The following is a 92609-nucleotide window of genomic DNA, read 5'->3' on the forward strand; positions in this document are numbered from 1 at the left end:
GATCCGCGGATTCTTCGCCGACCCTCACCTCGCTTACATCACCGCCTAAGTCGCCTTACTAACGCTCGGCTTAGTAAGCCGAGTTCGGCTTAACAGTGATCGAGGCGCCCAATACACCTCGGCCGAATATTGTGTCACGCTCGACGAGCTCGGGCTGCGGCATTCACTAGGCATCCGCGTTACCGGCGTGGCCGTACCCTCGCCGGGTCCACCATCCCGGACTGCGCCAGCGCGTCGTCGATGAACCGCTGTACCGGCCGGGAGCGGAAGAAACCGGTGTGACCGCCCTGGTACCAATGGATCTCCGGCTTGCCCCAGTGCTCCCAGAGGCGGCTGACCTGGTCCCGGGGGTGCACCAACCGGTCGGCAACGCCGGCATAGATGAAGCGGCCCTCCATAGGAACACGGGGAGTCAGGGCCAGCGGCGAGATCATCCGGCCGATAGGCCGGGCCGACCTCATCGTCTGACGGAGGCGGCGGTGGCCGCTGAGGCCGGCGTGGCGGCCGACCAGCTCCACCAGATCCACGGCCGGGACACCCAGGATCGCGCACCCGAGCCCGTCGTCGAGGCTGGCGACCAACGAGCTGATGAGACCGCCCAGAGATATGCCGTTGAGCCCGATCATCGCGTCGGGCTGCTGTGCGCGGATCCAGGACAGCAGGCGCCGGATGTCCCACACCGCCTGAGCGGCACCGTGGACCGCGTCGAGCACATTCGCGCTGGGAAACGCGGCGCCGTAAGGCCGCCCGCGTGCCCGCGGCCCGTGCAGCGGCAGGACCGGAAGCACTACGTTGAGGTCCAGGTTGCGGTACAGATACCAGGCGTGAAACAGCATCAGGTCGAGACCGGCCCGCCCCATCTCGGCACCGTGCACACACACCAGCCACGGCCGCGGCCGGCGGTGCCGCAACATCAGTGCGTACTCGCGGTGGTTTCCGGTGTAGCTCAGCCATCGCTCGCGGCCCGGTTCGCCCGGGTGGGGCTCATAGCCGCTGTCGAAGGAGAGACGCTGGTAACTGCGCCCCATGCTGTCCACCCGCTTGACCACCACCTCGGTCAGCGGCGGCGGCGCCGCGAAGAATCCCTCGGGATGGGCCAGCCTGCCGTTGTTCTGGTAAACGTCAAGTGCGGCAAGCACTTCGCGATCAATCCGCTCCAGTGAGGAGGCGCTGGGCGCCGACCTCAGCATGCTGAAGCCGGTCAGCAGGATTTCGTCGCGAAACGCTTGCGCGGCAAGCGCGATGGTGGGCCGAGCCACCGGCAGCTCGTCGGGCTGCCGGTCCAGATAGGTGCCCCAGGACCGGGCATAGAAGCCGCCGGCGCGGGTGAATGGACCCAGCACCTGCAGTAGCGGGTTGGCGCTGTCGCGGCACTGGTCTGCCTGGTCGATGTCCGGCATCTCGTCTGTCACCCTGTTCGATGCGGTCTGGCTTTTCAAACAGCCTTCGAGCAGCTTAAGCCCAAGGGGAATTTCGGATGCACTCGCGCGCTAGGTCGCCTTTAGGTCGCCTTTAGGTCGCTTCCGCCTTGCGAGGCAGCTCGACGACCGCGGCGGGGTCGTTCTCGGTCAGTCCGACTTTCGACGCGCCCCCGGGCGAACCGAGTTCGGCAAAGAAGTCGGCGTTGATCTGCTGGTACTCGCTCCACTCGCCGGGCAGATCGTCTTCGTAGTAGATCGACTCCACCGGGCACACCGGTTCGCAAGCGCCGCAGTCGACACACTCGTCGGGGTGGATGTAGAGCATCCGGGCGCCCTCGTAGATGCAATCGACGGGGCATTCCTCGATGCAGGCCTTGTCCTTGATGTCGACGCAGGGTTCGGCAATCACGTATGCCACTATCGTTCTCCTTCCTGACAGCCCCCGATGCGAAGCAGTTCCGAGCTGCTCGCCACCTTGACCCGCGGCCGGTTCTGCGCGGCACCGGCTTCCCGCTCGAAGCGGTCGATCGCCTGCCAGTGCGCGGCGTCGACCAGCTGGGGTTGCCGCGACGCCAGCCACCGGGCGAGTTGGTCAGCGCGGTCCTCGGCGAGGGCGCCGCTGCGGGACTGGGCGGCCAGGTCCGCGAGCAGGGTGTCGACGGTGTCCTGGGCGTCCTTCTTGTTGGTACCGATCACCCCGCTCGGTCCGCGCTTGATCCAGCCGACGACGTATTCGTTTCGGCTGCCCTCTATCCGGCCGTCGGTGTGGGGAATGGTGGCGCTAGTGGTGTCGAACGGCAGCCCGGGTGTGGGTACACCGCGGTAGCCGACCGATCGGACCACCAGCTGCGTGGGTAGCTCCTGCCGGGCGCCGGTGTCCTTGGCCACCATTCGGCCGCCGGCGTCACTGACCAGCTCGTTGCTGCCGAGCACGATACTTTCCACCTTGCCGTTCCCGTTGATTTCGATGGGAGACGTCAAGAACCGCAACACGATCCGGCGGTGTCCGGACCGGGGTGCGCGGGCGGCATAGTCGCGCAACACCTTGATGTTCTGCTTGGCGACTTTGCCGGCCGACGCCAGGTCGTCGTCACTGATGCCCTCCAGCTGGGTGGGATCGACGACAACGTCGACGCCCTCGAGTTCTCCGAGCTCGCGCAATTCCAGGGTGGTGAACGCGCTCTGCAGCGGGCCGCGCCGGCCGATGACCACCACTTCTTCGACATGGCAGGCGCGCAACGCCGTCAATGCGTGATCGGCGATGTCGGTGACCGCAAGTACGTCGGGATCGGTCACCAGGATGCGGGCGACGTCGACCGCGACGTTGCCGTTGCCCACCACGACGGCGCGGTTGCCCGATAGATCGGGGGACATCTGCTCGAAGTGCGGATGCGCGTTGTACCAGCCGACAAAATCGACCGCGGCGACGCTGCCCGGCAGCTGTTCGCCGGGAATGCCCAGGGGCCGGTCGGATTGGGCGCCGACGGCGTAGATCACCGCGTCGTAGCGCTCGGCGAGCTCTGCGGCCTGGACATGCCGGCCGACCGTGACGTTGCCGAAAAACCGGAATCGGGGGTCCTCGGCGGTCTTCTCGAACTGCTGGCTGACCGATTTGATCTTGGGGTGATCGGGTGCCACCCCGGAGCGCACCAAACCCCATGGCGTGGGCAGCATTTCCAGCATGTCGACCGCAACCTCGAGCCCTTCGCCGGCGTCGGCGGCTTTCAGCAGCGACGCCGCGGCGAAGAATCCCGACGGACCGGAACCCACAATCGCTACGTGATATGGACGGGTCATGAATCTCATGGTTGTCGTCCCCGCCGGGCCGGGGTAGAGGTGTCGATGTTGTGTTGTCACAAACAATGGTTGTGTCGCCGTTTTCGTGGTTTCATCAACCATGCCGCTCAGTTCCCGCATGCCCGAACTCGCCTCGTTCGAGATCTTTCTGGCGATCGCGCAGACCGGCAGCCTCGGCGGTGCCGCCCGCGACCTGGGGTTGACCCAGCAAGCCGTGTCAAAACGGCTCGCGGCGATGGAAGCTCAGGTCGGTGTGACGCTGGCCGCCCGGACCACCCGTGGCTCACAACTCACGCCCGCCGGCGTGGTCGTCGCCGAGTGGGCTGCGCGCTTACTTGACGTCGCGAACGAGGTCGATGCGGGTCTGGGTGCCCTGCGCAAGGAGGGGCGGGAGCGGATCAAAGTGGTGGCCAGCCAGACGATCGCCGAACAACTGATGCCGCACTGGTTGCTGTCGTTACAGGATGCGGCGGTCAGGCGGCGCGGCGGCAGCGCCCCCCAGGTGATCTTGACGGCTACCAACAGCGAGCACGCGATCGCCGCGGTTCGCGGTGGCGCGGCCGATCTCGGATTTGTCGAAAACCCTGGGCCACCAAAGGGATTGGGCAGTTGTGTGGTGGGCCACGACGAGCTGGTGATCGTGGTGCCGCCCGGGCACAAGTGGACTCGGCGAGCACGCCCGGTGAGTGCCGGTGAACTCGCGCAAACACCGTTGGTTACTCGCGAGCCCCGTTCGGGTATCCGCGATTCGCTGACGATGGCGCTGCGTCAGGTGCTGGGCGACGATGTGCGGCAGGCGCCGCCGGTGCTCGAATTGTCGTCCGCCGCGGCCATGCGGGCCGCGGTGCTGGCTGGCGCCGGGCCGGCGGCCATGAGCCGGCTGGCCGTTGCCGACGACCTCGCGGTCGGCCGACTGAGCGCCGTCCCGGTGCCCGAATTGGACCTGCGGCGCCAGTTTCGGGCCATCTGGGTTGGCGGGCGCACCCCGCCCGCTGGGGCCATCCGCGAGCTGCTCAGCCATATCCGCTCTACGTAGGAGTGGGCGGTAGGAGTGGGCGCTAGGCGGCGGCGTGGTGGGCCAGCGCCTGGTCGTAGCGGTCGAGCAGCGTCTCGGCCACCAGCCGGTGCGCGCCCAGCGGTTGGGCCATCCGAATGCCGTTGTCGCGCGCGTAGTTCCACACCTTGTCGGTGATGAGACCCGGCGCCAGGAACCACGGTGCGATGACGAGGCGGCGGGCGCCGCGGCGCCGCAACCGTACGATCGCGTCGGGAACCGACGGTTGCGGCCGGGTGGCAAAGGCGATGGTGGCTCCGGCCCAGCTGGTGCCGGCGGCCAGCGCGGCGGCCACCTGCGCGGTGCGTGCATTCGCCGCGGCGTTCGATGAGCCGATCGCGACCACCACCACACCCAGGTCCCGGTCGAGCGGTGAAATGTCGAGTTCTGCCAGACGTTCGCGCAGTACCGATACCAAGCGGTCGTCATCACCGAGCACGTCGGCCTGGCGGACGCCGTGCGCGCCGGCACGCGCTATCTGGTTGGGGATGTCGCGGCGTGCGTGGTAGGCGCTGGCCAGCAGCAGGGGAGTGACGACGGCAGGGCTCCCGTAGGGCAATCCACTGAGCACGTCGACGAATGCCGGCTCGGCCAGTTCAAGGAAGGCCGGCCGCACGTCGAGTCCCGGCCGGATGCCGGCGAGCTCGGCGGCGACGGCTCGGGCGTTGGCCGCCGATCGCGGATCTTTGCTGCCGTGCGCGGTGAGGACCAATGTGCTCATGAGGCGTGCAACCCGCATTCGGTCTTGGCCAGCCCCTGCCAGCGCCCACTGCGCGGGTCGGCGCCGGCGGCCGGTTTGGTTGTGCACGGGGCGCAGCCGATCGACGGGTAGCCCTCGTCGACGAGCGGGTTGACCAGCACGTTGTTCTGCTGGATGTAGCTCTCCACGTCCTCATCGGTCCAGGTGGCCAGCGGGTTGACCTTCACCAGTCCGAACGCTTCGTCGAAGCTGATCAGCGGGGCGTTGGCGCGGGTGGGCGCCTCCACCCGGCGGATGCCGGTGACCCAGGCCGAATACCCCCGCAGCGCCTTGGTCAGGGGGACGACCTTGCGCAGCCGGCAGCACTCGGTGGGGTTGCGGGCGAACAGGTCCTTGCCGAGCAGCTCGTCCTGCTCGGCCACCGCGTGTTCGGGGGTGACGTTGAGAACCCGGATGTCATAGACGGATTCGACGGCATCCCGGGTGCCCAGGGTCTCGGCGAAGTGGTAGCCGGTGTCGAGGAAGATCACCGGCACGCCCGGGCGCACTTTGGAGGCCAGGTCGACCAACACGGCTTCTTGCATGTTGGAGGCGACCACGTAGTTGCAGGTGGCCCAGCCCCGGGGGCCGTTGACGCCGCCGAAGTGGGCGTCGGTCCAGCGCAACAGGTCGGTGGCGCTGGCACCGTCCAGCTCGTCGGCACCACGGGCAGCCAATTCACGTAGCTGCGCCTCGGTATAACTCATCTCGTCGTCCTCCGCTCGTTTCGGGTGGACTTATCGAAGGTCGGCCTCCTCGGCCCGCAGCGCCCAGGTTGCGAACCGTTCGCCGTCGTGGCGTTGCGTGACGAAGTTGCGGACCACCCGGTCGATGTAGTCGCCCAGTTCGTCGCTGGTGACCTTGTGCTGGCGCAGTTTCCGGCCGAATCCGCTGTCTTCGCCGAGGCCGCCGCCGAGGTGGACCTGGAACCCCTCGACCGGTTTGCCGTCCCCGTCGTCGACCATTTGGCCCTTGAATCCGATGTCGGCGACCTGAATTCGGGCGCACGAGTTGGGGCACCCGTTGACGTTGATGGTGATCGGCACGTCCAGATTCGTGTTGATGTCGGCCAGACGGCTTTCCAGCTCGGGCACCAAAGACTGTGCCCTGACCCGCGTTTCGGCGAACGACAGCTTGCAGAACTCGATACCGGTGCAGGCCATCATGTTCTTGCGCCACGCCGACGGCCGCGACGGCAGACCGATGGCATCCAGACCGGCGACCAGTTCGTCGACCTTGTCGTCGGCGACGTCGAGGATGACAAGTTTCTGATAAGGGGTGAACCGGGCGCGTTCCGAACCGACCTTTTCCATGAGGTCGGCCACCTTGCACAGGATGGTTCCCGATACCCGGCCGGCGATGGGGGCCACCCCGACGGCGTTGAGCCCGTTCTTGAGCCGCTGCACCCCGACGTGGTCGATCGGGTGCTTGACCGGCTCCGGGGCCGGGCCGTCGATCAACTGCCGTTGCAGATACTCGGTTTCCAGGACCTCGCGGAATTTGGCCACACCCCAGTCCTTGACCAGGAACTTCAGCCGGGCCTTGGCGCGCAGCCGCCGGTAGCCGTAGTCACGGAACAGCTTGGTGACCGCTTCCCAGACGTCGGGCACCTCGTCGAGCGGAACCCACACGCCGACTCGTTGGGCCAGCATCGGGTTGGTCGACAGGCCGCCGCCTACCCACAGGTCCATCCCCGGGCCGTGCTCGGGATGGTTGACGCCGATGAAGGCGACGTCGTGGGTTTCGTGGGAGACGTCCTGCAGGCCCGAGATCGCGCTCTTGTACTTACGCGGCAGATTGGCGTACTCGGGGTTGTTCATGAAGCGCCGCAGGATTTCGTCGATCGCCGGTGAGGGGTCGAGGATTTCGTCGACCGAGTCGCCGGCCAGCGGAGAACCGTGGATGGCGCGCGGGCAGTCGCCGCAGGCCTCGGTGGTGGTCAGCCCGACGGACGCCAGCCGGTCCCAGATCTCGGGGACGTCTTCGATTCGGATCCAATGGAATTGGACGTTCTCCCGGTCGCCGATGTCGGCGGTGTCACGGGCGAAGTCGGTCGAGATTTGGCCCAGGGCACGCACGGTGGCGGCTGACATCGGCTTGCCATCGGAGCGCACCCGCATCATGAAATATTTGGCCTCGATGGTGTCGGTGTTTTCCTCACCGGTCCAGGTGCCGTCGTAACCCTGTTCACGTTGGGTGTAGAGGCCCATCCAACGGAAGCGGCCACGCAGGTCGGACTTCTCGATGCTGTCGAAACCCTGTTTGGCATAGACATTCAGAATTCGGTCGCGGACATTCAGCGGCGCGTCCTCCTGCTTGAACTGTTCCGCGTCGTTGAGCGGCTCACGCTGTCCGAGTGCCCACTGACCTTCGTTACGAGTCTTGGCGGGACGGGCTGCTGTGGTCATGTGGCATACTCCTTCGCGAACATTGGCGACCCGGATCGCCGTTGCGCGCGGCGCTTTGGCGGTTGTCCCTTCCGGCGGGCGTCGACGGTGGGCGGCCATCGGGCCGGCCTGCGACATCAACGATGATGTTGGTCAGCGGGAGGTATCCGAAGATACTTCGCCGGACCCACGGGTCATGGCATCGATGTTGCGCTGTTGGCCGTGGTGCCGGTAGGGACCTTCATGTTGTGAGGTCACATCGTTTGGTTGTGAGCGCCGCGAGCCTTGGCCGGGATGTGCGGCTCGATCATGCTGTCTGCTAGTGTGATTCGCGCCCTGCCATCGGAAACGTAAGTAAAGTAAGGTGTTGCGATCGGGATTCGGTGGCGCCAGTCGTAAGTTATTTCCCAGCAGATTGGCAGCGACCTGCCAGCGATATCCGCTATCACTGAACCGCGCCTGGGACATTCGGCCGTTGATGCGGTGCACCGTGACCATAGCGATGTGTTCGAGCTGAACACCGAATAAGCCATGACACAAGACGTTGACCCGCAGGTGATTAAGCAGGCTGCCGCCGCGTGGCGTCAAGTTCACGACGAAGCGGCTGCAGCATTCACCCGGTTGGCCGGCGTGCTGCAAGGCTCAGCCGGGATGGCCGGTACCGACAACGGCGCGCACGCTTGGGCCTCCAAGTACGACCTGTTGTGCGGTGGGTGCGACGGTGCCACCGGTGTCATCGAGTGCGCTTCTGCGGCTGTCATTGCTGCCGGACAGGTCACGGACCTGCTGTACGTGACTGCGGTCAACCACGAAAATGCTGACCAGCAATCCGCGCTTAATCATCAGGGGCCCCAGCCGTTCCGCCCGAGAGAGAGTCCCTATCTTCTTTGAGCCCGAAATCCCTTCGGCCGAAGGAGGACACGACGATGTGCGTGGTGGCATACCATCCAGGCATACGTGCAAGGCGAACTATGGCCCAATGGTCACCAGGACAGCTGCACAGTGCCGCGCATGCCTGGCGCAGCGCCACCGCGGGTCTTCGGGCAGCGGCCTTCCTCGCATACAGCGCAATCCCATATCTGACGAACCAGAAGTCACCCGAGATACCGGCCGCCATCGCCAATTGCAACCTTGCGCGAGACGCGATCAACTCCGCGGCTGAAAGCTGCGACATTGCGGCCAAATGTTGTGACGACTATGCATCGGCCATCGATGATGCCCACCACAACATCATTCACGAGATGGAAGTGCTGGGCGCCACCGTCGCGGTCACCGAAGTTGTTGCAGCCGTGCTGATTCCTTTCACCGCTGGAGCCAGCGAAGCGGTGTCGAAGGTGGTCGATGTCAGTAGGCTGGCGGCCACCGGGGCTCGCATCGCCGAAATCATCCGGGCTTTCCGAGCGGCAGTCGAGCTGTCGGCCCTGCCTACCGTAAATGCGATCGGTGCTGCCGCTCGGTCGATATCCGAGCTGGGACCACTTCTCGCCGCGCGCGCGAGGGTCTTCGCAGCCGAGACGGCGAGCCCTGGTGGTGCTGCCGCAATCGACGAGGCGGGGGCCGCCAGGCTTTCACATGAAAGTGTCACTGACAAGCTCGACAGGTACTTACTTAATCCAGACCACCCGGTGGGGGCCCCAAGGCGAAATGGTTCGAGCAGGCGTTAGGTTTCACCCGCCAGAATGAATCCGACCTTGCCAGGCAGATCGCCTTTGACGATAGCAAAGCTGTACAAACGGGTGTGACACAATATGGCATAAAATATAATCAAGTAATCTCAATCACGGGAACGAATGGAAAGATTATTGACGTAACATTTGCATGGATACGCGGCAATGACGGAGTCGTGCGTTTGGTGACAGCGATTCCTGCCAGTAGATGAGAGAACGACGGACATGAAACCCGAAGAACACGATGTAGTCCAATTGCGGCGGCCACTGTTGGAGTACAACCTTCCGGCCGGTTCAAGAGGGGCGGTCGTGTTGGACTATACGAAGTATTCGCATGGCGACCTGCCCCCTGCTTATGAAGTGGAATTCTCAGACGCCGACGGTATCACCCAAGCCTTGGTCACAGTCCGCGAAGAGGACCTGGAGGTCGTCTGGCGTCCAGATCCGGATAAGTAGCCGTCCGCCCCGACTCGGCTCAGTTTTGTGTTCTCCTGCCTTAGTTCTGGTGGCTGCTCAAGATATTCGATTCCGCTCGCGCGGCCTCCTTCGCCATAACTGCATCCCGGGTACGGCGAGAGCGCCGAGGTTGACGACGAGGTGCAGTCATCGGCGGAGAGCGAATGAGCCGTTTCGCACGGGTCAGGGCCACATTGCCGTATTATGCTGTGCCACAGCCGTGTAGTTGCGATGCGCTAGTTCAGCATTTTTCCGCAGCGTGGAAAGCCCTTCGCGCATCTGCTGGTCGGCTGTTACCCACTTCTGGTGATATTCACGTTCGGCCTCGGCGCCCTGACCCTGCCAGGTGCCATGGAGCTCAGCTACGCATTGGTCTACGGCCGTCGCAATCTGTTCGGCTTGCGAATTGAACTTGGCCAGCCGATCGGCGAAATGCAATAGCGCCTCTAAGTCGACCGTGTACCGGCGGATCATAATGATGGGTCCGCTGCGGTCAGCGCCTCGAACGCTTTTGCCGCGATGGTCTCGTGGTCGAGCATGAGGTCCAGCGAACGTAGCAACCGCTGCGAGTGCTCAGACAAGATGGCCGCGACGGCTGTTGCACCCTGGTGCCACTCTTCCCAAGGCGGCTGGAAGGCCGATGCCGCAATACCACGCCAGGACGATGACAATGCGCGCCAATCATCGGTGATACTGTCTAATTCCGCTTTCAGATCATCATTTTGATTCGAAAGAATTTGCGCGGCTGATGCCATCGCTTCCAGCCTCATGGTCAGCTCACCAGCCACGAAACCCCTATCGGTCACTTTGGCACCATCCAAGCGAAATCGGGCGTTTCATACAAGTCGCCCATTCCTTCCAGGTGATCCAAGGTCAACCAACCGTGAATTGCGTCCCGGGGCCGGTGGGCGGGCGATGGGGCTTGTGGCGGTAATAGCCGGGTGGAGGGCGGTATACGCTGTCCGCCTCGCGGCAGCGTCGATGTTGGACTTCGTGAGCGGTGGGCTACTCGTCGGGCATCGCTCGTAGACTGCGGCGGTATGGCCGATGTGTCGTTGGACATGCAGGAGCGTCTGGAACTTTGCGACCTTTTCGACGAACTGGGCCCCGCCGTTCCCACCTTGCTCGAGGGCTGGACCGCTCACGATCTGGCCGCCCACATCGTGTTGCGCGAGCGCGATCTGGCGGCCGGCGTATGCATTGTGCTGCCTGGTCCGTTCCAGCGATTCGCCGAGCGGCGCCGGGCGGGATTAGCCGAGTCCAAAGACTTCTCGTGGCTCGTCATGCGGATCCGGTCCGGCCCGCCCGCCGGGTTCTTCCGCTTCAAGTGGGTCCGCGACCTGGCGAACCTCAACGAGTTCTTCGTTCATCACGAGGACGTTCGCAGAGCCAATGGCCGCGAACCCCGGAGCCTCACGCCGGAAATGGATGCCGCCTTGTGGCGAAATGTCCGCCGCGGCGCGCGGTATCTCAGTCGGCGGCTGTGCGGTTGCGGGCTGGAGGTCGAGTGGGCCGGCGCTGCCGAGGTGGTTCGGGTGCGCTCGGGCGATCCTGCCGCACGGCTCAGCGGCCCTCCGGGGGAGCTGCTGTTGTACGTGTTCGGGCGCCAAGCGGCGGCGCAGGTCGACGTTTGTGGACCGCCGGAGGCCGTTGCGGCGTTGCAGCGCACGCACTTCGGTATGTGAGTCGGACACCCGTCGTACTTGCGGTTTGGCGCTTGGAGCGCCAAAATGGCGCCATGCCCAGTGTGCAGATCAAGGACGTTCCGGAGGACACCCACCGAGTTCTGCGCGAGCGAGCCGCACGCGCACATCAATCCCTACAGGAATACCTCCGAAGTCGGCTCATCGCCGACGCGAATCAACCCACGCTGGATGAGGTGTTCGACCGCATCACCACACGTCGCGGCGGCCGCGTGTCTTTCAGAGCCGCCGTCGATGACGTTCGGGCTGATCGTGATCGTCGTTGATGCGAGCGTACTGGCCGTAGCGCTGGGCGACGACGGGTCGGAGGGCCGGCTCGCGCGGGAACGTTTGGCGCACGAGACGTTGGTTGCTCCGGAAGTCATCGACCTCGAGGTGGTCTCGGTGTGGCGCCGCCATGTCGCGGCAAAACGGATGCCGGCTCGAAGGGCTGCGAGCGCGGTGGCGGACCTGACCGATCTGCCGCTGCGTCGGTCCTCACATCAGCCATTGCTCCACCGGATGTGGGAATTGCGGCATGTCCTGACGACCTACGATGCCGCCTACGTTGCGCTGGCCGAGGCTCTCGACGTCGTACTCGTCACCGCAGATGCACACCTTTCCGGTGCTTCGGGCACCCGTTGCGTGATCGAGGTTGTCGGCGAAATCGGCGACTGCTGACAGCCGCCGCGGGATATCGCTGGTCTGCTTGAGACCAGACCCGCCACGACAATCGATGGTGGCACGCCGAGCCCCCGATTACTGGTTGCACACCCACACGCCTTGTGACGCAGGTGATTCCGGCTTGGGCGAGTGGGTGCGTCCAGAGCGGCCAGTGTGCCGGTGGGATCACCCTGGGACCGTGTTGATCTCGTCGCCACGCTCACCGGAGTCCTCGCTGCGGCAGTCACGTTGGTAACAGGAGTCTTTGGGTCGAGCGGCGCGCAATTTGGCCAGCTTCACTCGGAAACTCATGGTGACCAGTAGTTGGTGAGTGGGCTGCCCGCTGGTGTCGGCGCTCGGCAATGCTGACCTGGCGGTGCTTCGAGGGTCGTTGTGAGGCGGTAGATAGCCGGCCGACGCGATTCGGTCTGCTGACAACGGCTTCCAGGAAGCTTCTAGTGTGCCGACTCGCTCACCACGAACGGCAGCTACTCGGCGTTCAAGTGCCTTCCCGAGGCCACACTGCTGCCGGTCATCGATGCCGGCGATTGCAGCTTGGCTGCGCACGCATAGCTTGGCGTCTGTTTTCGCCACGTCGGGGCCTGCTCGGCCCTTTGCTCAAAAGGCCTGCTATGGCAGGTGTTCGGGGAGGACGGAGAAGGCTCACGTGCTCACCGGGTCGACTGTCATGCCGCCGTATCGAGTGTGCGCTGCCGGCTTTGAGCGTGCGTGTAGGGCGGCAACATCCACGATCTGCCCTCCCTGACGGCACACTCGGCGCCGCCAGCGCACACTCGGCGCCGTCAGCGCACACTCGGCGCCGTCAGCGCACACTCGGCGCCGTCAGCGCACACTCGGCGCCGCCAGCGCACACTCGGCGCCGTCAGCGCACACTCGGCGCCGCCAGCCGCCAGCCGCCAGCCGCCAGCCGTCAGCCGCCGACCCAACCGCACCGGCACGCGATTTCCATCTCCCCACACCGGAGCGCAGCCCCGCGACGCTCTCAGCGACAAGGCAAGCGGCGCAACGAATTTGTCGCTGACAAGCATAGGGCACCTCGACCTCGGGTGACGTGAGTGACCGATGTGGCCAAGACCGGCATCGCCCCGACAGCAAACGGCTCGGCATCAGCACTGTCCCAGGCCCTTTCGTTGCGGCGCCGACGGTGGCTATGGTGCGGGCCACGACGGAAGCCTCGACTGCAGGCTAGTCAGCCAAGTTGACGATGTCCGGTCCGGGCGTCTTCGCATACAGCTTGTCGATCTCGGCGGAATATTTCTCGGCGATCGGCCTGCGCTTGAGCTTCATCGTCGGGGTCAGTTCGTCCCCGCCCGGTTCCCACGGGGTGCCGACGATGACGAACCGCTTGATCTGCTCGACGCGGGAAAGCTTGGCGTTCCCCTCGCGGACAGCGGCGGCAAGCATCTCCCCGGCCTCGGGGCGTTGCGCGAAGGCGGCGACCGAGTGGTCGGCCATGCCGAAAGCGGCGGCCTGGGCGGCGGCAGCCTCACTCTCGAGGACGATGAGCGCTGTCACGTAAGGCCGGGCATCACCGATGGCCACCACCTGGTCGATCAGCGGAGACGTCTCCTGGATAGCCATCTCGATGTTGGTGGGGGAGAGGTTCTTCCCGGATTCGTTGACGATCAGCTCTTTCTTACGGTCGACGATCGTGACGAAGCCCTGTTCGTCGATGGTGCCGATGTCGCCGGTATGCAACCAGCCGTCGGCGTCGATCGCTTCGGCGGTCTTCTCGGGCTGCTTTCGGTAGCCGCGCATCACAATCGGTCCACGGATGAGCAGTTCGTCGTCGTCGGCCAGCGAGATTTCGACGTTGCGCAAGGCCTTTCCGACCGAGCCGACCTTATTCGCGCCGGGCCGGTTGGAGGTCGCGCCGCCCACACACTCCGACTCGCCCCACACTTCGTAGACGGGAATGCCTAGGCCCCAGAAGAATTCGATCGTTTCGACCGGGATGGCGGCGGCCCCGGTCACTCCCCAGCGCAAGTGGTCCAGGCCGAGCGCGGCGCGCACCTTGGCCAGCACGAGACGGTCGGCGATCTTGTGGCGCAGGGCAAGCGACGGGGACACGGATTTGCCGGCCAGCATCTGGCTGGCGGCGCGCACGCCGGTGTCGATGGCCCATAGCGCCAACCGCCGCTTGAGCCCGGTCGCCTCCGTGTCGAGCTTCGTCTCGATCCCGACCTTGATCTTGTGCCACACCCGCGGCACCCCGAGCCACACCGTGGGACGAGCATCCGGCAGGGCCTGCGCGATCGCCCTGGGGTCGGCGACGTCGGTCATCGGCACCCCCAGGACCATGTTGGCGTAGTGCCCGGTCACCCGGTCGGCGATGTGGGCATGCGGCAGGTATGAGGTGATCCGATCGTCTGGGCGCAGGTCAAGGAGGTCGACGATGGCCGCGAACTCGGCCATCACGTTGGCGTGGGTGAGCTCGACCCCCTTGGGCGGACCGGTGGTCCCCGAGGTGTAGATCAGTGTTGCGACATCGTCCGGTCGTACCGACGTCCACGCCGAATCGAAATCGAAATCGGCTTTGTCTCCTAACGATTCGATATTTGCAAGGGTGTGGCAGCCGTCGATATCGGCGTCGACGACCACCAGGTGCGCGAGGTCGGCGCCGGCCGCCCTGATGGTGGGCAGGAAGTCTTTTTCGGTGAAGACGACCGCGTTCTCGGCATTGGTGAACAAGTACCGGATCTGTTCGGGCGCCGAGGTGTTGTAGATCGAGAACGGGATCGCGCCCAGGTGCATAGCGGCAGTGTCGGCCAAATGAAACTCCGGGCGGTTGCGCAGCATGAGACCGACCGTGTGGCTGTGTTGGACGCCGAGTGCGGCCAGTCCGGCGGCGATCTTGCGTACCCGATCGGCGTATTGGCGCCAGGTCAGGACCACGGCGTCGCCGGTCGTGCGGATGGCCACCGCGTCGGGCTTGAGGGCCGCAGTCTGCTGGAAGGCCTGTGGCAGCGTGGACACCAATGCCCCGCTGGGGTGCCGAATCGCCGTCGGATCGCCGTTGGCCATTTTCCTGTCTGCTCCTTCGACCACGAGACTCACGGGAGTCGCCTCTCGCTTCCGTATACCCACCGGCGAATCTCCGCTTACGTCGGTTGTCACGGAGTTTTTCTCGCTTCTTGCGCCGGGAGTAGGGCCGTTCGTCCTCATCGCGGACGCCATGGTGGATCCGCGGGCGGAGCCGCGCTGGCTAGGCGTCCTCGACGCAGACGGCGAATCCGGCTCCGATCAGCGCCTCCAATACCTCCTCGCGGTGTGCTGGACCGCGGGTTTCGAGGGTAAGCCGCACCTCGACTTCATCCAGCGCCAGTTTGCGCGCGGTACGGACGTGCACCACGTCAAGGACGCTGGCGCCGGTCGCGCTGACCACGCCGAGCAGCCTGCTGAGCCCGCCGGGTCGGTCCGGGATGGTGACCTTGACCGCGAGGTAGCGGCCGGCGGCGCGCAGGCCATGGGTGATCACGTGGGTCAACACCAGCGGGTCGATGTTGCCTCCGGACAACACCGCGCAAACGGGGCCGTGTGCCTCGGGTTCGGGTGCCGATGTCATCACCGCTGCCACGGCTGCCGCCCCGGCCGGTTCGACGATGAGTTTCACCCGCTCTATGCACAGCAATAGCGCGCGCGACAGCGCCTCTTCGCTGACCGTCTGAATCGAGTTGACGAATGTCCGGACGTGGGCGAAAGGAATTGGCCCGGGTGAGGCGACGGCGATGCCGTCGGCCATCGTCGACATCGACTCCAAGCGCACCGGATGCTTGGCGGCCAGCGATGCCGGCCAGGCTGCCGCATTCGCGGCCTGCACTCCGATGACCCGGACCTGTGGCGCCAGAAAGTGTGCCGCCGTGGCTATTCCGGCCACCAGGCCGCCGCCGCCGGTGGGCACCACGATGGTGGCGACATCGGGGATCTGCTGCAGGATTTCCAGCCCGACGGTGGCCTGGCCGGCGATGACATCGGCGTGATCGAACGGGTGGATCAACACCGCGTCGTGCTGCTCCGCATATTCGCGCGCCGCTACCAAGGCGTCGTCGATCGTATCGCCGATCAGGTGAACCTGCGCACCGTAAGCCTTGGTGGCCGCCAGCTTTGGGAGCGCGACAGTGACCGGCATGAACACCGTCGAGGTGATCCCGAGCTCGGTCGCGGCCCAAGCGACGCCCTGCGCATGGTTGCCGGCGCTGGCCGCCACCACACCACGAGCCCGGTCCTCGACGCTGAGATTGGCGATCCGGTTGTAGGCCCCACGGGCCTTGAACGACCCAGTGCGTTGCAGGTTCTCGCATTTGAGCCACACCTGTTGGCCCATGCAGTCCGAGAGTATTCGCGACGCGACGACCGGGGTCGGCCGCACCACCGGCTTCAGCAGTTCCGCCGCCGCATTGATCTGGTCGAGGGTCAGCAGCTCCACGGCTGGACTCGCAGCTCGGCCAGCCGGCGCTGGATCATGATGTGATCGGCATTCATCGTTGGCTCCGTCGTCGGGGACAGGCCAAGGTTAGACGTGTCGCTCGCGTTGCGACTTCGGGCGGGCGTAACCCGGCTGTGCGACCCCGTCCGGCGCTGTTGGGTTCGGGGACCCGACCGTGCGACCTCACGACCGCTACTGTGACGGCGCAGCCGCTGGGCCGAACGACGGTGGCGCGGCGGACTCCGCAGTGCCCCAGACCGTGTTGGGGGTGGCGGACAGCGAGAACGTCACGTCGCCGCCGGTGCGGATGAACGACTCCGGAAGGAATGTCTGATCGGTGGCCCGGCCGTCGACGCTGAGGCCGTTGATGTACTTCAGGCCGCTGCGTCCGGACGCGCCCGGGGCGATGATCCGGATGGTTTTGCCGCCCGGGATCGATACCTGCGCGCGATCGAACAGCGGTGTGTTCACGGTGAGGACCGGCGTGCCCGGGGTGCTCGGGAACAGGCCGAGCGCGGCCCAGACGTACCAGCTGGACTGCGCGCCGAGGTCGTCGTTGCCCGGCTCGCCGTCCGGTCGGGGGCCGAATAGTTCGCTGCGCACCCGGTTGACCGTCTCCTGGGTCTTCCACGGTTGAGCGACGTAGTTGTACAGCCAGGGCACCCCGAAGTCCGGTTCGTTGCCGGCCCACATAAACGGCCTGTTGGGGCCCGCATTGAGTTCCGTCAGGAAACGGTCGAGCCGGTCGGCCGCGGCCTGGCGGCCGCCGAGAGCGGCCACCAGCCCGGCAACATTCTGCGGCACCAACCACAGGTATTGCTCGGCGTTGCCCTCGTCGTATCCGTCCTGGCCGAAGCCCCAGAGAGGCTCCACGAAGCCGGGCCCGAGGGGGAACGCGCCGTCGGAGTTGCGGGGCGAGAGGTAACCGGTGGCCGGATTGAACAGGTTCTGCCAGTACTGCGCCCGGTTCTGGAACTCGGCAGCGGTCACGGTGTCGCCGAGCGCGTCGGCGAACCGGGAGATGGTGAAGTCGTCGACCGACCACTCCAGCGTGATCGAGGCGCCGACGATGTTGTGGTCGGCGCGGAACTCGTCCGTCTGGGGTGCGTAGCCGCGCTCCAGGTAGGTGGCGATTCCGGGCCGCTCCACGTAGCCGCCCCGCCCGACACCGCCGTGGGTGGCTCCGCTGACCATGTAGCGCAGCGCCGTTTTGACGTCGAAGTCTCTGGCTCCGAAGGTGTAGAGGTTCACAATGAGCGGCACCACGTTGTCTCCGGTCATCTCGCCGGTCGCGGAATTGGCCAGGGCCCAACGGGGAAGCGATCCGCTTTGCTCGGCGTCGTTCACCAGCGACTGGGCCATATCGCTGGCCTGCGCCGGGAACAGCAGTGCCTGCAGGGCCGCCAAGCACCGGTAGGTGTCCCAGTCGGAGAAGTTGGCGTACTGGGTGTGACCCTCGGCCACGGTGTGGATGTTGCCGTCGAATCCGATATAGCGTCCGTCCGCGTCGTTGAACGTGTTGGGGTGCAACAACGTTCGGTATAGCGAGGTATAGAAGGTTTGCAGGTCGCCGCCGTCGGCGCCGGCCACCGTGATGCGGGCCAGCGCGGCGTTCCACTGCGCTAATGCGGCGGCGCGCACCTCGTCGAAACTCCGTCCGCCCTCGGCCGCGAGGTTGGCCCGCGCCCCGTCGACGCTGACGTAGGAAATCGCGGTCCGCGCCTCAAGCACCGAGCCGGCCGGGAACTCCACGTACCCCCCGCTGTAGATCGAATCCGCGCTGCGGGCACCGGGATAGACCGCGTCGCCGTCCCAGGTGCCATACGAGGTGAACGGCTGGCTGAACTTCATGGCGAAGTACACCGTGTAGGTGTTGTTCTTGCCGCAGAATCCGCCGCTGGTCGCTGATCCGGTGATCGTGGTGTGGTCCTGGCCGATCTGGATGGCCGCGGCGTCGTTGCCCGCCAGCGACGCACCGGAGCGCACGTGCAACAGCGCCGGCTGTCCATTGGCCGGATAGCTGAACCTGCCGACACCGGTGCGGGTGGTGGCGGTCAGTTCCGCGGTCACCCCGGTGGCGGGGAACCGCACCGTGTAATAGCCGGGCACGCCGACCTCGGTGCCGTCGTGGGCGATCTCCTCCCAATCGTCCCAGGGCCGCGAGCCGATCGGGGTGGTGGTCGGCAGCATCGAAATATCGCCGAACGCAGCGCAGCCCACTGAGGCGTGGGTCATGCTGAATCCGGTCGAGCGCTCGTTGTCGTGGTCGTAGCCGGCATAGGTGTCCGTGGTGTCCGGCGAGTACTGCACCATGCCGAACGGCACTGATGCCCCGGGGAAGTCGTTGATTTCGCCCACCGTTTCGCCACCCGTCCCGGTGCCGATGAGTGTATCGACGTGGCTGATGGGGTTCACGACGAACGCGGGTTGATCGGCGTGCGCCGCCGGTGGCGCACCGCTCAGCATCGCGCCGATCATCGCCGCTACCAGCGCGGCCAGCGGCCTACCCGAGCGCATCGCTGTCTACCCTCTCGACGTCTCGAGATGGATGGACGGACCGGACGGCGCCAGCGCATGGTCGATGAGTCGCTGCGGCGGCCGTGAGCCCAAACAAGGTGTGGCCGCCTCACATCGTTTCGGCGGGGAAGAGAATACCGGGGTTGAGGATGCCCGCAGGGTCGAAGCTCTGCTTGATTCGGCGCATCAGCGCGATCTTGGCCGGGTCTTCGAGCTGGAGGAAGTACGGGGTCTTGGCGTGGCCCAGGCCGTGCTCGCCGGAGATGGCGCCGCCCAATTCCATTGCGAGTGCAAAGATATCGGTCATCAGCTGCTTCTTCTTGGCCGGCTCCTTACAGATGATGGCCAGGTGCACGTTGCCGTCGCCGGCGTGGCCGCAACCGATCGCGGCGCCGCCCGCGGTCGCCGCCAGAGCGCGTGCGGCGCTGAGGAACTTCGGCATCGACGCGCGCGGCACGACGGTGTCGATGATGTCGTCGGCGCCCGCGGCTTTTGCCGCCCAAAACGCCTTCTCGCGCGCCTCGATCAACTTGCGCGCCGAGCTTCCTTCCAGTACGTAGGCGTCGATGGCTCCCAGTTCGGCCAGCATCTCGCCGGTCGTCTCGACATCCTCGAGCAGTCGATCTGCGGTGCGATTCTCCACTGCCACAAGAAGATACGCTTGGCAGCTGTCGCGCACCTGATCCGGAATGCCCAGCTCCAGGTTCTGCGTGTGCACCAGCGCGGCCATTGTCAGGTTGTCGATGTATTCCAGGATGTAGGGCGCCAGCCCGCTGGCGACGATCTTGGGCACCGCCGCCATGATTTGATCGAAGTCGGCGAACGGGGCCAGCACGCTGGCGCTGTGGTCCAGCCGTGGATGCAGCTTGACGATCACCTCGGTGGCCAGGGCCAGCGTTCCTTCCGAGCCGACGATGAGCTGGGTCAGGTCGTAGCCGGTGGACACCTTGGCGATTTTGCCGCCGGTTCGGATGATTTCGCCGCTCGGCAGCACTGCCTGCAGCCCGAGCACGTTATGGCGAGCTATTCCGTACTTGACCGCGCGCATACCTCCGGCGTTGGTTCCGACGTTGCCGCCGACGCTCGACGACAGCTCACCCGGATGAACCATGTAGCCCAGCCCGGAAGCGAGGGTCGCGGCGTCCAGTTCGGTCAGCGTCACCCCGGGCTGGACGACGGCGACCTGGTTAGCGGTGTCCAACTCCAGCACCCGATTCATTCGTTCGAACGAGATCAGCAGGCCGTCCTCGCACGGCCGCGCCGCCCCCGACAAGCCGCACCCGGATCCGCGTGCCGTCACCGGCACGCGGTGGTCGGAGGCGGCCGTCAGCAGGTGCGAAACTTCTTCTGCGGTAGCCGGCTTGACGACGTAACCCGGTTTCTGCGGCGGCTGCGTTAACTCCTCGTCGTGGGAATAGTCGTCGGGAATTGCGTCGCCGGTGAGCACATTGGCGCTCCCGACGATGTCCACCAGTCGCGCTGTGATGTCACTCATGGAAGGCCTCGTGTTTCTGCCGTGCCGGACAGCGACTCACTCTATAGCCGGCCGCGGCCGATAGGCAGGCGGTGCGGCTGCCGCATGGGCAATCTGCGTCAACTTGCCTGGCCGCTGCGCGCAGGTTGCGCGGCCGGCGCGGCCCGTCCTTGACGGCTCAGCCGCCAAAGGTCCGCGCTTCAACCCGATTTCCGTTGGTGGGCAGGCGATTACCACGGGCGTTGGGTGTTCAGGCTCGGAGCGGGGGTGAAGGTGACCGGCAGCTTGCCCAGCCCGGTCATGCTCGGGTTGCCCAGATACTGGTGGACGCCGTCCAGGTCGACCCGGTAGCCGGGGATGCGGTCGAGCACCGCCCTGACCATCACCTCGGCCATCAGACGTGCCAGATGAGATCCGATGCATCGGTGTGGTCCCAGGCCGAAGGTTTGAACCTCACGCCCCAGAGCTGGTCTGGCGTAAGGTGCGCCTCGTGAGATCTTCGATACAGCGGATTGCGCTCAGCACTGGTGGCGGTGATGCGCCCGGGCTCAATGCCGTCATCCACGCGGCCACCCTGGCCGCACGTAATCGCGACTGGGAAGTTGTCGGGGTCCGCGACGGCCTCAACGGGTTGTTGTTGCCGGACGCCTATCCCGACGGCGGGTTGATCGAGCTCACCCGAGACCGCGTCCGCGGCATCATCCACCAGGGCGGCACCATCATCGGTACCACCAACCGCGGCAACCCCACCGCCTATCCGGTGCAACAGCCCGACGGCACCTGGATCGAGGTGGACCGCACCCAAGAACTGTTGGGCCGCTTCGAGGAACACGGAATCGATGCCCTGATCCTGGTCGGCGGCGACGGATCGATGGCGATAGGCCAGCACCTGCACAACGCGGGGCTGCGGCTGGTCGGGGTACCCAAGACGATCGACAACGACCTGGACAAGACGACCTCGACATTCGGCTTCGACAGCGCCGTCGACTTCGCCTCGGAATGCATCGACCGGCTGTTCACCACCGCGACATCGCACGGCCGCATCATCGTGGTGGAGGTGATGGGCCGCTACGCCGGCTGGATCGCCCTGAACGCCGGCATGGCGTCGGGAGTGCACGCGATCCTCATCCCGGAGATCCCCTTCAGTCTCGAACCGGTGGCCGCGGTGATCCGGGACCGCGAACGGCACGGCGCGAAGTTCTCCATCGTCTGCGTCGCCGAGGGTGCCCGGCCCATCGGCGGAGAGGTGTCGATAGTGGGCAAATCGGTGGGGCAGGCGGAGCGTCTTGGCGGCATCGGAGCCAAAGTTGCCGCCGAGCTCGAACGGATGACGGGACGGGAGGCACGCACGGTGGTGCTCGGCCACTTGCTGCGGGGCGGCTCGCCGACCTCGTTCGACCGCCTGCTCGGCCTGCGCTTCGGCGCCGCGGCCGTACGGGCTCTCGACGAGGGGCACAGCGGTGTCATGGTGGCGCTGAATCCACCGACCGTCGACTACGTGCCACTCGCCGAGGCCACCCACCGGCAGAAGACGGTCCCGCTCGACTGCGACTCGATCCTGACCGCGCGCGATATGGGGATCAACTTCGGAGACGAAATGCCCACCCATAGCGCGATCGGAGGATGACCCGACGGCGGTGGCCACGTTCATTGCCGCGACACCACCTGCTGCTCCAGCTCGAGGATCTGCCGGGTGGTCTTGACCACCACATCGGGGTTGAGGCTGATCGAGTCGATACCGATGCGCACCAGAAACTCGGCCATATCGGGGTAATCCGACGGCGCTTGCCCGCACAGCCCCGAGTGAATCCCGTTGCGGCGACAGCCTTCCACGGCCAGCCGGATCATCTGCTTGACACCGTCGTCGCGTTCGTCGTAGTCGAAGGCCACAATCTCGCTGTCGCGGTCGACGCCGAGCGTGAGCTGCGTCAAATCGTTGGAGCCGATGGAGAAACCGTCGAAGCGCTTGGCGAACTCGTCGAGCAGGATGACGTTGTTCGGGATCTCGCACATCGCATACACCTCGAGCCCGTTGTGGCCGCGCTGCAGACCGTGTTCGGCCATCGTCGCCAGCACCAGGTCGGCCTCGGCGACGCGGCGCACGAACGGCAGCATGATGACGACGTTGGTCAGCCCCATCTCCTCACGCACCCGTTGCATCGCACGGCACTCCAGCGCGAAACCCTCGGCATAGGCCGGATGTGCGTAACGCGACGCCCCGCGGAAGCCGAGCATCGGGTTACTCTCGGTCGGCTCGAACCCGCTCCCGCCGATCAGGCTGGCGTATTCGTTGGTCTTGAAGTCCGACATCCGCACCACCACGGGCTTGGGCCAGAAGGCCGCCGCGATGGTGCCGATGCCCTCCGAGAGCCGCTGGACGAAGAACTCGCCCCCGTCGGCATAGCCGTAGGTGAGCCGATCGATCATCCGGCGCGCCTCCGGGTCGTCGACCTTGTCGGGATGCAGCAGGGCCAGCGGGTGCACCTTGATGTATTCGCTGACGATGAATTCCATTCGGGCCAGCCCCACACCGTCGTTGGGCAAGAACGAGGTCTTGAAAGCCAGATCGGGGTTGCCCAGATTGATCATGATCTGGGTTCGTGGCCGCGCCAGGTCGGCGACCTCGGTGCGGTCGATGTGGAAGCCCACCTCGCCGCGGTACACCCGCCCGGTATCGCCTTCCACACACGACACCGTGACGAGCTGGCCGTCCGGGACGCTCGTGGTGGCATCGCCGGCACCGACCACGGCGGGGATGCCGAGCTCGCGCGCGATGATCGCCGCATGGCAGGTGCGCCCGCCGCGGTTGGTGACGACAGCGGCGGCGGTCTTCATGACCGGTTCCCAGTCCGGCGTGGTCGTGTCGGCGACCAACACCTGACCGGGCCGGAAGTCCGACAGCCGCGCGAGGTTGTCGATCCGTTTCGCAACGCCCGTCGCGACCTTCTCGCCGACGGAGCGGCCCTCGGTGAGGATGTCGCCTTTACCTTCCAGCACATAGGTCTCTATGGTCGTCAGGCTGCGTTGCGAGGCCGCCGTCTCGGGGCGCGCCTGCACGATGTAAAGCTTGCCGTCCAGACCGTCTTTGGCCCACTCGATATCCATCGGGCGCCGGTAATGCCCTTCGATGGTGCAGGCGTAGCCGGCCAGTTCGAGTACGTCCTCGTCGGTGATGCAGAACCGAGCACGGTCGGCCTTCGGCGCGGGGATGTTGCGGGTTGTCTGCTTCGTCCCGCCCTCGACGAAGACCATCTTCACCGCCTTGTCACCGATCAGGCGGCGCAGCACGGCGCGGTGTCCGGCCAGATAAGTCGGCTTGTGGACGTAGAACTCGTCGGGGTCGACGGCGCCTTGCACCACGTTCTCGCCCAGCCCGTAGGCGCCGGTGACGAAAACAACGTCGTTGAAGCCGGATTCGGTGTCGATGGTGAACATCACCCCGGAGGAGGCGAGGTCGGAGCGGACCATCTTCATCACACCGATCGACAGCGACACCTTGAACTGGTCGAAGCCCTGGTCGATGCGATAGTGGATGGCCCGGTCGGTGAACAGGCTGGCGAAACACCGGCGGCAGGCGTCGAGCAGGCTCTCGGCGCCGGTGATGTTGAGAAAGGTTTCCTGCTGGCCGGCGAAGCTGGCCGTCGGCAGGTCCTCGGCGGTCGCCGAGCTGCGCACCGCGAGACTGACATCCTCGCCGTACTCGTCCTGAAGCGTGCCGTAGGCGGCCACGATCTCGGTCGCCAGGTCGTCGGGAAGCCCTGCGCCGTAGACGATTTCCCGGGCGCGTTTGCCTTTGCGCGCCAGTGCGGTGACGTCGTCCGGATCGAGATTGTCGAGCTCGGCGTGCAGCGCGTCCCAGGCGCCGGCGCTGTCCAGCATGTGTTTGTAGGCCTGGGCGGTGATGGCGAACCCGTGCGGGACACGGATGCCCTGCTCGGACAGCTTCTGGTACATCTCGCCGAGCGAGGCGTTCTTGCCGCCGACGAGCGGGACGTCGTCGATGCCGAACTCTTCGAAGAAGCGAATGTAGTTGAACTTGCTCATGATATTCCTCCGGTTGCGTGTTAGTTAGATGTCGTGGGGTCCGTTGTTGGCTTTGCGCAATGCCCAGACGTAGTCGGCGCGTTCACGGGCCTCGAAATCCTGGTCGGTTGAGGGCGGCCGGATTCGTCGAGCTCCATCAGCTCGACCTGAAGCTCGTCGTGGTCGAAGGCGGCGCTGGTGCGCAGCCAATTGATTCGTACGCCTTCGCGTTCGGCCTCGTGGACCTCGTGCGCGTGGGAGGGCGTCTGGGCTGCGGTGCGCCGGTAGATGATCACGGTGTCCTCGGCGCCTGGGCGGCGGGCGACGCGGGTGGCGTCCATGGCGGTGTCACCGAGGAACCGCTCCACCGCGTGGATGGCGACGGTCGCGTCCAGATACGCTCTGCTGCAGGAGGATTCGCAGGGGTGGCAGCAAACCCGGCGGTGGATGGCGACGAGTCGGCGCCACGCTTGCTCGTGGCGTCCGGCGCGGGCATCGGCAAGCCAGGCCTGGATGTTCTCCCCGGCCGGGCACTCGGCGTTGCACGGCGGTAGCAGGTCGACGTAGACCGGGCGGCGGTCGCGGATCGGGCCGGCGTGTTGCGCTCCGTGCAGCAGGTCGGGCAGGGCCGTGAGGTCGCCGCGGGGCGCGAGCTTATCGGTATCACCGGGCGTCATGGTGCTGACGATATGACTCGTTGTGCGGCTGTGCTGCTTTCGTTTGGCCCTCAAGGTGAGGACTTCCGACTCTGATCGGGATGCGCGCAGCGGCGGAAAGTAGCGGAATGGAGCATTTGACCGCCCTTGACGCTGCTTTTCTCGAGGTCGAAGACTCCGATCCGCATGTGAGTCTGGCGATTGGCGGGCTGTCGATCATCGAAGGGCCGCCGCCGGCCTACGAAGAATTCGTCGCTGCCTTCACGCAGCGGGCGTCGGCGGTTCCGCGTTGCAAGCAGCTGCTGCGGACACGCCCGCTGGACCTCGGTCCGCCTGAATGGATCGATGACCCACACTTCGATATCTCGCGGCATCTGCACCGCCTGGCACTGCCACACCCCGGCGGCGACGCCGAACTGTTCGAGATGGTCGCGACCGTGATGGAGCGCCGGCTTGACCGCGAGCGCCCGCTATGGGACTGCTTCATGATCGAGGGGCTCAGCGATGACCGGTGGGCGGTGCTGACCAAGCTGCACCACTGCATTGCCGACGGGATCGCGACCGCGCAGATGCTGGCGAAGTTCAACGACGGCGGCGGCGGCGACACCTTCGCGACCGACATCCGCGCCGCCAAGGAACCCGATCGGCATGGGTTTGGCCTGCCGAAGGTCGGCCTCAACCCGGTGAACTGGCTGAGCGGGATGGTGCGGGGTGCGCTGGACGCGGCCGCCGCTGTCGAGCATGTCGCGGTGGGCGCAGCCGAACTGGCGGGCAGTCTGCTCAACCCGGCACCGGAGTCGTCGCTGCACGGACCGGTCACGGCGATGCGTCGCTACCATGCGGCCCGGGTCCGGTTGGCGGACTTGCGCGAGGTTGCCCAGGCGTTCGGCGTGACGCTCAATGACGTTGCGCTGGCGGCAATCACCGCCAGCTACCGCAAGCTGATCCTGGACCGCGGGGAACAGCCCGGCCGCGACTCGCTCCGCACGCTGGTGCCGGTGTCGGTACGGGGGGTAAACCAGTTCAGCGTGATCGACAACAAGGTCTCGGCGATGCTGCCGTTGCTGCCCGTCGACGAGGCGGACCCGGTGCAGCAGCTGCAGCTGGTGCACAGTCGGCTCACCCGGGCAAAAGGCAGCGGCCAACGTGAAGGAGTCAGTGCGGTCGTTTCGGCGGCGAGGAACGTCCCGTTCGCCTTCTCGGCGTGGACGATTCGGTTGCTCAGCCATCTGCCGCAGCGCGCGGTTGTCGGGTTGGCCACCAATGTCCCCGGTCCACGGAGCGAACAGAAGCTGATGGGCCGGCGGGTGCTGGAAATCCTGCCGATCCCGCCGATCGCCCTGCAGTTGCGCACCGGTGTGGCGATGGTCAGCTACGCCGACAATTTCGTCTTCGGCATTACGGCGGACTACGACACCGCGCCTGATATCGAAGCGCTGGCGGCGGGCATCGAGGACGGGGTGGCGCGGCTTCTCGAGGTGAGTCGCGCGCAGCGCGGCAGGCGCGGGCCCAAGCCGCGTGTTGCAGGGTGAGTTAGGTGGGCTGCCGGACCGCAAAGGCCAGGTAGCCCGCGAAAGCGCTCCGGTGGCGAGGCGGAAACTTAGCCGATATAATATCTAGCATGGCTAAACAAGCATATGCGGTGGAAGGTGTCAGCGACGGCGGGCAGCGCGCGCTCACCATCGTTCGCCCGTTCGTCAACCGGTTGCTGCGTACCCCTTTTGCGGGTTCGGCGGGTAAGCACTTTATGGTGTTGAGCTTCACGGGGCGTAAGACCGGTCGCGGGTATTCGATACCGATAAGTGCCCACTGGTTGGATGACGGTCTTTTCGTCCTGACCCGCATGCGATGGAAGAACAACTTCCGCAACGGCGCCACCGCCGAGATCTACTATGACGGCAAGCCGATGACCATGCACGGCGAACTCATCGAAGACCGTGCGACCGTCGCCGATCTCGTCCACCGCTGCGCCGAGTCCTATGGGGTCAGGCGCGCGCAACTCATCATCGGATTGAAGTTCCGCGACAAGCGCATACCCTCAGTCGAGGAGTTCGCCGAGGCGGCCGAACGACTGAAGTGGGCGGTTGTCCGGTTTACCCCGGCCGACTAGTGGCGGGGCATCTCGTGGGTGACAATCCGGCCCCGCGGTCGCCTTGCGATTGCGGTGAGGGCCTCGCACATCCCTGCTGGCCGCCGGCTCGTCCCCGCGACACTGCGGCCACGCAGACGACGCGCCGATGGCGGTCGTCGAGGCTTCAGTCTCGATGAACGAGTCTCGATGAACGCGAGCCACGGTGGTCCCAGCGCTGGCTGCACATTCGCGCGATTCCGAAGCCAAAGCCGAAGCTGAACTAATCGCGCTCCCATCAGAACCCCAGGGCCACGCAGGGTTTTTCGCTGCTTCGTGTCGCAACGTCCTGCCCGGCAACGGGTTTGCCGGTCCGAGGCGTTAGTGTGCCATCGTCAGAAAGACGCGCGGATCGGTGGCGCGGACCGTGTTCGCGCAGCTTCCTTCAGCTTTTCGTGCGCCTGCATCGTCAGGTGAGCAAGGTGCGTCGGGTCGTCGATCGCCGCGGCGTTGGCGATGAAGCCGAAATCCATGTTGTCGTGGTAGGACGCCAGGGTAGCGTTGAGCCCGATCGAGGCGGCGAGTGCGGAGGTGGGGTAGATTCCACGGGCTAGGGCGACATTCAGAGCCAGGCGCGGGCACCAACGCCTCGATCAGTGCCCGATGCGCATCGGTCAGATTGGATGGATAACGCTTGCTGTCGGCCACCTGGCCACATTGACCGCCTCAATCAATCAATCGATCACCTCGGTTGCGCAGGAACACCGAGTCGCTTTCCCTACACGTTGTAAAGGCCAACTAGGACTTTCAGCAAACTCTAATATAATCTGCAGCGATAACGTGGGTCTGTCGCGCTAAATTGGCTGTGGCCGCTAAGCAATCGCTCTGTCGCGCTGCGTGTGACCGCAGCAACGGAGGCGCTTGCCTGATCGCTCCCGGTGAGTCATTCGAGTAGGATTCTGCTTGCAATTGACTGTGGGAATAGGGTGCTCTTATCCGCTATCGCGAGGGGTGGGTGAGTCGCTAAGCAAGAAACACACGTCGTAATGCAATTATATTGGAGCGTCAGATTTCGGAAACTCCTGCAACTCCCAATGTCGCGCTCATTGTGGGCAGCGATATTGTTAGTCATCTCATAAGTGGCGAAATCGCCTGGCGAACAATAGCTGACGGCGGACGGTGCACATTACTTTTTACCCGCACACGGATGCGCAAGAAAGCCCCTGCTCAGCTGCAGCGCTTGTTCTTTACCGAGCATGAACTCCTCCAAACGGTGGCCTACCGACACTTTCGGCGTAACCCATTCCCCGGTTCGACTCGGCCGTTTCTCAACACAACTAGTGGCTGGCGGACCTGCGCCGGCGGAGCGATCAACGCCTACGAGCTTATTGATGTCAACGGTACCCAGACGCACGCACTGCTCGACCGCATCCGACCGGACGTCACGGTATCGGTGCGTTGCTATCAGAAATTCAGTCCGGTCACGATCTCCGTGCTTTCCACGAAGCCGTGCCGACCATTCCTCAACCTGCATCCCGGCAGGCTGCCGTCTTATCGTGGCGTCAATCCTTTTGCATGGTCGATGTTGAACCAGGAGGAATGCGCCGGATGGACCCTTCACCACGTGGACGCCGATTTTGACGCCGGTGCGATCGTGGACGGGGTCAGGGTCCCGCTGGACTACACCCGATCCGTCCACGAGAATTTGCTCGACTCGGTGCCATGCGCGACGAATCTCGTGTGGTCGGCTATCCGGACTGCGGCAACCGGAGGGACTCTGGCCAGAATTCCGCAAGACGATGCGGCGGCACGCTACTACAGCTTCCTCGAAAGTGGTGACCTGCATCAGCTGGAAACGCAAGGAATCAAAATGTGCCGGCCTGAGCGTGTGATTGTGACGGTGCTGAGATTTGCTCGACTAGCCGGGGCTACTCGGGCCAGCATTGCCGAGCTTGGCACCAAGATGCTCGCGGCCCTAGAAAGTGACTCGGCATGCCTGCGTGACTGATGCCCGGTGAGACGATAAATTCTTCATCGAATAGGGCCCCAATGGTTTGATAGCCCAGTGCTCACTGAGCATTGGGCTATGCGGATTGAGCGGTTCTAACGGCCTGGCGCGGGAGAAGGTGTGGGTGAAGGCTGCGCGTGGTTAGGTACACCGTGACCGCCGTCCGGAATTTCCATCACCATCGCGGGGTATTCACGCTGATGGTGATGGGGGTCGCTGGCATGTTCGCTGTAGACAGCCATGCCAAAGCCTGCGAAGAATATTCCAGCAACGACTACTAGGGTCCCGACGACAACGGTGACCCACGCCGCGGCCTTGAAAATCTTTGGAATCTCCGATTTTGGTTCGACCATTGTTGGTGCCGGTGCTACTGTCTCAAAAGCTTCACTGATCGGATTCTTGGGTGTTTCAGTCACGAGCCAATTTTAGTCGCATGAACTGAAAGTAGACTACTCATTCGCGAGGTAATGGCTGTGAGTTGATGAAGGCCAAAAATTTCTGTTTATGATTTCATCGCAGAGATCTTTTAGCGCATTGATACTGGTCCTCAGCAAACCGAATTACAGCAGTTTGGGAAGATCTTTCGTCGATCAATGCTCGTAATGTTGGATTAACCAGCACGAGAGCCGGAGAACAAATCCGCTACACTCCAGCAGCCGCCGCCGGCTGCGGATGCCAGGTGGCCGGCAACATCGGCACCTGCGCGCCATCACCGAACTCGGCACCTCGTACGGTGGCCAACCCACCAGCCTGCACCCCGGCCCCTTGTTCGGCAGTGCCGGCAAATCCTAATGACCCAGCACCCAGGTGGCTGGCCGTCGCCGACACCAACTGCGACTGCGACACCACCGCCGACACGCCCGCCACCGGCTCCACCGCAGCGACTTGCGTGGCCGCCACCGGAGTTGCCGCAGCCATAGCCGTCAATGGTGCGGTCGCGGTGGTCAGTCCCACCAACGGCACGCCCGGGACACCGGCGATCTGGGGGGCAACACCGCCAGCCAACATCCCGGCTAGCAGGGGAGAGAAACCCAAGAGATTCCCGATCACCCACTCAAGCAGGATCTTTAGCAGACCGAAGTACCCGTAGGCCAGGAAGTACGCGACCAGCAAGCAATTGATACCAAACTGGATGAATAGCGGAGCATCTTCGATTAATTGGAGCACCAGCCCAATTACGTTAAGACTCAAGACATCTAATGCCAGCCAAAGCACCGCCCATCCGAGCGGAATGAGCTCCGACAGCAATGTCGGAAGTACTTCCCACAGCAGCCGGCCTACATAGTCCAGAAGCTCGGTGATTTGTTGCCATGGGAAGGGTGTGAGGGTGGTTTGGGCGATGGTGGTGGCGATGGTGCTGCCGGGTTTGGTGATGATGGGTGCGGGGGTGGTGTGAGGGGTGGTGACTAGTGCGGTGGTGGTGATTGCTTGGTAGGCGCTCATGGTGGTGGCGGCTTGGATCCACATGCGTAGGTAGTCGGCTTCGTTGAGCGCGATGGGGATGGTGTTGATGCCGAAGAAGTTGGTGGCCAGCAAGACCGCGTGGGTGGCGTGGTTGGCGGCCAGCTCACCTAGTGTCGGCATCGCTGCTAGGGCGCTGATGTAGGCCGTTGCGGCGGTTTCGTGGACCGCGGCGGCGGCGGCGCTGTCGGCGCTGGCTTGGGTCAACCACGCCAGATACGGCAGGTAGGCCGCCGCGCAGATCTGGGCGCTGAGACCGTGCCAGGCCACGGCTTCCATCCCGGCCAGTACGGTGGTGAGTTCTTCTGCTACGGCGGCATATTCGGCGCTGAGCGACGACCATTGTGTGGCGGCTCCGATCAGCGGGGCCGGCCCGGGTCCGGCGCTGAGCAGCGCTGAATGTATCTCTGGTGGGGAAGCCATCCAGACCGGTGCGCTCACATTGCACCGCCGGCGAGGCCGTAGGTCAGTGCTGCTGCGCTATCGCCGGCGGCGTAGCTGATCCCGGCGGTACCCAGGCCGACGCCGGAGCGGGTCAGCTCTTCGACTCCTTCGGTGGCCACCCCTACATGCTCGAGACCGCAAGCGCTTAAGCCGGCCGCGGTGCTCAACGACACCGGATCGGCCGCCGGTGCCACCACCGCGGAAATCATCGGCGCGGCAGCGGCATGCGCGGCCGCCAGCCGAGCGCTGAACGCCTCGACCGCGGCAGCCGCGCCCGCCAAGCCTTCAGGAACCACCCACAACGTCACCGCCACAACCCCTTGCTACGAACGTCAGTCACTGCACGTTTCATAGGCGACAATGCACCACTGCAATATTATCATACTGCTGGATTGTCGAGCGTTCGGCAGAGGCGATTGACAACCAGCTCACCGACACGTTGCCTTCGCAGGGGGTCAAGCTCCCCATTTGGCGGCTTCGGCGATGTCGCGGGCGCTCATCGCCAACGTGTTGGACTCATGAGTGGAGGCCATCGAGTGATAGGCGCGCACCAAGTCCTGCATGGCGTCATTCCACTGGGCCTGCCAGCCCTGATACGTCATTCCGGTGTTACCCTGCCACGCATTGGACAGTGCGGATTGTTCGCTAGCGATATCGGCACCCAGGCCCTGCAGCGTTCCCGCGTATCCCGACATATCCCCGGCGTGACCCAACATCGCCGCGTAGTTGTACATGATTTGTGACATCACAAATTCCTTTCAAGAATTAGTTAGTAGAGGTGATCGACTCAGAAACCGGTGTAGCTCGACGCCGCAGCAGCGTCGGCAGCCACATAAGTCCCGGCAGCATCACCGAGATTGGCCTGTGCGATATCCAGCAAGGCGTTGACCTTGCCCGCCGCCTCGACGAACCTCGCGTGCGCGGCCTGAAATGCCGCGGCCGATTCGCCCTGATGAAACGCCTGCGCCGACATCGCCGACTGCTCGGCAGAACCGATCGTGTGACGCATCAGCCCGGCCTTGGCGGCAAACGCCGACTGCGACGCGACCAACTGCGGGATGTGGGCATCCAACAAGCTCACAACATATCTCCTGTCTACTTGATCTTTCTGACAATCCGGCCGTGATACATCACACCGCGACCGGGACTAATCCGCTATCCGCTAGTGTTGCAACCAAATCCGGATGCCAAGTGGCCGGCAACATCGGCACCTGCGCGGCATCGCCGAACTCGACACCCCGCATGGCTGCCAGCCCGCCAGCCTGTACCCCAGCTCCGTGTTGGACCGTGCCAGCAAACCCCAATGCACCCTGGTGCCCGGCTGTTACCGACACCAATTGCGCCGGCGACACCGCGCCGATGCCCGCCGCCGGCTCCGTCGCGGCGACTTCGGCAGCGGCCACCGGCGCTATCGCAGCCATACCCGTCACTGAAGCGGCCGCACTCGAAGCAGCAGAACTTGGCGACGCCAATGCCGCAGCCGCCGCGGGCGTCAAAGTCGGCCCGATCAAAGCGAAGTTTCCGATGATCCAGTCAATCACTATTCCGAGGACATGTAGGGGAGCAACAAAAGGTACCAGCACGGCTGAGATTCCGAAGACCGGAGTTGCGACCAACCAGAACACGGCTGCAAAGGCGAGATATTCCGCAAGAGTGACATTGCCCGCAAAAAGCGATAGAGCAGCTCCAATAAAGAGAAGCGGCACAACCCAGATCGTGAGGAGAAGAGCCCAAAAGGCGACAATATAGAGGGGCTCCAACAGGATGGCTAGGCCAATATATTCGAGGATCTCCCACAACGGGAAGGGTGTGAGGGTGGTTTGGGCGGCGGTGGCGGCGATGGTGCCGGCGGGTTTGATGATGGCTGGTGCGGGGGTGATGTGTGGGGCGCCGGCCAGTGCGGTGGTGGTGATTGCTTGGTAGGCGCTCATGGTGGTGGCGGCTTGGATCCACATGCGTAGGTAGTCGGCTTCGTTGAGCGCGATGGGGATGGTGTTGATGCCGAAGAAGTTGGTGGCCAGCAAGACCGCGTGGGTGGCGTGGTTGGCGGCCAGCTCACCTAGTGTCGGCATCGCTGCTAGGGCGCTGATGTAGGCCGTTGCGGCGGTTTCGTGGACCGCGGCGGCGGCGGCGCTGTCGGCGCTGGCTTGGGTCAACCACGCCAGATACGGCAGGTAGGCCGCCGCGCAGATCTGGGCGCTGAGACCGTGCCAGGCCACGGCTTCCATCCCGGCCAGTACGGTGGTGAGTTCTTCTGCTACGGCGGCATATTCGGCGCTGAGCGACGACCATTGTGTGGCGGCTCCGATCAGCGGGGCCGGCCCGGGTCCGGCGCTGAGCAGCGCTGAATGTATCTCTGGTGGGGAAGCCATCCAGACCGGTGCGCTCACATTGCACCGCCGGCGAGGCCGTAGGTCAGTGCTGCTGCGCTATCGCCGGCGGCGTAGCTGATCCCGGCGGTACCCAGGCCGACGCCGGAGCGGGTCAGCTCTTCGACTCCTTCGGTGGCCACCCCTACATGCTCGAGACCGCAAGCGCTTAAGCCGGCCGCGGTGCTCAACGACACCGGATCGGCCGCCGGTGCAACCACCGCGGAAATCATCGGTGCGGCAGCGGCATGCGCGGCCGCCAGCCGAGCGCTGAACGCCTCGACCGCGGCAGCCGCGCCCGCCAAGCCTTCAGGAACCACCCACAACGTCACCGCCACAACCCCTTTCGATGGATCTCCCAGCGAAACTGGCCCGGCGCAGCATTCCACCGAGCAGTACGACTGTATTGAATCAGATACAACTGCATTGGCCTACAGTTGCATGCGGCAACTGTGTGTGTCAACCCCCCAGTTTCCGTTCAGCTACCCGACTGTTGCGGCTGTACGGCCCGACGGGTTCGCACTGCATCCAGACAACGCGGGGAGTGAGCCGCTGATGTCGAGCTGATGCTGGCTGTGGCCGTGGTGTTGTGACACAGCTCAGACTCGTTATGATCGATTGTCTGGCAAGGCAACTGGACCTGAGCCAGCGCAGACCACCTGCCCTGCCTACTTCTGCCGAAGCGCCACAATCTGGTCATTGCGGCCGCCGACGTAGACGGTGCCCATGTTGTCGACCGCCAAACCCCAGGGATTGTCGAGGCCGGTGAAGTGCAGCTCGACTTGCGTCGAAGAACCTGGCGGGAGTTTGAGTATCCGGCCGCTGCCCTTGTTGGTGACATACACTGCGCCCTCGCTGTCGACCGTGACGCCGCCGGGTTGCTTGAGTCCGGTAAAGGGCAGCGTCGATTGCGTTGTCGTGCCGGCAGCCAACGCGAGAACCCGATTGTTGCCGCCATCGGCCACGATCACCGTTCCGCTGCTGTCCACTACCAAACCGGTCGGATCGCTAAGGCCGGTGAAGGGTAGTTCGAACTGTGTGTTCGAACCGGCGTTAAGTCCGACCACTCGATTCTTCGCAGTGTCGGTGACGTAGACGGTGCGGCTGCTGTCCACCGACAACCCGGTCGGATTGCTGAGGTCGGTAAAGGGCAGGGTGATTTGGGTTTTCGAGCCGGTGGGAAGTACGACAACCCGCTTGTTGCCGGCGTCGTTGACGTAGACGGTGCCGCTGTCGTCTGCTGTCACACCGGTCGGATAGCTGAGCCCGTCGAAAGGTAGTACAACCGGTGTGGTTGAGCCCGCGAACAAAGCCAGTATCCGATTGTGCTGGGTATCACCGACGTAGACCGTGCCGCCACTGTCGACCGACAGACCGTGCGGGTCACGAAGGCCGGTGAAAGGCAGCACCACCTGCTGAAATTCGCCGCGTCCTGGACTCAGCTTGCTGACGGTGATCATGGCCGCAACAGTCACAGCCACCGTGAGCAGCGCAGCGGCCCAGATGGCGACAGCCTTGCGGCGCCACCATGGCCGCGACGGTAACCGTGTCATCTCGGCCGGCGGTGCGGCAGCGGGTTCTTGCCCCGGGACGGAGAGCGCCTCTGCCAGCCGTCGCGGCATCGTCGGCGGGGCCGGGACATGCTGCGGTGGCGACCGTGGCGCGATCTGGGGTTGACCGCGAGTGCCAGGGTGGGCGTGGGCATCGACGGGGTAGGGGATTGGCGGCTGTGGCCGAACGGACGGCTGCGGCGCAGGCGTGGTCAGGGCGTCGTGGGCGGCTCGCGCCAATTCGGCTGCGGTCTCGTAGCGGTCGCCGGGATTCTTGGCCATACCTTTCGCGATGACCATGTCCAACTTCACTGGCAGCCCGGCAATGGTGCTCGACGGCCGTGGCGGCGGAGTCTCGAGGTGGCTGGTGATCTGTTGCTCCAGGCTGTCACCGGGAAACGGGTGCTGCGCGGTCAAGCACTCATAGAGCACACAGGCCAATGAGTAGATATCCGAGCGGGCGTCGACCTGTCCCATGCTGAGCCGTTCGGGGGCCATGTAATGGCAGGTTCCGATCACATCGCCGACCGTTGTCAAGCCCACTTCGCCCGCCGCGCGCGCGATTCCGAAATCGATCAGATAGGCGAAGTCGTCGACGTCGAGCAAAATGTTTGACGGCTTGACGTCCCGGTGCAACAGCCCATCCCGGTGCGCGGCGTGCAGCGCCTTGGCAACCTGCTCGATGATGCGCACCGCCCGCATCGGCGGCAGCGGCCCGCGGCTGAGCACCGACTGTAGGTCGCGGCCCTCGATCAACCGCATGTCCACGAACAGTCGTCCGTTGATCTCCCCGTAGGTGTGGATCGGGATGAGATGTGGGTTGCTCAATCGTGCTGCGGCGTGAGCTTCGCGACGGAACCGCTGCTGGAACACCTCGTCGTCGGAAATGTCGGCTGGCAGGATCTTGAGCGCGACGACCCGGTCGGTGACGGTGTCATAGGCGCGCCACACCTCGCCCATGCCGCCGCGGCCCAATAACTCGATCAGCCGGTATCTCCCGAACGAAGTTCCCTCCAACGAGCCCTCCCAGCAACCGCCAGCAACTGGCCAGACCATACGCGGCACCGGTAACAGTTGCAGGCATTTCGATGCGCCACGGCGCTCCCGATCCGCGCTCGCGTTGTGAACCAGCCACTACGAAACTACCGGTCCGCCACGGCTGGGGCCGTTACGTGTGGCTGCTGGCCGAAGGCTGGCATCGCCCGCTGGCCGCACGGTCTGTATTGGTGACGGGGAGACAGGGGCTAACAGCTGCTCGTGCACACGGCCAAGCTCAACCGCGTTGCGCATACCCGATCGCCTCCTCGGTGGACAATCGAGCACCCTCCGCCCAGAAGGCATCGAAATCGCTCTGCCCCAACGCCTCTCGGACAGCGGCGACGGCAGCGTCATACCCCGCTTGATACATCGGGAAGCGGGGGTGGCCCATGCGCCGCCGGACCGCCTCCGCTGCGCCCAGCAGACGCGCCGCGTACGCATGGTTGTCGTCGTTGACAGCAAGGCGGGCAAGGCATTCCAGCGTGTCATCCACTCGCAGGTATCCCTGGGTGCGGGCGGCGACGGTCAGGGCATCGTGGGCGTCGCGTGCGGCCTGCTCCGGCTCGTCCTGCGCGATCGCGATAAAAGCCCGCACCAGCAGCGCCATCATGCGATACCAACCGGGCACCACCGCGAGCATCTCGTCGGCGAAACGCCGAGCAGCGCCCGGGTCATCGCACGCTAACCAAGCCTCGGGCAACGGGGCGACGCTCCTGGTGAACACCTCACGTAGCGGATTGGTCTGCTGCAGGGCCGTCTCGGCTGCTTTCCTGGCCGCCGCGGCGTCGCCGCGCGCGAGGGCGGCGTTGGCGAACACCGAGTACACCGCGTCGGCGAAGTAACCGCCCATCGTGGTTGCCGCCGCCAACGCGGACTGCGCTGCCGCCTGAGCAGCGTCGGCCTGGCCGTGGAATCCGAGCACCTCGCTGAGGCTCACATAACTGAAGACCGCCATGGTGAGGTCACCGGCCGCCTCGGCCTCCTCGGTCACCGAACGAGCTACCTTGGCCGCGCGGTCGAGGTTCCCTTGAATCATCAATGCGGTGCTCAGCCACGCCCGGCAGTTCCGGGAGAAGAACCGGTCGTCCAGCGCATCGGCGAGCTCACGTCCCTGTTCGCCGGCCGCGATTGCCGGGACAGGTTCGCCGGCCATTACTGCCGCGGTCGCCTGGTAGCTGAAGATTTGGCACAGGCTTCGCCGATCACCGGTCGCCCGGACCAGATCGATCGCCTCGTTGAAGTAGGGCTGGGACAGCCCGGGGTCGTAGAGGGCAAGCATTCCGCAGGCGATCAGGGCGCGGGCAATGAGTGCGGGGTCGCCGAGGTCGCGCGCGACGGCCAGCGCCTCCTGCGCTCGTCCCAGCTCCGCCGGTATGCCGACCCAGCTGGCGAGGATGCAGTACTGGGCCACCGCTCCCGCCCACACCGCCGGTGCTATTGCCGAGTGATCCTCGCCGGCCAAAATGGCCGATAGCCCGGCCAGCGCCTCTTGGACACGTCCGCCCCGTAACCACAAGGGCCGCAACGAAGAAATGAGCTGCAACGCGGTGTCCAGGTCGCCGTTTTCCCGGCTCCAGGTGAATGCTGCTCGGAGATTGTCGATTTCGGTTTGCGCCCAACGCAGCAGCCGCTCGTCGCTACGGTGACCCTGCGCCTCCAATTCGGCGGCCATGCCCGTGTAGTAATCGCGGTGCCGGGTGCGCACCTCGTCGGTTTCGCCGGACTCGTCGAGCTTGTCTTGCGCGTACTGGCGCACGGTTTCCAGCAGCCGGTATCGCATCCCGTCGCCGGTATCGTCGGCGACCACCAGGGACTTGTCGACCAACAGGCCCAGTTGGTCAAGAAGCTGGTAGCTTTCGACTGCGTTGCCGGCGCCGACAGCTTGGGCGGCGTCGAGATCAAATCCACCGGCGAACACCGCGAGCCTGCGAAACAGCACCCGCTCGGGTTCGGTCAACAACGCATGCGACCAATCCACCGAGGCCCGCAGCGTCTGCTGGCGGCGCACCGCGGTGCGCGCACCCCCGGTGAGTAACCGGAACCGGTCATGCAGGCCGTCCACGATCTGCTGCAACGACAGCGCCCGAATACGCGCCGCAGCAAGCTCGATCGCCAGCGGCATGCCGTCCAAGCGCCGGCAGATCTCTTCAACCAGCGCGAGATTGTCTTCGCCGGCACCGAACTCGGGGCGGGCGTGGCGGGCGCGGTCGGTGAACAACTCGACGGCCTCGTCGGTCACGGACAACGACGGCACCCGCCAGCTCAGCTCGCCGGGCACCCCAAGGGGCTCACGGCTGGTGGCCAGGATCGTCAACCGTGGGCACGCCGCCAGCAGCGCGACCACCATGGTCCCGCACGCGTCGAGCAGATGCTCGCAATTATCCAGCAGTAGCAATGCTTTTCGCTCGCCGAGGAATCGGACCAGCAAGTCCATGGTGGAGCGGCCCGGTTGATCGGGCAGACCCAACGTGCGTGCGACAGTGACCGGTGCGACGGCAGGGTTGGTGATCGGAGCCAAGTCGACGTACCACAGCCCTTCGGGGAACTCGGTAGTGAGTTGGGAGCCGACCTGTACCGCAAGGCGGGTCTTGCCGGCACCCCCGGCCCCGGTCAACGTCACCAGCCGCTCGCCGGTCAACAGCCGGTGCAACTCCGCCATTTCGGCCTGGCGCCCGACGAAAGTCGTCAATTGAGCCGGAAGATTATGTGACGCAGCAACATTGCGGACGCGCAGCGGTGGGAAGTCGTTGCGCAAGTCGGGATGGCACAGCTGGACGACGCGTTCCGGGCGTGGCAGATCCCGCAGTGGGTGGTTACCCAGATCGGCCAGCCACACCCCGTCGGGGAGATGATCGACGACCAGCGGCTCGGTCGCCCCGGACAGCACGGTTTGGCCGCCATGGGCCAGATCGCGCAGCCGCGCGGTGCGGTTGACAGTCGGTCCGGCGTAGTTTGCCTCGTCGCGCAGCTGAATCTCGCCGGTGTGGATCCCGATGCGCAACCGAATCGGGGCCAGCGGCGCTCGCTGCAACTCCAACGCGCAGGCCACCGCGTCGCTGGCGCGGGCGAAGGCGGCCACAAAACTGTCACCCTCGCCCTGTTCCAGTGGGCGTGCCCCGTCGTGCGCGGCGATGGTCTCGTCGACGGTGCGGTTGAGCTGGGTCAGCGCGGCGGTCATCGTCTCGGGCTGGGTTTCCCACAGCCGCGTCGAGCCCTCGACATCAGCCAGCAGCAGCGTCACCGTCCCCGTCGGCAGCAACTTGCTCACGCCCATTCATCCCAGGTCAGCGGCGGAATCGCCGCGTGTTGGCTCATGGTATCCAGCATTGGGGCCCGCGCGTGCTCAGGCCGAGCAGATCTGATCCGTTGCCACCGAGCGGCTGCTCTGCCGGATCGGCCGCATCTCCACCTTGACCCGCCTGGCCCGCCGCGGAAGTCCGTTTTGTCAGAGGCGCTGTGTACCTTCCGGTTATGAGTTCCAGGCAGAATTCCAGGTCCGGGCATGGTGGCGGATTCGGTGCGTTGGCGGGGTTGCTGGCGTTGGCGTTCATCGTCACGTTCATCTGGTGGATTCTGGGTGCCATTGCCCTCGTCGGCCTTTTCTTCCTCGTGCGGGCCGTCGTGCTGCAGTTCCGCAAACAAGCCGACGCCAATGCCCGCCGTCACGCTGCCATCGCCGCTCGTGCCGATCAGCAGCACCACTGGGTGTTGCACGGCGACGATCGCGGCATCTATGGGACCGAAGGCGCCGAAATCATGCATCAACTGCGGCGCATCGACAGTGCCCGATGACGGCTCGCTGTCAACGGGGGTATGCTCGCCCGATTCGCAGTCGCGCCGTTGCGTTCCAGAATGAAAAGATATTTCCTGACGGAGATTGAAAGTCGGATATCTATCTCGAGCGGGTGCCCGAACGGTCCCGGCTTATGCCGCAATTCCCGTTGCTGTCAGCGCAAATGTCGCGCCTTAGCATAGGTGGTCAAACATCAGGCAACCGACGTTGGATCCGCCGAAAGTTTTCTTGGCACGCGGTACCACGGTTTGCGGGTGAGGCTGCATGATGAGCCCATGGTGAAAGCGATAATTTTCGACGTGCAAGGGACGGCGACGGATTTTCATTCGACCGTCTGTGATGAGGCGCAGCGGATCAGCGCCGGCCGACACCCGGGTGTGGATTGGCCTGAGGTAGTCACGCGCTGGCGTGCCGCCTACTTCACCACGTTGAAGGCCGCTCCCAGCGAGCACGGCAAGTGGATATCGGTGCACTCGGTGTATCGGCGCTCTCTCGACACGGTCCTCGACGAATCCGGAATCACCGATTTCTCCGCCGCCGAGCGTGACGAACTCACCCTGGCCTGGCAGCGCCTGAGGCCGTGGCCGGACACGGTGGCCGGACTGACCCGGCTGAAACGGGACTACACGCTAGCCACTCTGTCGAACGCCGACGTCAGTGCGGTGATCAACATCTCCAAACGGGCGGGTTTGCCATGGGATGCGATCTTCGCCGCGGAGATGGTGGGGGCGTTCAAACCCGATCCGGCCGTCTATCACATGGCCGCGACCTACCTCGGACTCGAACCTGCCGAGATCATGATGGTGGCAAGCCACAAGTACGACATCCGTGCCGCGGCCGAACTCGGGTTCCGCACCGCCTTTGTCGCCCGCCCGCTGGAATTCGGTCCCGGCGGTGACGCCGATGTGGCTTACGAAGACGGGTTCGACATCAACGCCGCCGATTTCCTCGACCTTGCCGACCAGCTCGGCTGCTGAACGTCCTTTCGCCGAAAGAAGCAATTTGGCAACGGTATTGGGCCCGTCCACTGTCGCACACCCGACTCGGCGACCAGCCGTAATTGATTGAGCAAACGAAAGGCCAACTTGGGCGGCAGCACACCGAATGGCGACCTGCCGTGGTCGCTGTCGCATCCCTCGCGATGTAGGAGGCGGATCCGGATACTGACCGAACGACTGCGCCGCGATGCCTTTACAGCAGTTGGGCAAACGCGGTCACGACCATGAGCACCAGCACCGCCGTCCCGACGATGTAGACCTGGCGGCGGGCAGTGATTCGGGTCTGCCTCGGACGGCCCAGCGTTCGCTGCCGCTGCCAGGCGATCGCGTAGCCGCACGAGGCCGCAAGGGCGGCCAGGCCGGCCGGGATCAACCCCGCCGCTCCGTAGTGGCCGTGCAGATTCTTGAGCGTCAGCAACACCCCGTTGACCAGCAACGCGAACGACGTCCGGGTCCAGGCCAGCGTTGTCCGTTCCGCCTGCAGCCCGCGATCCGATGTCCCGCTCGCCGCTGGCGGCCGGCTCAACCCCGGACCGCCTTGACGATCACCAAACCGAGCGCGACGATCCCGACCAGGGCCAGACCCACGGCAAGGTATGCGGGCGTGGGGTGACGGGGCAACGGCAGGCCACGGCGCATGGCACGGTCGGCCTGCCGCCAGCGCAGCAGGCCCATGCCGCTGGTGAGGATTGCCAGTGCCGCGAGCGCCACACCCAGCATCCGGCGGGCGCCGGGGATCGCCAGCTCCGGGACGAGTTGCACCAGCGCGACCGCCGCGGCGAGCAGTCCCAGGGCGGTGCGCTGCCAAGCCAGGAACGTCCGCTCGTTGGCCAGGGTGAACCGGTAGTCGGGTTCGGTTTCGGCTGGGCTGTCCGCGCCTTGCGTGCCGGCGGGCGTGAGGTGATCGGCCACGGGGCAACTCCCAGAGAAAGTCGGGGGACAGGCGCTCGACGTCGACCGAGTGTAGCCAGGGCCGGGCCGTGACGCGGTGAAATGCTCTGCTGAGAAACGACTGCGATCCGGTGGTCGCCCGGTCCGATCGCCGGTGCGCCTGCGCCGAAATATCTTCGGCCCGCATTTAGTTGCCCTAAGCACCTGACCAGCGGTTTCGGCTTCGTGTCGGTTTGCCGAACTGGGCACCCATCGCCTGGCCCGCCGCTACTCTGTCAATGTTCCGGAGCTGCTTGGCCTGTAATAGGCCGGTATCGGAGGGCTGCCAGCATGCGGCAGCCGAGACACCACGGCGCGGGCGGACGGCGGTCTATGCGCGGGTATCCTCAGCGGACCAGAAATCCGATCTGGATCGACAGGTGGCGCGCGTGACCGCGTGGGCCACCACCCAGCAGATACCGGTCGACATGGTCGTCACCGATGTCGGCTCCGCGCTGAACGGGCACCGCCGAGAGTTTTTCGCACTGCTGGGTGATCTGGCGGTGACGCGGATCGTGGTGGAGCACCGGGATCGGTTCTGCCGGTTCGGCTCTGCGTATGTTGAAGCCGCACTTGCTGCCCAGGGTCGTGTGCTGGTGGTGGTTGACTCGGCCGAGGTCGACGGTGACGTCGTGCGCGATATGACCGATCCTGACGTCGATGTGGGCGCGGCTCTACGGCAAACGCGCGCTGCACAGCACCGCGAATTGACGTAACGTAAATAACGACTCTGAATTCAGGTCTTCGCCGGACCTGAATTCAGCTACGATGAAGTTATGCGCGTCATACCGGTGACTCAAGTCAAGGCCAAAATCAACGAGTACGTCGACGCGGTTCGTGACACCCGCGATCAGATCACGATTACCAAGAACGGGGCCCCGGCCGCGGTGCTGATCGGTGTCGACGAGTGGGAATCCATTCAGGCGACCTTGCACTGGCTGTCGCAGCCGGGCGTGGCCGAGTCGGTGCAACAGTCCGAGGCGGACATCGCCGCCGGCCGGACTTACGGCGAAGATGAGATCCGAGCCGAGTATCAGGTGCCTCGGCGGCCGCACTGAGGTGGCCAACTCCGATGACATCTACACGACCCGATTCACGGCCACAGGCAAGCGTGACCTCGACAAGTTACCGCCGCGGATCCGCGCGGCGGTCATCGAATTCGCGTTTGGCGACCTGGCGCGCGAACCGCGCCGCGTCGGCAAGCCGCTCGGGCGCGACCTGGCTGGCCATCACAGTGCCCGACGTGGCCCCTACCGACTTCTCTACCGCATCGATGACGAGGTCCAGACGATCTGGGTCCATCGCGTCGACCATCGCTCCGATGTTTATCGGCACCCGTGAAGGGCTCTAGGACGTCAACTGATCAAATCGTCACGGTGACTGCGCCACATCCGGAGCAACAACAATCTTCGTCTGGCACCACATCGGCAACCTACCGGCACGCAAAATCGCACGTGTGCTTCACCCAGGTGGACGTTTCCTCATCGCCGGCAGCTTCTCGGAGCGGCTTCACCCGCGCGGCCTATTACGACTATCTGCCAACCAGCCGCCAGATCGAGAGGCAGCTCTGTCCTGCGCTCTCGTGGACCCAGCGGGTGCACTGCGCACAACATCCGTGTCCTCGACCGGATCGCGTCGGGAGCGCGTCAGTGACGCGCGGATCCGGTCAGCAGCTGACCGTTCGGCGCTTGCAGTAGGCAGATGACGGTGCTCGGGGTGGGATTGGCCCCGGTTCTGTCTTGGTTGGAGTCGATTAGGTATGTCACGGAATATGCGCCGCTGTCTACCGATTGCCCGGTGTAAGAACCGATCCCGGCCGCGCACTCTCGATTCGTGACAGTGCTGATCGCGTTGTCGACCGCCACCGGTGCGCGCAGATACACCTCGGCCAAATGCGGTGTCCCACAGTCGACTACGGTGACGGTGATCCGGCTGAGGTCGGCCGGTGGCAGGTCGGCCACGCATTCGCCGACCTGCAGGGTAATCCATTTCTCGGTGCGTGGGCCTGCCGGGGTGGGTGGTGTGCTGGTGCGCCCGGCCGCCGTTGCCGGCTTACTGCCGGCCGGGCTGGTACCGGCCTGGACGCTGTTGGTGGCACAGCCCGCCAACAGTGCGGCCGCCAACAGTGCGGCCGCCGACAAGCCGCGCACCAGGCGACGGATTTTTTGCCTCATCGCAGCGGGATTCTCAGCATCGGGACCTCGGTGCGAAAGCGTACTCGCCTAAGTCGCGGCTTCGGCGAAGGTAACGGGTGTGGTGTTGGTCAATGCGGGGAGCGTCCCAGTCGTGGCGGACCTCGTCGTGGAAGTGGTCGAGGACCAGCTGCTGCCGGGCAGCCAGCACGTCGGCGGCGGGGAGTGCGTGAATGGGCATGCTTGAGAGTAAAACGCGGGAGCCGGCGCGATCGAGTGATTGCATCCGCCGCCGCAGCGGGTCGCCCACCCTCCGAGAGGTTTTCCGGGCACAATGATCGCCGTGCGGCTGCCTTCGCCACCGGCTCTCGTGGACGTGCTGAACGTCGTGCGGCCGTCGGCCAGATTGCGCGGACAGGCCGAAGCGCTCGCAAGCTACCTCGGCGAGGGGGACAGCGTCCTCGACGTCGGGTGCGGAACCGGCCATCTGTCGGCGTATCTGCAGCAGATGTACGGGGTGGACGCCAGCGGCGTGGATGTGGCGGACTTCCGCCGGGCCCCGGTGCCGTTCCGGCTGTTCGATGGCACCTCGATTCCGTCGCCGGGCAATGCATTTGACCACGTTGTACTCAGCGAGGTGCTGCATCACAGCCATGATCCGGCGGCCTTGGTGAAAGAGTGTCATCGAGTCGCACGTCGTAGCGTCATGGTGTTCGAGGACATGCCGGACGGCCGACTCGGCAAGCTGATCCTTCGCGCCCACGTGGAGGTGTTCGCGCGGTACTACCGCTACCCATTCCCGCCGGCTGACATCGCCGCTTATCGGTTAGCACTGAACTGGTTGGGCCAGAACGCATCTCGCGTGACGCGATTCCTGCAGCCGCCCGAATGGCTGAGCATATACCCGCGGGTGCTGTTCGTGTATTCGCTCAAGCCACCGTCAGCGTCTCGGTGGACATGACTTCGCTGGCGGCCCGCTCACCGGAGCGAATCGCGCCGTCGATCCAGCCGCACATGGTGGCCGATGTCTCGGTGCCCGCCCAGTGAATGCGGCCGCACGGCCTGCGCAGCGCATGCCCGAACTGGGTGAGCACACCCGGGGGTGCGTGGCTTATCATCCCACCCCCGGAATAACGCTCACGGCTCCAGTTCTGCTCGACGTAGTCCACCGGCCTGCCGGCCTTGGCGCCGAACCGGTCCACCAGGGCGTCGAGCACCGCCTGGCGGCGGCCGGCCTCGTCAAGACGCTCGTATTGCCGCGCGGTCGGGCCCTCGATGACCACAACCAGCACGCCGGGGGTGCCGGTGTCGGGGCAGCCGTCGATGGTGACCGTCGCCAGCGATCCCGGCGCGGCACTTTGGCCGGAGAGGCCGCCGACGCGCCAGAACGGCTCGTCGTAGACGATCGAGATCTTGACGATCGCACCGCTGGGCATCCGCTGATGCAGAAACGACCGATCAGTGGGAAGCATTGGCTCATAGACGATTTGGCTGGCGATGGCCAGCGGCACCGCGACGATGGCCCGACCGGCCCGCACCGTTAGACCGTCCGCTTGCACGGTGACGCCGTCGGAGTCCTGGCTGATGGACCGCACCGGCCGGGACAACGTGATCGCGTCATCCAGCTCGGCGGCCATCGGCCGGTAGATGGCACCCATACCTCCCGCCGGCCGGGAGTCTTGCGAGCCGCCCTCGCCACCCAGTACGAAACCGGGCCCACCACCCGATGCCATCTGAAAGAGAACGAACAGCATGGACACCTCGGAAGCGTCCGAGGTGTAGGTGCCGGCGATGGCGGTTTCCAGCAGGTCGTGGGCCGCCTTGGACATGACGTAATTGCGCAGCCACTGGGCCAGCGTCATGCGATCCCACTTGGCGGCCTTCTTGGCTTCCCATGGCGACTCGAGCGGGATCGTCTTGCACATCTGGCCGATTTCGAACATGGCGGCGCCCAGATTCAACGATGCCCACGGGCTCATAGTCCACGGGACCGTGCCCTGATAGCGGTGCTGTTTGCCGTCGACCACCATCATGGCTTCGCCGCCGGTGTACTGCTTGAAGGCCGAGACCCCGAATTCGTGCATCAGCGCATAGATTCGGTCTTGAGTCGGCCCGATCCAGGCGCCGCCCTTGTCGATCCAGGATCCGTCGTCACGCTCGACGGTGAAGGTCCGGCCGCCAACCCGGTCCCGCGCCTCCAGCAATGTGACGGAACGTCCGGCCTGTTTGAGCCGAAGCGCAGCCGTCAGACCGGCGAATCCGGCACCCACCACGCAGACATCGACGTCGGCCATCTCAATGACCCCAGGCCACCGGCAGGCGTTTGATGCCGTGAATGAACTGCGACAGCAACCGGGCCGGCTCCTCGGTCACGACGACGTCGGGCATCTGCCGGCGCAACTCGTCGAACACCACCCGGATCTCGCGGCGAGCCAGGTTGGCGCCCAGGCAGAAATGCGCGCCGCCACCGCCGAAGCCCAAGTGCGGGTTGGGGTCGCGCGACACGTCGAACCGCCACGGATCGGCAAACTTCGACTCATCCCGGTTGGCCGAGCAATACCACAGCGAGACCTTGTCGCCGGCGGCCATCGTGACGCCTCTGAGTTCGACGTCTTCGCTCAGGGTGCGGCGCATGTAGACCACCGGAGAGGCCCAGCGCACAATCTCCTCGACCGCGGTATGCGCCAGCCCGTCGTAGTTCGACCACCATCGTTGTCGTTCCTCCGGATAGCGCGACAGCGCGAGCACGCCGTGGCTGATCGCGTTGCGGGTGGTCTCGTTGCCGGCCACCACCAGCAGGATGAAAAACATCGCGATCTCCGACGACGACAGCCGCTCGCCGTCGACCTCGGCTTCGACCAGGCTCGTGGTCAGATCGTTGTGGTGGTTGACGCGGCGGTCATCGGCCAGCGCGCTGGCATAGGCGCCGATGTCCATCGAAACGTGAAGAAACTCTTCGAAATCCGTGGTCAGATCCGGGTCGCCGAACCCGAGAATCACATTGGTCCAATGGAATATCCGATGGTGGTCCTCTTCGGGAATCCCCATCATGTCGCAGATGATCTGCAACGGCAGCGGCCCGGCCAGCTCGCTGACCAGGTCCGCTTGGCCGTCGGGATGGTTGGTGATCATCGCCGCGACCAGCCGCCGCGCACGGTCGCGTACCGACGCCTCGATGCGGGCCACCACCTTGGGCGTGAACGCCCTGCTGACGATGGAGCGCAGCCGCTGGTGCCGGGGATCGTCGAGCACGATCATCGAGCCGAAGTACTCCGCCAATTCCGGCGTCTGGTCGTTGATCGTGATGTTGGGCGAGGAATGGAAGACCTCCGGATGGCGGCTGGCGAAGAAGACGTCGTCGTGGCGGGTCAGTGCCCAATGTCCGGCGCCACCGGTGAATCCCGGCAATTCGAGCGCCGGCCAGAACGAGACCGGGGCTTCCCGCCGCAAGGTGGCGAAGGCGCCGTCGCGAAAGTCGTCGTCGCGGCCCCAGAATTCCAGCGAACCCAGGTCGATCTCGGACAGCGGAACCTCCGGCGGCGGCGTCCCGTTGGCCCGGGGCAGCAGGCCCGCATTGCGGTCAGTCTTGAGGTCCACCGTGCTCCTCCTGTGTCCCGCTTCGTCCTTGAAGGGTGACATTGGCGAGCTTAAACCGCCAGCGGTCGAGTTAGTGGACCCGGCAATGTCAATGCGTGCAGACCGTGTGTCCCGGGGCGCCCGTCGCCGTCTGCTGCGTCACCACGTTGCCGTCGAGCAGAATTCTGCAGGTGACGCTTCCCGGGCCCTGTGCACTGAGCACGAACACCTGAGCGCCGAAGGCGGTGAACTGGGTCGACCATGGCAGGCCCACATTGACCGCACGCTTCTGACCGGTGTCGGTTTGGTACGAGATGTACTCGGCGACACCGCTGCCGCTCACCTCGTAGCGGACCTGCGGTAGCTGAGGAAGTGGATCGGCGTTCGCCAGACCACACGTGGCCGTGAAGCCGATGCCGAGAGCGCACACCGCCGCGGGTCCGCTCAGGCGTTTGAGGTGACGTAGCTTGGCTGCCGATCGACTGGTCATGGTTGTCCATCGTGTCATCACTTAAGGCGGCAGGTAAGGGGTTTCGGCCGGCCTTGGCGCCGCCGCCGCCGCACCGCGCGGTAACCCGATGGTGAACATGCTGAGCAGCGCAACCAACTGGATTGCGACCACCACCACGACCACCGTGCCGGTTGAGATCTCGTACAGCCAGCCGACGAGGGCGCCGCCGGCCGCGCTTGCCGCGCCCAGTCCGGCCGCGAACACGCCGTAAGCGCTGGCTCGCCGCGGGGCGGTGACCAGGTCGGCGACCACGGCCCGCAACGTGGATTCCTGGATCCCCACGGCCGCACCCCACAACAGCGCGCCCACCACCACCATCGTGGCGTTGCCGCTGAAGGCGAACAATACCACCATGCTCGACAGAAGCGGCAGTGCCGCAAGGCTTTTCCCGCCGAACCGGTCGTAGCTGTAGCCGGAAGCCAGTGCGGCCAGCGCATCAGCGGCCATCGCGGCGGCATAGACCACCGGCACCGCGGCAGCGCTCAGCAAACCGTGGGTGACCATGTGAAACGACAACAACCCGAACGTGGTGAAACCGGACATGGTGATCGCGGTGAATCCGCAGTACAGCCAGAACCGCGGCGGCAACTCCCAGAACCGTTGTGCTGCAACACCATCGGTTGACACAGCGGAAGCCGCTGGGTCTTCATAGGAGTCAGGATGCGGCACCCGGATTCGCAGCCACAGCAGCAGCGCCAGCGCCGCCGCACCGGGCAGCGCGAGCACGCCAAGCGCGGGGGCGTAGTCGTTGCCGGTGACGGCAAGCACCCCGGCCACGGTCAGCGGACCGATCACCGCCCCCACCTGGTCGAGGGCCTCGTGCACGGCAAAGCCGCGGCCCCGGCCGGTGACACTGGCGGCGTGCGACAGCAACGTGTCCTTGGCGGGACTGCGCACCGCCTTGCCGACCCGCTCGGCGATCACCAAGCTGCAGGCCACCCACAACGCGCTCGCGACTCCCAGTAGCGGAACCGTGATCAGCGTCAGCGCGTAGCCCGCGACCGTCCACGCCCAGAACCGTCGGGTTCGATCTGCCAGCGGACCCGACACCAACCGCAGCGCCAACGCGGCGGCCTCGCCGATGCCGGTCACCACGCCGACCACCAGTCCGGTCGCACCCAGGGACGCCAGCAGCGGACCGGTGATCGACCGCGCGCCCTCGTAGACGAAGTCGGCGAGCAGGCTGACCACGCCGAACACCGCCACGAAGCGCCACGCACTCAACGCTGACCGGCTTCGCACCGCTCCGATGCTAGAGGTGACGTCAACGCCCCCTAGGGTGAAGCCGGGAGGTGGCTGTTGATGTCGCAACGGGACGTTAAGCGAATAGTCGTCTGGGGCACCGGCTTCGTCGGCAAGATGGTGATCGCCGAAATCGTCAAGCATCCGCTGTTCGAGCTGGTCGGGGTCGGCGTCAGCAACCCCGGCAAGGTCGGGCGCGACGTCGGCGACATCTGCGGGCTGCCCGGGCCGGTCGGCATCGTCGCCACCGACGACGTCGAGGCCCTGATCGCTCTCAAGCCTGACGCGTTGGTGCACTATGGACCGACGGCGATGCAGGCCAACGCCAACATCGCGCTGATCACCCGGTTTCTGCGGGCCGGCATCGACGTGTGCTCGACCGCGATGACGCCGTGGATTTGGCCGACGATGCACCTGAACCCGCCGCAATGGATCGCGCCCATCACCGAGGCGTGCGAGCTGGGGGAGTCGTCCTGTTTCACCACCGGCATCGACCCGGGATTCGCCAACGACCTGTTTCCCATGACTCTGATGGGGCTGTGTTCCGAGGTGCGGCGAGTGCGCGCTTCCGAGCTGCTGGACTACACCAACTACGAAGGCGACTACGAGAAAGAAATGGGCATCGGGCGTGAGCCCGAATTCAGCCCGATCCTGGAAAACCGCGACGTGTTGATTTTCGCGTGGGGCGCCACCGTCCCGATGATCGCCCACGCCGCCGGGATCATGCTCGACGAGATCACCACCACCTGGGACAAGTGGGTGACGCCGACCGAGCGTTACTCGGTGAAGGGCGCCATCTTGCCGGGCCAGGTCGCCGCCGTCCGCTTCACCATCAACGGCATCTACCGGGGCGAGACGCGCATTCAACTCGAGCACGTCAACCGCATCGGCCGCGACGCCGCGCCCGACTGGCCCTCCGGTCACGACGACGACGTCTACCGGGTGGACATCGACGGAACCCCCAGCATCTTCCAGGAAACCGCGTTCCGGTTCGCCGACGGCTCGGGCCGGGATGCGGCCACCGCCGGGTGCCTGGCGACCGGGATGCGGGCGCTCAACGCCGTCCCGGCCGTCAACGACCTGTCTCCGGGCTGGGTCACCGCGCTGGACCTGCCACTGATTCCCGGCGCGGGCACCATCCGCTGAGCTATGTCGTTATACAGCTCGCGCATAGCCGGCGCAAAGAACGGCTATAGGTGTAGACGGCACAATTTCGGGTAGGCGGGCGCGGGGGCGCCCAGCCGGACGGGGACAAACCATGGCAGAAGGACCACGGCCCGCACTGGGGCTGTCGATCGGTGCCACCGATCTGGCGGCGGTGACCGCCGACCACGCGATTACCCGCAAACCGGTGCTGACCTTGTATCGGCAGCGCCCGCCCGAGGTCGGACTGCCGTCGGAAAACCCGAGACTGGATCAGCCCGGCCTGGTCATGAGCGACTTCGTGGACCGGGTGGGGGACCCGGTCGGCATCGTCGCGGCCGACGGCTCGATGCACCGCAGCGAGGCTCTGGTGGTCGACAGTCTGCGTGCGCTGGCCTACACCGCCACCGGTGGGCGGGCCCTGCCCGACCATGTCGCGCTGACCTATCCCGCCCACTGGGGGACGGCCGCGGTCGACGCGCTGGGTGCCGCGCTGAGCCGGGTGCCGGAATGGTCGCACGAAACCCAGCCACTGCTGATCCCCGACGCGGCGGCCGCGCTGTTCGCGATGCGGGCCAACCCCGGCATACCGGCCCGCGGCATCGTCGCGGTCTGCGACTTCGGCGGCAGCGGGACCAGCATCACGCTGGTCGATGCGGCCGGCGATTATCAGCCGGTCGCCGCGACGGTGCGGCATCGAGACTTCTCCGGTGATCTGATCGATCGGGCGCTACTGACATACGTGATGTCGGAAATGCCGGCCACCGGTTCGTTCGACCCGTCCGGGACGGCGGCCATCGGCTCGTTGAACCGGCTGCGGATCGAATGCCGCAACGCCAAGGAGCGGCTCTCCCACAGCACGGTGACCACCTTGGCCGACGAGTTGCCGGGGATGCATGGCGAAATCCGGCTCACCCGAAACGAGCTCGACGAGACGATCCGCGAGGCGTTGGACGGTGTCGCTCTCGTTGTGGAGCAAACGTTGGTGCGCAACGGAATTCATCCGGCGGACCTGGTCGCGATCGTTTCCGTCGGGGGTGGGGCCAACATCGCGTCGGTCACCACGACGCTGTCGGGTCGATTCGGAGTACCGGTGGTCACGGCGCCGCGCCCGCAGCTGACAGCCGCTATCGGTGCGGCGTTGCGGGCGGCCCGAGGGCCGGCCGATACCAGTGCGACGGTGTTGACCTCGGCCCCGGCGGTCGCCGCGACGGCACTGGCGCCGCTGGCCCCCCCGGCACCGGGTGGCGCGGATGCGCCCGCGTCGGCATTGCAGCCCGCGCTGGCCTGGTCGGAGGCCGACGATGATTCCCGCGTCATGCCCGTGCCCGGTGACGCCTATGCGGATGCCGGCGGTTCCGGCTACACCTCTGCCCGCCCGCAGTTGGCGTTCGATCATGACACGCCCGCGGAGTCGAAGCCTGAGCCGCCGGTCATCCCGTGGTATCGCCTGCCGGCGGTGATCATCGTCAGCACGGTCGTCGCGGTGCTGCTGGTCGGCACCGCGGTGGCGATCGCGCTGGGCTCCAATGACAAGCCCGCGACACGGTCGCCAGGGGTGAGCCCGGCCCCGACTACTTCCGCACCTGCCCCGCCGCCGCCAACCGGGGGGAGCCCGGAGCCGGCGCTGCCAACGCAACCGCAAGGTACCCACGAGCCGGCGCCGCAAGCGCCGCCACCGCCGCCGCCGTCGACGGCGCCCCCGCCTACCACCAAAACAACACCACCGCCTCCGACGACGACCCCACCGCCGGCAAGCACGACGCCTCCGACGACGGCGCCTCCTACGACCACCCAGCCGCCCGCGACCACCCAGCCGCCGGCCACCACGCAGGCACCGCCTACCCAGCAAGCGCCGGCGGTGCCGCAGATACCCCCGATTCCGGCGATCCCGCAGATTCCCGGCATCGGTTTCCCGCAGATACCCCAGGTTCCCGGGCTCTAGACCCGGTCATCCCGCGCCAAGCGCCTCAGCCCGCCGTTGTCTCATCCCGGGCTGACTTGAGAACTTCTTCGTTGTAGGCCTTGTCCTTGTCCAGGTTCTCTGCGACCTTCTTGGCTTCGTCGTTTCTTTGTTGTCTGCCTTGGCTTTTGCCGCCGGCGCATCCGTGTCGTCGGCGTATCGCGGATGCCCGTTTTCGTCGAGCCAGTCGCCGACCGCCGTGCCGGTAATGATCCTGCCGGAGCCGGGCAACACCAACGTCGGCCGGTCCTCATAGGCCGTCATCATTTCGGCCGCGGTTTCTTTGGCTTCGTCGCTGGGTTCCGGTACCTCGGAAGTATTCGGTTCCTGCCGTCGCTGCTGCTGCCGGCCTATTGCCCGTGGTCGCTGCGGCCGCGGCCTGCTCGTCGTGCGCAGTCATGCCCGTGCCCCTTTGCCGTTGCAGTTTGTGACCGACCCCTCAATTCCGGTTACCCAATGCAGCGCTGGATCGAAACGCCTGCCGGTACACACGTCGTCGTCCCCGCGACACTGCAGCCACACGCACGACACGCCGATGGCCGTGGCAGTGGCTGCAGTCTCGATGAACAACCGAGACCGGTTCCGGCCTGTCAGGCCGGCGTCGGATAGCTGACCCCCGTGAGACGCTCGGAAACCTCCCAGAGACGTCGGCAGTCAGCATCGTTGCGGGCCCGGGCGGGCACCTTGGCCTCCGTGACGCCGCCGCCGGCTGCCTCGTAAAAGCCCCGGGGGCCGTAGAACACCCCGCCCTCAGCCTGCGGGGTGGCGGCCGCATACAGCGCGGGCAGTATCCCCTCGTCGATCTCCTGCCAAAAGAACGGAGTCCAACGCCACGACGCCTGGTACAGCCGCTGCATCAGCGCCGGCTTCTCCCGGCCATGCGAAGGTCCGCTGATCTGCAGGTTGGTCTTGGTCAACCCGGGGTGCGCGGCATTGGACATGATGCCCCAGCCGGCCTCGCGGCTTCGGCGGTCCAGCTCTCGCGCGAACATCAGCACCGCCAACTTCGACTGTCCGTAGGCCGTCATGGGGGCGTAGGACTTTTCGAACTGCAAGTCGTCGAAGTGGACACGGCCGCGCCGTGCCGCCAAGCTGCTCAGCGAGACCACCCGCGCGGCCGTCGCCGCGCGCAGCAGCGGCAGCACCTGGGCGGTCAGCGCGAAGTGACCGAGATGGTTGCTGCCGAACTGCAATTCGAAGCCGTCGGCGGTGGTGTCGCGTTCGGGTGGGGTCATGACGCCGGCGTTGTTGATCAGAATGTCGATCGGGCGGCCTTCGGAGTTCAATTGCTCACCCAACTCGGCGACGGAGGACAACGACGACAGGTCGAGTGCCCTGATGGTCAGCTTGGCGTCGGGAACCGCGGTGCGGATCTGCTCGATCGCAGCCTCGCCCTTGGCGCGGTTGCGGATTGCCATCACCACCTCGGCGCCGGACGCCGAGAGCCGTCGGGCCAGCCCGAACCCGAGCCCGCTGTTGGCGCCGGTGACGACGGCGAGCTTCCCGGACAGATCGGGCACCGTGGCGATCAGATCGTTAGCCATGCGTTTCACTCCTTTCCGGTGGCGCCTGTCTAGTGTCCTCTTTCCCTCGCCGTCGCAGAATCCGACCGGCATGCTGAACACCATGGCCCTCCATTTGGGAACGTGCCGGCGGCGCGTCCCCGGATGGGCGGCGGCGTTGGTCTTGGGCGCGCTACCGGCGCTGGCTTTCCCGGCGCCATCGTGGTGGTGGCTGGCGTGGTTCGCGGTGGTGCCGCTGCTGCTGGCGGTGCGGGCCGCGGCCACATCGTGGGACGGCGCCGTGCGGGCCTGCTGGGGTGTCGGCGGGTTTGTGCTGACCACTCAATACTGGCTGGCGACCAGCACCGGACCGCTGTTGGTGGTGTACGCCATGGGCCTGGGTGCCCTGTGGCTGCCGTGGGGATGGATCGCCCACCGGCTGCTGTCGGCGCCGATGACCGCCGGCCGCATGGCTGCGGCGGTGGTGGTGCTGCCCAGCGCGTGGGTGGCGGCCGAAGCGGTGCGGGCGTGGCCCCCGTTGGGCGGTCCGTGGGCGCTCTTGGGCGCGTCGCAGTGGAATCAGCCCGTCACCCTGGCCTCGGCATCGCTGGGCGGAGTGTGGCTGACGAGCTTCCTGATGGTCGCTGCCAATGCCGCCATCGCCGTCGCGATCGTGTACCACGGCCCGATGGGGCTGGTCGCGCTGGGGTGTGCGGTGGCATGCGCGGGACTCGGACCGGCGTGGTATCTGCTGGGCCCGGCGCCCGCCTCCGGTCCGACGGTGCGAGTCGCGCTGGTACAGCCCGGCGACATCGACGATGCGACCGCCCGTGCGGCGGCCAGTGAGGCGATCACGGCCACCCTCGTAGGCCAGCGGGTGGACTTGGTGGTCTGGGGCGAAAGCAGCGTGGGGCAGGATCTCACCGGACATCCCGAGGTGCTGGCCCGGCTGGCGGAGTTGTCGCGGCGGGTGGGCGCCGAGCTGCTGGTCAACGTCGATGCGGCAGCGCCGGGCGGGGGCATCTACAAGTCGTCGGTACTCGTGGGTGCGGGCGGAGTGCTCGGCATCTACCACAAGACCCGTCTGGTGCCGTTCGGCGAATATGTGCCGCTGCGGCCGCTGGTCGGCTGGGTCACCCGCCACAGCAAGGCCGCCGCCGAAGACCGGAAGCGGGGACCGGGGCCGGTGGTGCTGTCTGCCGGTGGTCTCGATATCGGGCCGTTGATCAGCTATGAGGCGACGTTTTCCGATCTGGCGCGGCGCGAAGCACTGCTGGGGGCCGAGCTGTTGGCGTATCAGAGTTCCACCTCGACGTTTCAAGGCAGTTGGGCGCAGCCGCAATTGGCCACGCAGCCCGCGGTACGTGCGGTCGAGGCGGGCCGCCCGGCGGTGCACGCCGGGTTGTCCGGCGACAGTTCGGCTTTCGACGTCCGGGGGCACCGGCTGGCGTGGTGCCCGTCGGATTTCCGGGGGGCCGTAGTGGTCAGCGTTCCGTTGGGCTCAAGCACCACGGTGTACCAACGGCTGGGGGATTGGGTGCCGGTGACCGCGTTTGTGGTGCTTACCGGTGTTGTGGTCGTCGCGATGCTTCGTGCCCGTCGGCGTGCCAAACTGCGTGGATGAACAGCAGACGGGCCGCCAAGATTTCGCTGACCCTGGCCATCGCGATGTTGGTGGTGTCGGTGGCCGGCTTCATCACCACGTTGGTGCTCAACGCATTCTTTCTGGACAAGTACAACGCTTACGGCGAAGTGCCCGTCCCCGGATCGGGCAGCGTCCACCTGCCGGCCGGGGAGGTCAACGTCAGCCTGCACACCGTGGTCATCGGCGGCACCAACGGCACCGGCCTGCCCGTGCCGCCGCTGGGCATCTCGATCGACCCGCCCGAGGGCGTGCCACAACCGCGGGTCACCGAAAGTATCGGCAGCACAACCACGGTCAACAACGACGCGCATGTGCGGGTGTGGATTGTCCAGGTTCCGGTCGAAGGCACCTACCGCGTGACGACCGAGGGCCAGGTCGGCGGATACATCAACCCGCGACTGGCTTTCGGTCACCAGAGCTCCTACGGCTATCTGGTATGGGTATTCGTCGCCGTCTTCGTCGTCGGCCTGGGGGATCTGGCCTTGTCGGTGATATGGCTGAGTCGCAGCCGGCCTACCGTGGTATCGCCGACTTGGTCGGCGCCTGTCGAACCCAGCGAGCCCAGCGCCGAAGGAGTTAAGCTTGAGCGGCTCAAAACCATTGCGGCTCTGCGTGATTCAGGGGCACTGACCGAAAGCGAGTTCCAGGCCGAGAAGCGCCGGATTCTTCAGGGGCACTGACCGGCCCTTCAGCGACCGCGGGCAACCCATTGCTCGTAGTGGACGATCTCGTCGCCGATCGTGGTGCTGTCGCCGTGACCGGTATACACGACGGTGTCGCCGGGTAACGCCCCGAGCCGTTGCGAGATCGACCGCAGAATCGTGGGGAAGTCGGAAAACGAGCGTCCGGTTGCCCCGGGTCCGCCGGCGAAGAGGGTGTCACCGCTGAATACGACACCCAGCTCCGGCGCATACCAGCACACCGATCCCGGTGAATGGCCCGGGGTATGTAGCGCACGCAACTCCGTCCCGGCCACACGCAGCGCCTCTTCGTCGTCGACCGCGCGAAAGTCTTTGTCCGGGTGCGTCATTTGCCACAGCACGTCGTCGCCGGGGTGCAGTAGCACCGGCGCGTCCAGCGTCTGGCCGAGTTGGGGAGCCACCGTCACGTGGTCGTTGTGGCCATGCGTGCACACCACCGCCACCACATTGCGGCCCCGGACCGCCTCGATGATCGGAGCCGCGTCATGGGCGGCGTCGAAAACCACGACCTCGGAGTCGTCGCCGACCAGCCAGATGTTGTTGTCGACTTCCCAACTGCCGCCGTCGAGTTCGAAAGTCCCATGGGTGACGACGCGCTCGATCACAGCATCACCACCGAGCGCAGCACCTTGCCGTCGTGCATCTTGTGGAATGCCTCCTCGACGTCGCCGAGCCCGATTCGTTCGGAGACGAACTTGTCCAGTGGAAGCCGGCCCTGCAGGTAGAGGTCGACCAGGGTGGGGAAGTCGCGTTCGGGTAGGCAGTCGCCGTACCACGAGGACTTCAACGCTCCGCCGTGGGAGAAGAAGTCCAGCAGCGGCATCTCCAGCCGCATTTCGGGCGTGGGCACGCCCACCAGTACGAGGGTTCCGGCCAGGTCGCGCCCATAGAACGCCTGTTTCCAGGTTTCGGGCCGGCCGACGGCGTCGATCACCACGTTGGCGCCGAAGCCGTCGGTGAGGTCCTGGATGGTTGCGACGACGTCGGTTTCGCGGGCGTTGACGGTGTGGGTGGCGCCGAATTCGCGGGCCCACGCCAGCTTGGTGTCGTCGGTGTCGACGGCGATGATCTGCTTGGCTCCGACCAGCGCGGCGCCGGCGATCGCGGCGTCACCCACCCCGCCGCAGCCGATCACCGCCACGGTGTCATCGCGGGTAACCCCGCCGGTGTTGATCGCGGCACCGATGCCGGCCATCACTCCGCAGCCCAGCAGACCGGCCACGGCGGGATCGGCTGCCGGATCGACTTTGGTGCATTGACCGGAGTGCACCAGCGTCTTGTCGGCGAACGCGCCGATGCCCAGCGCGGGGGTCAGTTCGGTGCCGTCGGTCAGCGTCATCTTCTGTTCGGCATTGAAGGTGTCGAAGCAGTAGTGGGGTCGACCGCGTTTACACGCCCGGCACTGACCACACACGGCGCGCCAGTTCAGGATCACGAAATCGCCTGGCTCGACCGTGGTCACCCCAGGGCCGACCGCTTCCACGGTGCCCGCGGCCTCGTGGCCCAGCAGGAACGGGTATTCGTCGTTGATGCCGCCCTCGCGGTAGGTCAGATCGGTGTGGCACACCCCGCAGGCGCTGATGTCGACGACGACCTCGCCGGGCCCGGGCTCTGGGACGATGATGTCCACCAATTCAACGGGCTCACCCTTTTTTCGTGAAATCACGCCGCGCACTGTCTGATTCATGGCCCCAACCTATAGCGTGCCGGACAAATTCAGGACGGGTGTTCGGCACCGGTGTTGTCCAGGGCCGGCGTCGAGAACTGAAAGACCACATTGCGTCCCCGGCGTCGGCGGCATCAGCGGGCTGCTGGTGGGGCTGGACGGATTTCGAGGCTCCGGCACCCATCACGCCGTTGCACGCCGTGCAACAACAAGTAATGAATGCGATCAACCTGCCCTTCGAGTTGGCGACAAGGCGCCCGCTGATCGGCAACGGCACCCCCGGTCTGCCCGGCTCCGGCGGGACCGGTGGGATCGGCGGTGCGGGTGCGGTGGTGATCGGCAACGGCGGCAACGGCGCCAATGGCGGCAACGGAACCACCGCGGGCGGCGCCGGCACCGGCGGCACCGGCGCACGATTGTCCAGAACCGTCTTCGCCTTGGACCAGAGCTCCAACCAGCCCCGTGTAGCGTCGCTGATCATGACGGCAACCGAAACCGGCCCCGAAACCAGTGAGGAATTCGGCAACAGAATCGTGGCGGCTATCGACAGCGCGGGTCTGGCGATCCTGCTCAGTGTCGGCCATCAGACCAGGTTGCTGGACACGATGGCAGAGCTGCCGCCGTCGACCAGCGCCCAGATCGCCGAGGCGGCGGGGCTGCATGAGCGCTACGTCCGGGAATGGCTGGGTGGCGCGACCGCCGCGCAGGTCGTCGACTACGACCCCGGGAACGCGACGTATGCGCTGCCCGCGCATAGGGCGGCAGCCCTTACCCGAGCCGCCGGGCCCAACAACCTGGCCCGTGTCACGCAGTTCATCGCGTTGCTCGGTGAAGTCGAGCAAAAGGTCATTGACTGCTTCCGGGTGGGCGGGGGCGTGCCCTACAGCGATTATCCGCGCTTCCACACGCTGATGGCCGAGATGAGCGGTGAGGTGTTCGACGCCACCCTCGTCGACGTGGTCTTGCCATTGGTCGAGGGCCTGCCGGAGCGTCTGCGGGCCGGCGTCGAGGTGGCCGATTTCGGTTGCGGCAGCGGGCATGCGGTGAACCTGATGGCACAGGCGTTCCCGCAAAGCCGGTTCACCGGCATCGACTTCTCGGAGGCGGCGGTGGCGACGGGCGCCGCGGAGGCGGCTGCGCTTGGCCTGAAAAACGCCGCATTCGAGCGACATGACTTGGCGCAGCTCGACAAGGTCCCCGAAAAAATTGCCGCGTACGACGTGATCACCGCCTTCGACACCATCCACGACCAAGCGCAGCCAGCGCGGGTGCTGCAGAACATCTATCGAGCCCTGAGACCCGGTGGTGTGCTGCTGATGGTCGACATCAAAGCGTCGAGCCGACTCGAGGACAACATCGGTGTCCCGCTGAGCACCTACCTGTACACCACGTCGATGATGCATTGCATGACGGTGTCGTTGGCGCTGGACGGCGTGGGGTTGGGGACCGTGTGGGGCCGCCAGGTGGCCACCTCGATGCTCGCCGACGCCGGCTTCAGTGACGTGTACGTGTCCGAGATCGAATCAGATCCGTTGAACAACTACTACATCGCCAGGAAGTGAAGCGCCGGACTCGATGGCCGCTTTGGATGTTCTTGACGACTGGCCGGTGCCCGCTGCCGCCGCGGCGGTAATCGGACCCGACGGTGTGCTGGCCACCCATGGCGATACCACGCAGGTGTTCACGCTCGCGTCGGTCACCAAGCCGTTGGTGGCCCGCGCCGCGCAGATCGCCGTCGAGGAAGGCGTCGTCGACCTCGACACCCCGGCGGGGCCACCCGGGTCCACGATCCGTCATCTGCTGGCGCACGCATCCGGGCTGGCGATGCACTCGGCGAAGGAGCTGGCACGGCCCGGCGCCCGCCGGATGTATTCCAACTACGGCTTCACTGTGCTTGCCGAAGCAGTGCAGCGGGAATCGGGAATCGAATTCGGCAGCTATCTGACCCAGGCGGTGTTCGAGCCATTGGGCATGGCGACCACCCGGCTGCATGGCGGTGCGGCCGCAGCCGGGTTCGGCGCCACCTCGACGGTCACCGACTTGGCATTGTTCGCCGGTGATCTGTTGCGCCCGTCGACGGTCTCCCGGCAGATGCACGACGTGGCGACCACCGTGCAGTTCCCGCGCCTGGACGGGGTGTTGCCCGGATACGGTGTCCAGCGCCCCAATGACTGGGGGCTGGGGTTTGAGATCAGGGATGCCAAGTCGCCGCACTGGACGGGTACCCGCAATTCGCCGCGAACGTACGGCCATTTCGGTCAGGCAGGCGGGTTCATCTGGGCCGATCCCGACGCGGACTTGGCGCTGGTGGTCCTCACGGATCGTGATTTCGGCGAGTGGGCCCGAGGGCCCTGGCCGGCGATTTCGGACTCGGTTTTGGCCGAGCACAGCTAATCCGGACTGCACACTAGCGCAACACCGGTCCCACAAGGCACAATAGACACGCAAGACAACAATAATTTCAGGGTAGGCATCTCGCTCGCTCGGGTTCGCCAGGTCGTTGGGGAAGACGTCCCTCGCGGAACCGAAGGAGCAGAGATGCGTGCGTCGAATCAGTTCGCCGACGTGACGACCGGCGTGGTGTACATCCACGCTTCGCCCGCGGCGGTATGCCCGCATGTCGAGTGGGCGTTGTCGTCGACCCTGCAGGCCAAGGCGAATCTGGTCTGGACGCCGCAGCCGGCGATGCCCGGGCAATTGCGTGCGGTCACCAACTGGGTGGGGCCGGTGGGCACCGGCGCCCGGCTGGCCAATGCGTTGCGTTCGTGGTCGGTGCTGCGGTTCGAGGTCACCGAGGATCCCAGCCCAGGAGTCGACGGGCAGCGGTTCAGCCACACCCCGCAGCTGGGTTTGTGGAGCGGTGCGATGAGCGCCAACGGCGACATCATGGTGGGGGAGATGCGGCTGCGGACGTTGATGGCGCAGGGCGCTGACACCCTTGCCGCCGAGCTGGATTCGGTGCTGGGAACTGCGTGGGACGAGGCGCTCGAGGTGTACCGAGACGGTGGCGACGCGGGTGAGGTCGCGTGGTTGAGCCGCGGAGTCGGTTAGCTAACCCCGGCGCGACTCCTTCGGGTCGCAGTATTAACTGAGTTTTTCCGGGACGATGCGTCCCCGGGGCGAGCCTGGCGAGGATGGGTTCTGCGGTCGCGGTCCCAACGTGTGGTCGTGGGCATCGTTGTGTGAGTCGACGCATCCCTGGATCGAGGCGATCAGGTCGGGAACCAGAGAATGAAATGCATACCGACACAACGACTTATCGGTCAGCTCGGGTAACCAGCGGTCCGCCTGGAACTTGACAAGCCACTGTTGGACATCGGGTGCTTGTGGGTGGAGGAGTGTCCAGGATCCAGCGATGCAGCGGACGGCATTGTTGGTGCCGATCTCCTGGATGGCGGGATCGAGGGCTTGCGGCCTCGCCCTCACGGGCCTGCCCTCGCGGTCGACGTCGGCTTGGCCGGAGCCGAAGTCGGGGGTAAGGGTGCCTGGTGTGCGCCGGAGCAAAAGACACCTGGTCATCGGCGCCCACGGACAAGTCGGAGATCAACACCGGGCGACCGGGAAATTTCAGGCTGGGCAACCGGTCCGTAAATGGAATAGGAAATAAGACTGTTATATGCCATCGCAAGCTGAGACGCTATCCAACACCCAAACCGACCGTACAGTTATTTCAAGCCAAGCGCTAATCAAAAACCATTATTAATCAATAACATAGAGTTATTGACCTTCATCGATTCCGGCCCGCGATGCTGGTGCGTAGACGGCGCCGATGGCCTGATGTGTCGCGTTCACCGGTCCGCTTCAAGTTGACACCGCCGGCCCACCGTGCCGTAAACTGCCGCAAGTATGTTGCGACTTGTCCGAACTAGCGAGTCAATGCCGAATCTTTATCAGAACAAACCGGACTTCAGATTCTTAACGAGAAGGTCCGTTTACTTACGCTGCCTGGACGAAGCTCATTCACAAGTTCGGATCTTGACTTGAAATCAGCCGTATGGGTTCAGCACGCTAAAGAAGGGTCGAAACACAAATGAAGTCGTACCTCACTCGCCTTGGCGCCGCGACGTTGGGCTGTGCTGCGGTGATTGTGTCTTCTGCCGCGGTTGCCAGCGCTGATCCACCGGACCCGCACAAGCCCAACATGACGATGGGCTACTGCCCGGGCGGGCGTTGGGGTTTTGGCGAGTTGGCCGTGTGCGACGGCGAGAAGTATCCCGACGGGTCGTTCTGGCACCAGTGGATGCGAACCTATATCACCGGGCCGCAGTGGTACTACGACTGCGTAGGCGGCGACGAGCCGCTGCCGGGTCCGCCACCGCCTGGTGGTTGCGACGGCGCGATTCCGCCCGACCAGCCTGACGCGCCCGCCACCTGAGTTGGATCCGGTTGTCTGCGAAGCCCGACATCCGGCAGCAACCGCCGGCGGAGACGCCCACGCGGCGACGACGCGGGAACTGACGTTCACACCGCACCTGCGGTCTGAACCGAGACGCCCGAGCACGGCGATGGCGAACACCTCACCACAATTTTCGACACGCTTTAGACAACATTCTCCGGCTCAAAGGCCGGCTTGGCCGATACCGGCATGTCGACATTTCCCTTGCAGGCGCCGCTGGTGATGTCGGTATGGAACACGCCGGTGAGGATTCCGTGCGGCCCGGGGGTATATACCGCAATGGAGTTGGCCGGGTCGTACTCGATTGTCCCGTCGGGCAGCAGGCAGTCCCATTTCCAGGCGGTCTCTCGCACCCATTGGGAGCCGTTCCAGGTGTATTCGATTGGGCGCTGGATGAACTCATTTTTGGCCGGCGGCCCATCGGTCACCGTGGCGATACAGACGCCCGCCGCACAGCTCGAGCTGAAGGAGTATTTGGCCCGGTGGGCGTATTCTGGTGCACTCGCTGCGATGCTGGTTCCGGTTTTCGCGTTGGCCCCGAACGTCACGACGTATTGTCCATTCCAGCTCGGAGTCTCCTCGGCCGTCGCGCGGGGAGCTTCCGACATGCAGACACAACACAACGACGCGGCAGCCAGCGTGACGAGCGCGGTTTGGCGAAGCCCGGACATCTTTCCTCCCTGATCGGGCTTGATCGGGTTTGAAAAGATGTCGGGTTCGGTGACCGAGTCGTTACACCGCTGAGGGATTGGGACGCAGCAGCTGTAGCGCGGCCGGAACCGCGGAGATCTCGGCGGGCAGCGGACACGCGAAGTCGCCGTCGGCGTACACGTTGATGCCGGGGCACTCGACGTCGACGGTCTTGGCCCGTGCGGTGGTCACCTCGTCCAGCTCGACGTGGGTGCCGTTCATGGCGGTGGGCAGGAAGCGGACCATTTTCGTCCGGGACGCCGAGGCCAACATGGTGATGTCGAGCAGGCCGTCGGAATGATCGGCGTTGGGGCAGATGAGCAGCCCGCCGCCGTAGCTACGAGTATTGCCGAAGGCGGCAAGCGTGAGGTCGGTCTCGATTTCCCGAGCGCCGTCGAGGACCAATCGGAACGGCAACATCCGCAGCTGCGACAGCTCGGCGAGCATCGCGAGGTAGTAGCGCAGGCGGCCATGCGGCCAACGCATCCGATTGGCTCGGTCGGTCACCAGCGAATCGAATCCGGTTGCCGCCACGGTGCCGAACCATTTGTCGACCCCCGCGCGGTCACGGATCCGGCCCAGGTCAACGGTTTCCGTCCAGCCGTCGACGACGATGTCCGCGGCGGCTTCGGGATCCTTGGTGGGAATCCCGAATTCGCGGGCGTGATCGTTGCCGGTGCCCGCCGGAATGATGCCCAGCGGAACATCGGTGCCCGCCAATACCTGCAGCGCATTGGAGATGACGCCGTCGCCGCCGGTGACGACGACGGCATCGGTGCCCTTCTCGACTGCGGCGGCAAGCAGATAGCGCGCATCTTCAGCGTTCTCACCGACGATTTCGATGACTTCCACCCCGCGATGATGCAACCGGGCCATCGCACGTTGCGAGGCCTGGACCGCGGCGCCGTGCCCAGAGACAGGATTGGTCAGCGCAGTCACCTTGGCGATCTCGCGCCGGCGCGGTTGCCGGGAGACAGGGTTCTCGGCGGTCACGGAATCAGCTTGCCGGGATTGAGAATTCCGGCCGGATCCAGTGTCGCTTTGATTGCGCGCAGCAACTGCACACCCAGATCGCCGACCTCCTGACGCATCCAGGGGCGGTGGTCGGCGCCAATCGCGTGGTGGTGGGTAATGGTGCCGCCGTTGGCCATGATCGCGTCCGATGCGGCCTTCTTGGCTGCCATCCACTGCTCGATCGGATTGCCTCGCTGCCCCGCGACGACGGTGAAGTACAGCGACGCCCCGGTCGGATACACGTGCGACACATGGCACATCACCAGCGCCGGGGTACCCGATTCCGCCAGTGACGTGGACAGCGCCTCAGTGACCGCGGCTTTCAGGGCCGCGATGTTGGACCAGTCGGTGGCGGTCTCCAGCGTCTCGCATAGCGCGCCGGCCGCCAGCAGCGAATCCCGCAGATAGGGCGCGGCGTACCGGCCGCGCTCCCAGGCCTGCGCCGGCCCCTCGCCCAGTGACGTTCCGCCGTGGGCTGCCAGCAACGCGCGCGTCTCGGCGTGCCGGCTTTCGGCGTGTTCCTTGGTGCCCTCGAAGAGGGTGAGCCCCAAACAGCCGCCGGTGATTTGGTTTTCACCGATCGATTCGGTGGTGGCGAGGTTCACGCCGGTCTCGGCCTCATCGGAGAGGCGGACGACGGTGGGTCCGGTTCCGGTTTGGGTGACCGCACGCAGCGCCGCGACGCCGGTAGCGAAGTCGGGGAACGACCAGGCTTCGTAGCGCGTCGTTTCCGGTATCCGGTGTACCCGCAACCGCACCTTGGTGATGACGCCGAAGGCACCTTCCGAGCCGATCGCCAGTTGGCGCAGGTCCGGACCTGCCGCCGAGGCCGCTACCCGGCCCAGATCCAGCACACCCACCGGAGTGATCATGCGCAGCCCGAGAATCATGTCGTTGAACCGGCCATAGCCGGCGGAATCCTGGCCGGAGGAACGGGTTGCCGCGAAACCGCCGATGGTGGCGAAGAGGAAGCTTTGCGGGAAGTGCCCGAGCGAGAAGCCGTGCTCACCAAGCAGGCGTTCGGCCTCGGGACCGGTCACGCCGGCCCCCAATTCCGCTATGCCCGAAACTTCGTCGAGAAAGTGAAGTTGGTTGAAGCGCCGCAAATCCAGCGAGATCACCGCGCCGAACTCGCCGCGGTCGGGATCAAGCCCGCCGACGACGTTGGTGCCGCCGCCGAAGGGGACGACGGCGATGCCGTGGTCGGAGCAATACCGCAGGATCGCGGCGACAGTCCCGTCATCACCGGGCAGCAACACCGCGTCGGGAGCATCCTGAGGACCAGTGTCCTTTCGCCGCAGCATGTCTGGTGTCGACTTACCGCCCGCGTGCAGCAACCGGTCGCGGTCGGCGGCGCGGAAGTATTCGGCGCCGACGATTTCGGCCAGCGCGTCCCGGTCGGCCTGCGACAAGGTGGACGGGCGCAGAGTCACCTGATTCGGATTAAGCTCTGCTTCATCCGAATCACCAAGGCCGACAACCTGTTTCAGCAGAGCACGGACGCTGTCGGAGAGCGGCTTCGCAGCGGCGGGATCTCCCCACGCATTCCATTTCATGGGCGGAAGGAGTTCCTCGAGATGTGTCATGCGTTACAGTATTGCATATGCTGTCAACGAGTAATGCTCCCGAAAACATCGGGGCGCGCATACTTGCAGCGGCCGCGAGCTGTGTCCGCGAGCACGGTGTTGATAAGGTCGCACTCGCCGAGATCGCACGACGCGCGGGCGTCAGTCGCCCGACCGTTTACCGCCGGTGGCCGGACACGAGGTCGATCATCGCGGCGTTGCTGACCCGCCACATCACCGATGTGCTCGACGAATTGCCCCTCGATGGCGACGACCGTGAAGCCGTGGTGAGGCAAGTCGTCGCGGTGGCCGATCGGCTACGGCGCGACGACTTGATCAAGGCGCTGATGCACTCGGACCTGGCCAGGGTTTACATCACCGAGCGCCTGGGCACCAGCCAGCAGTTCCTGATCGAGGGGCTCGCGGCGCGACTCAAAGTGGCACAACGAACGGGCAGCGTCCGCGCCGGCGACCCCCGTCAACTCGCGACCATGGTGCTGCTCATCGCCCAGTCGACGATCCAGTCCGTCGACATCGTCAATCCGATCCTCGATTCCCAAGCACTGGCTGCCGAACTCACCTACTCACTGAACGGATACCTGGCCTGATGCCCAATTCGACCGCTCTGAACGCCGCGCGCCGCACTGCCGAACTGACCGCTCTGGCCGACGGGGAAGCGCTGGATGTGCTCGTCATCGGTGGCGGGATCACCGGTGTCGGGATCGCGTTGGACGCCGCGTCCCGGGGCTTGCGGGTGGCCCTGGCCGAAAAGCACGACCTCGCGTTCGGAACCAGCCGGTGGAGCTCCAAACTGGTGCATGGCGGGTTGCGCTACCTGGCTAGCGGCAACGTGGGCATCGCCCGGCGCAGCGCGATCGAGCGCGGAATCCTGATGACCCGCAACGCCCCTCATCTGGTACATGCGATGCCGCAGCTGGTCCCGCTGCTGCCGTCGATGGGTCACGTCAAACGCGCGCTGGTGCGCACCGGGTTCCTGGCCGGTGACGCGTTACGCATGCTGGCCGGCACGCCGTCCTCGACGCTGCCCCGATCGCGCACCATCCCGGCGCAGCGCGTGATCGAGATGGCGCCGACCGTGCGGCGTGACGGCCTTGCCGGCGGCTTGCTGGCTTACGACGGGCAATTGATCGACGACGCCCGACTGGTAGTTGCGGTCGCGCGCACCGCGGCCCAGCACGGCGCCCGGATCCTGACTTACGTTGGCGCATCGAACGCGACGGGCACTTCGGCGCGGTTGACCGATCAGCGCACCGGCCAAACCTTCGATGTGTCCGCCCGCGCCGTCATCAACGCCGCGGGAGTGTGGGGCGGCCAGATCGACCCCTCGCTGAAGTTACGGCCCAGCCGTGGAACACATCTCGTATTCGACGCCGATGCCTTCGGGAATCCGACTGCGGCGCTGACTATTCCGATTCCCGGTGAGCTCAACCGCTTCGTGTTCGCCATGCCCGAGCAGCTGGGCCGGGTTTACCTCGGTCTGACCGACGAAGATGCTCCCGGCCCGATTCCGGATGTGCCAGAACCATCTTCGGAAGAGATCATGTTCCTGCTGGACACGGTCAACACCGCGCTGACAACCAAACTGCAGACCACCGATGTCATCGGTGCCTACGCCGGGCTGCGGCCACTGATCGACACCGGAGAGGGCCGCACCGCTGACGTTTCCCGCGACCACGCCGTCATCGAATCCCCGTCGCGGGTGATCAGCGTGGTCGGCGGCAAGCTGACCGAATACCGGTATATGGCCGAGGATGTGCTGAACCGTGCGATCAGCCTGCGGCACTTGCGCGCCGGTGATTGCCGGACTCGCAACCTGCCGCTGATCGGTGCGCCGGCGAACCCCGGGCCTTGCCCACAGGGATCGGCGGCCGGCTTGCCCGGGTCATTGGTGGCGCGTTACGGCGCCGAGGCGGCCAATGTGATCACCACCGCCACCTGCGAGCGTCCCATCGAAGCGGTCGCCGACGGCATCGACGTAACCCGGGCCGAGTTCGAGTACGCAGTGACCCATGAGGGTGCACTGGATGTCGACGACATCCTGGATCGCCGAACCCGAATCGGCCTGGTGCCCCGCGACCGTGAGCGTGTTGTCGCCGTCGCTGAGGAGTTCCTCGCAGGGGCCGCACCGGGGTAGTGGAACTGAGTCCTATCGGCATGCCAAAGCGAACAGCGCGCTGTCGGTGCCGGTGACGAGCAGACACCCAATCGCGTTCCGCCGGGCTGTGGCGTGCGATTCTGCGACTGCTCGCGGTCAGAAACTACAGCGGAATGTTCTTGTGGCGCCCGCGCCGCGCCGGCGCGTGGGCCAGCGCCTCGGTGAGCTTGCTGCGGGTGTGCGCCGGGTCGATCTTCTCGTCGACCACGCCGATGTCGATGGCACTGTCCACGCCGCCGGCAATCCGCTCGTGCTCGGCCGCCAGTTCGTCATGCAGCGCTTCGCGTTCATGCTCGGCCGCCGCAGCCAGCTTCTTCTTGTGCAGGATGCCGACGGCCGCTTTGGCGCCCATCACGGCTACCTCGGCGTCCGGCCAGGCGAACACCTTGGTGGCATTCAGCGAGCGGGAGTTCATCGCAATGTAGGCCCCGCCGTACGTCTTTCGGGTGACCAGGGTGACCCGCGGAACGGTGCACTCGCCGAATGCGTGCAGCAGCTTGGCGCCGCGACGCACCACGCCGCCCCACTCCTGGTCGACACCCGGCAGATAGCCGGGCACATCGACCACCACCACCAGCGGAATCCCGAACGCATCGCAGAGCCGCACGAAACGTGCTGCCTTCTCGGCACTTTCGGAGTTCAGGCAGCCGCCCAGCCGCAGCGGATTGTTGGCCAGCACACCGACCGTGCGGCCGGACAACCGGCCCAAACCGACCACCATCGACGGCGCCCAATTGGCCTGGAACTCGTCGAAAGGCGTTTCGCTGTCGAGAATTGCGGTCACGATCGGACGCACCTCATAGGCCCGCCGAGGAGATTCGGGCAGCAGCGCGTGGATATCGGTGTCGCCGGCCTCGGCCTTGCTCCGGTCGAAATGGCCTTGTTGACAGAACAATCCGACCAGCCGGCGACCGCGCTCGTAGGCGTCGAGCTCGTCGTCGGCGACGATATGGCACACCCCGGACTTCTTGTGGTGAGTCTCGGGGCCACCGAGAGAGGCCATGTCGACGTCCTCGCCGGTGACGCTGCGCACCACGTCGGGCCCGGTGACGAACACCCGGCTTTCAGGCGCCATCACGACGACGTCGGTCAGGGCCGGCCCATAGGCGGCGCCGCCTGCGGCGAAGCCGACGACCACCGAGATCTGCGGGACATACCCCGATGCCCGAATCATGGCCTCGAATACCAAGCCCACCGCGTGCAGCGCCTTGACACCTTCGGCCAGCCGGGCACCGCCGGAATGCCAGATGCCCACAATCGGGCTCTGCTCCTCGATGGCGGTGTCGTAGGCGTTGACGATGTGTGCGCAGCCTTCGGTGCCCATGGCGCCGCCCATCACGGTGCCGTCGGTGCAGAACGCGATGGTGCGCACACCGTTCACGGTGCCCGAAGCGGCCAGTACGCCAGAGCGGTCACGCTCGTGCAGCAGCTCCACGCTGCCGTCGTCGAAGAAGGTGCTCAGTCGCAGCAGCGGATCGCGGGGGTCGAGCGACTCGCCGACCGCCTCGGGGGCCATGATCGTCATCGCAGGTCTCCTGTTATTCCGGGGTGGCTCGGGATTTAGTACCGCCCGAAAGCGATTGCCACGTTGTGGCCGCCGAATCCGAACGAGTTGTTGATCGCATACCGGTAGTCACCGGGCCGCGGCTTACCCGCCACCACGTCCAAGTCGATCTCCGGATCGAGGTTTTCCAGGTTCAGTGTCGGGGGAACGACCTGGTCCCGCAACGCGAGCACGGTCAGGATCGATTCCACCGCACCGACGGCGCCCACCGAGTGGCCCAGCGCGGCCTTGGGTGCGTACACCGCGGCGTTACCGCCGTGGGGGCCGAGCGCGTTGTTGATGGCCTTGCCCTCGGCCAGGTCACCCACCGAGGTCCCGGTGGCGTGTGCGTTGACATGGCCGATGTCGGCCGGCGTCAGGCCCGCGAGCTGAATCGCCCGGCTCATCGCATGCCCGGCGCGTTCCCCGTTGGGGTCGGGCGCCACCATGTGAAAGCCGTCGGAGGTAATGCTGGCTCCCATGATGCGGGCCAGGATGTTCGCACCGCGGGCCTTGGCGTGCTCCTCGGTCTCGATCACCATGAGCGCACCGGCTTCACCGAACACGAAGCCGCTGCGGTCCCGGTCGAACGGGCGGCAGGCGCCGACGGGATCGTCGTTCTTGGTGGACATCACGATGCGCATCTGGGCGAACGCCGCGATCGGCACCGCCTCGATCTTGGTCTCGACGCCACCGCAGATCGCCACGTCAGCCTCGCCGAAGACGATGTTGCGCCACGCCTGAGCGATGCCCTCGGAACCGGACGCGCACGCCGACACCGGGGTGATGACGCCCGCCTTGGCATGCCGTTCCAGGCCGACCGCAGCCGCGGCGCCGTTGGGCATGTACTTCTGCACACCGAGCGGTGAGACCGCCTTCATGCCACGAGCACGCAGGTCGTCGTAGCTGAACACCATCTCTTCCGACGAGCCCAGCCCGGTGCCGATGGACACCATCAACCGGTCGGGGTCGACTTCGGGTGAGCCCGCGTTCTCCCACACTCGGCGGCTCAAGATGGTGGACATCTTCTGCAAGTAGCCCATGCGCCGTAGCTCGACGCGCGTCAATTGGCTGTCGAACTCCTCCAGCAGATGCCCGCCGATGCGCACCGGCAGGTCGAATTCCTCGACGAACGGGTCGTCGAGGACGCGGATCCCGCTTTGGCTGTCGAGCAGCAACTTCCACGTGGTTTCCACGTCGGTGGCCAGTGCGGTTGTCATGGCGACGCCGGTGACCACTACGTTCGGGAGCGTTTTCCCGGTAACCAGCTCTGTCATGAGTGTTGCGAACATTCCTTCCGTATCTGTTCGGCTCACCCCCGCAAGCGGGGGGACCCCCACCTCGGGCCTCGCGGCCCGCGATGTCTTGCTTCAGTAGCGCCCGAAGGCGAGTGCCACATTATGACCGCCGAAGCCGAACGAGTTGTTGATGGCATAGCGGAATTCGCCGTAGCGAGGTTCGCCCGCGACAACATCGAGGTCGATTTCGGGATCGGGGGTCTCGTAGTTCAGTGTGGGCGGGATGACGCCGTCCCGCAGTGTCAACACGGTCAATATCGACTCCAGCGCCCCGACTGCGCCAATGGAGTGACCTAAGGCCGATTTCGGAGCGTACACCGCGGCATGCTCACAACCGGCGACCCGGATGGCGTTGGCCTCGGCAGCGTCGCCGATCGGTGTCGCGGTGCCGTGCGCGTTGACGTGGTCGATGTCTTTGGGGGACAAACCCGCCAGCTCCAGCGACCGTGTCATCGCCCGGCCGGCACGCACGCCGTCCGCCGCGGGTGCCACCATGTGGAAGGCGTCCGAGGTGATACCGGCACCCATCAACCGGGCCAGCGGCTTTGCCCCGCGGGCCTTGGCGTGCTCCTCGGTCTCGAGCAGCATCAGCGCACCGGCCTCGCCGAACACGAAACCGTCACGGTCCTTGTCGAACGGCCGCGAGGCACGCTCGGGCTCGTCGTTGCGGGTCGACATGGCCCGCATCATCGAGAACGCCGCGATGGGCAGCGCCTCGATGGGGCCCTCGACACCGCCGCAGACGGCGACGTCGGCGTCACCCATGACGATCTGACGCCACGCATGCGCGATGGCCTCCGAACCCGATGAACAAGCCGAGACCGGGGTGATCACCCCGGCCCGGGCGCCGAGCTGCAGGCCCACGACCGCCGCGGCGCCGTTGGGCATGATCATTTGAACGGCGAGCGGGGACACCTTGCGGGGCCCGCCCTCGTTCATCAGGTCGTAGCTCTCGACGATCCGCTCGGCCCCACCGAGGCCGGTTCCGACCACGACGGTGAACCGGTCCGGGTCGACGTCCGGACTGCCCGCGGATTCCCACAGGTGTCCACTGAGCAGCTTGGCCATCCGCTGGACGTACGACATGCGGCGCATGTCGAGCCGGCCCATGTGCTTGTCGACGGGCTCCTTGAGGTGGCCACCGATCTTGACCGGTAGGTCCCACTTGGTGATGAACTCGTCTTCGAGGACGTGGATGCCGCTCTCGCCGGCCAACAGACCCTTCCACGTGCTCTCGATGTCCGGCGAGATCGACGTCGTCGCTGTGACGGCGGTTACCACGACGTCCTTAAAAGGAGCGCCGCGGTAACCGCCATTAGCAGTGGAAGGCTTGGTCACTTGCTCTCTGCTTCCAGCCTCGCCTTGACGTTGGCAACAGCCTCGGGGTTCTCCGACTCGAGCTTGGCCCGCAGCGCCTCGGCAGCCTCGGGGTTCTCTTCCTCGAGCTTCTGGATGTAGGCGACGACGTCACCGACGGTGCGCAGACCGGCGAGGTCCTCGTCCGGGATCTTCACGCCGTACTTGTCCTCGGTCTGCACGGCGATCTCCACCATCGACAGCGAGTCGATGTCCAGGTCGTCGACGAACGACTTCTCCGGGGTGACCTCGGAGGGCTCGATACCGGTGACCTCTTCGATGATCTCGGCGATACCGGCGATGATTTCTTCCTGACTGACGGCCACAGTTAGCTTCCCTTCGTAATGTGTTGTGGGCAAATCGGTTTGACGTGCATTTTTGGTCCTGGACGAATCCTGCGGTTACAGGCTTGCCAACTCGTCCAGATCTGCGGGTGACTTGACGGCGCGCGTCGGAACCCCCCGAAGTTCGCGTTTGGCGATGCCGGTGAGGGTGCCCGCGGGGGGGAACTCCACGATCGCCGTGACTTTGTGCTCACTGTGCTCGCGGATGTACGCGGTGCACAGATCCCAGCGCACGGGCTGGGTGAGCTGGGAGACCAGGGCTTCCATCGCCGCGGCCGCAGACGCGACCGGCATGCCGTCGCGGTTGGACAGCAACGTGGCGGTGGGCTCGGCGGTCGCAATGGCGGCCGCCGCCGCAGCGTAGCCCTCCAGGGCCGGGGCCATGAACTGGGTGTGGAACGCTCCGGCGACGCCCAGCGCACGCACCCGGGCCTTGGCCGGCGGGTCCTCGGCGAGCTTTTCCAAAGCGGTCAGCCGGCCGGCGGCGACGATCTGGCCGGCGGCGTTGCGGTTGGCCGGGATCAGGTCGAGCTGTTCGAGGCGACTCAGCACCTCGGCCTCGTCGCCGCCGAGCACCGCCGACATACCGGTCGGCTCGGCGGCGCACGCCTTGGCCATCTCGGCGCCGCGGGTCGCGGCCAGTGCGACGGCGTCATCGGCCGCTATTACCCCGGCGATCGCGTAGGCCGCGATCTCGCCGACGGAGTGGCCGGCCACGATGAACTCCCGGCCCACCAGCAGACCCCTCTGTGTCAGCTCCTGGTAAGCCAGCAGGGTGGCCGCAACGATCAACGGCTGAGCGACCGCCGTGTCGGTGATCTCCTCGGTCGACGCGGTGGTGCCCAGGCGGGCCAGGTCCAGGCCGCTGGCCTGCGACCACGAGGCGATCCGGTCCGCCGCGCCTGGCAATTCCAGCCACGGCGACAGCATTCCCTCGGTCTGGGAGCCCTGTCCGGGCGCAAGCAACGCAATCACGTGTCTAAGAGAACACTGTGGAAACGGTTTTGCGCGGTGTAACAGATTATGAACCTGGTCTTAGGTTTTTGTGGAGACCATACAAAATAGCCGCGTAAGCTACATGTTTGAGATCGCCCCGCGATCTGTGCCCTGAATCACTATTGTCCCGGTTCGGCCGTCAGGCCGATCTTCAGGCCCCCTCGGCACCCCGCCTGAGCGGGAGCGGAACCGCTGCCATGGCATTGTTCGCGGCGCCCGGATGCGGTGCCGGATAGTTGAGCTGGCCCGCTGTCGCGGCCACCCGCAGGACATAGGCGTCGCGCGGTTGGGTCGGATCACGCCCGGTGAAGTCGGTGATCCGCTTGAGCCGGTACCGGATGGTGTTTGGATGAACGAACAACTTCCTGGCACACGCCTCAATCGCGCCGCCACAATCCAGATACGCGTCCAGCGTTTCGATGAGCGTCGGGCCGGCGTCGGCCAGTGGCCGCATCACGTCGGTATGCAACGCCACGATCGCCGAGGCGTCACCCATCAGGGCGCGTTCCGGCAGCAATTCACGGGCCAGCACCGGGCGCGGCGCGCCGCGCCAGCCGGCGACCGCGTTCATCCCCGAAATCGCCTCGCTGGCACTGTGATAGGCCGCGGTGAGCATGGGAGCGGTCGGCCCGATGACCACCGGCCCGTCGGAGAACGCCTTCAGCAGGTCCTTGAGGAATTTATCGGTGGGCGCCAAGTGGCCGGACACGATGGCCACCAGCCAGGTGCCGTGTACGTCGGTGAGCGCTGCCCGGCCGTGGCGGGCGGCGATGTCGCGGACGTCCTGGCTGGCCCGCTTGCTGCCGTCCTCGTTATTCGAGCCGTCGCGCCCCGGTGCCGGGGTGCCCACCACCACCGTTGCCGGCGCGGTGGTGTCCCAGTTCAGCGCCGCCGCCCGGGACAGCAGCTCCGGGCCGGTGTCGCCGCGTACCACCGCGTCGACCACGCTGGCCTCCATCCGGCTGTCCCAGGTGCCGCGCGCTTCGGCGGCGTCGGCGTAGGCGGAGGCTGCGGTGAACGCCAGGTCCCGGCTGTACTTCAAGATGCCCACGGTCAGCGCGGTCAACTGCTCCTCCGAACGGGCCAGCAGCGGCACCACTTCTTCGAAGAACTCCATGGTGACCCGCACCATGTCGACGGTGTGACGCAACGCGATTCGTCGGGTCAGGTCTTGGGGCACCAGTTCGAATGCCTGTGCGGTGTAACTCACATCGCTGTGCGGGTCCTGCATCCACTCGACGAAGTTGACCACGGCCGTCTGCACCACCAGTGCCACGCTGGCGCGCTGGGACGCCTCCAGGTCGGCGAAGAACGGCAACCGCTCCTGCATCACCGAGACCGCCTCGGTGGCCAGCCGGCCCGAATACTGCTTCAACCGTCGCAGCAGCGAATCGGGCACGGTGTCCAGCAGTTCGAGCGGTGATCTCGACGACGCGAGCTTCGCCAATGGCGAAAACTGGGGCGAAAACTGGTTGTCGTTCACCCCTAAAAGCTACGCCTTTTTTCTGGAACTTCCCGCCAAAGAGTTTGGGGGTTCTTAGTGTCGTCTTATCCACTGCTCGCGCGCTAGGTCGCCGTGCTGGCATCGGCATCCTGCTTCGCTGCCGCCTGCACATTGTCGATCTGGTACTGACGGGCGGCTGCCACGGCCACCGACGGGTCGATTTCACCGTCGCGGGCCAGCGCCTCCAGCACCGCGACGACGGTCGACTCGGCGTCGGTGTTGAAGTAGCGCCGGGCGGCGGGCCGGGTGTCGGAGAAGCCGAACCCGTCGGTGCCCAGTGTCACGTAGGTGCCCGGCACCCAGGGGCGGATCTGCTCGGGGACCGCACGCATCCAGTCCGACACCGCGACCACCGGGCCGGCGGTATCGGCGAGCGCCTTGGTCACGTACGCCTCGCCCGTCGGCTGGCCGGGGTTGCGCAGCCGTTGCTTCTCAACGGACACCCCGTCGCGGTTCAGTTCGCCCCAACTGGTCACCGACCACACGTCGGCGGCCACGTCCCACTCGGCTGCCAGCAACTCGGCCGCCCGCAGCGCCTCGGGCATCGACACGCCCGAGGCCAGGATCTGCGCCTTGCTGGAGCGTTGTTCGGTGGCCGCGCGGTACCGGTAGATACCCCGCAGCACGCCCTCGGGATCGAAGTTCTCCGGCTCGGGCGGCTGAACGTAGGGCTCGTTGTAGACGGTGATGTAGAAGAACACGTTCTCCGGGTTCTCCCCGAACATGCGGGCCAGTCCGCTTTCCACGATGTAGGCGATCTCGTAGGCGAAGGCCGGGTCGTAGGACACCACCGCCGGGTTCGTGGCGGCCAGCAGCAGCGAGTGGCCGTCGGCGTGCTGCAGGCCTTCGCCCGTCAGCGTGGTGCGGCCCGCGGTGGCGCCGAGCAGGAACCCGCGCGCCATCTGGTCGCCCGCGGCCCACAAACCGTCGCCGGTGCGCTGGAAACCGAACATCGAATAGAAGATGTAGACCGGGATCATCGGCTCGTTGTGCGTCGCATACGACGTGCCGGCCGCGATGAACGAGCCCACCGCCCCGGCTTCGTTGATGCCCTCGTGCAGGATGTGGCCGTCTTGGCTTTCCCGGTAGGCCAGCATCAGTTCGGCGTCGACTGCGGTGTAGAGCTGGCCAAGGCGGTTGTAGATCTTCAACGACGGGAACCAGGAGTCCATCCCGAAGGTGCGGGCCTCGTCCGGGATAATCGGGACGATCCGGGGGCCAACCTCCTTGTCGCGCAACAATTCCTTGAACGTGCGCACCGTCGCCATGGTGGTGGCGACCTCTTGGCTTCCGGATCCCTTCTTCAGGGCGGCATAGGCATTGCGGCCGGGAAGCTTCAGCGCCTTGGACTTGGTCCGGCGCTCGGGCACGAAGCCCCCGAGGGTGCGGCGCCGGTCGAGCATGTACCGGATCTCCGGGGCGTCCGGGCCGGGGTGGTAGTACGGCGGCAGGTAGGGGTCTTCGTCCAGCTGGGCGTCGCTGACCGGGATCCGCATGGCGTCCCGGAAATACTTAAGGTCTTCCAGCGCAAGCTTTTTCATCTGGTGGGTGGCGTTGCGGCCCTGGAAATGCGCGCCTAGCGAATAGCCCTTGATGGTCTTGGCCAGGATCACCGTCGGCTGCCCCTTGTGGTCGACGGCAGCTCGGTAAGCCGCATAGACCTTGCGGTAGTCGTGGCCGCCGCGCTTGAGGTTCCAGATCTCGGAATCGGTCATGTTTTCCACCAGCGCCTTGGTGCGCGGGTCGCGGCCGAAGAAGTGGTCGCGCACATAGGCGCCGTCGTTGGCCTTATAGGTCTGGTAATCGCCATCGGGTGTGACGTTCATCAGGTTGACCAGCGCGCCGTCCTTGTCGGCGTGCAGCAGGGCGTCCCATTCGCGTCCCCACACCACCTTGATCACGTTCCAGCCGGCTCCGCGGAAGAACGACTCCAGCTCCTGGATGATCTTGCCGTTGCCGCGGACCGGGCCGTCGAGGCGCTGCAGGTTGCAGTTGATCACGAAGGTCAGGTTGTCCAGGCCTTCCAGCGCCCCGATGTGTGCCAGCCCGCGGCTTTCCGGCTCGTCCATCTCGCCGTCGCCCAAGAAACACCACACGTGCTGGTCGGAGGTGTCCTTGAGGCCGCGGTCGTGCAGGTAGTGGTTGAACCGCGCCTGGTAGATGGCGTTGAGCGGGCCCAGGCCCATCGAGACGGTGGGGAATTCCCAAAAGTCGGGCATCAGCCGCGGATGCGGGTAGGACGGCAACCCGCCGCCGGGGTGGCTGTGCTCCTGGCGGAAGCCGTCCAACTGGTCGGCCGTCAACCGGCCTTCCAGGAACGCGCGTGCGTAGATCCCGGGGGAGGCGTGGCCCTGGATGAAGATCTGGTCCCCGCCGCCGGGATGCGATTTGCCGCGGAAGAAGTGGTTGAAACCGACCTCGTAGAGCGCCGCGGACGACGCGTAGGTCGAGATGTGACCACCCACGCCCACCCCGGGCCGTTGCGCCCGATGCACCATGATCGCCGCGTTCCATCTGATCCAGGTCCGGTAGCGGCGTTCGACGTCCTCGTCGCCCGGGAACCACGGCTCCAGCTCCGTCGGGATGGTGTTGACGTAGTCGGTCGACGTCAGCGCCGGGATGGCCACCCGTTGTTCGCCGGCGCGTTCCAGCAGCCGCAACATCAGGTAGCGCGCCCGCGGTGGGCCGGAGCGCTCCAGCATCTCGTCGAAGGACTCCAGCCATTCGGTGGTCTCTTCGGGATCGATGTCGGGCAGATAGGATGCCACGCCCTCGCGGATGACCCGAACGCGGTCGGGTTCGCTTGCGCTGCTTGGGGTTTTGGCCAAATCGTGGCGGGCGAACTCGGTGGTCACGCGCTACTCCTGGAGTCGGCGGGTGTGCTGCTTGGGACGCGTCGGTGGTCCGTCCCCCTATCGTGCCGCACCGACGTCACGGACGGATAGCCGCCGCCCGATCGGTGCCGCGGGATCGGGGTGGCCGGAGGCCTCGGTGGAGCGTCGCGGACAGTTGACGCCCCGACCCGGTAACGTCACTAGCCGTGCTCATCGGATGGCGTGCCGCCGCTGGCCGGCACGTGGGGGTCGTCGCCAGTCTGAGTGCCAGGCGAGTCGCCCAGGTCTGCGGTTGCATTGCGGTGCTGCTGATGGCAATCCTGGGGTGTACCAGCGTCACCGAGGGCACCGCGACCCCCGACACCAAGGTCGCTCCGGCCTACCGGTCGTCGGTGTCGGTGTCGCTGTCGGCCTCGTCGGCGACGTCCAGTATCCGCGAATCCCAGCGGCAACAGTCGCTGACGACCAAGGCGATCCGCAGCACCTGTGACACGCTGGCAACCACCAGCAAGGACGCCATCGACAAGGTGAATGCCTTTGTCGCGGCGTTCAATGCCGGCCGCAGCACCGGGCCGACCGAGGGCCCGGCCATCGAAGCGCTCAACAACAGCGCCTCATCGGTGACGGGCAGTCTCAACGACGCGCTGTCGCGGCAGATGCGCGACGCGCTCAACGCCTATGCCGATGCGGCGCTGGCGGTGGCGAATGCCATCGGCGTCCACGCACCGACGGGCGAGTTCAACCGGCGAGTCGATCAGCTCAACGACACCAAGACCAAGGCGCTGAAAATGTGCATGGCCTCCTATTGAGGCGGCGTTATCGGCTCGATGGCATTTGTGCGACGATAGTGCCCATCACGCGTCGTGTGGCTGAACAAGGGAGGTTCCACGGTGGTCGCGGCGGATCACGCCCCGAGCTACGCTCGCAAACTGGGCATCCAACGAGACCAAGTCGTCCAGGAGTGGGGCTGGGACGAAGACGCCGACGACGACATCCGCGCGGCGGTCGAGGAAGCCTGCGGCAGCGAGCTGCTGGATGAAGACACCGACGAGGTCGTGGACGTCGTGCTGCTGTGGTGGCGCGATGGCGACGGCGATCTGGTGGACACCCTGATGGACGCGATCAGCCCGCTCGCCGAAGACGGCGTGATCTGGGTGCTGACCCCCAAGACCGGCCGGCCCGGCCATGTGCTGCCCGCCGACATCGCCGAGGCGGCGCCCACTGCCGGGTTGATGCCGACCTCGTCGGTCAATCTCGGCAATTGGAGCGCCAGCCGGCTGGTCCAGCCGAAGTCACGGGCCGGGAAGCGCTGATGCTCGACGTCGGGGCCACCGCTCCGGACTTCACGCTGCGCGACCAGAATCAACAACCCGTCACCCTCAGCGACTATCGCGGCGTGAAGAACGTGCTGCTGGTGTTCTTCCCGTTGGCATTCACCGGGATCTGTCAGGGTGAGCTGGACCAACTGCGTGACCACCTGCCGGAGTTCGAGAACGATGACAGTGCGGCACTTGCCATTTCGGTGGGCCCGCCGCCGACGCACAAGATCTGGGCGACGCAGAGCGGGTTCACCTTTCCGGTGCTGTCCGATTTCTGGCCGCACGGTGGGGTCAGCCAGGCCTACGGCGTGTTCAACGAGCTGGCCGGCGTCTCCAACCGCGGTACCTTCGTCATCGACCGGTCGGGGATCATCCGCTTCGCCGAGATGAAACAGCCGGGTGAGGCCCGCGATCAGCGGCTGTGGACTCAGGCATTGGCGGCGCTGCGAGCCTGAAGGGCCTGAAGGTTTGGGTGGTTGGGCCGCGGGCGGGTAGCCTGCTGCGGACCCCCGGGATTCAAGGGCGCGTAGCTCAGTGGTAGAGCTCTGGTTTTACACACCAGCGGTCGGCGGTTCGATACCGTCCGCGCCCACCGATGGATGCAGGTCAGGGTGATATTGGTCAATTCGAACATGACGGCGAACCCCGTTGCGCCAAGACTGTGCCAGCTGGGTTCGCACGTCCGTACTGTCCGTTCCCTTGGGCGTGCGCCGTCATCTATGGCCGGGTGCGTGCGATGACCGGATACACGGTCGTTGTTCCGCTTCGGCCCTTGATCTCTACTTGAGCGGGCTGGCCCCACACGTATTGCGCCTCCACGGCGGTATGCACGGCATCGGTGACCATCACGGACGCGCGTCCGGCCCGTCCGGCGATGCCGGCCAACCGGAACGCCACGTTGGTCGCGTCGCCGATGACGGCCTCGACCGATCGTGTCATCGCGGCGATCGCGGCGGTGCCCTGTACCACTCCCCAGCCCATCCGGATCGGCGAACCGTGCGGGTCGCGCAGTGGGAGTTCGGGCCCGATTTCTTCGACCTTCTGGTTCGCCGCTAGCGCGAAGTCGACCGCTAGCTCGTTGGCTTGGGGAAGCGTCTGCAGTTCCCAGACCGCATACAGCGCATCACCGGCGTAATGATTGAGCGTGCCGCGGTGGGCTCTCAGCAACGTGCCCAGCTCGTGCCAAAGGTGGTTCAGGCTCTGCGCGATAAGTCTGTTGTCGGTGATCTCGGAGATCGTCGAGTAGTTGATGATGTCCCCGACCACCATCACCATGGTCGACTCGAAAATTCGAGCCTCGGTCAGTTTTCCGACGGTGTTCGGGACCGTCGTGAACCGGTCCGATCGGAAGGTGAGCGCGACGTCGCCAATCCTGATCTCGTCGTTGGGCTTGATCGCAACCAGCACGGCTCGTTCCAGGCGCGCGCCATTGAGCAGAGTGCCGTTGGTGCTTGTATCGATTATGAATGCCTGGTCGGTGACGGAGTCCAAACGGATCTCGCAATGGTTTCGCGAGATGCCCGGCTCGCGTAACACCAGCCGGCGATTTTCGCGGATCCCCGCGCACTCGCGGCCGATGAAGAGTTGATCGAAGATTGCCACTCTGCGCTCGCCGCCGTCGGCCTGGACGACGAGATGGGCCCGCGGTTCGCGCTCCCAGTCGGTAACCACGGTTACAAGCTAGTCGCACTTCTACGGCTGGACGTGTCCAAGTTTGCGTGAAATTCCCGGCTCTTCTGCCTGAACCGGGTCGACGTACCTGTTCACGCGATGCATGCGCCCTTTTACTCACATGCCGAGCTGCTGGCTGCACAGGTAGTAGTAGAGACCTTGCCGCGCCATCAGTTCGTCATGCGTGCCGCGCTCGACCAGCCGACCCTGCTCGAGCACGATGATGATGTCGGCGTCGCGTACTGTGCTGAGCCGATGAGCGATCACAAATGACGTGCGCCCCTGCAGCAGTTGGTCGAGGTTTTCCTTGACGGCCCGCTCGGACTCGGTGTCGAGGGCGCTGGTGGCCTCGTCGAAGACCAGCACCGGTGGACGGTGGTAGACGGCACGCGCGATCGCGATGCGTTGACGCTGGCCGCCGGACAGCAGCAGCCCCGATTCGCCGATCCGTGTTTGGTAGCCCATCGGTAGCCGCTCGATGAAACCCGCGGCGTTGGCGACCCGCGCCGCCCACATCACCTGTTCCGGGTCTGGCTGTTCGGTACCGAAGGCGATGTTCTCCGCGATCGTCGCATCGAACATGTGGTTTTCCTGCAGCACAAAGCCGATCTGGCGGCGTAAGTCGCGCATATCCAGGCTGGTCAGCTCGGCGCCGTCGTAGAGGATGTTGCCGCCCGTCGGCTCCAGCAGCCCGCACAGGCACTTGATCAGTGTCGTCTTACCCGACCCGCTACGACCTACGATGGCGACCCGGGTACCGGGCTGGACATCGAATTCGACCTCATCGAGAACCGGCGCCTGGGCCGGACCGGGATACTGAAAGCTCAAGCGCCGGAAGTGAACATGGCCGGAGATGGATTTCACCGGCGTCAATCCCGAGTGATCCGCACCCTGCTCAGGCTCGTGCTCGAGGACGTCGTTGAGTCGACCGAGTAGGACAACCGTGTGCTGCAGCACATCCCATGACTGCACGACGGTCACGATCGGCTGGTTGGTGAGCAGCACCAGCGCGTTGAAGGTGATCAGTCCCCCCACCGTCAGATGGTGGTGCAACACCTGCAGCGCGCCGAGCCACAAGAAGAGCGCCAGGGACAGGAACGAGATCAGCTGAACTGCTCCGTTGAACAGCATTAGCATGCGATCCGCCCGGTAGACCTTGTCCGAGAGGTCGTTGAACTGATTGAGCATTATGCGGCGCAGCGACTCCTCGGCGCCCATTGCCTTGACCGTCTCGATGCCCCTGATGGAGTCGATTTGTCGGGACTGGTATTTGCCCCAGGACTCTTCGAGCCCCTCGTAGGTGGGCTGCAGGCGCGTCTGGATGTACCACATGAGTGCCCAATACAGCGGCACGGAACTGATCAGATACACGAGTGTCAGACGCCAACTGAAAACGAACATGAAGGCGACGGCAACGACCACCTGAGCGACGGAGGTCAGGCAGATTACTCCCCTGTTTATCGCGATCTCGCGCGCGGTCTGCAAGCCACTGAGCCGCCGCCCAATGTCGCCGATGCGCCGGGCGTGGAAGTAGCTCATCGGCAGGGCCAGTAGCACCTCGGAAAGCGTGTCCAGGGTCTCTCGGTCCACCCGCACCGCGATACGACTCAGCAGCAGCCTCTGGACGATCGTGACCGCCACCGACAGCAGCAGCGCGCCGAACATGACCAACACCAGCATGGTGAGTAGCTGCACGTCGTCTGCGCGGATCACCTTGTCGACGATGAACTTGCTCAACACCGGAATCAGCATCGAGCCGGCGGCGGACAGAAAGGCGAGCGCAACCGCGATGAGCAAGGTGCGCCGGTAGGGCTTGAAAAACCCGAGGAACCAGCCGAGACGCGAACTTTCCTCCGGGACCTCCAGCAGGGCCTCGGTAGGGGCGAAGAAGGCCGCGTAGCCCGACCAATTCGCCTCCAGTTCGGTTCGCTCCAACCGGCGGCGCCCCCGAGCCGGATCGACCACCCAAGCGTGCCGGGCATTGACGTGGTACAGGACGAGCCAGTGGTTGTTCGCCCAGTTCAAAATCGCCGGCAGCGGCATCGTGTCCAGCCGACTCTTGGACACCTTCGCGGCGCGTACTTTGAACCCGAGGGACTCCGCGCCCTGTCTGATGCCTAGCAGACTCGTACCGTCAACGGCGGTGCGCACTGCCTCGCGCACACGCACGGATGACACGTTGCGGCCGTAATAACGGCACACCATCGCCAGGGACGCGCCACCGGCCTCCGTCGCGTCGTTCTGCAGTATCACGGGAAAGCGGCGGATGCGCCTGTCGGGACGCGCAAAACCATCGAACTGCTCGATTTCAATGTCGGCTTGCGCTCGTAGCGGGTACGGGGTCGCAGCGGCACGAGTCTGTTCCTCGCTGAGAACTTCGGGCCCGGCGGCATCCGCCGGCAGCAGCTCGTCAGCGAAGTCGAGCGGCACGTTTGCGACGGAGCGGTAGTCGTAGGCGGAGACACGCTGCTCGATGTGTTCCCGAAACCGCGGATGCTCGGCGACCAGCTGGGCAAACAGCTGCGGCTCGAGCGCCCACAGCTCGCAATCGCTGACGGCCTCCACGCTGGCAGTGCGATCGGTACCACGCAGCAACGACACCTCGCCGAAGAAATCGCCGCGTCGCAAATACATCCGCTGTTCGCGGACACCGGCGTGATCTATATAGGCGCGCAGCCGGCCGTGCCGCACGACATACATCGGGCCCGCCGGCTCACCCTGACGAACCACCAGCTCTCCGGCACTTACCGAGGAGGCGATCAGCCCGTCCAACAGCACCCGCATTCCCTCGGGAGGAAGGTCAGCGAAGGCGGTGTATTGACGCAAGAAATCGCGCAGCTCGTGGCGCCGGATGTGCAGGTCGACATAGCGGCCCACCTCCGGCTCGCTACGGACCAACGCCTCGAACACCGCGCGGTCCAGCCGCAGCGCCTCCATCGGGCTGGAAGCGCGTACCGTAGCCGTACGCCGCCGTTCAGGCTCCAGCAACGCACGTTCACCGAAGACGTCACCAGAGCGCAGAACGTTGAGCGGGAGTTCCTCTCGGTTATCACCGGCCTTGATCACCCGCGCGGTACCGGACTGGATCACGAACAGCGCGTTTGCTTCATCGCCTTCGGCGACTATCACCTCGCCGAAACCGAACTGCACACGAGTGAACGACGCTTCGACCAGCCGGCGAACGTCTGCCGGCATCAGCTCCAGCAGCGCGACCCGGCGCAGCTCGGCCGGGGCGCTGGGCGCGTGCGCACGGTCAGAGACGCTCATGCCAGTTCACGTGGCGGTTGACCTCGGCGGCCAGCGCGCGCTTGATGACCGTCTCCTCGGCGCGTCGGCGCACCATCGCGTCGTCCAGGCTCGGGGCGACCCGCCGCACGACCAGGACCAGCTGATGACCGCTGTCGGTGGCTACCGGGCCGATGAGTTCGCCGGGACTTGCCGCGAGCAACCTCGTGCGCAGTGACGGCTCCGCATCGTCGAGCAGCAAGCTGATTTCGCGCAGCTCCGCTTTCGCAGTGTTGGCGACATCGGCCAGCGCACGGCCATCCAGGCGCACGCACAACGCCGCCTCCCGTAACACCATCTCGTCGCTGTGAATCAAACGCCGCAGGTCCAGACGCGTCCAGCCGACTTGGTTGTCGGTGATCTCGGCGGTCAGTGCTTCTTTGCGCAGTTGATCGGAGCAGAAGCGCTCACGCTCTTCCGGCAGCGCTGCCAGTTCGTCGGGTGACAAGGTCAGGGGCTGATCGCGCAGATGCACCGCGATCTCTTCGGCCATGGTGTGCGCGTATGCGGCTAACTGTCCCGAGCAGATGCCGTGTACCCAGCACGCGCGCTCGACCACGTCTGGCGACACCCCTGCGGCGTCACCGGAAGGCTCCAGCAGCGAGCGCAACATCTCGCCTTTCCACTCGTCGACAGTGACATCATGTCGCTCGAGCCACTCCTCGAGCTCGTCGGCGGTCAACAAGTTGTGCCGGTGGCGGAAGCTGTCGGCGGCGGCCTGCGCCTGCGCCGTGCCCGGCAGCGCGCCAGCCTCGACAAGTTCGCGCTCACGGGCGAGCAGCGCACCGACCCGCTGCTGTAACGCTGGCCATTGTCCGCGGGCACGAGCCCACTCGACCACCTCGACCCAGGTGAAGCAATGGCCCCCGGCGTTAAACACCCGCGCGCTGCGGGCGGTGCTCAGGCTCATAGCGCCTCCCGAACGACGAAGTCGGCACCGAGTGTAAAGGGTACATGCGGAAACCGTGCTGCACGCGACTCCGGCAAGATTGGTGCACATCATTGCGAGCGGATTGCGGCCAACCGTGGGGAGGTCCTCGGGCGGTCGTAGGGGTTCCGGTGACCTCGACACCCCGGATGCGGTCAGGTCCCGGGAACAGATGCTTCGCAGCTGACTGGTTAATCTGCTCCACAACAGGTTTGGCCGACATGGCGGTGTTGTTGCCGCGTTGATCCACCCGAGTATCCGTCGCGTTCCACCAGCGACCTCGTCGCGCAGCTGCTCAGCACTGGCACATCGATCGAAATCCTATGCATGCCTATACATTTGGCGGTCTGCTGGCGGGACCCCGGCATCCTGTGCCGTCCGCGCCGCCGCGGGAACGTCTTGCCGAATTGCCTGCGCCTACATATTTCTTGGGTACACTCTGCACCGACCAAAGGCGCAGTGCGATACGTACAGCGCCGGAACCCGAGATGGTTCATGCGCCCGAAAGGCGTCACACCCGGAAAGGGGCGTGCGCGAGGTGACGGAGATGCGGGCGGTCGTAAAGCAAGGGCGTACGGTGCAGATGTGCCGGGTGCCGGTGCCCGCGCCGGAACCGGGCGAGGTCCTGATCCGGATCGAGGTTGCCGGTGTGTGCCGCACCGACGTCTTCGTCGCTCAGGGAAGGCTGTCATGTGCGGACCCCGTGATTCTTGGCCACGAGTTCGCCGGCGTTGTCGCGGCGGGCGGGGACAATGACGGGTTTGCTACCGGAGACCGGGTGGTGGTGATGCCGGCGATCCCATGTGGCGCATGCCGCCGATGTGTCACTGGCATGCCGGAATGCTGCCCGCACTATCAGTTCCTCGGAGTAACGCGGCACGGAGCCTTTGCTGAGTACATTGCCGTGCCGGCCGCGGTGGTCCATCATCTGCCGCAGGCGCTGTCTTTCACCGAAGGTGCCTACGCCGAACCGGTATGCGCCTCGCTTGCCGTGCTGAAGGCCGGCATTCAGCCCGGGGAGCGCGGACTGATTTATGGCGACAGCCGGATCGCAGAGCTGACCAAGCGCGTGCTGGTGGCTGCCGGCTTCTCGACCGCCGAGACGTGCCGGATGGACGCGTCGGCGCCGCTGGAAACGGATGCCTACGACTTCGTCATCGAGACTGAGCCGGTCGCGGCGGCCTTCGACGAGATCATCCGGGTCTTACGTCCCGGCGGCCGCATCGTCCTCAAGAGTCGGCCCCCCGCTCCGGTGGCAGTCGATCTGGCGGCGGCCGTGCGTAAGGAGGTGGTTTTCGAGGCGGTGTCGTACGGTTCGTTCACCGAATCCCTTGAGTTTCTGCGTCGCCACGACCTGGACGACCTATTCGACGACGCTCGCCCCTTAGAGGACTTCGCCGAAGTGTTCGCCACTGACGACGTCGGTGAAAATCTCAAAAGCTTTCTAACTCCCTTTCCGGGTGATGCCAACTGGGTAACATCACGACACATCGACAAAGACGAAGCTCTGCTTGATACCGCGGACGAACTGTCGTCCTTGTCGACACCAAAGTTCGCGGAGGGTTAACCGAGCCCTCCGGGATAACTCCGCGCCGGGCCGCCACGTAGGGCGTGCCTGAGGCAATCGGTGGCATCGACGCAGGTATCCTCGCCGCTGGCGGACCTGGCGCAGCGGATCAGGCCGTTGGTAGCCGATCTGGTTTGAACACCGAAATCGCCTCGTGGTGTGGGACTTTCGCGCCGGTGGTGATCCCTCTGCCCCGGGCGGAGTGCCGATATGAAACCGCTTGGTCACCGACACCCCGATCGCAACGGCTATCGCTGGGGTAATTGACCAGTGCCATAAGGTATTTCAGTTGAGAAGGTGTATATCACCTCCGCGATTGCGCCGGTAACCGATGACGCCGGCCGGATGAAGCCTTTCCGACAAGGCGTGGCTGATCGGCTCGGAGCTGTTCCCAGATGTGAGCGGGCGCTTTCTCGGCGGTCGAAGATCTTCGTTAAGCATCGCAATCAGCTCTACCACACCGTGATTCGTCGTTACGCGAGCTTGGGCGGACTGGCGTCGCTTGCCGGACGGGCCCAGCGGTTGGCCGACCGTACTCGGGGTGTCCAGATGTTCGGCGAGGCACTCGTCGTCGGCATCGCTCTGGATAAGGCTCATCCGCTTGCCGCCAGGGACGAGGCAGTTCGGTTGGTCCGAACCACCGCAGATCCGGCGAAATCTTGTGGATCAACCGACCCGACCAAACACCGGAGGGCGCTCAGCAAACACCGTTTAACGGAGCCTCATTCAGGTTGAAAGGGTCCGCCAAGATCGTCCGTCATCACCTGACATCGTTCAATCACGGTCTCGCAGCGTGAATCGTGAATAGCTTCCTTCCGGCAGCGCCAGCGCCAGATAGTGACCATCTTCAGTGAGCAGCAGACCCGCGTCGATCAGATCGGCGAGCACGCCCGGCAGAGTATCTGGGCCCCCGTGCTTCTCGGCAAGGGCCTCAAGGTGGGCCACGCCGTGCACCCTGTCGCATGCGAGAAGCACCTCACGGTGCAGCCCGTCGAGCACATGATGCGGTCGGCGCGCTGCGGGCCGAAGATCCCTTATCGACAAGTGATTTTCGTTGTCGACGTATAAGAGCTCGCTTGTTGAGTGGTTCTGGGCCCACGCATCGAGTTGCTCGAGCAACGGGGCTGTGTAGTGGTGGACCTGCCGCCCGTCTGCGTAATCGAATCGGAAAAAGTAGGCCAGGTTTGCGATGGCCGGCGCCGGCAAGTCGTACAGGTGCTCGTAGGCCAAATGCGGTCTGACGTTGGTGATGCCGAAGTCCTGCGCCTGTTCGAAGTAGGGGCTGAACCGGTCGAGTCGAATTGGCGCCCTCATACCCGGCGGTTGCAGATGAGTCAGCAGGGGCACCAATGCTGCACACTGCTCGTAATCGCGGGCCGTTTCACCGGGAAAGCCCCAAATCACATTCCACGCCACATCGATGCCCAATTCTCTGCACCACTTGAGCGTCTGGATGTTCTGCAACATGGTGACGCCCTTGCGCATCAACCGCAGGATGTGGGTGCTCAGGCTCTCGATGCCCGGTTGCACACAGATGACACCAGCGTCACGCAGCACGCGCAGTTGATCCTTGGAGACATTCGACTTGATCTCGTAGAAAAGGTTCAGATCTGTGACGCTATCGCGCAGCAGAGGAAGAAAAGTCCGGAAGTAGCTCGTGTCGAGGATGTTATCGACGACACTGATTGCGCGGCCGGGGTAGCGTTGATTCAACGCCATCAGCTCGTCGAGCGCGCGCTGCGGTCGTTTGCTGCGGTATGCCATGCTTAAGCCGTTGAGACCGCAAAACGTGCAGTGGTGTTTGGCGCCCCACCAGCACCCCCGCGACGTCTCAAACGTCACCCGAACGGGCGCCGGGGCGACGTCAGATTCGAAGTGCAACTGTTGGAAAAAGTCGTCATAGTCCGGGTAAGGCAGTGCATTGAGGTCAACAAATCCGTTTTGCTCGTTCGATGGTGCCGTCGAAGGCTCGTCGGCCAGCGAAAGGGTCTGGCGAGTCAGGACGCCAGGTAGGGCCTCAATGGACTCACCGGCCAGGACTCGAAGCACCAGCTGCGGGAACACCGCGTCTGCCTCACCCGACACCACCGCGTCGAGGAAGTCGAACTGGCGCACCACCTCGTTGCCCATGGCGCCTTCGACGTTGGCGCCGCCGATCAGAAGAAACGTTTCCGGGAGGGCCTGCCTAACCCGTGATGCCAGTGCCAGGGAAGCGATCTGCTGCTGAAACACACTGGTGAAGCCGAGAATCCGCGGACGGCGGCGCACCACTTCGTCGATGCAGTCGTCGAGGAAGGGCGCCACCGCGACGTGGGCGCGCAACACTTCCTCGATGAACTCCTCGCGCTCCGGTGCATCAGCCGCGAAGCGGTGCGAAGACCAAAAGTCATCACTGCGTGAGCCGCGCCCGCGATCCCGTAGGACCTCCTCCACGTAGGCGGCACTGTCTAGGCGCCCCGGTCCCCACAGCGCTTCGGCGAACAACCACTCGCCGACCAGCGCCGTAAGCCGCGGCGTCCCATTAGCGAGCTCGAAATACAGCTGCGCCCCGATCTTCGCTGCGAATGGGAATGTGAAATATCTAACGGCGCAGCTAATTCCGGCCCGGTTGAGACCAGCCTTCAGCAGTCCGAGCGCAATGGAGGGATCGCACAGCGAACCGAACGGCATGCTGACGAGAAGAACATCGTGATCCGCGGCATCGCGGTTTGATGCGGCCTTCGTCAGCGACTGGTGCTCCACGCAACCCCTACCCTGCTCGCCCATAGAGAGGATACGTCGCGCGGTGCGACTAGAGGTAGCGCTCCTCAGTTTCGTGTGGAAATTCGCTGATCTCGTAACCGGCAGAGGCGGGATTCGGAGTCAGCTGAACGATCCGTGCAGACCGCCCTCCCGGGTCACGATGATGACCCAATATGGCGCTGTCGAGAACCTGGTCCACCCGGAACATCCCACCAGTCGGTGAGCGGAACCACCGTCGTCGACGATATGGATAGGCCGTCATCGCCCAGGTGATGTCTGGCGGCGTGCTGAATTGGCGCACGAACATCCGTTACGCCACAATGACGATCCAGGAGTCCGGGTCGGCCATCATCAGTTCTGAGACCCATGACGCCAAACGGGATGCCCACCTTCGGCTTTTGCGATGGCGGGAGGACGACGAGCTCAATTCCAGGAGATGCGGCACGACTCGCGGGGAAAATTGGGATGAATATCTTGGGAATTAGTGGCTTTGAGAATTCGATGCCGTTCAAGAGAGCCCACTGGCCATCGCTCGACGAACGCGAGTATCGGATCTCGCAGGGACATGATTCCGCGGCGGCCCTGGTCGTCGACGGCCAGGTCGTGGCCGCCGCGGCAGAAGAGCGATTCAATAGGGAAAAGCACAGCCCACGGTTCCCGGTCCGGGCAATCGAGTACTGCCTAGCGGAGGCCGGCCTGGCGCTCGCGGACGTTGACGAACTGGCGCACGGGTTTGATTACGAACCCTACCGGCCCCTGTTCTCGCTCGACCCGGTTGCCTCGGAGCTGTACCGCGAAGTCTATTCCCGCGAGGCACTTCTCCGCCTCGTCGAGCGAGATCTGAAGGGCTTCCCTGCGGACCGGTTCCATCACGTCGGCCATCACCAAGCGCATGCGGCGAGCGCCTACTTCACGTCAGGGTTTGACGAATGCCTGGTCGTGGTCATCGACGGCATGGGCGAGGTGGTTAGCGCGACCGTCTATCGAGCGAGTGCGGGAGGGTTAGAGAAGCTTCACGAAATCTCGGCGGCCCACTCGATCGGGATCCTGTATTCACTCGTGACGCTGCACCTCGGCTTCGAGTTCGGGGCCGACGAATACAAAATCATGGGACTGGCGCCGTACGGCGATCCGGAGCGGTTCCGCTCGTTCTTCGAACACGCGATTGACCTGCGTCCCAACGGTTCCATCCGGATTCCCCCGCTCACTCTGAACGAATCGCGCGAAGAGCGGGAGAACCAGCTGGTCACACGCCGCTATCTCGCTGAGCATCTTGGTCCGCCGCGAATGCCGGACGACCCGATCACCGACGACCACCGGGACGTCGCCGCGGCCTTGCAGGCCGGCCTGGACCGGGCCATGGAACATCTCTGCGGGCACTTCCGCCGACAGACCGGCTTGCGAAAGCTGGCGATGGCCGGCGGCGTCGCGCTCAATTGCACGGCGAACGGCAAGCTGCTTCGGTCCGGCCTTTTCGACGACATCTACGTTCAGCCCGCTGCGGGTGACGACGGATCTGCGCTGGGGGCAGCTCTGCACCGGGCTTCGTTGCATCATAAGGATTTGCCTAATCGACGATTCCCGGTTCCGTTTCTCGGTCCCGCCCATTCGCACGACGCAATCGAATCAGCGATCTCCGGCGCGGCAGATCGGATCGAGGTGGAACGGTTCGATGGACTGGAGGCGGCGTGCGAGCGCGCGGCCGACCTGATTCGGGATGGTCGGGTCCTCGCGTGGTACCGGGGCCGGATGGAGTTCGGCCCGCGTGCCCTGGGGCACCGCAGCATCCTGGCGGATCCCGGACACCCGGAGATGCGCGGTCGCATCAACTCCATGGTCAAGATGCGTGAAGCGTTCCGGCCGTTCGCTCCGGCGGTGACGATCGAGCAGGTGCATCGCTGGTTCGAGGTCCCGCCGATGACCGAGCTTCCGTACATGATCATCACCGTGGACGTGCGACAAGAACATCGTGCCCAGCTTCCGGCGGTCACGCACGTCAATGGTTCGGCTCGGGTACAGACGGTTAGCTCCGGGGACAATGCGTCGTTCCACACGTTGCTTCGCGCCGTCGGCCGCACAACAGGTCGAGAAATGGTCCTCAACACAAGTTTCAACGTGAAGGGGCAACCGATCGTGAATACCCCCGCAGAGGCCCTGGAGACATTCCTCAGAACGGGGATCGACTTCTTGTTCCTGGAGAACACCCTTATCAGCCGTTCCCGGTAGTCGAAACCGGACCGCGAAGAGACGGACCTCGGCTCCGCGCTACGGCACTCGGCGCGCACCAGTGGCTACTTCAATACCATGCGCTTCAAAATGAAAAACCACAGTAAACTTCATCCGGCGTTTGCGCTCAGGCAACCCGAAAATCTGATAGTGAATAGCTCCAGTGGGATTCTGACACCCTTCGTGCGACTGCTGGCCGACCGACCGATCAGGAGGACCGATGCGCACCGATGACCAGCTCAGCCTGCGGCCAGCCCTCGCGGCGGTCTCAAAGCTCGCGTAGGCGGCGTCCAGTGCTTTGGGTCAGGTGAGCCGGCCGGGTTTGGAGGGCCGGGTGGGCCCGGATGCGGCTGAGCGGGCTCGGCTGGATGGGTGGGGTAATCGGGCGGTGTTGAGCCGGTCGGGGGGTGTGTCGGTGTCGGTTCCGGTGTTGTTTGCTGCGCAGGTGGCTCGGACTCCGGATGCGGTGGCGGTGCGGTTTGAGGGTCGGTCGATGACGTATCGGGAGCTCGATGAGGCCGCTAATCGGTTGGCGCACTTGCTGGTTGCTTATGGTGCGGGGCCGGGTGGGTTTGTGGCGCTGGTGTTTTCGCGTTGCGTTGAGGCGATTGTGGCGATGGTGGCGGTGCTCAAAACGGGGGCGGCGTATCTGCCGATTGATCCGGCGTTGCCCGACGCGCGGATTGGGTTCATGGTTGACGATGCCGCGCCGATCGCCGCGGTCACCATGGGCGGGTTGTGTTCGCGGTTGGACGGGCATGAGTTGGTGGTGATTGATGTCGATGATCCTGCTGTGGGCGCCCAATCCGGTACCGCGTTGCCGGCGCCGGGTGGCGATGAGATCGCTTATTTGATCTATACCTCGGGGACCACGGGGGTGCCTAAGGGGGTGGCGGTGACCCACCGCAATGTGACTGGGCTGTTTGACGGTCTTGAGGTGGGTGTGCGGTTGGGGTCGGGGCAGGTGTGGGCGCAGTGTCATTCGTATGCCTTCGACTTTTCGGTGTGGGAGATCTGGGGTGCGTTGTTGCATGGCGGGTGTTTGGTGGTGGTGCCCGAGTTGGTGACGCGGTCGCCGGAGCAGTTTCATGCGTTGCTGGTTGCCGAACGGGTCAGCGTGTTGAGTCAAACTCCTTCTGCGGTGGGGGTGTTGGCGCCGGAGGGGTTGGAGTCGGCGGCGTTGGTGGTCGCTGCGGAGCCCTGCCCGGGCGGGCTGGTGGATCGTTGGGCGCCGGGGCGGGTGATGGTCAACGCCTACGGTCCGACCGAGACGACGGTCTATGCGTCGATCAGCGCTCCGTTAGAGGCGGGTTCGGGGGCGCCGCCGATTGGTGTGCCGGTGCCGGGGGCGGGGTTGTTTGTGTTGGATGGGTGGTTGCGGCCGGTGCCGGCGGGTGTGGTGGGGGAGTTGTATGTGGCCGGTAGCGGGACA

Annotated in this window: 78 protein-coding genes, 1 tRNA gene and 7 pseudogenes; 35 read left to right on the forward strand and 51 right to left on the reverse strand. The window is 65.3% G+C overall.

Translation table 11 applies throughout. From position 1 onward, the window contains the following. Positions 1-179 precede the first annotated feature (179 nt). From AWC07_RS13245 to AWC07_RS13255, 3 genes are all read right to left on the reverse strand, one after another. The gene (locus AWC07_RS13245; RefSeq protein ID WP_036417988.1) at positions 180-1400 is read right to left on the reverse strand and encodes an alpha/beta hydrolase family protein; all 1221 of its coding nucleotides are present in this window, start codon (positions 1398-1400) and stop codon (positions 180-182) included. 112 nt (positions 1401-1512) lie between these two features. Continuing rightward, positions 1513-1839, reverse strand: coding sequence for a ferredoxin (fdxA, locus tag AWC07_RS13250; RefSeq protein ID WP_036417990.1), 327 nt, complete (start codon positions 1837-1839; stop codon positions 1513-1515). Next, positions 1839-3218, reverse strand: coding sequence for an FAD-dependent oxidoreductase (locus AWC07_RS13255; RefSeq protein ID WP_244187580.1), 1380 nt, complete (start codon positions 3216-3218; stop codon positions 1839-1841). Before AWC07_RS13255 ends, fdxA begins: the two co-directional genes overlap by 1 nt. 100 nt (positions 3219-3318) lie before the next feature. On the opposite strand from AWC07_RS13255, the gene AWC07_RS13260 reads away from it, so the two are divergent. Then, the gene (locus AWC07_RS13260) at positions 3319-4254 is read left to right on the forward strand and encodes a LysR family transcriptional regulator (protein ID WP_036417992.1); all 936 of its coding nucleotides are present in this window, start codon (positions 3319-3321) and stop codon (positions 4252-4254) included. Positions 4255-4276: 22 nt separating this feature from the next. On the opposite strand, the gene AWC07_RS13265 is transcribed toward AWC07_RS13260, so the two are convergent. The 3 genes from AWC07_RS13265 to AWC07_RS13275 are packed head-to-tail and all read right to left on the reverse strand — an operon-like array spanning position 4277 to position 7419. Continuing rightward, positions 4277-4993 (reverse strand): sirohydrochlorin chelatase, encoded by a 717-nt coding sequence (locus AWC07_RS13265; RefSeq protein ID WP_036417993.1) that lies wholly within the window; start codon positions 4991-4993, stop codon positions 4277-4279. Beyond that, positions 4990-5718, reverse strand: coding sequence for a phosphoadenylyl-sulfate reductase (locus AWC07_RS13270; RefSeq protein WP_036417995.1), 729 nt, complete (start codon positions 5716-5718; stop codon positions 4990-4992). Before AWC07_RS13270 ends, AWC07_RS13265 begins: the two co-directional genes overlap by 4 nt. A 30-nt stretch (positions 5719-5748) precedes the next feature. Continuing rightward, positions 5749-7419 carry a nitrite/sulfite reductase gene (locus AWC07_RS13275; RefSeq protein WP_036418008.1) on the reverse strand — a complete coding sequence of 557 codons (1671 nt, stop codon included), beginning with the start codon at positions 7417-7419 and terminating at the stop codon, positions 5749-5751. Between the two features lie 510 nt (positions 7420-7929). On the opposite strand from AWC07_RS13275, the gene AWC07_RS13280 reads away from it, so the two are divergent. The 4 genes and pseudogenes from AWC07_RS13280 to AWC07_RS13290 all read left to right on the forward strand — a co-directional run bounded on the left by AWC07_RS13280 (position 7930) and on the right by AWC07_RS13290 (position 9521). Continuing rightward, positions 7930-8289: a hypothetical protein gene (locus AWC07_RS13280; RefSeq protein WP_051508208.1), complete on the forward strand. Its 360-nt coding sequence runs from the start codon at positions 7930-7932 to the stop codon at positions 8287-8289. A gap of 80 nt (positions 8290-8369) precedes the next feature. Then, on the forward strand, positions 8370-9062 hold the full coding sequence (locus AWC07_RS13285; protein WP_051508209.1) for a hypothetical protein: 693 nt from the start codon (positions 8370-8372) through the stop codon (positions 9060-9062). Between the two features lie 17 nt (positions 9063-9079). Next, a pseudogene (locus AWC07_RS29815) lies at positions 9080-9277 on the forward strand (hypothetical protein); the annotation flags it as partial. Positions 9278-9290: 13 nt separating this feature from the next. Then, positions 9291-9521: a DUF4926 domain-containing protein gene (locus tag AWC07_RS13290; protein ID WP_036417997.1), complete on the forward strand. Its 231-nt coding sequence runs from the start codon at positions 9291-9293 to the stop codon at positions 9519-9521. A gap of 183 nt (positions 9522-9704) precedes the next feature. Here the strand turns inward: AWC07_RS13290 and AWC07_RS13295 are convergent, their stop codons facing one another. After that, complete coding sequence (locus AWC07_RS13295; protein ID WP_036417999.1) at positions 9705-9995, reverse strand: WXG100 family type VII secretion target; 291 nt, start codon at positions 9993-9995, stop codon at positions 9705-9707. After that, a complete protein-coding gene (locus AWC07_RS13300; RefSeq protein WP_244187581.1) occupies positions 9992-10327 on the reverse strand; it encodes a WXG100 family type VII secretion target in 336 nt (111 codons plus the stop codon). Before AWC07_RS13300 ends, AWC07_RS13295 begins: the two co-directional genes overlap by 4 nt. A gap of 234 nt (positions 10328-10561) precedes the next feature. Between AWC07_RS13300 and AWC07_RS13305 the strand changes: the two genes are divergently transcribed. The 3 genes from AWC07_RS13305 to AWC07_RS13315 are packed head-to-tail and all read left to right on the forward strand — an operon-like array spanning position 10562 to position 11884. Beyond that, positions 10562-11206 (forward strand): TIGR03085 family metal-binding protein, encoded by a 645-nt coding sequence (locus AWC07_RS13305; RefSeq protein WP_036418002.1) that lies wholly within the window; start codon positions 10562-10564, stop codon positions 11204-11206. A gap of 53 nt (positions 11207-11259) precedes the next feature. Next, positions 11260-11490, forward strand: a complete 231-nt coding sequence (locus tag AWC07_RS13310; protein WP_075510669.1) for a FitA-like ribbon-helix-helix domain-containing protein — start codon at positions 11260-11262, stop codon at positions 11488-11490. Beyond that, positions 11459-11884: a type II toxin-antitoxin system VapC family toxin gene (locus AWC07_RS13315; protein ID WP_244187582.1), complete on the forward strand. Its 426-nt coding sequence runs from the start codon at positions 11459-11461 to the stop codon at positions 11882-11884. Before AWC07_RS13310 ends, AWC07_RS13315 begins: the two co-directional genes overlap by 32 nt. Before the next feature lie 168 nt (positions 11885-12052). On the opposite strand, the gene AWC07_RS29350 is transcribed toward AWC07_RS13315, so the two are convergent. The 6 genes and pseudogenes from AWC07_RS29350 to AWC07_RS13345 form a co-directional block, all read right to left on the reverse strand. Then, a complete protein-coding gene (locus tag AWC07_RS29350; RefSeq protein ID WP_279628881.1) occupies positions 12053-12178 on the reverse strand; it encodes a hypothetical protein in 126 nt (41 codons plus the stop codon). Positions 12179-13072: 894 nt separating this feature from the next. Further along, positions 13073-14911, reverse strand: coding sequence for an AMP-dependent synthetase/ligase (locus tag AWC07_RS13325; RefSeq protein WP_036418006.1), 1839 nt, complete (start codon positions 14909-14911; stop codon positions 13073-13075). A gap of 181 nt (positions 14912-15092) precedes the next feature. Continuing rightward, positions 15093-16313 carry a threonine ammonia-lyase gene (ilvA, locus tag AWC07_RS13330; protein WP_139829681.1) on the reverse strand — a complete coding sequence of 407 codons (1221 nt, stop codon included), beginning with the start codon at positions 16311-16313 and terminating at the stop codon, positions 15093-15095. A 204-nt stretch (positions 16314-16517) separates the two neighbouring features. Further along, positions 16518-18830: pseudogene (locus tag AWC07_RS13335) on the reverse strand (GH92 family glycosyl hydrolase); the annotation flags it as partial. Positions 18831-18939: 109 nt separating this feature from the next. Then, positions 18940-20325 carry an FAD-binding oxidoreductase gene (locus AWC07_RS13340; RefSeq protein WP_036412308.1) on the reverse strand — a complete coding sequence of 462 codons (1386 nt, stop codon included), beginning with the start codon at positions 20323-20325 and terminating at the stop codon, positions 18940-18942. A gap of 209 nt (positions 20326-20534) precedes the next feature. Further along, a pseudogene (locus tag AWC07_RS13345) lies at positions 20535-20747 on the reverse strand (cytochrome P450); the annotation flags it as partial. Positions 20748-20794: 47 nt separating this feature from the next. Between AWC07_RS13345 and AWC07_RS13350 the strand changes: the two are divergent. Then, positions 20795-21931 (forward strand): 6-phosphofructokinase, encoded by a 1137-nt coding sequence (locus tag AWC07_RS13350; protein ID WP_036412320.1) that lies wholly within the window; start codon positions 20795-20797, stop codon positions 21929-21931. 20 nt (positions 21932-21951) lie between these two features. Here the strand turns inward: AWC07_RS13350 and ppsA are convergent, their stop codons facing one another. Together ppsA and AWC07_RS13360 are read right to left on the reverse strand one after the other, a co-directional pair. After that, complete coding sequence (ppsA, locus tag AWC07_RS13355; RefSeq protein WP_036412312.1) at positions 21952-24348, reverse strand: phosphoenolpyruvate synthase; 2397 nt, start codon at positions 24346-24348, stop codon at positions 21952-21954. 101 nt (positions 24349-24449) lie between these two features. Then, a pseudogene (locus AWC07_RS13360) lies at positions 24450-25004 on the reverse strand (hypothetical protein); the annotation flags it as partial. Between the two features lie 107 nt (positions 25005-25111). Here AWC07_RS13360 and AWC07_RS13365 point away from each other — a divergent pair. Both AWC07_RS13365 and AWC07_RS13370 read left to right on the forward strand, forming a co-directional pair. Further along, positions 25112-26515: a WS/DGAT/MGAT family O-acyltransferase gene (locus AWC07_RS13365; protein ID WP_036412316.1), complete on the forward strand. Its 1404-nt coding sequence runs from the start codon at positions 25112-25114 to the stop codon at positions 26513-26515. Positions 26516-26604: 89 nt separating this feature from the next. Continuing rightward, positions 26605-27093, forward strand: a complete 489-nt coding sequence (locus AWC07_RS13370) for a hypothetical protein (protein ID WP_036412318.1) — start codon at positions 26605-26607, stop codon at positions 27091-27093. A 353-nt stretch (positions 27094-27446) separates the two neighbouring features. Here AWC07_RS13370 and AWC07_RS13375 read toward each other — a convergent pair whose 3' ends face one another. Then, positions 27447-27683, reverse strand: a complete 237-nt coding sequence (locus AWC07_RS13375) for a WS/DGAT domain-containing protein (protein ID WP_084293451.1) — start codon at positions 27681-27683, stop codon at positions 27447-27449. Between the two features lie 575 nt (positions 27684-28258). Between AWC07_RS13375 and AWC07_RS13380 the strand changes: the two genes are divergently transcribed. Then, positions 28259-29059, forward strand: a complete 801-nt coding sequence (locus AWC07_RS13380) for a formyltransferase family protein (protein WP_036411762.1) — start codon at positions 28259-28261, stop codon at positions 29057-29059. A gap of 95 nt (positions 29060-29154) precedes the next feature. On the opposite strand, the gene AWC07_RS26885 is transcribed toward AWC07_RS13380, so the two are convergent. From AWC07_RS26885 to AWC07_RS13420, 9 genes are all read right to left on the reverse strand, one after another. After that, entirely contained in the window at positions 29155-29475 is a 321-nt protein-coding gene (locus AWC07_RS26885) for a hypothetical protein (protein WP_139829683.1), read from the reverse strand. A gap of 226 nt (positions 29476-29701) precedes the next feature. After that, positions 29702-30961: a PPE family protein gene (locus tag AWC07_RS13385; protein WP_085105103.1), complete on the reverse strand. Its 1260-nt coding sequence runs from the start codon at positions 30959-30961 to the stop codon at positions 29702-29704. Further along, positions 30958-31272, reverse strand: coding sequence for a PE family protein (locus tag AWC07_RS13390; protein ID WP_036415260.1), 315 nt, complete (start codon positions 31270-31272; stop codon positions 30958-30960). Before AWC07_RS13390 ends, AWC07_RS13385 begins: the two co-directional genes overlap by 4 nt. Before the next feature lie 147 nt (positions 31273-31419). Continuing rightward, positions 31420-31710, reverse strand: a complete 291-nt coding sequence (locus tag AWC07_RS13395) for a WXG100 family type VII secretion target (protein ID WP_036415263.1) — start codon at positions 31708-31710, stop codon at positions 31420-31422. A gap of 41 nt (positions 31711-31751) precedes the next feature. Then, positions 31752-32045 (reverse strand): type VII secretion system protein EsxG, encoded by a 294-nt coding sequence (gene esxG / locus AWC07_RS13400; protein WP_036402600.1) that lies wholly within the window; start codon positions 32043-32045, stop codon positions 31752-31754. 49 nt (positions 32046-32094) lie between these two features. After that, the gene (locus AWC07_RS13405; RefSeq protein WP_036415247.1) at positions 32095-33354 is read right to left on the reverse strand and encodes a PPE family protein; all 1260 of its coding nucleotides are present in this window, start codon (positions 33352-33354) and stop codon (positions 32095-32097) included. Then, positions 33351-33665, reverse strand: coding sequence for a PE family protein (locus AWC07_RS13410; protein ID WP_036415260.1), 315 nt, complete (start codon positions 33663-33665; stop codon positions 33351-33353). Before AWC07_RS13410 ends, AWC07_RS13405 begins: the two co-directional genes overlap by 4 nt. A 336-nt stretch (positions 33666-34001) precedes the next feature. Continuing rightward, positions 34002-35900, reverse strand: a complete 1899-nt coding sequence (locus AWC07_RS13415) for a serine/threonine-protein kinase PknD (protein WP_036415257.1) — start codon at positions 35898-35900, stop codon at positions 34002-34004. Positions 35901-36156: 256 nt separating this feature from the next. Then, positions 36157-39195: an ATP-binding protein gene (locus AWC07_RS13420; RefSeq protein ID WP_167380069.1), complete on the reverse strand. Its 3039-nt coding sequence runs from the start codon at positions 39193-39195 to the stop codon at positions 36157-36159. A 197-nt stretch (positions 39196-39392) separates the two neighbouring features. Between AWC07_RS13420 and AWC07_RS13425 the strand changes: the two genes are divergently transcribed. Together AWC07_RS13425 and AWC07_RS13430 are read left to right on the forward strand one after the other, a co-directional pair. Next, on the forward strand, positions 39393-39713 hold the full coding sequence (locus AWC07_RS13425; RefSeq protein WP_051508073.1) for a hypothetical protein: 321 nt from the start codon (positions 39393-39395) through the stop codon (positions 39711-39713). Positions 39714-39989: 276 nt separating this feature from the next. Continuing rightward, positions 39990-40691, forward strand: a complete 702-nt coding sequence (locus AWC07_RS13430; RefSeq protein WP_036415248.1) for a haloacid dehalogenase type II — start codon at positions 39990-39992, stop codon at positions 40689-40691. Positions 40692-40905: 214 nt separating this feature from the next. On the opposite strand, the gene AWC07_RS13435 is transcribed toward AWC07_RS13430, so the two are convergent. Next, entirely contained in the window at positions 40906-41238 is a 333-nt protein-coding gene (locus AWC07_RS13435; RefSeq protein ID WP_036416548.1) for a DUF202 domain-containing protein, read from the reverse strand. Next, positions 41235-41624: a YidH family protein gene (locus tag AWC07_RS13440; RefSeq protein ID WP_036416545.1), complete on the reverse strand. Its 390-nt coding sequence runs from the start codon at positions 41622-41624 to the stop codon at positions 41235-41237. The genes AWC07_RS13435 and AWC07_RS13440 overlap by 4 nt, the downstream gene beginning before the upstream one ends. 332 nt (positions 41625-41956) lie before the next feature. Between AWC07_RS13440 and AWC07_RS13445 the strand changes: the two are divergent. From AWC07_RS13445 to AWC07_RS13455, 3 genes and pseudogenes are all read left to right on the forward strand, one after another. Continuing rightward, a pseudogene (locus tag AWC07_RS13445) lies at positions 41957-42353 on the forward strand (IS607 family transposase); the annotation flags it as partial. Between the two features lie 65 nt (positions 42354-42418). After that, positions 42419-42700: a type II toxin-antitoxin system Phd/YefM family antitoxin gene (locus tag AWC07_RS13450; protein ID WP_036416543.1), complete on the forward strand. Its 282-nt coding sequence runs from the start codon at positions 42419-42421 to the stop codon at positions 42698-42700. Then, positions 42657-42983 carry a type II toxin-antitoxin system RelE family toxin gene (locus AWC07_RS13455; protein WP_084293646.1) on the forward strand — a complete coding sequence of 109 codons (327 nt, stop codon included), beginning with the start codon at positions 42657-42659 and terminating at the stop codon, positions 42981-42983. Before AWC07_RS13450 ends, AWC07_RS13455 begins: the two co-directional genes overlap by 44 nt. A gap of 305 nt (positions 42984-43288) precedes the next feature. On the opposite strand, the gene AWC07_RS13460 is transcribed toward AWC07_RS13455, so the two are convergent. Together AWC07_RS13460 and AWC07_RS13465 are read right to left on the reverse strand one after the other, a co-directional pair. Continuing rightward, on the reverse strand, positions 43289-43816 hold the full coding sequence (locus AWC07_RS13460; RefSeq protein WP_036416540.1) for a hypothetical protein: 528 nt from the start codon (positions 43814-43816) through the stop codon (positions 43289-43291). Between the two features lie 70 nt (positions 43817-43886). Further along, positions 43887-44015: pseudogene (locus tag AWC07_RS13465) on the reverse strand (ester cyclase); the annotation flags it as partial. A 102-nt stretch (positions 44016-44117) separates the two neighbouring features. Between AWC07_RS13465 and AWC07_RS13470 the strand changes: the two are divergent. Continuing rightward, the gene (locus AWC07_RS13470; RefSeq protein WP_244187583.1) at positions 44118-44735 is read left to right on the forward strand and encodes a class I SAM-dependent methyltransferase; all 618 of its coding nucleotides are present in this window, start codon (positions 44118-44120) and stop codon (positions 44733-44735) included. On the opposite strand, the gene AWC07_RS13475 is transcribed toward AWC07_RS13470, so the two are convergent. The 4 genes from AWC07_RS13475 to AWC07_RS13490 form a co-directional block, all read right to left on the reverse strand. Continuing rightward, complete coding sequence (locus AWC07_RS13475; RefSeq protein WP_036416534.1) at positions 44704-46068, reverse strand: flavin monoamine oxidase family protein; 1365 nt, start codon at positions 46066-46068, stop codon at positions 44704-44706. The genes AWC07_RS13470 and AWC07_RS13475 overlap by 32 nt on opposite strands. Position 46069: 1 nt before the next feature. Further along, entirely contained in the window at positions 46070-47371 is a 1302-nt protein-coding gene (locus AWC07_RS13480; RefSeq protein ID WP_036416532.1) for a cytochrome P450, read from the reverse strand. Between the two features lie 88 nt (positions 47372-47459). Beyond that, positions 47460-47840, reverse strand: coding sequence for an MmpS family transport accessory protein (locus AWC07_RS13485; protein ID WP_036416531.1), 381 nt, complete (start codon positions 47838-47840; stop codon positions 47460-47462). Between the two features lie 21 nt (positions 47841-47861). Next, on the reverse strand, positions 47862-49112 hold the full coding sequence (locus AWC07_RS13490; RefSeq protein WP_051508139.1) for an MFS transporter: 1251 nt from the start codon (positions 49110-49112) through the stop codon (positions 47862-47864). Positions 49113-49163: 51 nt separating this feature from the next. Here AWC07_RS13490 and AWC07_RS13495 point away from each other — a divergent pair, with 51 nt between their 5' ends. Continuing rightward, positions 49164-50249, forward strand: coding sequence for an NAD(P)H-dependent amine dehydrogenase family protein (locus AWC07_RS13495; protein ID WP_036416529.1), 1086 nt, complete (start codon positions 49164-49166; stop codon positions 50247-50249). 112 nt (positions 50250-50361) lie between these two features. After that, positions 50362-52191 carry an Hsp70 family protein gene (locus tag AWC07_RS13500; RefSeq protein ID WP_036416528.1) on the forward strand — a complete coding sequence of 610 codons (1830 nt, stop codon included), beginning with the start codon at positions 50362-50364 and terminating at the stop codon, positions 52189-52191. 608 nt (positions 52192-52799) lie between these two features. Here AWC07_RS13500 and AWC07_RS13510 read toward each other — a convergent pair. Next, positions 52800-53753, reverse strand: a complete 954-nt coding sequence (locus tag AWC07_RS13510; protein ID WP_036416527.1) for an SDR family oxidoreductase — start codon at positions 53751-53753, stop codon at positions 52800-52802. Between the two features lie 82 nt (positions 53754-53835). Between AWC07_RS13510 and lnt the strand changes: the two genes are divergently transcribed. Then, a complete protein-coding gene (lnt, locus tag AWC07_RS13515; protein ID WP_085105104.1) occupies positions 53836-55335 on the forward strand; it encodes an apolipoprotein N-acyltransferase in 1500 nt (499 codons plus the stop codon). Beyond that, positions 55332-56036, forward strand: coding sequence for an SHOCT domain-containing protein (locus AWC07_RS13520; RefSeq protein WP_036412546.1), 705 nt, complete (start codon positions 55332-55334; stop codon positions 56034-56036). The genes lnt and AWC07_RS13520 overlap by 4 nt, the downstream gene beginning before the upstream one ends. Positions 56037-56044: 8 nt before the next feature. Here AWC07_RS13520 and AWC07_RS13525 read toward each other — a convergent pair whose 3' ends face one another. Further along, positions 56045-56710 carry an MBL fold metallo-hydrolase gene (locus AWC07_RS13525; protein WP_425271246.1) on the reverse strand — a complete coding sequence of 222 codons (666 nt, stop codon included), beginning with the start codon at positions 56708-56710 and terminating at the stop codon, positions 56045-56047. Next, the gene (locus AWC07_RS13530; RefSeq protein WP_036412543.1) at positions 56659-57744 is read right to left on the reverse strand and encodes an S-(hydroxymethyl)mycothiol dehydrogenase; all 1086 of its coding nucleotides are present in this window, start codon (positions 57742-57744) and stop codon (positions 56659-56661) included. The genes AWC07_RS13525 and AWC07_RS13530 overlap by 52 nt, the downstream gene beginning before the upstream one ends. 458 nt (positions 57745-58202) lie before the next feature. On the opposite strand from AWC07_RS13530, the gene AWC07_RS13535 reads away from it, so the two are divergent. The 4 genes from AWC07_RS13535 to AWC07_RS13555 all read left to right on the forward strand — a co-directional run bounded on the left by AWC07_RS13535 (position 58203) and on the right by AWC07_RS13555 (position 62098). Beyond that, the gene (locus AWC07_RS13535; protein WP_036412547.1) at positions 58203-59285 is read left to right on the forward strand and encodes a class I SAM-dependent methyltransferase; all 1083 of its coding nucleotides are present in this window, start codon (positions 58203-58205) and stop codon (positions 59283-59285) included. Positions 59286-59298: 13 nt separating this feature from the next. After that, positions 59299-60117, forward strand: a complete 819-nt coding sequence (locus AWC07_RS13540; protein WP_036412542.1) for a serine hydrolase domain-containing protein — start codon at positions 59299-59301, stop codon at positions 60115-60117. A 144-nt stretch (positions 60118-60261) separates the two neighbouring features. Next, positions 60262-60774 carry a DUF3145 domain-containing protein gene (locus AWC07_RS13545; RefSeq protein ID WP_036412540.1) on the forward strand — a complete coding sequence of 171 codons (513 nt, stop codon included), beginning with the start codon at positions 60262-60264 and terminating at the stop codon, positions 60772-60774. A 979-nt stretch (positions 60775-61753) separates the two neighbouring features. Beyond that, positions 61754-62098, forward strand: coding sequence for a hypothetical protein (locus AWC07_RS13555; RefSeq protein ID WP_036412537.1), 345 nt, complete (start codon positions 61754-61756; stop codon positions 62096-62098). Positions 62099-62262: 164 nt separating this feature from the next. Here the strand turns inward: AWC07_RS13555 and AWC07_RS13560 are convergent, their stop codons facing one another. The 3 genes from AWC07_RS13560 to AWC07_RS13570 form a co-directional block, all read right to left on the reverse strand. Beyond that, positions 62263-62790, reverse strand: a complete 528-nt coding sequence (locus AWC07_RS13560; RefSeq protein ID WP_036412535.1) for an Rv2253 family sensor-like surface protein — start codon at positions 62788-62790, stop codon at positions 62263-62265. 61 nt (positions 62791-62851) lie between these two features. Further along, positions 62852-63802: a diacylglycerol kinase gene (locus AWC07_RS13565; protein WP_036412533.1), complete on the reverse strand. Its 951-nt coding sequence runs from the start codon at positions 63800-63802 to the stop codon at positions 62852-62854. Continuing rightward, complete coding sequence (locus tag AWC07_RS13570) at positions 63799-65379, reverse strand: FAD-binding oxidoreductase (RefSeq protein WP_084293484.1); 1581 nt, start codon at positions 65377-65379, stop codon at positions 63799-63801. The genes AWC07_RS13565 and AWC07_RS13570 overlap by 4 nt, the downstream gene beginning before the upstream one ends. A gap of 47 nt (positions 65380-65426) precedes the next feature. On the opposite strand from AWC07_RS13570, the gene AWC07_RS13575 reads away from it, so the two are divergent. Both AWC07_RS13575 and AWC07_RS13580 read left to right on the forward strand, forming a co-directional pair. Next, positions 65427-65996 carry a TetR/AcrR family transcriptional regulator gene (locus tag AWC07_RS13575; RefSeq protein WP_036412529.1) on the forward strand — a complete coding sequence of 190 codons (570 nt, stop codon included), beginning with the start codon at positions 65427-65429 and terminating at the stop codon, positions 65994-65996. Further along, entirely contained in the window at positions 65996-67543 is a 1548-nt protein-coding gene (locus AWC07_RS13580; protein WP_139829685.1) for a glycerol-3-phosphate dehydrogenase/oxidase, read from the forward strand. The genes AWC07_RS13575 and AWC07_RS13580 overlap by 1 nt, the downstream gene beginning before the upstream one ends. A gap of 124 nt (positions 67544-67667) precedes the next feature. On the opposite strand, the gene AWC07_RS13585 is transcribed toward AWC07_RS13580, so the two are convergent. From AWC07_RS13585 to aceE, 7 genes are all read right to left on the reverse strand, one after another. Then, positions 67668-69089, reverse strand: coding sequence for an acyl-CoA carboxylase subunit beta (locus tag AWC07_RS13585; protein WP_036411466.1), 1422 nt, complete (start codon positions 69087-69089; stop codon positions 67668-67670). 35 nt (positions 69090-69124) lie between these two features. Further along, the gene (gene kasB, locus AWC07_RS13590; RefSeq protein ID WP_036411475.1) at positions 69125-70384 is read right to left on the reverse strand and encodes a 3-oxoacyl-ACP synthase KasB; all 1260 of its coding nucleotides are present in this window, start codon (positions 70382-70384) and stop codon (positions 69125-69127) included. A 93-nt stretch (positions 70385-70477) separates the two neighbouring features. After that, entirely contained in the window at positions 70478-71743 is a 1266-nt protein-coding gene (gene kasA, locus AWC07_RS13595; RefSeq protein WP_036411465.1) for a 3-oxoacyl-ACP synthase KasA, read from the reverse strand. Further along, positions 71740-72087, reverse strand: coding sequence for a meromycolate extension acyl carrier protein AcpM (gene acpM / locus AWC07_RS13600; RefSeq protein WP_023365075.1), 348 nt, complete (start codon positions 72085-72087; stop codon positions 71740-71742). Before acpM ends, kasA begins: the two co-directional genes overlap by 4 nt. 75 nt (positions 72088-72162) lie before the next feature. Further along, the gene (locus AWC07_RS13605) at positions 72163-73080 is read right to left on the reverse strand and encodes an ACP S-malonyltransferase (RefSeq protein WP_036411464.1); all 918 of its coding nucleotides are present in this window, start codon (positions 73078-73080) and stop codon (positions 72163-72165) included. A gap of 172 nt (positions 73081-73252) precedes the next feature. Further along, positions 73253-74584, reverse strand: a complete 1332-nt coding sequence (locus tag AWC07_RS13610) for a PucR family transcriptional regulator (RefSeq protein ID WP_036411462.1) — start codon at positions 74582-74584, stop codon at positions 73253-73255. Positions 74585-74667: 83 nt separating this feature from the next. Next, the gene (aceE, locus tag AWC07_RS13615; RefSeq protein WP_036411459.1) at positions 74668-77460 is read right to left on the reverse strand and encodes a pyruvate dehydrogenase (acetyl-transferring), homodimeric type; all 2793 of its coding nucleotides are present in this window, start codon (positions 77458-77460) and stop codon (positions 74668-74670) included. 185 nt (positions 77461-77645) lie between these two features. Between aceE and AWC07_RS13620 the strand changes: the two genes are divergently transcribed. From AWC07_RS13620 to AWC07_RS13635, 4 genes are all read left to right on the forward strand, one after another. Beyond that, entirely contained in the window at positions 77646-78248 is a 603-nt protein-coding gene (locus AWC07_RS13620; RefSeq protein ID WP_139829687.1) for a hypothetical protein, read from the forward strand. 81 nt (positions 78249-78329) lie between these two features. Continuing rightward, complete coding sequence (locus AWC07_RS13625; protein WP_036411471.1) at positions 78330-78752, forward strand: DUF3052 domain-containing protein; 423 nt, start codon at positions 78330-78332, stop codon at positions 78750-78752. Next, a complete protein-coding gene (locus AWC07_RS13630) occupies positions 78752-79213 on the forward strand; it encodes a peroxiredoxin (protein WP_036411457.1) in 462 nt (153 codons plus the stop codon). Before AWC07_RS13625 ends, AWC07_RS13630 begins: the two co-directional genes overlap by 1 nt. 65 nt (positions 79214-79278) lie before the next feature. After that, a tRNA-Val gene (locus tag AWC07_RS13635) sits at positions 79279-79350 on the forward strand. A gap of 125 nt (positions 79351-79475) precedes the next feature. Here AWC07_RS13635 and AWC07_RS13640 read toward each other — a convergent pair. The 3 genes from AWC07_RS13640 to AWC07_RS13650 form a co-directional block, all read right to left on the reverse strand. After that, positions 79476-80429, reverse strand: a complete 954-nt coding sequence (locus tag AWC07_RS13640) for an adenylate/guanylate cyclase domain-containing protein (protein ID WP_036411455.1) — start codon at positions 80427-80429, stop codon at positions 79476-79478. 117 nt (positions 80430-80546) lie between these two features. Further along, the gene (locus tag AWC07_RS13645) at positions 80547-83696 is read right to left on the reverse strand and encodes a peptidase domain-containing ABC transporter (RefSeq protein WP_036411452.1); all 3150 of its coding nucleotides are present in this window, start codon (positions 83694-83696) and stop codon (positions 80547-80549) included. Beyond that, a complete protein-coding gene (locus AWC07_RS13650) occupies positions 83683-84624 on the reverse strand; it encodes a hypothetical protein (RefSeq protein WP_036411450.1) in 942 nt (313 codons plus the stop codon). Before AWC07_RS13650 ends, AWC07_RS13645 begins: the two co-directional genes overlap by 14 nt. 547 nt (positions 84625-85171) lie before the next feature. Between AWC07_RS13650 and AWC07_RS13655 the strand changes: the two genes are divergently transcribed. Continuing rightward, positions 85172-86209, forward strand: coding sequence for a zinc-dependent alcohol dehydrogenase (locus AWC07_RS13655; protein WP_084293432.1), 1038 nt, complete (start codon positions 85172-85174; stop codon positions 86207-86209). A gap of 774 nt (positions 86210-86983) precedes the next feature. On the opposite strand, the gene AWC07_RS13660 is transcribed toward AWC07_RS13655, so the two are convergent. Further along, positions 86984-88951: a RiPP maturation radical SAM C-methyltransferase gene (locus AWC07_RS13660; RefSeq protein WP_167380072.1), complete on the reverse strand. Its 1968-nt coding sequence runs from the start codon at positions 88949-88951 to the stop codon at positions 86984-86986. Positions 88952-89332: 381 nt separating this feature from the next. Between AWC07_RS13660 and AWC07_RS13670 the strand changes: the two genes are divergently transcribed. Further along, positions 89333-91177 carry a carbamoyltransferase family protein gene (locus AWC07_RS13670; RefSeq protein ID WP_167380073.1) on the forward strand — a complete coding sequence of 615 codons (1845 nt, stop codon included), beginning with the start codon at positions 89333-89335 and terminating at the stop codon, positions 91175-91177. A gap of 343 nt (positions 91178-91520) precedes the next feature. Further along, a pseudogene (locus tag AWC07_RS13675) lies at positions 91521-92609 on the forward strand (AMP-binding protein); the annotation flags it as partial.

It is taken from the genome of Mycobacterium gastri (genome assembly GCF_002102175.1).
Classification (GTDB): domain Bacteria; phylum Actinomycetota; class Actinomycetes; order Mycobacteriales; family Mycobacteriaceae; genus Mycobacterium; species Mycobacterium gastri.

Coding starts and splice junctions, on each gene's coding strand:
- AWC07_RS13245 (WP_036417988.1), bottom strand. CDS start 1,400: ATGCCGGACATCGACCAGGCAGACCAGTGCCGCGACAGCGCCAACCCG.
- AWC07_RS13255 (WP_244187580.1), bottom strand. CDS start 3,218: ATGACCCGTCCATATCACGTAGCGATTGTGGGTTCCGGTCCGTCGGGA.
- AWC07_RS13260 (WP_036417992.1), top strand. CDS start 3,319: ATGCCGCTCAGTTCCCGCATGCCCGAACTCGCCTCGTTCGAGATCTTT.
- AWC07_RS13265 (WP_036417993.1), bottom strand. CDS start 4,993: ATGAGCACATTGGTCCTCACCGCGCACGGCAGCAAAGATCCGCGATCG.
- AWC07_RS13270 (WP_036417995.1), bottom strand. CDS start 5,718: ATGAGTTATACCGAGGCGCAGCTACGTGAATTGGCTGCCCGTGGTGCC.
- AWC07_RS13275 (WP_036418008.1), bottom strand. CDS start 7,419: ATGACCACAGCAGCCCGTCCCGCCAAGACTCGTAACGAAGGTCAGTGG.
- AWC07_RS13280 (WP_051508208.1), top strand. CDS start 7,930: ATGACACAAGACGTTGACCCGCAGGTGATTAAGCAGGCTGCCGCCGCG.
- AWC07_RS13285 (WP_051508209.1), top strand. CDS start 8,370: ATGGCCCAATGGTCACCAGGACAGCTGCACAGTGCCGCGCATGCCTGG.
- AWC07_RS13290 (WP_036417997.1), top strand. CDS start 9,291: ATGAAACCCGAAGAACACGATGTAGTCCAATTGCGGCGGCCACTGTTG.
- AWC07_RS13295 (WP_036417999.1), bottom strand. CDS start 9,995: ATGATCCGCCGGTACACGGTCGACTTAGAGGCGCTATTGCATTTCGCC.
- AWC07_RS13305 (WP_036418002.1), top strand. CDS start 10,562: ATGGCCGATGTGTCGTTGGACATGCAGGAGCGTCTGGAACTTTGCGAC.
- AWC07_RS13310 (WP_075510669.1), top strand. CDS start 11,260: ATGCCCAGTGTGCAGATCAAGGACGTTCCGGAGGACACCCACCGAGTT.
- AWC07_RS13315 (WP_244187582.1), top strand. CDS start 11,459: ATGACGTTCGGGCTGATCGTGATCGTCGTTGATGCGAGCGTACTGGCC.
- AWC07_RS29350 (WP_279628881.1), bottom strand. CDS start 12,178: ATGAGTTTCCGAGTGAAGCTGGCCAAATTGCGCGCCGCTCGACCCAAA.
- AWC07_RS13325 (WP_036418006.1), bottom strand. CDS start 14,911: ATGGCCAACGGCGATCCGACGGCGATTCGGCACCCCAGCGGGGCATTG.
- AWC07_RS13340 (WP_036412308.1), bottom strand. CDS start 20,325: ATGAGTGACATCACAGCGCGACTGGTGGACATCGTCGGGAGCGCCAAT.
- ppsA (WP_036412312.1), bottom strand. CDS start 24,348: ATGAGCAAGTTCAACTACATTCGCTTCTTCGAAGAGTTCGGCATCGAC.
- AWC07_RS13365 (WP_036412316.1), top strand. CDS start 25,112: ATGGAGCATTTGACCGCCCTTGACGCTGCTTTTCTCGAGGTCGAAGAC.
- AWC07_RS13370 (WP_036412318.1), top strand. CDS start 26,605: ATGGCTAAACAAGCATATGCGGTGGAAGGTGTCAGCGACGGCGGGCAG.
- AWC07_RS13380 (WP_036411762.1), top strand. CDS start 28,259: ATGCGCAAGAAAGCCCCTGCTCAGCTGCAGCGCTTGTTCTTTACCGAG.
- AWC07_RS13395 (WP_036415263.1), bottom strand. CDS start 31,710: ATGTCACAAATCATGTACAACTACGCGGCGATGTTGGGTCACGCCGGG.
- AWC07_RS13420 (WP_167380069.1), bottom strand. CDS start 39,195: ATGGGCGTGAGCAAGTTGCTGCCGACGGGGACGGTGACGCTGCTGCTG.
- AWC07_RS13425 (WP_051508073.1), top strand. CDS start 39,393: ATGAGTTCCAGGCAGAATTCCAGGTCCGGGCATGGTGGCGGATTCGGT.
- AWC07_RS13430 (WP_036415248.1), top strand. CDS start 39,990: ATGGTGAAAGCGATAATTTTCGACGTGCAAGGGACGGCGACGGATTTT.
- AWC07_RS13450 (WP_036416543.1), top strand. CDS start 42,419: ATGCGCGTCATACCGGTGACTCAAGTCAAGGCCAAAATCAACGAGTAC.
- AWC07_RS13455 (WP_084293646.1), top strand. CDS start 42,657: ATGAGATCCGAGCCGAGTATCAGGTGCCTCGGCGGCCGCACTGAGGTG.
- AWC07_RS13460 (WP_036416540.1), bottom strand. CDS start 43,816: ATGAGGCAAAAAATCCGTCGCCTGGTGCGCGGCTTGTCGGCGGCCGCA.
- AWC07_RS13475 (WP_036416534.1), bottom strand. CDS start 46,068: ATGGCCGACGTCGATGTCTGCGTGGTGGGTGCCGGATTCGCCGGTCTG.
- AWC07_RS13485 (WP_036416531.1), bottom strand. CDS start 47,840: ATGACCAGTCGATCGGCAGCCAAGCTACGTCACCTCAAACGCCTGAGC.
- AWC07_RS13495 (WP_036416529.1), top strand. CDS start 49,164: ATGTCGCAACGGGACGTTAAGCGAATAGTCGTCTGGGGCACCGGCTTC.
- AWC07_RS13500 (WP_036416528.1), top strand. CDS start 50,362: ATGGCAGAAGGACCACGGCCCGCACTGGGGCTGTCGATCGGTGCCACC.
- AWC07_RS13510 (WP_036416527.1), bottom strand. CDS start 53,753: ATGGCTAACGATCTGATCGCCACGGTGCCCGATCTGTCCGGGAAGCTC.
- lnt (WP_085105104.1), top strand. CDS start 53,836: ATGGCCCTCCATTTGGGAACGTGCCGGCGGCGCGTCCCCGGATGGGCG.
- AWC07_RS13520 (WP_036412546.1), top strand. CDS start 55,332: ATGAACAGCAGACGGGCCGCCAAGATTTCGCTGACCCTGGCCATCGCG.
- AWC07_RS13530 (WP_036412543.1), bottom strand. CDS start 57,744: ATGAATCAGACAGTGCGCGGCGTGATTTCACGAAAAAAGGGTGAGCCC.
- AWC07_RS13535 (WP_036412547.1), top strand. CDS start 58,203: ATGACGGCAACCGAAACCGGCCCCGAAACCAGTGAGGAATTCGGCAAC.
- AWC07_RS13540 (WP_036412542.1), top strand. CDS start 59,299: ATGGCCGCTTTGGATGTTCTTGACGACTGGCCGGTGCCCGCTGCCGCC.
- AWC07_RS13545 (WP_036412540.1), top strand. CDS start 60,262: ATGCGTGCGTCGAATCAGTTCGCCGACGTGACGACCGGCGTGGTGTAC.
- AWC07_RS13555 (WP_036412537.1), top strand. CDS start 61,754: ATGAAGTCGTACCTCACTCGCCTTGGCGCCGCGACGTTGGGCTGTGCT.
- AWC07_RS13560 (WP_036412535.1), bottom strand. CDS start 62,790: ATGTCCGGGCTTCGCCAAACCGCGCTCGTCACGCTGGCTGCCGCGTCG.
- AWC07_RS13570 (WP_084293484.1), bottom strand. CDS start 65,379: ATGAAATGGAATGCGTGGGGAGATCCCGCCGCTGCGAAGCCGCTCTCC.
- AWC07_RS13575 (WP_036412529.1), top strand. CDS start 65,427: ATGCTGTCAACGAGTAATGCTCCCGAAAACATCGGGGCGCGCATACTT.
- AWC07_RS13580 (WP_139829685.1), top strand. CDS start 65,996: ATGCCCAATTCGACCGCTCTGAACGCCGCGCGCCGCACTGCCGAACTG.
- AWC07_RS13585 (WP_036411466.1), bottom strand. CDS start 69,089: ATGACGATCATGGCCCCCGAGGCGGTCGGCGAGTCGCTCGACCCCCGC.
- kasB (WP_036411475.1), bottom strand. CDS start 70,384: ATGACAGAGCTGGTTACCGGGAAAACGCTCCCGAACGTAGTGGTCACC.
- AWC07_RS13630 (WP_036411457.1), top strand. CDS start 78,752: ATGCTCGACGTCGGGGCCACCGCTCCGGACTTCACGCTGCGCGACCAG.
- AWC07_RS13645 (WP_036411452.1), bottom strand. CDS start 83,696: ATGAGCGTCTCTGACCGTGCGCACGCGCCCAGCGCCCCGGCCGAGCTG.
- AWC07_RS13650 (WP_036411450.1), bottom strand. CDS start 84,624: ATGAGCCTGAGCACCGCCCGCAGCGCGCGGGTGTTTAACGCCGGGGGC.
- AWC07_RS13670 (WP_167380073.1), top strand. CDS start 89,333: ATGCCCACCTTCGGCTTTTGCGATGGCGGGAGGACGACGAGCTCAATT.